Raw genomic sequence first — 113,539 nt, forward strand, 5'->3', positions numbered from 1 at the left:
CGAGCGCGACGTTCTCGCGCACCGGCCGCATCATCATCAGCCCCTCGTTGCGCCGGTCCGCCGGCAGGTAGAGAAAACCGGCCCGGATGTTGCGCCGCGGGCTGTTGCCGGTGATGTCGCGGCCCTTGAGCGCGACGCTGCCGCTGGCGATCGGCCCGGCCCCGAAACAGGCCTGCATCAGTTCCGACTTGCCGGACCCGACGAGCCCGGCCATGCCGACGATCTCGCCGGCCCGCACCTGCATCGACGCATCGATGACCGTCTCGTCCGGCGTCGTCAGGCTGCGCACCTCGATAACCGGGTCGCCGGCTTCGCCGAGGTCGAGCGCGGGAAAGATGCTGCCGACCACCCTGCCAGTCATCAGGCGCACCAGATCGTCTTCCGAACTGGCCTTGGCATCGACCGTGTCGATGTAGCGGCCATCGCGCAGCACGGTGATGCGGTCACCGATGCGCCGGATCTCGGCCATGCGGTGGGTGATGTAGACAATGCCGACACCGCGTTGCGTCAGCTGGCCGATCAGGTCGAAGAGATGATCGGTCTCGTGATTGGTGAGCGAAGCGGTTGGCTCGTCCAGGATCAGGACCGACAGGTCGGAGCGGAACGCCTTGGCGATCTCGACCATCTGCTGTTCGGCGCGCGTCAGGTGATCGACACGCTGCTCGGGCCGCAGGTCGAAGCCGAGTTCGTCGAGGATCTCCAGCGCCTCGCGCCGGATGCGAGCGCGGTCGATGAAGCCGCCGCGCGTATGTTCGGCGCCGAGGAAGAGGTTCTCCTCCACCGTCATTTGCGGAATGAGGGAAAATTCCTGGAACACCGCGGAGATGCCGTAGGCCCGGGCGTCATGCACCGAATGCAGCGTGACCGGCTCGCCGCGAAACAGGATCTGGCCGCCGCTCGGCTGATTGGCGCCGGCCAGAATGGATATCAGTGTCGATTTGCCTGCCCCGTTCTCGCCGAACAGGACATGCACCTCGCCGGGCCGCAGGTCGAAATCCACTCCGTCGAGCGCCTTGACCCCGGGATATTCCTTGGTCACGGCCTTCGTCTGCAGCAGGGGGAACGCAGCCGGCGGCTGCGTCCCTTCCCGGGCATGGAGGAGCGGATCTGACATGGCCCGACCGTCGCCTTCGATTACTCGACCGAGAACACCGGACGGAAGCCGTTCGGAGCCAGCGTCGAGGACGGATCGAAATCGCCGTGGTTTTCCTGCGTGACGACGTAGAGCGCCGGACCCACATGCTTCATGTAGTCCTTGCCTTCCAGGATGCGCACGGCCTGGTCGATCGCGATGCGGCCCTGGATGACGGTGGAATCCGTCGGTGCGGCGAGGATCTGGCCGCGCGCGATGCCCTGGTCCACGCCAGGCGTGTAGTAGTAGGACACGATCTTGACCTGGTCCGTCAGGCCGCGGGCGCGCAGGATCGGCACGGCCGCCTCGGCGGTCACCGCGGTGCCGACGATGTAGTCGAGATCCGGATAGGCTTCGAGCGTATCTTCCACGAGCTTGGCCTGGGCTTCCTTGCCGGTGTCGCCATATTTGGTGTCGACCAGTTCGACGGCCGATCCTTCGATCGCGCCCTGGAAGCCGGTGTTGCCGGCCTCGACCCAGCCTGCACCTGCCGGTCCGGGGAACCAGGCCACCTTGGCCGCATCACCGCCGGCCGGATGCGACGCGGCGAGGAATTCGCCCGCCTTCGCGCCCATCTCGCCGAACGACACGAGCGACTTGGCCGCCAATTTGTCGGAGGACATGCCGTTGATCACGTCGATGACCGGGATGTTCTTCTCGGCCAGTTCGGCGACGACATTGTTCAGCCCGTCATAGGAGATCGCGCCGATGATCACCGCGTCGGCGCCGGCCGACACGCAATCCTCGATCTGCGAGATCTGGGTGTTGAGTTCCGTATAGCCACCGGCTTCGACGACGTTGGCCTTCACGCCCTGCCGCTTGGCCTCTTCGGTGATGCCGTAATCGACGCCCAGCCAGTAGGCGTCCTTCATGTGCGGGAAGGATACGCAGATGTCCCATTTCTGGGACGCCTTCTCGAGCGGCTCGTAATCCACCGATGTGCGCGGGCTGGCCATGTCGAAGGGCGGGTCCCACACTTCGACCGAATAGGGGTACCACTCCTCGGCCGTTGCGCCGCCGGACATGACGAGCGCCACTGCCGCCGATGCGGTCAATGCAGTGAGCAGATGTTTCATGTGTGTGCCTCCAAGTGTCTGCGAACCCTCGTGGTCCGCTTCGCCGACCGCCGCCGGAGGGACGGTGGAGAAATGAAAGAACGAGACAGGGGAATTGTAAAATACGATTATTAGGCATAGTTATTCTGTTTTTTTGATTTCGCGCGCGCAAAATGAAGGCATGTTGAAATTTTGAGCAAGCTGCGGCGACAGCGACATCAAAAACGCCAGAAATCCATCGTTTTCATGGGTTAGCCGAGGCCAATGAACGGCCAAATGAGATGCCGCAGCGCACAACTGCCGCGAGAATTTGCAGACCAGGTTGCGAAAAAGAGATAAGGCGTATCTGAAAAATGAATGAGCCCTCAATCCGCCAGATCCGCTACTTCATCGCGGTCGCCAATATGGGCCAGGTTTCCCGCGCGGCGATGGAACTCAACGTCTCCCAATCAGCTGTGACGACCGCCGTCAAGCAGCTGGAGGACATCGTCGGCGCGCCGTTGTTCACCCGTCATGCGGCCGGGGTGGCCCTGACCTATGAGGGCAACATCTTTCTCGACCATGCCCGCCGCATCATGGCGGCCGTCGACGAGGCGGTGCGCTCGCCCCGCCGGTTGCGCGACGACGTCAAGGGAACGCTGCGTCTGGCGATGACCTACACGGTCGCCGGTTACTTCATCACGCCCTATATCGAACGCTTCGCCCGCGCCTTTCCAAGCGTCACGCTGCAGCTCACGGAAGCCCCGAGAAACGCGATCGAGGACGGCCTCGTGTCGGGCACCTTCGATCTCGCGGTCATGCTGACATCCAACATCATGGATCAGGAAGGCCTCGCCTACGAGACGCTGCTGCAATCGCGCCGGAGACTGTGGCTGTCGTCGCAGCACCATTTGCTCGACCAGCCCTCAGTCGGCCTCTCCGACGTCGCCCAGGAGCCCTACATCATGCTCACGGTCGATGAGGCGTCCAACACGACCCAGCGCTACTGGAACCGCACCAGCTACCGTCCCAAGACCATCTTCCGCACGTCCTCGGTGGAGGCAGTGCGCTCCATGGTCGCCGCCGGCATGGGGGTCACGATCCTGTCGGACATGGTCTATCGCCCCTGGTCGCTGGACGGCCGGCGCGTGGAGGTGATCTCGCTCGACGATCCGATCCCGACCATGGATGTCGGCCTCGCCTGGGCCGCCAATGTCGAGCAGAATACGGCCGTCTCGGCGTTCCGGGAATTCATGCATGTCGGAGACGAAACGCATTCGGGCTGAACGCGGCAAGCGGCGTCCAGCCCGGGAATGCGGCATGCTCAGGAATTACAGCCCGGCGATGCAGCCATATTTCAGTTCGGTGAATTCCAGCAGGCCGTGATGCGAGCCTTCGCGGGAATTGCCGCTCTCCTTGACCCCGCCGAACGGCGCCAGCTCGGTGGAGATCAGCCCGGTGTTGACGCCGACCATGCCGTATTCGAGGCCCTCCATCACCCGGAAGATCCGGCCCACGTCGCGGGTGTAGAAATAGGCAGCGAGACCGCTGTCCGTGTCGTTGGCTGCCGCTACGACCTCGTCCTCGGTGTCGAACTTGAACACGGCGGCGAGCGGGCCGAACGTCTCTTCGCGCGCAAGCTGCATCCCGGCCCGCGCGCCCGTCAGCAGCGTCGGCTCGAAGAAGGTGTGGCCGAGGCCGTGCCTCTTGCCGCCGGTCACCACCGACGCGCCTTTGGCGACCGCATCGGCGATGTGCGCCTCCACCTTCGACACGGCAGCCTGCGTGATCAGCGGCCCCTGAACGACGCCATCGCCGAACCCGTCACCGACGGATAGCTCGCGCACCCGTTCGGCCAGTTTCTCGACGAACCGGTCGTGAATGCCGGCCTGCGCATAGATGCGGTTCGTGCAGACGCAGGTCTGGCCCATATTCCGGTATTTCGAAACCATCGCGCCTTCGACTGCGGCATCGATATCCGCGTCGTCGAAGACGATGAACGGCGCGTTGCCGCCGAGCTCCAGCGCCACCTTCTTCACGGTGCTCGATGCCTGCTGCATCAGGATCTTGCCGACCGGTGTCGATCCGGTGAAGCCGACGAGGCGCACCTTCGGATGCGTGGTGAGCACCTTGCCGATGGCGACCGCGTCGCCCGTGACGATATTCACCGTACCGGCGGGAAAGCCCGCGCGTTGCGCCAACTCGGCCAGCGCCAGCGCGGTCAACGGCGTTTCGGGCGCGGGCTTGACCACGACGGTGCAGCCGACGGCAAGAGCGGGCGCAATCTTGCGGGTGATCATCGCCGCCGGGAAATTCCACGGCGTGATCGCGGCGACGACGCCGATCGGCTGCCGGAGCACCGTGATACGGGCATCGGCCCGATGCGACGGCAGGATCTCGCCCGCCACGCGCTTCGCCTCCTCGGCATAGTACTCGATATAGGAGGCGGCGTAGTCGATCTCCCCCAGCGCCTCGCCGACGGGTTTGCCCTGCTCGCTGGTCAGGATCGTCGCCAGATCGTCGCGATTGGCGATCACGAGGTCGAACCAGCGGCGCAGCACGGCGCTGCGTTCCTTGGCGGTGCGCGCCGCCCAGGGCTTGAAGGCGGCAGCCGCCGCCTCGACAGCGCGTTCGGCCTCGACCGCTCCGAAATCGGGGACCGCTGCCAGATGCTCGCCATTGGCCGGGTTCGTGACCGGCAACACCGGGTCGCCGGTGAACATGCCGCCGATGAAGGCCTGCTGCCTGAGCAGAGAAGGATCGTTCAGGGTCCGCATGAGACTAATCCTCCGTCGTGGGTCGCGCGGCCTTCAGTGCCGCTTCCAGAAGTCCGAGACCTTCCTCCAGCACCGCGTCGGAGATGGTCAGCGGATTGAGAATGCGGATCGTGTTGCCGTAGACGCCGCAGGACAGGAGAACCAGACCGGCATCGAGCGCCGCCGCGGTGACACGCTTGGTCGCCTCCGCATCGGGTTCGTTGCCGCCCGGCTGGGTCATGATATCGAAGGCCACCATGGCACCGGGGCCGCGGATCGCGGCGATCGGCACCACGTCGTTGCGCGCCGCGATCGCCGACAATCGTGCCTTGACCTTGTCGCCGATGACATTGGCGCGCTCGACGAGCTTCTCCTCCTCGATCACGTCCATCACGGCGAGCGCCGCTGCGCAGGCGACGGGACTTCCGGCATAGGTGCCGCCAAGGCCGCCCGGCTCGGCCGCGTCCATGACGTCACCGCGACCGATGACCCCCGACAGCGGAAAGCCGCCCGCAAGGGACTTCGCGACCGTCATCAGGTCCGGCAGGACACCGGAATGCTCGATCCCGAACATCCGGCCCGTGCGTGCGAAACCGGTCTGCACCTCGTCGGCGATCAACAGGATGCCGTGCCGATCGCAGATTGCCCGCAACGCCACGAGCAGTTCCGTCGGCGCCGGATGGAAGCCGCCCTCGCCCTGGACAGGTTCGACAATGATCGCCGCCACATTGTCCGGCCCGATATCGGCGCGGAACAGAGAGTCGAGCGCCTTCAGGGAGTCCTCGATCGTCGTGCCGTATTGCTCCACGGGGAACGGCACATGATAGACGCCGGCCGGCGCGATGCCGAACTTGACCTTGTAGGGCGCGACCTTGCCGGTCAGCGCCATGGTCAGCGTCGTGCGGCCGTGAAATCCGCCGGAAAACGCGATCACGCCCGGTCGCCCTGTCGCAGCGCGGGCGATCTTGATGGCGTTCTCCACCGCTTCAGCACCGGTGGAAAACAGGATCGCCTTGGCATCGTCGATCGGTGCCATCGCCGCCAGCCGCTCGCCGACTTCCACATAGGGCTCGTAGGGCAGGATCTGGAACGCGGTGTGCGTATAGGCGTCGAGCTGCCGCTTGACGGCCTCGATCACCTTCGGATGGCGATGGCCGGTGTTGAGGACGGCGATGCCGCCGGCGAAATCGACGTAGCGATTGCCTTCGACGTCCCAGATTTCGGCGTTTTCCGCGCGCGCGGCGAATTTCGGATATGCGGTCGCGATGCCGCGCGGGACGGCGGCGGCGCGGCGGTCCTGCAGGGATTGGTTGGTCATGGCGTCTGCCCCGGAATGTTGGATCTCGGACAGAGGATAGGGCCGAAGCGCGCGCTTCAGGTATCAGATTGATTGTGCTATTGCGGTGCATTGAATGCACCACAGGAAGCGGCTCATCGATGCCCCGCAATCGCGCGTCCCGACCCCGCCAGACCGTGCGCTTCGACCCCGAGCGCCCGCTTGCCGGCCGGTTGCCGCCGCTGATCATGCTGCGCGCCTTCGAGGCGACCGGGCGCACCGGCAGCATGCGCAAGGCCGCCAGCGACATCGGCATCAGCCACACGGTCGTCAGCCGGCACATTCAGAACCTGGAAGCCTGGATCGGCGCGAAACTGCTCACCGCCGGTCCCCGCGGCGCCACGCTGACGCCCGAGGGTCAGGAGTTGTTCGACATCACCACCGCCGCCTTCCACTCAATCGCCGAAACCGCAGCCCGGTTGAGGACGAGCGCCGGCCAGGACGAGTTCCACATCTGGTGCGTGCCCGGCCTTGCCACGCGCTGGCTCACCCCCCGCCTGGACGACATTCGCCACGTGATCGCATCCGGCGAGGTACTGTTGCGGGCCATTGATCGCATCCCGGATTTCGCGGGCGGCGAGGCCGACCTGATGGTCGGCTTCGGTGATTTTGACGCCCTGACCGAAGGCGCCATTCCCCTGCTCCAGCCCCGCATGTTTCCTGTCGTCAGCCCCGCCTGGCTACAACGCCACGGCATACCCGGGTCCCTGGAGGATCTGCCTCGCCTTCCTTTGATCCACGAGGAATCCCATGCCCAATGGACGACATGGTTCGAGCGGGCCGGCACGCGCTTGCAGCAGCCCCTGACAGGCCCCCGCCTCTGGGACGCCAATCTCGGCTTCGACGCAGCCATGGCCGGCCAAGGCGTTGCGCTCACCAGCGATCTCATGGTCGCCCGAGAGATCGAGGACGGCCGGCTGGTCGAACTGTTCGAAACCGACATTCGCGTCGGCGGCTATTACCTGCTCACATCCGAAGCCGGCTTGAAGGACGAGCGCTGTGCCCGGTTCAGGATCTGGATCGAAGCCGCGATCCGGGAATTCGAGGCAAGCGCAAGACACACCCGCCGGCAGATCCCTGCCGCATAGGATGCAGCCGGAGCGCCGGCACCGATTGGGGGGTAATGCTGGCAAAAAGAAAGGGGCGCCGCGGCGCCCCGATCACAACCTGCTCGTCGATGACGCGCGTCAGTCTACCAGCGTCAGCAACTGGCTGACCGAGGCCTTGGCGTCGCCGAAGAACATGCGCGTGTTGTCCTTGTAGAAGAGCGGGTTCTCGATGCCGGAATAGCCGGTGCCCTGGCCGCGCTTGGAGACGAAGACCTGCTTCGCCTTCCAGACCTCCAGAACCGGCATGCCCGCGATCGGCGAGTTCGGATCGTCCTGCGCCGCGGGATTGACGATGTCGTTGGAGCCGATGACGATGACGACGTCGGTCGACGGGAAGTCGTCGTTGATCTCGTCCATCTCCATGACGATGTCGTAGGGCACCTTCGCTTCGGCCAGCAGCACGTTCATGTGGCCCGGCAGGCGACCGGCGACGGGGTGGATTGCGAAGCGCACCTCCTTGCCGGCGGCGCGCAGCTTGCGCGTCAGTTCGGAAACCGCCTGCTGCGCCTGCGCCACGGCCATGCCGTAACCGGGAACGATGATCACCGAATCGGCGTCGTTCAGCGCCGCAGCGACGCCTTCCGCATCGATCGCGATCTGCTCGCCCTCGACCTCCATCGCCGGGCCGGCCGTGTTGCCGAACCCGCCGAGGATGACCGACACGAAGGACCGGTTCATCGCCTCGCACATGATGTAGGACAGGATCGCGCCCGACGAACCGACCAGCGCGCCGGTGACGATCAGCAGGTCATTGCCGAGCGAGAAGCCGATCGCCGCGGCCGCCCAGCCCGAATAGGAGTTGAGCATCGACACGACCACCGGCATGTCGGCGCCGCCGATGCCCATGATCAGGTGGTAGCCGATGAAGAGCGCGCACAGCGTCATCAGGAACAGCGGCACGAATCCGCCGCCGGTGAAGTACCAGATGCCGAACAGCACCGACAACGCCGCCGCCGCAGCGTTCAGCATGTGGCCGCCGGGCAGCTTCTCGGCCTTCGAACTCACCTTGCCGGCAAGCTTGCCAAAGGCGATCACCGAGCCGGTGAAGGTCACCGCACCGATGAACACGCCGAGGAACAGTTCGACCCGCAGGATGTTGACCTCGACCGCGCTCTTGTGCGCCAGGATCGCGGCGAAGCCTTCAAGCCCGCCGCGCGCCGCATGGTCCATGGCCAGAACCCGGCCGAGCTCGAAATGCGCGTTGAAGCCGACGAACACGGCGGCAAGGCCGACAAGCGAATGCATCGCGGCGACAAGCTGCGGCATCTCTGTCATCTGCACGCGGTTGGCCACATACCAGCCGATGAGGCCGCCGCCCGCGATCAGGATCAGCGACAGCACCCACAGCCCGGCACCCGGCCCGATCAGCGTGGCGAACACCGCCAGCGCCATGCCAGCGATGCCGTACCAGACGGCGCGCTTGGCGCTTTCCTGACCGGAAAGGCCGCCCAGGCTCAGGATGAAGAGGACAGAAGCGACCACATAGGCCGCCGTGGTGAATCCGAATTCCATCGTTCCTGCCCCTTACGATTTCTGGAACATGGCGAGCATGCGCCGTGTCACGAGGAAGCCGCCGAAGATGTTGATGCCGGCCATGAAGACCGACAGCCCGGCGAGCAGGATGACCAGGAACGATCCCGAGCCGATCTGCATCAGCGCACCCAGGATGATGATCGAGGAGATCGCATTGGTCACGGCCATCAGCGGCGTGTGCAGCGAATGCGCCACATTCCAGATCACCTGGAAGCCGATGAACACCGAGAGCACGAACACGATGAAATGCTGCATGAAGCTGGCCGGCGCGACTAGGCCGACGCCGAGCAGCAATGCCGCGCCGACGACGAGCAGCGTAACCTGGCGCTTGGTCTGCGCCTTGAAGGCGGCGACCTCCCTGGCGCGCTTCTCCTCGGGCGTCAGCTCCTTCGGCTTTTCCTTCGGCTTCTGCGCCGCGATCGCCTGCACCTTGGGCGGCGGCGGCGGGAAGGTGATCTCGCCGCCCCTCGTCACCGTCGCCCCCCGGATGACGTCGTCCTCCATGTTGTGAACCAGCGCGCCGTCCTTGGCCGGCGTCAGGTCCGTCAGCATGTGGCGGATATTTGTGGAGTAGAGCGTCGAGGACTGCGCCGCCATGCGGCTCGGAAAGTCGGTGTAGCCGACGATCGTCACGCCATTGTCGCTGACGACCTTCTGGTCGGCGACCGTCAAGTCGCAATTGCCGCCGCGCTCGGCGGCAAGGTCGATGACGACGGAGCCGGGCTTCATCGCCTCGACCATGTCCTTCAGCCACAGCTTCGGCGCGTCGCGTCCCGGGATCAGCGCCGTGGTGATGACGATGTCCATGTCGGGCGCGAGTTCGCGGAACTTCTCAAGCTGCTTCTCGCGGAATTCCGGGCTCGACGGCGCGGCGTAGCCGCCGGTCGCCGCTCCGTCCTGGGCCTGCTCCTCGAAGTCGAGATAAACGAATTCCGCGCCCATCGATTCGATCTGCTCGGCCACTTCCGGCCGCACGTCGAACGCATAGGTGATGGCACCGAGCGAGGTCGCCGTGCCGATGGCCGCAAGACCCGCGACACCGGCGCCGACGATCAGCACCTTGGCCGGCGGCACCTTGCCCGCCGCCGTCACCTGCCCGGTGAAGAAACGGCCGAAATTGTTGCCCGCCTCGATCACGGCGCGATAGCCGGCAATGTTGGCCATCGACGACAGCGCGTCCATCTTCTGGGCACGGCTGATGCGCGGCACCATGTCCATGGCGATGACGCTGGCGCCCTTGTCCTTACACGCGTCCAGAAGCACGGTGTTCTGCGCCGGATAGAAGAACGAGATTAGCGTCTTGCCCGCGGTCAGGCGATCGACTTCCGCCGGTTCCGGCGGCCGCACCTTGGCGATGACGTCCGCTGCCTCCCACAGCGCGTCGGCCGTCGCCAGCACCTCGACCCCGGCCTTCGCATAGGCGTCGTCGGAAAAGCCTGCAGCAAGACCGGCGCCGGCCTCGACCGCGCAGTCATGGCCAAGCTTTTGCAACTGCAACGCGCTGTCCGGCGTCATCGCAACGCGGTTCTCCCCGGGAAAAACCTCTTTCGGCGTGCCGATCTTCAAATTGTCCTCCGCGTCTAAGACTTTCGTTGCAGACATAAAGCCCGTCCGGCGGTCGATAGCAAGTCCGGCCCGCCGGCGAGCGCTGTCACCGTCGTCTGGAGGCTTATCGCGCGCCTTCGTTCCCGTCCATGCCTGTCGGCCGAGAGCGAAAAAACGTCGCGGATGCTCCAGGGACAGAGAGTTCGGTCAGCACCCGCCGTGGCGCTTGTTGTGGCGGATCGAGGAATGCACGGAGAGGACGATCAACACGACCCCGATCAGGCCCGTGATTGCTTCCGGAATATGCACGAAGGACTGCGCATACATGATCAGCGCGAGCACCAGGATGGAATAGAAGGCGCCATGTTCGAGATAGCGGAACTTGGCGAGCGTTCCCATCTCGACCAGCATTATCGTCACCGAGCGCACATACATCGCGCCGATGCCGAGCCCGATCGCGATCAGGAACAGGTTTCGCGTCAGCGCGAAGGCGCCGATCACGCCGTCGAAACTGAACGAGGCGTCGAGGATTTCCAGATAGAGGAAGGCGCCGAGCCCGCCCTGGCGCGCCAGCCGCGCGGCGTCCTGCGAAGCGTCGAGCACATGGCCGAGAATTTCGACTAACAGGAAGGTCAGCAGCCCGGCGATCGCGGCAAACAGGAACATCGCCGATTCATGCGGCGGAAGCCACATGGCGAACGCCATGACGATCAACAGCACGATGGCGATCTCGATCCCGCGCACCGATGCGACCTGGCGCAACCGGCGCTCGAGGGTGCGGATCCAGTCCACCTCCTTGGCATCGTCGATGAAGTAGCTGAGCGCCACCATCAACAGGAACGTGCCGCCGAAGGCCGATATGGAGACATGCGCGCGCTCCATGATCATGCCGTAGCGCTCAGGCTCGGTCGCAGCCAGCATCACGGCCGCCACCGGCCCTATCTTCGCCGCGAAGACGACGACGAGCAGCGGCAAAAGGATGCGCATCCCGAACACGGCGATCAGGATGCCCCATGTCAGGAACCGCTTCTGCCAGACAGGGCTCATCTCCTTGAGTTTGTTGGCGTTGACGATCGCGTTGTCGAAGGACAGTGCGATCTCAAGCGCCGCCAGAACGGTCGCCGTGAAGAGGAAGGACGCAAGGCCGGCGACGGTGCCCGTCATCGCCCATCCCAACCATCCGGCCAGCACTAGACCCAACGCCGTGAAGACGATGGCAACGCGCAGATAGGCAAAGGCTGGCTTCATTCTGGTTCGTAGACCTCCAGGGGCCGGCGGCCGCTCGCCGCCGGTGGCATAGACCTATGCCTCCGCATCGGCACTTACCAGCGCCGCCGCGCATGGAATTTCGAATTTCGCCGGTGGCGCGCATTCAGACGCAGGCGCGCCTTTCGGCTTGCAATGCCATCCCCCGCGCGGCATGGCGACCCCAGCCGCCTCCCCGGAAAAGTCGGAAGACGGCGTCAGGAAATCTGAAGGGTCCTCACGATGCTCGAATGCCAGGTCGAAATCCGCGTTGAATGGGGCCACTGCGATCCGGCGCAGATCGTCTACAATCCGAACTTCTTCGACTGGATGGAGCACGGGCTTTCCCGCCTCTTCGAGGCCGGAGGCTTCGGTTTCGGGGCATTGATCGACCGCCAGCCGGAACTGCGCGGTACGCCGCTTGTCCGCAGCGAGGCGAACTTCGTCGCACCCGCCCGGCTCGGTGACGTGATCACCCTGTCATCGACCGTCTCACGCTGGGGCGGATCGTCCTTCGACGTCACGCATGAATTTCGCTGCGGCGACGTGAAGCTGGTCTCCGCGGTCCAGACCCGCGTCTGGGCGGGCGCCGACGAGGCCGGCGCGTTAAAAGCCCTGCCGATCCCCGAAGACGTGCGCACCGCGCTGAGCGAGACCAGGAGCGTGCGCTATCACGCCGCCTGCGACGACGGGCGCGCGACGGACTGACCGATCCCGTAGAAGGATCCGACGGCGTGGCGCGCCTCGGCAAAGAACAGCCAGCGTTCCGCCAGCATGCCGACCAGATGCAGGATGACCGCCAGCATCAGCAGTGGCGCGGCAGCCCCGACATAAGCGGCAAGCCCCGCCAGAAGGAACGGCGCAACGGCCCCGCAGGCAATCGCGATCCGGCGAAGCGCGCGCGCCCGCTTGCGGCCGACCTCGAAGGCCATTTCGCGCATTAGGTAGTTCGGACTCGTATGAGGCGGCTCGAAGGGGCGCACCGCGCCAAGCACTCCAAGCCCCGTCGCGTCGCCAATGCCCGACCCGGCGGCCTCGAGGCTCGTTTCCGCCGCCCGTCGCCACCAGGCCGCCTTCGCCGCCCATGCGACGATCAGAGCGACCATCGCCCATTGCGCCGCCATGCGCGCTGAAGGCGCGCCCGAGATCGCCAGCAGCGCCGATAGCGCCAGCACACCTCCAGCGATCGAGAAGCCCAAGAACACGGCCGGCGTGATCCAGCTCGCCCAGTGCGGAACGGTGCGCAACTGCGCATAGATCATCGACGTCGTGAACACTGTGACCATGGCGAGGACAGCTGCCGCGAAGCCCAGCGCGGCCAGACGTGTGCCCATGAGGAGCAGCACCAGCGAATAGATCCCGAACAGGCCGAGCGTCACAACGGAACACACGCCTTCGCGCGACAGCCAGGAGGAGCGCCATTGCGAAAAGGCGAGGATCGCACGCGACTTGCTGCGCAGATGCAGAACGGACGACAAAAGGCCGATCACCGCGAAGGCGAAGGCGACGATCGTCGCGCTCCACTGAAACCCCGCGCCCGGTACGCCGAAGCCGAGCCCGAGCAGCGCCATCAGCCCGAAGCCGATGCCGGACAGCGTCGTGAAGACAATGACGGAGAATGCCGGATGCATGTGCCTACTCCCCGTCGATCACGGCCAGCGCCCGGTCGAGCCAGCCAAGCAGGCTACCGGGCGGCGTGGCGACTGACGCTTCGCCAGCACCACCCGGACCGGTCTCGCAGGGCGTCTTCGGACGCGGCGGCAGATATTTGTTGACCGGTCGCGTCCCCTGGGCCGGCATCAGGTCATAGCCGCCTCGCTCGGCGACCATGCGCGACACGTCGCTTTCCGGATCGGCGAGATCGCCGAAATGGCGGGCATTCGCCGGGCAGGTGCGTACGCAGGACGGCACCCTGTCTTCTGCCGGTATTTGCGCGTTGTAGATACGATCAACGCACAGCGTGCATTTCTTCATCACGCCGGCGTCCATGTCCATCTCGCGCGCGCCATAGGGGCAGGCCCATGCGCACAGGCCGCAGCCCATGCAGCGGTCCTCGTTGACCAGCACGATGCCGTCTTCAGCACGCTTGTAGCTCGCTCCGGTCGGGCAGACGGTCACGCAGGGCGCGTCCTCGCAATGCAGGCAGGAGCGCGGGAAATGCACGATCTGGGCAGGCCCGTCCTGCGGCTTCACCTCGTAGGAGTGGACCCGGTTGAGCCAGGTTCCGGAGGGTTCGGCCCCATAGGCGTCCTGGTCCGACAGCGGCGCGCCATAGGCGCCGGTGTTCCACTCCTTGCACGCGACCGCGCAGGCATGGCAGCCGACGCAGACGTCGAGGTCGATGACGAGGCCGAGCTTCCTGTTGGTGGTTTCCGGCAGCGTGGTCATTGCTTCCACGCCTTTCCGAAGGCCACGACCGAGGGGCCTGTTCCGACCGGCGATTGCTGTCCCCCGGTGTCGGGCGACAGGCTCTCCTCGTCGGGGCCTGCCTTCTCGATGCGCACCCGCAGGTCGAACCACGCGGCCTGTCCCGTCACCGGATCGGAATTCGACCAGCGCATCCCGTCAGCCTTCGGCGGCAGCAATTCGTGGATCAGATGGTTGAGCAGGAAGCCCCGTTGGGTTTCCGGCGCGTCCCGGTCCAGCGCCCACGCGCCCTTGCGCTTGCCGATCGCGTTCCACGTCCACAACGTCTTGTTGTTCGACGCCGCCGTGATGCGAATCGGCACGCGAATCCGGCCGTGATGCGACGTGACCCAGGCCCAGTCGCCATCTTCCAGCCCCGCCTCGCGCGCCAGCGCTTCGGGCACGTAGAGCGGGTTCTCGCCATGGATTTGCCGCAGCCACGCATTCTGTGAGCCCCAGCTGTGATACATCGCCGCCGGGCGCTGCGTCAGCGCATGCAACGGGAACGCCGACGGGTCGATCCTCTCGCCCTCATGGGGCGGATACCAGGTCGGCAACGGCTCGAAGGCCTGAGCGATCCGCTCGCGCATGGCGTCCGGCGGTTGGCGATCGCCATGTCCTTCCGCCGCGAGTTGGAACCGCCGAAGCGGCTCGACATAGAGTTGGAACAGGTAGGGCGTCGGCTTGTCATAGAAGCCCATCGACACTGCCCAGTTCTGATAGTCGGCGTTCCACGGCTTGAAGAACTGGGCCTCTTCCGGGATTTCCGTCGAGAAGAACCCGCCATTGTTGATATAGCGCTGAAGCTGCTCCGGATTGGGCGCGCCCCGGCCGCGGCCATTGCCCTCGCCCCGCCAGCCGGCAAGCGGCCCGATGCCCGGACGGCGCTCGTGGCGAACCATGTAGTCGGCATAGTCCTTGTAACGCGGCGACCCGTCCTCCTCCACGAAACCCGGTAGGCCCAGCCGCGCACCGAGGTCGAGCAGCGCCGACTGGAAGCCGCGCACGTCGCGATCAGGTTCGACCACGGGCCAGCGGATGGCGTCCGCCGCGCAATCCGGTTCGGAGACCGGCCGGTCCAGAAGCGAGATGCAGTCATGCCGCTCCAGATAGGTCGTGTCCGGCAGCACCAGATCGGCAAAGGCGACCATCTCGGAGGAATAGGCGTCCGAGTAAATGATCTTCGGGATCACATAGTCGCCATTCTCGTCGGTGCGCGTCAGCATCTCCATGACGCCGGCGGTGTTCATCGACGAGTTCCACGCCATGTTCGCCATGTAGAGAAACAGGACGTCGATTCCGTAGGGATCACGCGCCACCGCGTTGGAGATGACCATGTGCATCAGCCCGTGCACGGCCAGCGGGGCCTCCCAGGAAAACGCCTTGTCGATGCGCCGCGGGGAGCCGGCCTCGTCCAGCAACAGATCGTCCGGTCCCATCGGATAGCCAAGATGCGGGCCGGCCAATGGCGTGTCGGGGCGGCATTCCGCATGCGGACGCGGATGGCCTTCCGCCGGCTTCGGATAGGGCGGCTTGAACCGGAACCCTCCCGGCGTCTCCACCGAGCCGAGCAGCATCTGCAGCAGATGGATCGCGCGACAGGTCTGGAAGCCGTTCGAATGCGCCGAGATGCCGCGCATGGCGTGGAAGGCGACAGGCCGGCCGATCATCTTTTCGTGGCGCTTGCCACGCCAGTCCGTCCAGGGCTGCTCGATGACGATCTCTTCCTCGAACGCCGTGCGCGCCAGGTCGCCAGCCAGCCGCCGGATCGCGCCGGCCGGCACACCGCAACGCTCGGCGGCGGCCTCGGGACCATGCCCCGAGTCGAGGTATTTCTCGGCGATCAGAGCAAAGACCGGCCGCGCCTTGCGCCCGCCCGGCAGTATCGCCTCGCCCTGCAGGTCGGGGCGGGCATCGACATCCTCGCTCGAGGCGACCCAACCGGTGCGACGGTCGATGATCAGCGGATGCCCGTCCTCACCTCGCGCGAAAAGGCCGTGATCGGCTGCGCCCGGATCGTCGATCACCAGCCACGGCGCATTGGTATAGCGCCTGAGATAGGCGACATCGACCTTGCCCATGCGGAGCAATTCGTGGATCAGCGCGATGACGAAGAGGCCGTCCGTGCCGGGCGTGATGCCGACCCATTCGTCGGCCACGGCATTGTAGCCGGTGCGCACCGGATTGACGGCCACGATCTTCGCGCCGCGTTTCTTGAGCTTGGACAGGCCGATCTTGATCGGGTTGGAATCGTGATCCTCGGCGACGCCGAAGATCATGAACATCTTCGCGCGGTCCCAGTCCGGCGCGCCGAACTCCCAGAACGCCCCGCCCATCGTGTAGATGCCGGCCGCCGCCATGTTGACCGAGCAGAAGCCGCCATGCGCCGCATAGTTCGGCGTACCGAAAGCCTGCGCCCACCAGGAGGTGAAGGATTGCGACTGGTCACGCCCCGTGAAGAAGGCCAGCTTGCGCGGATCGCTGTGGCGCACCGGCGCCAGCCAGTCCGTCGCCAGCGTCATCGCCTCTTCCCAGGAGATCTCCTCGAACTCGCCGGTGCCACGCGGACCGCTTCGCTTCAGCGGCTTCTTCAGCCGCGCCGGCGAGTAGTGCTGCATGATGCCAGCGGAACCCTTGGCGCACAGCACGCCCTGGTTCTTGGGGTGGTCGCGATTGCCCTCGATATAGCTGACGATCTTCCGGCCGTCCGGGCCTGTCCGCAGGTGCACGTTGATGCCGCAGCGGCAGGCACACATGTAGCAGGTTGTCTTGCGTATCTCGTCGGAAACTCGCGGCGATAGGTCGAGTTCGGGCTCGGGCGTCATGCGGTTCAGCTTCCTCCCCTCGCAGCGCGCCCCGTCCTCCGCAGGGTGCTCGCAACCGCGATCATATGCCAGATATGGCATACGTTGGAAGCACGCGATAGGGCAAATCGCCCCGCGTCATGCGCCTCGGATCTGCTGGTTCGGCCGCGCCGCTCAGCGGGCGGAGAGGGTCAGCGGCGCGGCGGCGCTCTCCAGATTGTCGTTGACGCTGGAGCCGATCATCAGCGAGCCGCCGACGATCGAGACGGTGACGAGGGCGACGATAAGGCCGTATTCGACCACCATGGCGCCGGTATTCTCATTGACGAAACGCGCGTACAACCGCTTTTCACCGCTTTCCGGCACCATGAACTCCTCCTTGCCCGCGAAGTAGGCGCATCAAACCTCTCGCACCTCCATTTGCAAGGCGGTTCGCGATTCAAGCTGTAGGAAGCACAAGCCGGTTTAATAAAATACAATTCAAACAGGCGGCACCGATGGACTTTGCCGCAACCGTCTCATCTGGCGAGAATTTCACGATGCATCCGACAGTTCGATGATCTCGGTCGTCGTCTGTTCCTGCCGCGCCTGATGGAACTTGCGCTGCAACTCCTGGGCGATCTGCTTCACATTCGCGCGTGCCCGCGTCATCGCCTTCATGCGCGCGTCGTTTTCGGCGGCAAAGCCCAGCATCAGCGCCTCACAGATCTCGGTGAACACATACTCCTCGACCAGTTGCACGATCAGCTTCTCCGGCGCGATCATCGTCAGGGGCGGAACCGGGCGCGGAGCGAGCGCGATGCGCCCGAAATCGAACGGCATCAGTTGGCGCACCGTCAATCCGGCATCCGGCGCCGCCGGATCGGCGAACACCACGCTCACCCGATGCGCCTCGCCGCTGTCGATGCGCGCGAACAAGGCGTCCACGATGCGGCTGGCGAGCGCCGGAACGTCCACCGCATGCGCCACCATGTTGGCCGACCAGACCGGATCGTGGCCGCGCGTCGCGAATTCGGAAATGCAGCGCTGGCCGATCAGAAGATAGGTCCGTGCCTCGTTCTCGTCGTCCAGCGCCAGCGCACCGGTCACGATGCGCTCATTGTGCATGCCGCTGAAGCCCTGCGCCGCGCCGACGACGATGTGCAAATGCTTCACCGCCCCGCCCTCCGGTTCGCGATCCGGCGCCATTTCCGGTGCCAGCGACATCGCCTCGGCCATGGAGCGGGCGACCGTCTCCTCGTGCTCGCGGATCGCGCGCAGGTGCCGGCGCGCCTCTTGCGCGTGCGCCGCCGCCATGGCGCGCATCGCCACGACCACGCCCTCGATCTGGCCGATATTGGCGATGCGGTCTTTCAGGTTCTCCAACTGAGGCATCAGGTGTCCGCCCCGCCCGCCGTCTTGCCAGCGCGCGCCACCGCCTGCCGCACGCAATCCACCAGCGCAGAGCGAATGTCGTCACTGAGTTCTGTCGGCTCGGCGCGAAACGCCTCCAGCGCCGGCACGCTGTCGATGATCGCCGGCAAGACGCTCTTCACGCCGTCCATCGCGTCAAGCGGCACGTCGTCAAGAATGCCTTCGCCGAGAGCCGCGAGAAGCGCGATCTGATCGACCGGACGCAGAGGCGAGAACCTGGCCTGGGCGAGCAGCGCGCCGATCCGCTCGCCATGGGCGATGCGCCGTTTCAGCGTCTCGTCTCCGAACCCGCCGAAGCGCGAGAAGACCCGCAATTCCAGATACTGCGCATAGTCGAGCCGCACCCGGCCGGCGACGCTGCGCAGCGCGGCATGCTGTGCCTTGCCTCCGACGCGGCTGACCGACAGGCCGACATCGACTGCCGGTCGCTGGTTGGCGGCGAAAAGCTGGTTGGAGAGCACGATCTGTCCGTCGCAGATCGAGATCAGGTTGGTGGGGATATAGGCCGACAGATTGCCCGCCTCGATCTCGGCGATCGGCAGCGCGGTCAGCGATCCGCCGCCCTTCTCCGGCGACAGTTTCGCCGCCCGCTCCAGCAACCGCGCATGCAGGTAGAAGATGTCGCCCGGATAGGCTTCGCGCCCGGGCGGCTGACGCGCCAGGAGCGACAACTCGCGATGCGTCGTGGCGTGCTTGGTCAGATCGTCGAGCACGATCAGCGCGTGCCCGCCCCGGTCGCGCACCTGCTCGGCGATCGTCATGCCGGCAAAGGGCGCGAGCCAACGCAAGCCCGGCTCGGCCGTTGCCGGCGCGACGACGAAGACACAGCGATCGGCTGCCCCCTTCTCGCGGATCGCATCGACCGCCCGGCGCACCGCCGAGGCGCGCTGGCCGATGGCCACATAGACGCAGACGATGTCCGTGTCCTTCTGGTTGATGATCGTGTCAACGGCGATCGCGGTCTTGCCGGTCGCCCGTTCGCCGATGATCAGTTCGCGTTGGCCGCGCCCGACGGCGAACAGCGCGTCGATGACGAGGAGGCCCGTCTCCACCGGCTCGGATACGAAATCGCGGTCGATGATCGAAGGCGCCAGTCGTTCCACCGGCAGGCGCTCTTCTGCCGCCACCGCGTCGCCCTCGTCCAGCGGCCGCCCGAGCGGGTCGATCATCCGCCCCAGAAGAGCGTCGCCTACGGGTACGCTGACCAGCTCGTGCAATCGTCGCACGGCTGTACCGGCCTCGATCCCGACATAGGAATCCAGCAGCGCCGCCTGCAGCACGTCGGCGTCCAGATTGAGAACAAAGCCACGAGCCCCGCCTTCGAATTCCAGCAGTTCGCCGAAGCGCGCTGCGCCAAGGCCTGAGACCTGCGCCAATCCGTCGGCGATTTCCGTCACGCGGCCGATCGCCTCGGAGCGCGGCCCGAGTTCGACGTTGCCGACGGTCTCGATCAGGGTTTCAAGCCCGGGGTCCGGAACAGCGGACGCGCTGTCAGGCGTGTTCGTCATCGACCAGAGCCTTTGCCACGCGTTTCAGGTCGGAACCGAGGGAATTGCGGATGACGCCGTGCCGGCTGCGCAGTTCCAGACCGGCGATCAGCGCGTCATCGACCTCGACGGGCAACGACCCCTCCAAGGCGACGAGCGGCCCGATCACCGCATCGACGGTGGCACGCTCGACTTCGCTCAGCGCGCGCGGCGCGGCGAGACGCAAATCATCGACATCCCCCAGGATGGCCGTGCGCTCTTCCGCCCCGAGCGCCGAAATCGCGGCCGCCAGCCGTTCCGGATAGCCGGCGATGCGCGCCTCGCCCGGCAGATCGGCAAACACCCGCTCAGCGACCGCGAAGGCGAGTTCCGTCGCGCGTCTCAGCTGCCGCTCGCCCTCTTCCGCGGTCACGCGGTCGGCTTCCACCCGCGCCCGCTCGATGATCGCGCCGGCATCCGCTTTCGCCTTGTCGATCAGTTGCGCCCTTTGGCCCTCGGCTTCCTCGCGAGCTTTCTCAAGCAGGCCCACGCGCTCGGCGGCGATCCGCTCCTTCTCGGCGCGCGACGCCTTTTCGGCATCGGCCGCCGCGCGTCTGGCGTCCTCGGCAGCTTGCATGGCCTTTGCGGCCGCAGCCTTGCGTTCGGCAACGATCCCGGCCACCGGCTTGAACAGGAAGCGGCCCAGCAGCCAGGCGAGCACCGCCACGTTGACGAGCTGAAAGGCGAAGGTCCACCAGTCGAACTGCATGAGGCGACGGCTTTCCTAGACCGTGTAGGGATTGGCGAAGAGCAACAGCAGCGCGATCACCAGGCAGTAGATCGCCATGGTCTCGATCATGGCGAGGCCGACGAAGAGCGTGCGCGACAAGGTGCCTGCGGCCTCGGGCTGACGCGCGATGGCGTCCATGGCAGCGGCCACCGCGCGGCCTTCTGCAAGTGCCGGTCCGATCGCCCCGAACGACACCGCAAGCGCGGCCGCCACGATGCTGACGATCTTGATCATGTCCATCAGTCCGTTTCCTTTCCGGTTTTGGGCGTGCCCTCGCTGACCGCCGCTCCAATGAAGACAGTCGCCAGGATCGCGAAGATATAGGCCTGCACCGCGCCGGTCAGCAGGTCGAGAGCCATCAGCGGGATCGGCACGAGCAGCCCGGCCAGCGACAGCACGATGCCGACGACGAAGACGCCGCTCATGACGTTGCCGAACAGGCGGACCATCAGCGAGAAGGTACGGGTGATCTGCTCGATGAGATTGAGCGGCGCCATGACGATCGAGGGCTCGGCGAAGGTCTTCAGATAGCCGAGCGGGCCGTTTTCACGGACACCGAACCAGATTGTCGCCGCGAACACGATCACCGCCAGCGCCGCATCGGTTTCGAGCCGCGCCGTCGGCGGCTCGACATTCGGCACCAGCGACGACCAGTTGGCAGCCAGGATGAAGATGAACAGCGTCCCGATCAGCGTCCGGAACTGGGTGGCCGGGCGCTGCATCGTCTGCTCGATCTGCGCGTCGATCGTCGTGACGACCAGTTCCAGCACGGTCTGCGCAGAACCGGCCTCGAGGCTGAGCTTGCGGGTGAGGAGCCGCGCGCCCACGGCCAGCACGGCCATGATCACCCAGGTGGTCAGCACGGCCTGCGTGATCGGAACAGGCCCGATCTGGAAGACGGTTTGAAGGACGAGCGGGGATTCGTTCACGACTCAGCCTCCGCCTGCGCCAGCACCCGCCGTCGCGCCAGCAGGACGCCGGCCGTGCCCGCCAGAAGCGCCTGCGCGCCCCACAGCGCCATCAGGAACAACACCACGCCAAGCAGCGCCAAGCGACCGAGCTGAAGCGCGATACCGGACAGCTCACCCGAGGCGAGCCGGCGCGCGACGGACTTCAACGAGCGGAAATGGGCGAAACCGGCCACGTATCCGACGGCCAGCGCGACAAGGATCGAGGCGATCCACGCCGAAGAAAGGAATTCGAGATGATGCGGAGCGAAGATGGTCATTGCTCATGCATCCAGCGAAAGGCGAGCCAAAGGCCGAGGACGGCGCCGGCGAAAGTCGCCGCCGCGGCGAAAGTGATGCCCGTGCCGAGCAGGCGGTCTAGCCAACCGCCGACGAACACCGCGACGAGCACCGGAATGACGATCATCCAGCCGAGCACGCCGATCTGGCCGAAGCGGCGCGCAAGCGACGGTTCGGGATCGCGCTGCCTCATCTCCTCGCGCTCAGCCGCCTCATGCGCGGCTTTGCCCAAATGGTTCTGGCCCAGATGATTCCGGCCAGTTTGATCGCCGTTCTGGTGCTGCGTATCGCTCATTGGAAGATCTCATCCAGCGCGGTGTCCACCGAGATGCCGTGATCGCTGGAAAGATGCCGCATGATCTGGCGAATGGCCCGGGCATGCAGCTTCGCCTGGTTCACGCGCTCGCGGCTTGCGGCCTGCAGCGCGGCCTCGCGGCGTCGGCGCACTTCGGCCTCCAGCGTCTCCACGTCGTCGCCCAGCACGCCTTCCCGGCAGGCGATACGGATGCGGCTGCCCTCTTCCACGGTCATCACGCCGCCATGCAGGGCGCAATAGCGCCAGCCGTCCTCGCCCTCCCTCCAGCGTGCAACGCAATCGCGCAACACGGCGAGAAGGTCCGCATGGCCCGGCAACACCCCGAAGGAACCGCTGTCGTCATCGGCGCGAAACGAGGTGACGGCGTCGGCCTGGGCGAGTACGTCGAGCGGCGTCGTGATCACCAGCGAGAACGTGCGGTCGGTCATGCAGCAGCCTTTCCGCCCTTGGCGTTGCGCACCGTGTCCTGCTTCTGCCGCGCCTCCTCAAGCGTGCCGATCATGTAGAGGGAGCTCTCGTCCCAATCGTCGCATTCGCCGTCGAGGATGGCGCGGCAGCCGGCGACCGTCTCGTCCACCGCGACGCTGCGTCCCTCCGCTCCGGTGAAGGCCGCGGCGGTGAAGAAGGGTTGCGTCAGGAAGCGCTGCAGGCGGCGCGCCCGGCCGACCGCTTGGCGTTCCTCCACGCCGAGTTCCTCGACCCCGAGAAGGGCGATCACATCGCGCAATTCGCGGTAATGCTCAATGATCTCGCGCACCTCGCCCGCCACCTTGGCGTGCTCGGCCCCGACCACCAGCGGATCGAGCAGCACCGAGGTCGTCGCGATCGGGTCGATTGCCGGATAGATGCCCTCGGCGGCGAGTTGTCGCGACAGGACCACCATGGAATCCACATGGTTTGCGATCGCGCCGACGGCCGGATCGGTGAAATCGTCGGCCGGCACATAGACTGCTTCGATCGCCGTCACCGACGCCGCGCCGACCGAGGCGATCCGCTCCTGCAGATCGGCGACCTCCGTCTCCAGCGTCGGCTGATAACCGACGCGCGACGGCTTGCGCCCGAGCAGGCCCGAAACCTCCGATCCCGCCTGGATGAAACGGAAGACATTGTCCATCAGCAGCAGGACGTTGCGCGCCTTCTCGTCGCGGAAATATTCAGCGACAGTCATCGCCGTCAAAGGCACCCGCCAGCGGGCTCCCGGCGGTTCGTTCATCTGGCCGTAGACGAGGACGGTTTGGTTGAGCACGCCCGAGGCGCCCATCTCGTTCAGCATCTGGTGGCCCTCGCGGCAGCGTTCACCGACGCCCGCAAAGACCGAGATGCCGTCATAACCCGAGACCATGGCGTGGATCAGTTCCATCACCAGAACCGTCTTGCCGACCCCGGCGCCGCCGAACATCGCCGCCTTGCCGCCATGGGCGAGAGGAGCGAGCAGATCGATCACCTTGATGCCCGTGGAGAAGATGTCGGTCGCCGCACTCTGGCGCGCGATCGGCGGGGCTGCGCGGTGGATCGGCCGGCGCGGGATGTCCGGCCCGAACGCCATGCCGTTGTCGGCCGGCTCGCCGAGCATGTTGACGAGCCGCCCCAGAACCGCATCACCGACTGGCGTCGCAATCGGCTGGCCGGTCGGCTCCGCCGGCGCGCCCCGCCACAGCCCCTGGGTCGGCTGCATGGCGATCGCCCGCACGGTCTTCTCGTCAAGGTGGGATTGCGTTTCGGCGAGGATGCGCGCCTCGCCGGCACTCACGACTATTGCCTCGTGGATCTCGGGCAACCGGCCTTCAATAGCAATGTCCAGCACCGGGCCTCGAACGGCGATCACGCGTCCGACGCGTGCACCCGCCCCTTGATTGCTGTCAGCCAAGGGTTCGCTCCACATTCGCCACGGATATTGCGATCATGATGCGACACTTATGCGCTTCACTGCCTGTCGCCACAATGACCTTTGTCAATTCGGAGCGCAGCGGATGGGGGCAAACAGCATTCGGCGGCGCCGCAAGAAATGCGACACCGCCGGACTCGATTGCAGACTGGAAGAAAATGCGTCGGCGATATGCGCGCCGATCGCCGGCGCAGCAGCCTGTCAGAAGGCAGTGCCCGGTTTGACGCCGATCGCCTTGAAGATCATCGCTGCCGGACAGAAGCCGGTGAAGGCCGACTGGATCTGGTTGAAGCCGATGAAAACGGTGAACCAGAGGAAATAGGGCGACACATACCACGTCAAGAAGACGGAAAGCAGCGTCATCAGACCTGCGAAAGCCAGCACCATACGGTCGAGGGACATCTGAACCTGAACTCCTTTGATGTCGCGCCCGCCGAACGCTCGGCGGGCTCCTCAATCATATATGTAATTCTTGGTATATATGTCAAGTCTTATATTTGACTTTCCTTATATACAATCAGGCATCCTCGATCTCGAACTTGACCTCCTTGAGCTTCTGAATGCCCAGCGCCTGCATGGCGAGGCGTTCATAGGCCGGTTCGGATTTGCCGGACTTGATCTTGTGGATGAAATATTTCTCGAAGGCGATCTTCGCCAGATGGACCCACTTGCCGGACGACGACCAGTTGACGTTGCGCGGCGGCAGTTGCGGCTGCGCGACGAAGGCGATGCCGGAATCGCCGAAATCGGCCAGACAGACCGCGTTCCAGGTCCCCTGCGCGTCCGGTTGTTCGCCGCGCACCAGCTTGCCGATATTGTGCGCCGTGGCCGTGACCATGGATTCGATCATGAAACCGGTCTTCGGCACGCCGACCGGAACCGGTGTCGGCCCCATCGGCGGGATCGCGACGCACACGCCGACCGAGAAGATCTCCGGGAATTTCGGGTTCTGCTGGTGCTTGTCGACGACAATGAAGCCGCGTGGATTGGTCAGCCCCTCGATGCCGCGCACCGCCTCCACGCCGCGGAACGCCGGCAGCATCATCGAGAAGGCGAAAGGCAGTTCGTGATTGGTCTTCACCGAGCCGTCCTCGGCGACTTCCGTCACGAACATCTTGCCATCTTCGACCCTGTCGACCTTGGCGTTGTTGATCCACTTGATGTGGTGGTTGCGCATCTCGCTTTCGAGCAGGCCCTTGGTGTCGCCGACACCGTCGAGGCCCAGATGGCCGACATAGGGCTCGGAGGTGACGAAGGTCATCGGCACCTTGTCGCGGACCTTGGCGTCGCGCAGCGCCTTGTCGAGGATGAAGGCAAACTCGTAGGCCGGTCCGAAACAGGACGCGCCCTGCACGGCGCCGATGATCACCGGACCGGGATTGGCGACGAGCTTGTCGAAGGCCGTCTTTGCCTGCACGGCATGATCGACATGGCAGACGGATTGCGTATGCCCTTCCGGCCCGAGCCCCTCGATCTCGTCGAAAGCAAGGTCGGGCCCGGTCGAAATCACCAGGTAGTCATACGCGACGTCAGAACCGTCGTTCAGTTCGATGCGCTTTTCCTCGGGATGTACCCGCTTGGCGCCCTGCGAATAGAGTTCGATGTTGCGCCGCTTCATCACGCCCGTCAGGTCGACCTCGATGGCGTCCTTCTCACGCCATCCGACAGCCACCCACGGATTGGAGGGGACGAACGAATATTTGCTCCCGTTGGTGACAACGGAAACCTTGTGTTCCTTCGAGAGTTCCTCGCGAACCTCGTAGGCCATGATCGTGCCGCCCAACCCGGCACCCAGAACGACGACATGCGCCATATGCATACTCCTCCAGCGAGCCCTGATCGGGGCACCAACAAAAGATGAGTCCTGCATGCGACGAAACACGGGCGCATTGATCCGTATCAACGGCTGACCGAACGGAAGCGCCCGCTTCTGCGACAAATCGCCGTCGATCGCCGCATCCGCGCCGCTCTCGGCCGGTCGCGGCGTTCCCTCCGCACCCCGCATGATCCCGCTGCCGGCCACGCCCGTGACGTTCGGTCAGGGTATTGGTTTTCCGGATGATTCCGGCATAGTGTCGTTTGCGTGCAGCCTCGCGAAGGTTGGGTCTTGCAAATCACGTCCGGGTTATCTTCAATCCGGCCTTCATTCCCAGGGAGTATCCTATGATTCACAAGAGCAGACTTATGGGCGGCGTTGCGATTGCGACGGCGCTGCTTTTCGGTTCGATCTCTTCGGCCGCAGCCTTCACCGCCTGCCAGGTGACCGACACCGGCGGCATCGACGACGCGGGCTTCAACCAGACCGCCTGGAAGGGCGTCGAAGACGCGATGGCTGAAAAGGGCATCGACGGCCGTTTCCTCGAGAGCCAGGCCGAGACCGACTATGAGGCCAACCTGAATTCGCTGCTCGGCGGCGACTGCGACGTGATCATCACCGTCGGCTTCCTGATGGGCGACGCCACGAAGGCCGCCGCGGAAGCCAACCCTGACCAGAAGTTCTCCATCGTCGACTTCGCCTACGACCCGACGATCCCGAACGTCGTCGGCCAGGTCTTCGCCACCGAGCAGGCCGCTTTCCTCGCCGGTTACCTTGCTGCCGGCATGTCCGAGACCGGCGTGATCGGCACCTTCGGCGGCATCAACATTCCGCCGGTGACCGTCTTCATGGACGGCTTCGTGCACGGCGCGGCCTATTACAACGAGAAGAAGGGCACGGAAGTGACCGTTCTCGGTTGGGATCCGGAAGCCAAGGACGGCCTCTTCACCAACAACTTCGAGAGCCTGGACGACGGCCGCACCTTCGCCCAGAACCTCTATGACGAAGGCGCCGACATCGTCATGCCGGTCGCCGGACCGGTGGGCCTCGGCTCGGCCGCCCTTGCCGACGAACTCGGCACCGACAAGCTGAAGATCGTCGGCGTCGATGCCGACCAGTATCTCACCGACACCGAGAAGCAGCATGTCTACCTGACCTCCGTGCTCAAGCGCATGGACGCCACGGTGCAGGCCGTCATCGACTCGGCCATGGACGGCAGCTTCGAAGGCGGCCTCACGGTCGGCACGCTGGAGAATGACGGCGTGGGCCTCGCCCCGTTCCACGACTTCGATGACGCCGTTCCCGCCGAGCTGAAGTCCGAGCTTGAAGAGATCAAGGCCGGCATCGTCGACGGCTCGATCACCATCGGCGGCTAAGCCCGCCTCTTGCCGGCCCGCCGCCGCCATGAGCGCGGCGGCGGGCCTGTCCGTGCAACTGGGGAGACCAACGCGGTGGACGTTGAACTGAGGGGCATCACCAAGCGCTTCGGGCCGGTCACGGCCAATGACAATGTGAACCTCACGATCCGCGCGGGCGAGGTTTTGGGACTGCTGGGCGAAAACGGCGCCGGCAAGTCCACCATGATGAACATCCTGTCCGGCCTCTACTCGCCGGACGAAGGCCAGATCCTGATCGACGGCAAGCCGGTCGATTTCGAGGGGCCGGGCGACGGCATCGCCGCCGGCATCGGCATGGTCCACCAGCACTTCATGCTGGTTCCCGTCTTTACGGTGGCCGAAAACGTGATTCTCGGCGTCGAGCCGACCGGACGGCTGGACTATCTCGACCTGAAGACGGCGCGCGCGCAGGTGCGCGACATCAACGACAAATACGGCCTTGAGGTCGATCCGGACGCGCTGATCGAGGAATTGCCGGTGGGCATCCAGCAGCGCGTCGAGATCATCAAGGTGCTGTTCCGTTCGGCCGAAGTGCTGATCCTCGACGAGCCGACGGCGGTGCTGACCCCGCAGGAGGTCGAGGACTTCTTCGGCATCGTCAAATCGCTGCGCGACGCCGGCAAGGCGATCGTCTTCATCACCCACAAGCTGCACGAGATCCTCGAGATCGCCGACCGCATCAACGTGCTGCGCGGCGGCCGGATCACCGGCGAAGGCGATCCGAAATCGCTGACCGAACAGCAGCTTGCCGAAATGATGGTCGGCCGCCCCGTTTCCTTCGACGTGCAGAAAGCGCCCTTCAAGCCAGGCGAGACGCTGCTTGAAGCGCGCGATCTGGTCGTGCTGAACGACAATGACGACATCGCGGTCGATCGCGCCAGCTTCCACATCCGCTCGGGCGAGGTCGTCGGCATCGCCGGCGTCCAGGGCAACGGCCAGTCTGAACTCATCGAAACACTCACCGGACTGATGCACGCCGCCAGCGGCAGCGTCAGTTTTCTCGGCAAGGACGTCACCCACGCGTCAGCGCGCGAACGTCACCGCATGGGCATGGCGCATGTGCCCGAGGACCGTCACAAGTCCGGCATGATCGCCAATTTCACGATCTACGAGAACATGGTGCTCAACACCTATTACGAGGACCGCTTTTCCAGCGGACCAAGCATCAAATGGCCGGAGGTGCTGAAGACCGCGGCGAAATATTCAGTCGATTTCGACGTGCGTACGCCGTCGATTTATCTGAAGGCCGGCAATTTGTCGGGCGGCAACCAGCAGAAGATGGTCGTCGCCCGTGAACTGGAGCGCGAGACCAAGCTGGTCATCGCTTCCCAGCCGACGCGCGGTCTCGATGTCGGTTCCATCGAATATATCCACAAACGCCTGATGGAGGCGCGCGACGAAGGCGACGGCGTGCTGATCGTCTCCTCCGAGCTTGACGAGATCATGTCGCTGTCCGACCGCATCCTGGTGATGTTCGAAGGCCGGATCGTAGCCGAATTCGACACAGCGGCAGGGCCGGTCGACAAGAATGCCGTCGGCCTGGCCATGGCGGGAGTGCATGCATGAGCGATACGACCAACCAGCAAGACTTGATGCGCAAGCTCATGCAGCGCGCCGCACCGGGCCGCGCGGAGTTCGAGGATCTGGTCATCGTGCCGATCTTCGCCGTGATCGTCGCACTGATCGTCGGCGCGCTCATCATGCTGGCGACCGCCGTGGACATCGCCACGATCGGCAAATCCTACCTCGCCCTCCTTTACGGGGCGGTCGGCTCGCTCAACGCCATCTCCGAAACGCTGACATCGGCGATCCCGCTTGTGCTTTCAGGCCTTGGGCTCGCTCTGGGTTTCCGGGCCGGCCTGTTCAACATCGGCGCCGAGGGCCAGATCATCGTTGGCGGCATCGCAGCCGTCATCGTCGGCTTTTCGTTCGAGGGCCTGCCCTGGGTCATCCATCTGCCCCTCGCCCTGATCGCCGGTGCCGTGGTCGGCGGGCTCTATGCGTCGATCGCCGGCTGGCTGCGCGCCACGACGGGGGCGCATGAGGTGATCTCCACCATCATGCTCAACCTCATTTCCTATCGCCTGCTCGACTACATGCTCAGCCTCAGCTGGATGCAACGCGAAGGCCGCTCCGACCCGGTCTCCAAATCAGTGGTGCCGAGCGCCGAATTGCCCCGCCTCCTGACGGATATCGATCCCAACCTGCGCCTCCATGCCGGCATCTTCCTGATGATCGCCATGGTCCTGCTGGTCCACTGGCTGCTGTTCAAGACGAAGATCGGGTTCGAGTTCCGCGCCTCGGGCGAGAACCCGGATGCGGCCCGCTATGCCGGCATGCGCGCCTCGCTGATCATCGTCCTCGCCATGGCGACGGCCGGCGCACTTGCAGGCCTCGCCGGCGCCAACCAGGTGCTTGGCGTGCTGGAGCGCGCGACGCCCGGCTTCTCCGCCGGCATCGGGTTCGACGCGATCTCAGTCGCCCTGCTCGGCCGGTCGCATCCCGTCGGCGTGCTCTTCGCGGGCTTGCTCTTCGGCGCGCTGGAAGCCGGCGGCAGGCAAATGCAGGTCGATGCCGGGGTCTCGATCGACCTGATCGGCATCATCCAGGCGCTCATCATCGTCTTCATCGCGGCACCGCTTCTCGTCCGCGCGATCTTTCCCTGGGGCTTTCAGAAGCCCGCGTCGGGACGCAAGGAATAATCGGCCATGACCGCAGCTTCGACGACCGACACCGCGTCCGGCACCAAGATGGAAACCCACAAGGACCGCCAGGCGCGCATCTATGGCGCGGTCCTGCTCGGGCTGGCCGTGCTCGTGGCCGGCGTTTTCGCGCTGGATACCGCCGGGGACGCGACCTTCCGCCTGTCGCGGCCGCGTGATCCCTGGGTCGTCCCTGACCTTGTCGTGCCAGCAGCGCCGTTCAATTTCTTTGTCGCTGCGGTGCTCGCCTTGCTCGGTCTGCGACAGTTCATGCGCGGCGGCTTCAAATGGTCGACCGTCTCGATCGCGACGGGTTTCGCCATTGCGGTCGCCGCCTTCCTCGTCTGGGCGACGGCCGGCAAGTCCTTTTCCCTGACCGGCATGTTGTCGGCCACCGTCGTCGCCGCCGTCCCGATCGCGCTCGGCGGCCTGGCCGGCGTGCTGTCGGAACGCGTCGCGGTCGTCAACATCGCGATCGAGGGCATGCTCTTGGCCGGCGCCTTCACCGGAGCGCTGATGGGATCCCTGCTCGGCGGTTGGGGAGGCCTCCTTTGCGCCGTTCTCGTCGGCGGCATGTTCGGCTTCATCCTCGCCGCGCTCGTCGTCACCTACCGCATGGACCAGATCATCGCCGGCGTGGTGATCACCCTCTTCGTGATCGGCGTCACCTCCTATGTGTCCAGCCAGGTCTTTTCGGAGTATCGCTTCCTCAACAACGCGCCGGTGTTCCGCGCCTGGAAGATCCCCCTTCTCGGCGACATTCCGATGATCGGCCCGGTGCTGTTCAACCAGAACCTCTTCGTCTACGGCGCGTTGATCCTGGTGTGTGCGGCCACCTACTACCTGTTCCACACCCGCTACGGGCTGCGCGCCCGCTCCGTCGGCGAACATCCGCGCGCCGCCGACACGCTCGGCATCAACGTCTATCGCACCCGCTACATCAACGTGACGCTGGCCGGCATGGTCGCGGGCTTCGGCGGCGCCTGGTTCACGCTCGGCTCCGTCGGCCGCTTCGACGAGAACATGACGGGCGGCCTCGGCTATATTGGCCTGGCCGCGATGATCTTCGGCCGCTGGCATCCGGTCGGTGCCTTGATGGCGGCCCTGATCTTCGGCTTTGCGGATTCGCTGCAGCAGAAACTGGCCATCGTGCGCACGCCGATCCCGTCGGAATTCCTGGCCATGGCGCCCTATTTCGCCACCATCATCGTCGTCGCCGGCTTCGTCGGTCGCTCCCGTCCGCCGGCAGCCGATGGCAAGCCCTACGTCAAGGAATAGGCGCAGCCTTCTCAGGCAAAAAAAGGCCGGACGCTTTCGCGCCCGGCCCGCTCGGCGTCCCCCGCCTCGCTTGAACCTTATTTGAACGACCGCTCGACCTTGTCCAGCGTCTCCATGGCAGGCAGCACCTGCGCGACGCTCGAATTCGGCTCGCGGCCTTCCTTGACCGCCGACACGAACTCGCGGTCGATCAGTTCGATGCCGTTGTTCGAGACCGCCACGCCGGACAGGTCGATGGGCTTGTCATAACCGTCGAAGAGGTCGTCGTAACGCGCCAGATAGGTGCCGTTGTCGCAGATATAGCGGAAGAAGGTGCCGAACGGCCCCTCATTGTTGAAGCTGAGCGACAACGTGCAGATCGCGCCCGACGGCGTCTTCATGCCGATCGTCATGTCCATGGCAATGTCCAGGTCCGGATGCAACGGCCCCTGCAGGCCGAAGGCTTCGGAAGCCGTCTCGCCGGTCTGATACTGGAACAGATCGACGGTGTGGCAGGCATGGTGCCACAGCAAATGGTCGGTCCAGCTACGCGGCTCGCCCTTCGCATTGGTGTTGGAACGACGGAAGAAATAGGTCTGAACATCCATCTGCTGGATCTTCAGCTCGCCAGCGACGATCTTGTTATGGATCCACTGGTGCGAGGGATTGAAGCGGCGCACCTGCCCGGCCATCGCGACCAGCCCGGTTTCCTTCTGCTTGGCAACGACGGCCTGACTGTCGGCAAGGCTGTCAGCCATCGGAATCTCGACCAGCACATGCTTGCCGGCGTCCATGCACTGGATCGCCTGGGCGGCATGCATCTGCGTCGGCGTGGAAAGGATGACGCCATCGACGTCGTCGCGCGCCAGGCACTCGGCCAGATCGGTCGCCGCGTGGCCGATGCCGCGCTCGGCGGCCAGGGCGTCGATCTTCTCGCGCGTCGGTCCCATGACCGAGGTGACTTCGACACCGTCGATGTTGGACAGGGCGTCCAGGTGCTTCAATCCGAAGGCGCCATATGCGCCGGCGACACAAATTCTCATCGCTTTCCTCCAGTCGTTGTCGTGTTCGTCAGGGCCATCGGCAACAATGCCGCGCACCGCAAGGCGCCGACGACCGCCCGCATAAGCTGGCGATCCACGGCGCAACCGGCTTCCGGCCCTCACATTGTCGATCGCTGCTTAGCATCCCCTTGATCGAATTGCCTATTCAATTGCATCGACGCCTATTCATTCTCCGAATAAGCGGCCACCGCCACAGCGTCCTTCGGCTGCATGGATCGGCCGAGCTCGCGCAGGTAGCCGAGAAACTGCTGCTGCGTCTTCGTTGGCCGCCAGCCTTGCCGATAGGTCAGCCCGATGGTCCGGGCGCTGTCCGGCAATTCGATGGGCAGGGGCAGCAGGACCCGCTGCTCATATTCGTGCCGGATCTGGTTGAGCGAGATGATCGTGATGTAGTCTCCGGTCATCAGAAGACCGCGCACGAGCACCAGCGAGGATGACACGACCCGCACCGGCGTCTGCGGCAGGTCCTGGATCCGCAGCGTGTCATAGAGATAGCTTCCGGCCGGCGTGGTCTTCGGCGGCGCGACCCAGGGATAGCGTAGCACGTCCTCGATGGTGACCGCGTCGCGCTCGGCAAGCGGATGGTTCGCGCCCGCCACGATCGCCAGCGGATCGTCGAACAGCGGTTCCTGCACGATGTCGTCGGCGGGCGGCGGATCGCGCAATGCCCCGATCAGCATGTCGATGTCGCCATAGCGCAGCCCGTGCAACAACTCGCGGTAGCGCCCGTCGACGGCCCGGATCTGCACACGCTCGGAACTGCGCACCATCGCGTCGATCGCCTGCGGCAGGATGAAGGTGCGCGCCAGCGGCAGGGCACCGATCACGATATGGGTGGAATCACGACCGAGATAGTCATCGACCTCGTCGAACCCCTGCTGCAGCTCTGCAAGAGCGAGCTTGGTGCGTTGCGCCAGCGCCTGCGCGGCCGGCGTCAGCGAGATGCCCTCATGCGCCCCGGCGAACAGCTTGAGGCCGGAAAGGCGCTCCAGATTGCGGGCCGCGCGATGGATGGAGGGCTGCGAAATGCCGATATTGCGCGCAGCCATGGAGAAGTTGCTGGCCTCCGACACGGCGACCAGCGCGCGCAATTGCGCCGCCGTCAGCAGCCGGTCGAAATCTGCGAAACCACGGCCCTTCTGGCGCGCGCCCAGCCGGGCGGCGTCGCGCGCGCCGGCCTGCAAATGGTCGAGCGCCCGCTCCACACGCGCCAGGAATTTCCCGCCAATGTCGGTCGCGAACATGCCGTCGCGCCGCCGGTTGAACAGCGGCACGGACAACTCCTCTTCCAGCTTGGCGATCGCCTGGGTGACCGCGGGCTGAGAAAGATGCGCCCGTTCGGCCGCAAGGCTGACGCTATGGCAATGCGCCACTTCGCGAAAAACGCGCAAATGCCGGATGTTCGGCAGGCTCTGTCTCATTGCGCTGCAACATACCTCTTTTCGCCGTCTATAGCAAAATTCTATATCATGCGAACTGTTTGAAATGGGCAATTAGCGGAATTTCGCCCATTTTTCGGCGCGCTCCCATTGGCGGACGCTCAAACAAGTTGCGATATATCAATGCAACGGAAAACAGAACGGGACTGACGGGACACCATGGACGCCGATTTTCTGCCTTTTCACCCCAATCCGTCGAAACCGGCCTTCGTGCCGCCGGCTGGAGCGGTGGATGCACACTGCCACGTCTTCGGCCCGGCCGACACGTTTCCCTATGCGCCGGAGCGCAAATACACGCCCTGCGACGCGCCGAAGGAGAAGCTCTTCGAACTGCGCGATTTCCTTGGTTTTGACCGTAATGTCATCGTCCAGGCGACCTGCCACGGCAAGGACAACCGCGCTCTCGTCGATGCGCTGAAGGCCGCCGGCGACAAGGCGCGCGGCATCGCTTCTGTCGGCATGGACATCTCCATGGACGAACTGAAGGAGATGGATGAAGCCGGCGTGCGTGGCGTGCGCTTCAACTTCGTCAAGCGGCTCGTCGATTCGACTCCCAAGGAGGTCTTCCTAACGATCGCCGACAAGATTGCGCAGCTCGGCTGGCACATCGTCGTCTATTTCGAAGCCCAGGATCTCGAGGAGCTTCTGCCGTTCCTCAAGCAGCTTCCCACCACCATCGTGGTCGACCACATGGGCCGCCCGGACGTCACCAAGGGCGTCGATCATCCGGACTTCCGACGCTTCGTCGATTTGATGGCAGACAACACGAATGTCTGGAGCAAGGTGTCCTGCCCGGAGCGGCTGAGCGTCGAAGGTCCGCACGCCTATTCCGACGTGATCCCCTTCGCCAGGACGCTGGTCGAGACATTCCCCGACCGCGTGCTCTGGGGCACCGACTGGCCGCACCCCAACATGAAGTCCCACATGCCCGATGACGGCAAGCTGGTCGACTTCATTCCGCACATCGCCGTCACGGCCGAGGCGCAGCAGAAGCTGCTCGTCGACAATCCTATGCGGCTCTATTGGGGCTGACTATACGGAACGCCTGCAGTCGCTCAAACCAGATAAGCGGTACCGGCCCGGATGCTCCCCGCATCCGGGCTTTTTTCGTTCTCAGGGCCGAATTTTCAGGCTGATCAACCAAGTGAGGACGGCGAGGTCATATAAGTTTTGCGTAACGATCATTCATTCTCGCGCCGCGCATCGCCCGCTTGATTTAGGTCAACTCCGGCACTCGCGACGCCCGTGTATACATGGACAAACGCTAGGAGGAAGGAACTATGGACCAACCGGGTTTTGACTATCACATCGACATTCCGGGTACGACCATCTTCGACGGCAAGCAGGCCATGAAGGGCTATGCGCTCAACAAGATGTGCTACTCGTTCAACAAGAAGGACAACCGTGACGAGTTCGTCGCGGACGAAGAGGCCTACATGGAAAAGTTCGGCCTCAACGACCAGCAGAAACAGGCGATCCGCGACCGTAACGTCCTCGGCCTGATCGAGGCCGGCGGCAACATCTACTACCTCGCCAAGTTCGCCGGTATTTTCAAACTGTCCGTTCAGGACGTCGGTGGCCTGCAAACCGGCCGCACGACCGAGGAATTCAAGGAATTCCTCGCCAGCCAGGCGTAAGGAGGATCGATCATGGCTACAATTCTCGGCGGCATCACCACCTCGCACATTCCGGCGGTCGGCAACGCGATCCAGAAGGAACTCTATGACGATCCCTACTGGAAGCCCTTCTTCGACGGCTATCCGAAGGTCCATGCCTGGATCAAGGAGCACAAGCCGGAATACGTGATCAACATCTACAACGATCACGGCCTCGGCTTCTTCCTCGACCAGATGCCGACCTTCGCGATCGGCGCGGCGCATGAATACAGGAACGAGGACGAAGGCTGGGGCCTGCCGTCGCTCGATCCGTTCCCCGGCGCACCGGAACTCTCCTGGCACATCATCGAATCGATGGTCGCCGACGAGTTCGACGTGACTTCGTGTCAGGAACTGCCCGTCGACCACGGCTTCGTCGTCCCGATGCAGCTCTTCTGGCCGGGCGCGCCGCATCATCCGGACATGCCGAAGGCGGTGCCGATCTCCGCCAACACGGTGCAGCATCCGATCCCGACGCTGAAGCGGGCGCTGAATTTCGGCAAGGCGCTTGGCAAGGCGCTGCGCTCCTTCCCGGAGGACGCCAAGATCGTGATCCTCGGCACCGGCGGCCTGTCGCACCAGCTCGACGGCCAGCGCGCGGGCTTCATCAACAAGGAGTTCGACCAGTACTGCTTGGAGAACATCGTTCACAATCCGGAAGAGCTGACCAAGATCACCCGGATGGAACTGGTCGAGAAGGCCGGCGCCCAAGGCACCGAGTTCCTGATGTGGATGATGATGCGTGGCGCGCTCGGCGACAACGTCACCGAGATCACCCGCAACTACCACATCCCGATCTCCAATACCGCAGCAGGCACGCTGCTCCTGGAGTGCGCCGCCTGACCGGCAGTCAGACAAAGCGCAAATCGACAGTATGAACACACGCCCGGGCTCTTGGCCCGGGCGTTTCCTTTTGCAGTAAGGCTCGGGCTGGACGGGAACGAAAACGGTGATCGCGAATTGAATCCCGGTATCGACGATCAAGCCGGACATCCATGAACGCTGCAGCCACGATCCAGACCCAGCCATGTTCGGCGACACTGCGCCCACAGTCAGCGCACATTCCCGCCCTGGCAGCGGGTTCGACGGTTCCGGATTTGCGTATCGGCCCGGCGACCATGCGGCAACCCGACACGGTGTTCCTGCATGGCGTGCTCTCTTCACCGAACATGTGGAAGGGGCTATCGCGTCCGGACGATCCGCTGAACGCCGTTGCGCTCCCCCTGCCCGGTCATTTCCCATGGGCGCTTCCGCCACAGGACGTTGCGAACCTGCTGACCGATTTCAAGTTTCTTCACGCCTATCGCAACCGGATCCGCGAGTTGACAGATCGTCGCGTCAGGCTCGTGGCCCATTCAACCGGGGCGCTAGCCGCGTTGAAGATGGCCGCCCTCTGGCCGGACCTGATCGACCGGGTCGTCCTGTTCGGCGCCTTGGGCTGCGGCAGGAAGGCGGCCACCCGCAGCATGATGGCGAATGCCGTCACAATGCCCTGGATCGGCCGCTCGCTGTTCCGCCTGCTCTACGATCTCTGGCTGCACTCCCCGAACCTGTATGCGATGGGCGTCGCGACAGCGAAGGCCCGGCAGGATCGCAGGGAACCGCTGCCGATCCACGAGCAGACGATCCTCCGCGATCTCCGCCGCAGCGATCCGGAATCGCTGCGCGCCGTCGTACGCTGGCTGCAAACCACGTCCGTCACCGACGATCTGCCTGGCATCGAGGTGGCCGTGACCGTCGTCATCGGCGCCCGCGACCCTGTCGTCGAGGCCGATGAGCAGCTCAGGCTGGCCCGCGCCATTCCGTCGGCCACGGCCGTGATATGCGATGCGGGCCACCTCCCGATGTTCGAGGCGCCCCGCATCGTGCGCAACATGCTCGGATAGCGGACCCGGTCAGGTGCGCCGGATGATCATCTCTTCCGGTCCGTAGGGGAAGTTGGTGATATTCTCCGCCCCGTCCTCGGTGATGACGAAGATATCGTGCTCGCGGTATCCGCCAGCTCCCGGCTTGCCCTCCGGGATCATGATCATCGGCTCCATCGAGACGACCATGCCCGGCTTCAGGACCGTATCGACATCCTCGCGCAATTCCACGCCCGCCTCACGGCCATAATAATGCGACAGCACGCCGAAGGAGTGCCCGTAGCCGAAGGAGCGATACTGCAGCAGGTCCCAGGAGCGGTACATGTCGTTCAGCGCCAGCGCGATCTGCGAACATGACTGGCCCGGACCAATCATGTCGGACCCCGCCTTCATCACCGCGCAGTTCTTCTCCCAGAGGTCGAGATGCGCGTCGGAGGCTTCCTCGCAGAACAGCGTCCGCTCGATCGCCGTGTAATAGCCGAAGATCATCGGGAAACAGTTGAGCGAGCAGATGTCGCCGCGCGCCACCCGCTTGTTGGTGACGGGATTGTGTGCGCCATCCGTCATGATGCCGGACTGGAACCAGGTCCACGTATCCATCAGTTCGACGAAAGGAAAGCTCTTGCCGATCTCGCGGATCATCGCGTTGGTGGATGCGATGGCGACCTCGTATTCCGGCGTGCCCTCGTGCAGAGCGTCCATCACGGCCCGTGCCCCGACATTGCAGATGCGAGTGCCTTCGCGGATCAGCGCGATCTCCTCGCCGGATTTGATCGTGCGCATCCACATCGAGGCGTCCGCCACATCGACGAACTCCACGCCCGGAAACGCCTCGCCCAGATGGCGCCGGAAGTCGAGCGAGACATGGTCGAACTCGATGCCGACACGCTTCGCGCACGACGGGATCAGCGATTTCAATGCGGTGAAGAAATTGTCGCGCCGCCAGTCCGAATAGATGACGTTGTCGCCATGGCTGCGCCGCCACGGTTGCCCGCCATCGATTCCGGCCGTGACGGTGGTCGCGCTGTCCGCGGTCAGCACGAAGCCGAATTTGCGCCCGAAATAGCAGTAGAGGAAGCCGGAATAGTAGCAGATGCCGTGATAGGAGGTGAAGACGGCCGCGTCGATGTCCTGTGCGGCGAGATGCGCCCGCATCTCGTTTTGCCGCCGGTCCATTTCGGCGTCCGAAAAAGGCGACCATTCCTTGTCGCCATTCTTCCATTGGAAGACATGCAGCATGTCTTCGGTGCTGGTCTTGATCGTCATGTGAGGGGTTCGCTTCGTATGGCCTGATGGCTCCCGGCACGATTGCCGACAACGTTGGCCAAGCCGGGAAGTGAAACCGGCGCGACCAGTCTAGTCAGACGAACGATCTTGTCCAGCGGCCAGCCGGGACGCGGCCTTGCCGAATTGCGACATGCCCTAGCCGGGCGTCATGCCGCGCAATCTCTCCGAGCGCCGACGCAGCAGTTCCAGCACTGTCAACAGCACGATCGAGATCGCCACCATCAGCGTCGCGACCGCCAGAATGGTCGGCGAAATCTGTTCGCGCAGGCCCGTGAACATCTGCCATGGCAGCGTTTTGTAGGAGGCCGAACCGAGGAACAGCACCACGACCACTTCGTCGAACGAGGTGATGAAGGCGAAGAGAGCGCCCGAAACCACGCCCGGAATGATCAGAGGCATCTGCACCTTGAAGAAGGTCGTGACGGGATCGGCGCCAAGGCTGGCGGACGCCCGCGTCAGCGACCTGTCGAACCCGACCAGCGTCGCCGTCACCGTGATGATCACGAATGGCGTGCCCAATGCGGCATGCGCCAGTACCACGCCCCAATAGGTGCCCTGCAAGCCGATGCGCGAATAGAAGAAATACATGCCGGCTGCAGAGATGATCAGCGGCACGATCATTGGCGAGATCAAAAGCGCCATGATCACCGACTTGAACGGCACATGGCTCTGCGACAGGCCGATCGCGGCGACCGTACCGAATGTCGTCGCCAGGATCGTCGCCACAGGTGCGATCGTTACCGAGTTCCACAGCGCCTGCTGCCAGTCGGGATTGGTGAAGAAATCGACGTAGTGCTTGACCGAATAGCCCTCCGGATCGAGCGCCAGCATCTTCGGCGTGAAGGTGAAGAAGTCCTCCGCGTTGAAGGAGAGCGGCATGATCACCAGGATCGGGAAGATCAGGAAGAAGAAGATCAGCCCGCAGATCACGCGGAAGGCGTAGTACCAGGTGACCTGCAGATTGGAGGAATAGGGCGGAAGTGCGCTCATGGTCTGCCTCCTAACCCAGCTTCACATTGTCGATGCCGACGATCCGGTCATAGACATAGAAGAGCAGCATCACCAGGCCGAGCAATATGGCTCCGAGCGCTGCGGCGAGCCCCCAGTTGAGCGAGGTCGATATGTGATAGGCGATACGGTTGGAGATGAAGATGCCGCTCGTGCCGCCAACCAGTTCCGGCGTGATGTAGTAGCCGATCGCCAGGATGAAGACGAGGATGGCGCCGGCGCCGATGCCCGGTACGCTCTGCGGAAAGTAGACCCGCCAGAAGGCCGTCCAATCGTTTGCGCCAAGGCTCTTCGCCGCCCGCACATAGGAGGGCGAGATCGTCTTCATCACCGAGAACAGCGGCAGGATCATGAAGGGCAGCAGGATATGCGTCATCGCGATGATGGTGCCCGTCTGGTTGTTGATCATCGTCAGCCGGTGGGCGTCGTCGATCAGTCCGATCCAGACCAGCGTGTCGTTGATCACGCCCTGCTGCTGCAGCAGCACCTTCCAGGCCGAGGTGCGCACCAGAAGCGACGTCCAGAACGGCAGCAGCACCAGGATCATCAACACGTTCGACGTTCGAAGCGGCAGATTGGCGAGCAGATAGGCGATCGGGTAACCCAGCACGAGGCATGACAGGGTGATCACGATCGACAGGAAGAGCGTGCGCCAGAACAGGAACAGGTAGATGCGCTCCTTCTCCGGCTTCATCTGGATGCCGTCGGCGGTGCGCTCCGCATCCACTGCGGCGAGGAAATAGCCGTCGGTCAGCGGCGGGCTGGCGCGCTTGATCACCTGCCAGGTCTCCAGCGCCCCCCAGTCCTCGTCGATGTCGATGAAACCTTCCTTGTAGGGCGGCTCCAGATTGGTCGCGCGGCGGCCGGACTTGCGGAACAGGCCGGACATGCCCGGCTGCTCGTAGTTCAGACGCAAGCCCAGGCGCGTATGTGTCTTGTTCTTGAAGGCCTCGACGAAATCGGCGTGGAACGCCTCGAAGACAGCCTCGTCCGGCAACTCGCCGGAGGTCGCGTCCCAGCTCTTCAGCGCTTCGACCGTGCGCGGAATGGTCTCCTCGACCATGCCGTTTTCCACCGAGCGGAACAGCATGTCGGCGATCGGCGCGATGAAGGTGATCGTGATGAAGGCGAGCAGGGGCAGGATCAGCAGGAAGCTGCGCAGTTTCTCGCGCCGCAGCGCCCGCGCCAGCGATCTTTTCAGCGGCGTGCCGTCCGCTGCGCGCATGACGCCGTCGCTTGGCAGGCCCGTCTGGGTGGTGGTCGTGCTGCTCATCGAGATGCCCTGGCCTTCTGGAAAGGGGCGGTGCGGCGGCGAACCGCCGCACCGGATCAGGTCAAGCCTTGCGGCTCAGGCCTTACTTTGCGAGCCAGGCCTGGAACTTCGCGTCAACGTCGTCGGAATAGGACGACCACCAGTCGATGTTGTTGACGATGATGTTGCCCATGTTGGCCGGATCGGTCGGCATGTGCGGGCCCATCTCGATGCCGAGTTCGGCGTGCTTGCCGACGAGCGGAGCAGACGACGCACGAGCCGGGCCGTAGGAGATGTACTTGGCCTGGTCGGCGAGGCGCTGCGTGTCGGTGGCGAAGTACAGGAAGTTCTTCACGCGGTTCAGGCGCTCTTCCGGCAGACCGGCCGGGATGATCCAGCCGTCGAAGTCGAAGACCTGGTAGTCCCAGAGCATCGCCACCGGCTGGTTCTGTTCCTCGATCACCGAGAACAGGCGGCCGTTATAGGTCGAGCCCATCACGATTTCGCCGTCGGCGAGCAGCTGCGGGGTGTCGGCGCCGGCCGACCACCAGATCGTCTCGTCCTTGATCGTGCCGAGCTTGGCGAGCGCCTGGTCGATACCCTCGTCGGTCTCCATGACGTCGTAGAGGTCTGCCTTCGCGACGCCGTCACACAGCAGAGCCCATTCGATGTTCTTCTTCGGGCGCTTTTCGAGCGCGCGTTTGCCCGGAAACTTCTCCAGGTCGAAGATGTCGCAGACCGAGGTCGGGACAGCGCCGTTCCAGGCTTCCACGTCGGTGCGGTAGCCGAAGGTCGTGGAGAACACGATCTGCGGGATGAAGCAGGGCGAGATCAGCGACTCGCCGAAATCTTCCGAAGCCGGCGTGCCGTCGGAGGCCGGAGCGAGGATTTCGTCGATGTCGACTTCCATGGCCAGGCCTTCGTCGCAGAGGCGAACGGCGTCCGGGCCTTCCACGTCGACCAGATCCCAGGTGATGTTGCCGGCTTCGTTCATCGCGCGCAGCTTGGCGACGGCCTCGTTGGAGGATTCGTCGTAGATGAACTTCGTGCCGGTCATTTCGGCATAGGGATTGGAATAGGCGTTCACCTGGGACGCCTGATAGGCGCCGCCCCAGGAGACCACGGTCAGTTCATCGGCACAGTTCTCGCACTCGGGCAGATCCTCGGAGATCACCGGCCCGGTGAATGCGACGCTGGCGGCCGCCGCCAGGAGCATGTGTTTCAATTTCATCTGGGTACTCCCTTTCGATAAAGGCCGGACGGGGTTCGCCCGTCACAACCAACTTCGCCGCCCCGCAACCCGGAACGGCACTCACGCGTCAGGAAACGGCATCAAGCGCCTTGCAGTCTTTTGCGGACCAGCCGATCTTGCGCATCTGCCCTTCCTGCAAATCCCATCTCTGGCCACGGTTGCGGACCTTGACGATGAACTCGTCATTGCCGGCAACCTTCATGCGGACCCGGATGTGGTCACCGAGATAGATCAGCTCCTCCACCAGGCCTTCCACCTGGTTTTCCTGCTGATCGGTCGGAACGACCTCGATCCTTTCCGGCCTGAGGGAAATCGTCGTCCGGCTGCCGACCCCGCCGACGTTCACGGCATCGGCAAGCAGTTCGGAGCCGTCGTCCAGACGCACCATGCACTGCTTTCCGTTCAGGGCCGCGACTTCGCCCGACAGCTTGTTGTTCTCGCCGATGAACTGCGCGACGAACGAGTTCTGCGGCTCCTCGTACAAGGCCTCCGGCGGCGACAATTGCTGGATCACGCCGTCATTGAAGACGGCCACGCGGTCCGACATGGTCAGCGCTTCGGTCTGGTCGTGCGTCACGTAGACGACGGTCACGCCGAGGCTCTCGTGGATGTGCTTGATCTCGTACTGCATCTGCTCGCGCAGTTGCTTGTCGAGCGCGCCCAGCGGCTCGTCCATCAGCACCAGTTCGGGATCGAAGACCAGAGCGCGGGCCACGGCGACGCGCTGTTGCTGTCCGCCGGACAGCTGCGCCGGACGGCGCGAGCCGAACGCGCCGAGCTCGACCATTTCGAGCGCCCGCTTGATGCGACGTTCCTGCTCCGACTTGTCCATGCCGCGCACCTGCAGCGGGAAGGCAAGGTTCTCCGCCACGGTCATGTGCGGAAACAGGGCGTAATTCTGGAACACCATGCCGATTCCGCGCTTGTGCGGCGGCACGTTGTTGATCGGATGATCGTTGAGGAAGATTTCGCCGTGGGTGGCCGGCTCGAACCCGGCCAGCATCATCAGGCAGGTGGTCTTCCCGGATCCCGACGGCCCGAGCATCGTCAGGAATTCGCCTCGGGCGATATCGAGATTCAGGTTTTTGACGACCAGGGTTTCACCATCGTAACTCTTCTGCACGCTCTCGAAGCGAACAGCCGCACCACGATTTGAGCTCATGTCGTCTCCTGTTTGCTTGCGGCCATGCGCGCGACCCGCGCAAATCCGGCTCGGAACCCTGTTTCACGGCATTCCGTTCCGACAGCCCACTTGCATGAAAGCGAATGTGCTCCCCGCTTGTAAAGGGATAGCAGCGTTTTTTTTCATCACTCGTCAGATTGCGCCATTTTTTGCGCAAGATGGCGTGCTCAGCGCACCGAGTGATCGGCGACGAGGCGCCCTGTTTCCGCGTCGAAGATGAGTACCCGCCGGTCATCGCCGGCTGCGACACCGTAGAACAGCACACGCCCGTCGCCATAGGCGGTGTCGGAGACGACGAAACCGTCCGGCAGTTGCAGGGTGGCGCGCGCGGTTTCGGCGGAACTGGAGCCGCCGCCGGATTTGTAGACAACCGCGCCCAGCACCGCCATAAGGCCCACCAGCATGATGCCGATCGACACCACCATCAGGCGCGCCAGCTTGCGCCGCACACGTTCCATCGCCGGATCGAGGGGCTTCTCGTCGATGTCGTCGTTGAGATCGGTCATCGGATCGGACTGGATGCCGCAAACCGGCGCGTGGCCGGGCGGCAGATGCGTGTCGAATTGATCATGGGCAAGGGCCATAGCGAAGCCGGCGAGGAATTGGAAGTGCTGACGGCCGGACAGGATGCCGCTGGCCAGCGCCTCGACCAGTGGCTCGCCGCCAACAACGCGGCGCAACTGTCGCGCAACCGCGTGAAGCAATTGATCGAACAGGGCCATGTGCGCGTCAACGGTGAGACGGTCACCGGGGCCAAGCACCGGCTGAAACCCGACGACGTCGTGCAGGTCGCCATCCCCGAGCCGGAACCGGCGGATCCGATCGCCGAGGACATCCCGCTTCCCGTCCTCTATGAGGACGACGCGGTCATCGTGATCGACAAGCCGGCCGGCCTCGTTGTGCATCCGGCGCCGGGCAATCCGTCCGGAACGCTGGTCAACGCGCTCCTGGCGCATTGCGGCGACAGCCTGTCGGGCATCGGCGGCGTGCGCCGGCCGGGCATCGTCCACCGGCTTGACCGGGACACGAGCGGCGTGATGGTCGTCGCCAAGACCGACCAGGCCCACAAGGCGCTGGCCGCCCAATTCGCCGATCACGGCCGCTCGACGGGTATGGAGCGCGCCTATCTGGCCCTCGTCTGGGGCACGCCGGACCGCATGGCCGGCACGATCGTGACCTTTCTCGGCCGATCCTCGCGCGACCGCCTGAAACAGGCCGTCGTCTCCGAACACCAGCCCGACGCGCGCCATGCGGTCACCCATTACCGGGTGCGCGAGCGTTTCGGCGATCCGACCGGCCTCGTCCCGCTTGCCAGCCTCGTCGAATGCCGGCTCGAAACGGGCCGCACCCACCAGATCCGCGTCCACATGGCGCATATCGGCCATCCGTTGATCGGCGACCGGGACTATGGACGCAGCTTCGCCACGAAGGCCAACACGCTGCCCGACGCGATCCGCGAAAAGGTCGCCGGCTTCGACCGCCAAGCCCTGCACGCCACGAGCCTCGCCTTCGAGCATCCGGCGACCGGCGAGGTCATGACCTTCGAAACGCCGCTTCCCGCCGACATGGCGGACCTCGTGACGGCGTTCGGCCGGAAATTCGGCAAGACTTGAAACCATTTGGCCCGATACTTATTTCACCAATGTGGGAGATTGCGCTCTTGCCGTTTCCCGCGCTTTAGCGCCCGGTCGTAAAGAGGGGCGCGCCCGCGATTTGCCGCAATCATGCGGGAATCTTGCAAACGAAAGGGTGCTTTTCACATGGCCCAGACGTCTCTTCCCAGCCTTTATGGCGGCGAAGGCGGATTGACCCGCTACCTTGAGGAAATCCGCCGTTTTCCGATGCTGCAGCCGCAGGAAGAATATATGCTCGCGAAGCGTTATCACGAGCATGACGATCCTGACGCAGCGCACAAGCTCGTGACCAGCCATTTGCGCCTGGTCGCCAAGATCGCCATGGGGTATCGCGGCTACGGTCTGCCCATCGGCGAAGTCATTTCCGAAGGCAATGTCGGCCTGATGCAGGCCGTCAAGCGTTTCGAGCCGGAACGCGGCTTCCGCCTGGCCACCTATGCGATGTGGTGGATCAAGGCCTCCATCCAGGAATACATCCTGCGCTCATGGAGCCTTGTGAAGATGGGCACGACCGCCAACCAGAAGCGGCTGTTCTTCAACCTGCGCAAGGCCAAGAACAAGATCCGCGCGCTCGGCGACGCCGATCTCAATCCGGATCAGGTCAAGCAGATCGCCACCGAGTTGCAGGTCTCCGAGGAGGAGGTCCTGTCGATGAACCAGCGCATGGCCGGCGACGCCTCGCTGAACGCGCCGATCAAGGCGACCGATGGCGAGAGCGGGCAGTGGCAGGACTGGCTCGTCGATGAAAGCGACAGCCAGGAGAAGATCCTCATCGAGGAAGACGAGCGCGAACAGCGTTCCGCCCTCCTGCACGATGCGATGAACGTCCTCAACGACCGCGAGCGGCGCATTTTCGAGGCACGCCGCCTGTCCGAGGATCCGCTGACGCTGGAGGAACTGTCCGGCGAGTTCGACATCTCGCGCGAACGCGTCCGCCAGATCGAGGTTCGTGCCTTCGAAAAGGTGCAGGACGCCGTGAAGGACGCCGCCGCCGAACAGATGAAGGCGTTGCGCGCGACCACCGAAGCCGCCGCCTGACGCATACCGCAGTGAAAACAAGAAAGGCCGGGCGAAAGCCCGGCCTTTTCGTTTGTTCAGTCTCCGATAATCAGTTCTGCGCGGATTGCGCCGCCTGATCCCAGGACGCCAGCACCTCGTTGAACACCTGCTCGCCGGGAATGCCCTTCTCCAGCGTGATCAGGGCACGACGGCCGCTGACATACTGCATCGGGATGTCGATCCACTGCTCGCGGCGCATGAGGTTGAGGTTGGTCTCGGTCGCCGTCTGCGCGTCGGTGAGCGCGATCAGGAAGATGTTGGTGTCGAGCGGCGCGGCGACGCCGATCAGGGCGTTGCCCGGATCCTGCTCGGTCCCCTTGAAGGTGATCCGCTGCACGTCGGTAATCCCGCGACCCTCGAACGTCTCGGGCACGCGGAAGAGCAGTTCGATCACATGGCTCGCCGGGAACGTCTCGTCGATGTTGCGCCGGATGGTCATTTCCATCGTCAGGCCGAGATCCGGGATGCTGGCTTCCGCGCGGATCGCCGGCTCGGGCGGCGCGTCGCCGCCAGGCGATTCCTGCACGACCGACCAGATCGTCGCGCCCGCCTCGGCGGTGCCCGCCTGCGTGCCGGTGCGCTCCTGATAAAAGATGGCCCGCTGTCCGACCGGCAGCGCCGCCGGCTGGGTGCCCGCCTGCGACGGCGCCGTGTCGCTCTGGCCCGCGCTCGCGACGGCACCGTCGCCGGTGGACTGGCCGGAAACCGTGGTTCCCTCGCCGCCCGCGCCGGACGACATCGCCGGCCCCTCGTCGATCTCGCGTCCTTCCGGCGTCAGCCGCTGGGTGAATTTCTCCGGCCCTTCGGCAAATGCCAGCTGTTCTCCGTCGCCATTGCTCGGCGCAGTGTCGGCCGCCTCGTCGCCATTGTCGGTGTCCGCCATCGTGACCGTCGTGCTCGGCACTTCGCGCACCGGCAGCCCGTCATCGTTCACCTGTGTGACGACCGCGTCGTCGTCGGAACTGAAGACGCTCAACGCGGCATAGCCGACGGCGCCCGCCACGATCAGGACCCCGAGGGCGACACCGGCCAGCACCAGCGGCTTCTTGCCGGCGATGGACGTCGGAAGCGAGATCGAACGACCTGCGCCGCCCGTCTTCGCTTCCTTCTTCTTGGCCTTGGGACGATCCTTGGTCTCGCCCTTGATCTCGTTCTTGGCGTCGCCCTTGGAATCGGAACCCTCGCGCGGCTTCCTGAACGTGCGTTCGGTCTCGGCTTCCTGCTCGGCGAGGAAGGCGGCAAGCGGATCTTCCGCGGGGGCCTTCTTGGCGGGCGGACTGTCGACGAGGGACACCTCGAAGGGGTCCGGCTCCTCGGGAACGCCATACTCCTTCTCGATCAAGGCCACGGCAGCCTCGAGCTTCTCGTATTGGCGTTTGACCACCGTCTCCGGCGGACGTTTCGGCAAACCGTCAATCTGCCGGCCTATGGCGGCACGGGCCCGCTCATAGACCTTCTCGCGCGCCTCCGGGGAAGGGTCCACCATCCCCCCGAGCGTCTTTCTGAGGATCGCCTCGAAATCTGCCATTCCACCAACCCATACGTGTTTTTTTGGCGCTTAGCGTAGTAGAGCGGCCAAAAAATGGAAACCATGCATAATAATGTGTCCCCGGCCTAGTCCTGGAACGGATCGGTGACGAGAATCGTGTCGTCGCGCTCCGGGCTCGTGGACAAAAGCGCGACCGGCGCCCCGATCAGTTCCTCGATGTGGCGGACATATTTCACGGCTTGGGCCGGAAGGTCGTTCCAGGTCCGAGCGCCGGCGGTCGTCGCCTTCCAGCCTTCCACGGTCTCGTAGATCGGCTCGACACGGGCCTGCGCGCCCTGGCTGGCGGGCAGGTAGTCGATCTCCTCGCCGTCGAGCTTGTAGCCGACGCAGATCTTGATCTCGTCCAGACCGTCGAGCACGTCGAGCTTGGTCAGCGCGATGCCACTGACGCCGTTGATCGCGACGGCCTGGCGCACCAGCACCGCGTCGAACCAGCCGCAGCGGCGCTTCCGCCCCGTCACCACGCCGAATTCATGCCCGCGCTCGCCGAGGAACTGGCCGACCTCGTTGTTCTGCTCGGTCGGGAACGGCCCCTCGCCCACCCGCGTCGTATAGGCCTTGGTGATCCCGAGAACATAACCGACCGCGCCCGGCCCCATGCCCGAACCCGTCGCCGCCTGGCCCGCGGTCGTGTTGGACGAGGTCACGAACGGATAGGTGCCGTGATCGATGTCGAGCAACGTGCCCTGCGCGCCCTCGAACAGGATGCGCGCGCCGCGCCGGCGATGCTCGTCGAGGATCTTCCACACCCGGTCGACATAGGGAATGATGGTGTCGGCGACCGAGCGCAGCTCCTCCATCAGGGTCTCATGCGCCACCTCATCATAGCCAAGGCCGCGCCGCAGCGCATTGTGGTGGGTCAGGAGCCGGTCCACCTTGGACGGCAGCGTCTCCATGTTCTTCAGGTCCATCGCGCGGATCGCCCGGCGGCCGACCTTGTCCTCATAGGCCGGGCCGATGCCGCGCCGCGTCGTGCCGATCTTGGTGCCGGAATTCGACGCCGCATCCTCGCGGATGCCGTCGAGTTCGCGGTGGATCGACAGGATCAGCGCGGTGTTCTCGGCAATGCGCAGGCGTTCCGGCCCGACATGCACGCCCTGCTCGGCCAGCCGGCCCAGTTCTGCGACGAAGGCATGCGGATCGAAGACGACGCCATTGCCGATGACGGAGAACTTGCCGGCACGCACCACGCCCGAAGGCAGAAGCGACAGCTTGTAGCTCACCCCGTCGATAACCAGCGTGTGGCCCGCATTGTGGCCGCCCTGGAAACGCACCACCACATCGGCGCGCTCCGAAAGCCAGTCGACGATCTTGCCCTTGCCTTCGTCGCCCCACTGCGTGCCGATCACCACGACATTGGTCATCTGGATTCTATCCCATGTTTCAATTGCAAACCGCGGCGTTTTAAACGTTGAGCGCACAAAGCGCGATAGGCAAATCGGCGAAATCCCGATTAGCGCCCTGATTCGCCCCGTTTGTGCGCAGGAACTGCCTCTTTACCGGGCAGAGCGCTTCCGATACAGCGGCCTTGCCCTCCCCTCTTGCGGACACTTCCTTTCTTGCAGACCACCACGCAGAGCCGCGCCGCCTATCTTCTCCTGACGGCCACCGCAATCTTCTGGGGCGGCAACGCCGTGGCCGGCAAGTTCGCCGTCGGCCACATCCCGCCGATGACGCTGACGGCGGTGCGCTGGACCATGGCATTTCTCGTGATCGTCGCCATCGGCTGGCCCTCCTTCCGCCGGGAATGGCCGATCATCCGCGCCCATCTGTGGGTGCTGCTGGGCTTGGGCGCCATCGGCTTCTCGCTGTTCAACATGGCGCTCTATTCGGCGGCGCAATACACGTCGGCGGTCAACATCACGATCATGCAGGCCGGCATTCCGCTCTTCGTGTTCGTCACCAATTTCGCGCTCTTCCGCATCAAGGTCGGCGCAGCGCAGATCCTGGGCTTCATCGTCTCGCTGGCGGGCGTGGCCGTCGTCACCTCCGCCGGCGACCTTGCGCGCCTCGCCACCATGGAGATCAACCGCGGCGACGCCATCACGCTGATCGCGGTTGCCGCCTACGGCGTCTACACCGTGGCGCTGCGCTACCGCCCGACCCTCGACTGGCGATCCACAATGGTCGTGATGGGCTTTGCGGCGATGGTCGCGGCCTGGCCCTTCGCCTTGTGGGAGCAGGTGACGATCGGCGGGCAGATGCCGGATCTTCCGGGCTTCGCCGCAGCGGCCTACACGGCCATCTTTCCCTCGATCGTGTCGCAGGTGTTCTACATGCGCGGCGTCGAACTCATCGGATCGAACCGCGCCGGGCTGTTCATCAACCTCGTTCCCGTCTTCGGCACGATCCTGGCGATCGCCGTCCTCAGGGAAAGGCTGCACATCTTCCATGCCGTCGCGCTGGCGCTGGTCGTCATCGGAATCGGGCTGGCTGAAATGGGCGCTCGGCGCACAAGCGAATCCGGCCGCTGACGTCGGACCGCGCATCCGTCACAATCAATCGTCGGTCTTGTGGCGCGTCCGGGCAGCAACCGGATTTGAGCCTTCAACATAGCACGAAAACGCCGCCGGTCGAAGCCGGCGGCGATCACATTTTCTGGCATATGGCATCAGGGCGGCGGGAAACCCCGCCGCGTCGTCAGACGTCGAAGACCAGCGGCTTGGCCGACAGGATCTCCGGGAAGGCCCGCACCTCGTCCAGCACCGACTCGCTCACAGGCTCGTCGACATAAAGCAGCGCGATCGCATCGCCGCCCGGCCGGTTGCGGCCAAGCTGGAAGTTGGCGATGTTCACGCCGTGCTTGCCGAAGGTCGTGCCGAGGATGCCGATGATGCCCGGCGCGTCATTGTTGGTCGTGTAGACCATGTGCTGGCCGATCTCGGCATCCAGATTGATGCCCTTGATCTGGATGAAGCGCGGCTTGCCGTCAGAGAACACCGTGCCCGCGACCGAACGGGTGTTGCGCGCCGTCTTCACCGTCAGCTTGATGTAGCCGTCGAAGACGCCGGTCTTGTCGCGCTTGACTTCGGAAACGATGATGCCGCGCTCCTTCACCATGATCGGGGCCGAGACCATGTTGACGTCGGCCACCTGCGGCCGGATCAGGCCGGCCAGCGTTGCCGAGGTCAGCGCCTTGGTGTTCATGTCGGCGGTGATGCCGTCATAGAGGATCTCGACCTCCTTGATGGCGCTTTCCGTCACCTGGCCGACGAACGCGCCCAGCGTTTCGGCGAGCTTGACGAAGGGTTTCAGCCGCGGCGCTTCCTCCGCCGTGATCGACGGCATGTTGATGGCGTTGGAAACCGCGCCCTTCAGCAGATATTCCGACATCTGCTCGGCCACCTGCAGCGCGACGTTTTCCTGCGCTTCCGCGGTCGAGGCGCCCAGATGCGGCGTGCAGACCACGTTCGGCAGGTGGAACAGGTCGTTTTTGGTGGCCGGCTCCGTCTCGAACACATCGACGCCGGCGCCCGCGACCTTGCCGGCTTTCAGCGCCTCGACCAGAGCCGCCTCGTCGATCAGGCCGCCGCGCGCGCAGTTGATGATGCGCACGCCGGTCTTCATCTTGGCGATCGCCCCGGCATCGATGATGTTGCGGGTCTTGTCGGTCAGCGGCGTATGCAGCGTGATGAAGTCGGCGCGGGCGAAGAGATCGTCCAGCTCGACCTTCTCGACGCCCAGTTCCATCGCCCGCTCCGGCGACAGGAACGGATCGAACGCGATGACATGCATCTTCAGGCCGATGGCGCGCTGCGCGACGATCGAGCCGATATTGCCGCATCCGATCAGGCCGAGCGTCTTGCCGGTGATCTCGACGCCCATGAATTTCGACTTCTCCCACTTGCCCGCGGACGTCGAGGCGTGCGCTTCCGGCAACTGGCGGGCGACGGCGAAGATCATCGCGATGGCATGCTCGGCCGTCGTGATCGAATTGCCGAAGGGCGTGTTCATGACGATGATGCCGCGGCGCGAGGCGGCCGAAATGTCGACATTGTCGACGCCGATGCCGGCGCGGCCGACGACCTTCAGATTGGTCGCGGCCTCGATCACCTTCTCGGTGACCTTGGTCGCCGAACGGATCGCCAGGCCGTCATACTGGCCGATGACTTCGAGCAGCTTGTCCTTGTCCTTGCCGAGATCCGGCTGGAAATCGACGTCGATGCCGCGGTCCTTGAAGATCTGGACGGCGGTTGTCGAGAGTTTGTCGGATACGAGTACGCGGGGCGCCATGACGGCCTCCTTCGATGAATCAGAAATGGGGAAAAGGGCGGCCTGCGGCCGCCCGCAAAAGCGTCAGGCAGCAGCCTTGAGCGTCGCCTTCTGGGCTTCGAACGCCCAGTCGAGCCACGGCATCAGCGCCTCGAGATCGGCCGTCTCGACCGTCGCGCCGGCCCAGATGCGAAGACCGGAGGGCGCATCGCGATAAGCGCCGATGTCGAAGGCGACGCCTTCCTTGTCGAGCGCGGAGACGATCGCCTTGGCAAACGCCGCCTGGTCGTCGGCCGAAAGCGCGGTGACCGCGGGATCGACGATCTTCAGACAGACCGAGGTGTTGGACCGGGTCGCCGGATCGACAGCCAGGTTTTCCAGCCAGGAGCCGGCGTCCACGTGATCCTGGATCGCCTTGAAATTGGCGTCGGCGCGCGCCTTCAGCGCCTCCAGGCCACCGAGCGATTTCGCCCAGTTCAGGGCGTCGAGATAGTCCTCGACGCAAAGCATCGACGGCGTGTTGATCGTCTCGCCCTTGAAGATGCCCTCGATCAGCTTGCCGCCCTTGGTCATGCGGAAAATCTTCGGCAACGGCCAGGCCGGCGTATAGGTTTCCAGCCGCTCGACGGCGCGCGGGCTGAGGATCAGAACGCCATGGCCGCCCTCGCCGCCCAGCACTTTCTGCCAGGAGAAGGTGACGACATCGAGCTTGGCGAAATCGAGCGCCTGAGCAAACGCCGCCGAGGTCGCGTCGCAGATCGTCAGGCCTTCGCGGTCCGCCGGGATGAAATCGCCATTCGGGACGCGCACGCCGGAGGTGGTGCCGTTCCAGGTGAAGACGACGTCGCGGGAGAAGTCGATCGTCGCGAGGTCCGGCAATTCGCCGTAGCCGGCTTCGATCTTGCGCACGTCGTCGAGCTTGAGCTGCTTGACCACGTCGGTCACCCAGCCGGAGCCGAAGGATTCCCAGGCCACCATGTCGACGCCGCGAGCGCCGAGCATCGACCACATCGCCATCTCGACGGCGCCCGTGTCGGACGCCGGCACGATGCCGATCCTGTAGTCGTCGGGAACGCCCAGGATCTCGCGCGTCAACGCGATCGCGTCAGCGAGCTTGGCCTTGCCGAGTTTGGATCTGTGGGAACGGCCGAGCGCGGATGTGTCGAGAGCCTCGGGCGTCCAACCGGGACGCTTCGCGCAGGGGCCAGATGAAAAACGGGGATCAGCCGGACGCACGTCCGGCGTGGGGAGTGTCGCTACCATAATATTCTACCCTTCCAGATAGTAGCCTCTCGTTGGGGAGAGGTGTCCCACGGCGGGCATTACTCCTGGCCCGTGAAACGGTCAAGGAGACTTGCGGGGGCTGCGACAAAATTCACGCAAGCGACAAAAAAAGGGGCCGCCGAAGCCGCCCCTTCCGTCCCCGCCCGAAACCGGAACCGCGTCACCATATGGCGTATCGAAGGCCGAGATTGACCTGGTGCGTGCCGTAGCCGCTGGCCGACAGGCCCGAACCGGTGGTGTCGCCGCTCGACAGCACGGTGGCACCGAAGTTCATGTATTTGTAGGCCATTTCCATCGTGACATTCTCGTTGATGTCGTATCCGACGCCGGCCGTCAGGCTGTAACCCAGGCGGTAATCGACACCCTCGTTGATGGTGCCGGCCTGCCTGTAGGTCTCGTTCTCGCCGGCCTGTTCGTCGACGCCATAGGCCTGGCAGCCTTCTTCGACGACGTCGGAAGACCGCGGCACGCAGACGATGGAACCGATCTCTTCGCGCCAAGCAAGGCGGCCGATGCCGATGCCCGCGCCGACGAAGGGCGAGAAGCCATGGAAATTGCCGAGATCCGCATAGACATTGAACATGCCGTAGACGACGTCATATTCGACGCTGTCCTCCCTGATGCAGTTGGTGATGAAGTCGTCGTCGATGAAATAGTACTCGTTGCCGTCGTCATCGACGTCCACGAACGTGCCCCAGCCGTTACAGGGATTGGGATCGTCGGGCCCCACGATGAGATATTCCGGCGTGTCGTCGGGCTCGGTGCCTTCCTCATACATCAATTGCGAATTCGAGTAGTTCGTGCCCGCGAGCCGCCCCAACCCGGCATCGACGCGAAGCCAGCTGTTGAAGCGGTAACCGACGCCGCCGTTGTAGTGCAGCACGTCGGTGAAATTGTTGACCTCGTAGATCGACCCCTCTTCTTCATCGACGGGGTTGCCGTTGATGCTGACATCGTGATTGCCGTTGAAGTTGAGGCCGATGTCGCCGCGGATGTACCACCCCGAACCGAGTTCCGCAGGCTTCGCGAAATTGGCGTCATCGACGAAGATTCCGTCCATGTCGGCGGCGCGGGCCTGAGAGGCGAGCAGGCATGCCGCCGCCACGCCGATGGCCCCGATCCTCTTCATTGAATTCATCATGGCACAACTCTCTCGCGCTGACCTGGACAGGGCGCGACGACATGGCGAAATGAGTTCGCGCGACGCCCTCTTCACTCACTATTAAGGACAAGGGTTAAGTCGTGGTTAAGCATCTTCATTAACTGCGTTTTTCCCGTTCGCACGAAAAAACCCGGCTGCCTGGGCAGCCGGGTTTCGGAATGAAGCGGGTGTCGCCGGGCTTACTTGTAGACCGGCAGCGGCTCCGGCGGGATGTAGACCGGCGGCGCGGGCTCGGAGCAGGCGCCGAACTTGTAGCGCAGTCCCGCCTTGACCTGATGCGACGAGATCCCGCCGTCATGGCCGAAGCCGGCGCCGTCATAGGTCCCGAACATGCTGCCGCCATAGATGTGCTGGAACTTGTAGCCGACATCGGCGGCCACGTTGCACGAAACGTCGACCGAGACGCCAGCCATAACCGCATAGGCGAAGCGCCAGCCGGATGCGCCCTCGTGATAGCCATAATAGCATTCGTCGGAATCGGCGTCGTTGCAGGCCTTGTTCTCAAGCTCGCCCCATCGGACATAGCTGCCGCCGATGCCGCCACCCACATAGGGCGTGAACCGGCCATAGGTGCCGAAATCAACATAGGCGTTGGCCATCAAGGTCAAAGCCGTGAACGTCGCGATGTCCGTGGAGGAGCAGGACACGTCGCCATTGCCGAAATTGCAGATGCCGAAGGTCTCGCCGGTGTACTCGCCATTGCCCCAGTAATCGAGGGTCAGGTCCGTGCGGAAATAGTCGGTGGCCTTGTAGCCGACGCCGCCGCCGATGGAATAGGAGCCGCGGAACGAGCTGCCGAAGATCGACTTCGTCACGAGGTCGTAATCGTCGGCAACCGCGTAATAGCCTTCATGGAACTTGTGCCAGGCAAAGCCGACATCGCCGCGAAGATACCAGCCCGCCACCGGCGCCGGCACCTGCTCGGGCGGCGCGTAGTAAGGCGTTTCGATCACCGGCGGTTCGTAGATGTCCGCCGCCATCGCCGGTGCGGCGCCGGCAGCGACCAGCGCCGCGCCACCCAGCAGAAACTTCGCTGCAGTTTTCATGTGATGTCCTTCCAAGGCCCAAACTCGATACAGGCTTCACGCCACCTCGAGCCCAAAATTGCACTTGAAAGGTTAAAACGCGCTTAACCCTGTTCTTTTACCGTGTTTATTCACCATAATGGCGCCGACAAACAAAAAACGGCGCCATGAGACGCCGTTTTTCGAATTCTTCAAATCAAGACTTTCAGGCCGCGTTTTTCTGCTGCGCGATTACACCGACGATGTCGTCGACCACTTGCTCGACGATCTGGCGGTCGTCGCCTTCCGCCATCACACGGATGACAGGTTCGGTGCCCGACGGCCGGATCACCAGCCGTCCATCGCCGAGGCGCTGGCGCCCTTCCTCGATCGCCGCCTGGACGGACTTCTCCTCCAGCGGGGCGCCGCCGGCGAAACGGACGTTCTTCAGCACCTGCGGCACCGGCTCGAACTTGCGGCAGACCTCGCTCGCCGGCCGTCCGGCCGCGCGGATGCAGGCGAGAACCTGCAGCGCCGACACGAGCCCGTCGCCCGTCGTCGAATAGTCAGACAGGACGATATGGCCGGATTGTTCGCCGCCGACATTGTAGCCATGCTGGCGCATATGTTCGACGACATAGCGGTCGCCGACCTTCGTGCGCTCCAGTCCCAACCCCTTGTCGGAAAGGAAGCGCTCCAGACCGAGGTTCGACATCACCGTCGCGACGATGCCGCCACCGGTCAGCCGCCCCTTGGCCTGCCAGCTCTCGGCGATCATCGCCATCAGCTGGTCGCCGTCGACCACCTTGCCCGCCTCGTCGACGATCAGCACGCGGTCGGCGTCGCCGTCGAGCGCGATGCCGAGGTCGGCCCGCACTTCATGCACCTTCTTCGACAAGCCGATCGGATGGGTGGAGCCGCATTCGCGGTTGATGTTGAAACCGTCCGGCTCATTGCCGATCGTGATCACCTCGGCACCGAGTTCCCACAGCGCGGCCGGCGCCGCCTTGTAGGCCGCGCCATTGGCGCAATCGACGACCACGCGCATGCCCGACAGCGTCATCGCCTTCGGGAAGGTGCGCTTGGCGAACTCGATATAACGATAGAGGTCGCCCTCGACGCGCTTGGCCCGGCCGATCTTGTCCGGCTTGGCGAGCTTGCGCGTCAGGTCCTGGCTGAGCAGCCGCTCCAGTTCCAGCTCCTTTTCGTCCGACAGCTTGTAGCCGTCCGGGCCGAACAGCTTGATGCCATTGTCGCCATAAGGGTTGTGCGAGGCCGAGATCATCACGCCAATATCGGCGCGCAGCGACCGCGTCAGCATCGCGACGGCCGGCGTCGGGACCGGTCCGAGCAGGAACACGTCCATCCCCGCAGCGGTGAAACCCGCGACCATCGCGTTTTCCAGCATGTAGCCGGACAGCCGCGTGTCCTTGCCGATGACGACCCGGTGACGATGCCCGCCGCGGTGATAGGAAACCCCCACCGCCATGCCGACCTTCATCGCGACCTCGGGAGTCATCGGATGCGTGTTTGCCGCGCCCCGGATACCGTCGGTGCCGAAATATTTGCGCTTCATGAGAAAGCCTGCCGGTTGCTTGTTCTTCGATGCGCCCCGCTCGATGCTTCCCTATACACCACGCGAATCCACGAAAAAAGGCCGCTGAAGCGGCCTTTTCATTGCGATTTAAGAAAAGGTTAACCTTGTGGCTGGGGCTCCATGCCACCCGTGTCGGGCTCGTCGCCGGACTTGTCGGCCTTTTCCTTCGAACCGGTCTTCGGCACCACCGAGCCACGCGAGGGCGGCGTGTCGTCGCCCATGTCGCGCGACGGCTTGCGGCCGGCCAGAAGGTCCTTGATCTCGTCGCCCGACAGCGTCTCGTATTCGAGCAGCCCTTCGGCGATCGCGATCCAGCCGTCGTTTTCCTCGGTCAGAATGCGGCGCGCGGTCTCGTAGGCGTCGTCGATCAGCCGGCGCACTTCCATGTCGATGATCTGCGCGGTGTCCTCGGAGACGTTCTTCTGCTGCGCCACCGAATGACCCAGGAAGACCTCCTGCTGGTTCTCGCCATATGCGACGAGGCCGAGCTTGTCGGAGAAGCCCCACTGGGTGACCATCGCGCGCGCCAGCTTGGTGGCCTGCTCGATGTCGGAGGCCGCGCCGGAGGTGATGTTCTCCTTGCCGAACTTCAGTTCCTCGGCAACGCGCCCGCCCATCATGATCGCCAGACGGGAGACCATGTATTTGTAGCTCATGGAGTAGCGGTCGCCTTCCGGCAGCTGCATCACCATGCCGAGCGCACGTCCGCGCGGGATGATCGTCGCCTTGTGAACCGGATCGGAGGAAGGCACGTGCAGCGCAACGATAGCGTGGCCGGCCTCGTGATAGGCGGTCAGCTGCTTTTCTTCCTCGGTCATGGCGGTGGAGCGGCGCTCCGCACCCATCATGACCTTGTCCTTGGCGTCCTCGAATTCCTGCATGGTGACGAGACGCTTGTTGCGCCGCGCGGCCATCAGCGCCGCCTCGTTGACGAGGTTCATCAGGTCGGCACCGGAGAAGCCCGGCGTGCCGCGCGCGATGACCTTGAGATCGACATTCGGCGCCAGCGGCACGTTGCGCACATGCACCTTGAGGATCTTCTCGCGGCCGATGATGTCCGGGTTCGGCACGACGACCTGGCGGTCGAAGCGGCCCGGGCGCATCAGCGCCGGATCGAGCACGTCGGGACGGTTGGTCGCCGCGATCAGGATGATCGATTCGTTCGCCTCGAAGCCGTCCATCTCGACGAGCAACTGGTTGAGCGTCTGCTCGCGCTCGTCATTGCCGCCGCCGAGACCGGCGCCGCGATGACGGCCGACGGCGTCGATTTCGTCGATGAAGATGATGCAGGGCGAGTTCTTCTTGGCCTGCTCGAACATGTCGCGCACGCGGCTCGCGCCGACGCCGACGAACATCTCGACGAAATCCGAACCGGAAATCGTGAAGAACGGCACGTTGGCTTCACCGGCGACCGAGCGCGCCAGAAGCGTCTTGCCGGTTCCCGGAGGACCGACGAGCAGGACGCCGCGCGGAATCTTGCCGCCGAGGCGCTGGAATTTCTGCGGGTCACGCAGGAACTCGACGATCTCTTCCAGGTCCTGCTTGGCCTCGTCCACGCCCGCCACGTCGGCGAAGGTGACGCGGCCATGCGCTTCCGTCAGAAGCTTGGCGCGCGACTTGCCGAAGCCCATGGCGCGCGAGCCGCCGCCCTGCATCTGGCGCATGAAGAAGATCCAGACGCCGAGGATGATGATCATCGGCAGCCAGGTCAGGAGAATGGAGAAGAAGGAGTTCGAGCCGTCCGTCTCCGGCCGTGCGCGGATCTCCACGCCCCGGTCCTCGAGCCGCTCGACGAGATTGTCGTCACCGGGTGAATAGGTCTGGAAGCCCGATCCGGAGTCGCTGTAGGTGCCGATGATCTGCTCGCCGGCAATGGTCACGGACCGCACGCGGCCCGACGAAACGTCCTGCAGGAACTGCGAATAGGAAATCTCGCGGCTGGAGGTCGAGGTCGGCTGATTGTCGAACACATTGAAGAGCGCGATGAGCATCAAAGCGATGATCGCCCACAGCGCAAAATTACGATAATTCGGATTCATCTCGTTCTCTTGTCCTCGCCGCTCGCGGTGCAGCGGCCGTTCTTGTCCTCAAACATAGGCGTCAACATGGCCATTGCCAAGGAGACCACGCGCTTCTGCGACGTTTCTGATCATTCAGGGTAACCGTAGGGGTAACCGGCAAGCGGCGGCGGCGGAAAAGACGGTTCCCCGGTGCGCGCCGCCAGCGCGGCTGCCGCTGCGAAGTCCGGGCTCGGAATGAGTTCGTCGAACCCGTGGCCGGCCTCGCGCCTGTTCCGCGCCTCGCGGCCGATGCGGACGCCGCCGCGGGTCTTCTGCAGCAGGCATCCCGCGACCGTCATGCCCGTCCCGGACGCCCCCTCGGTCACGAAGGCCGTGACCTTCTCCAGCACACTCTGAGCCGGCAGATAGGCCCCCTGCCCGACCCAGTTCAACACGATCGCGAGAGACAGGCCGAACCCCGCGCGCCCGATCGCCGACGGGTCGGTCAAATCGGCACTGCGCCCGCTTGGATCGAACCGCCAGATCGCGTGATCGCTCAGCACCACGGCGGCGGCTTCGGCCTCGGCGCGCCTCGTCTCGAAGCTTTGCCGGAAACTGGCCGGGTCCGCGACAGCGCCCGCCTCGCCCTGCCGAACGCGCACCCGCTCGAAACGCGCGTCGCGATTGGAAGGATCCTCGATCCAGCCCTGATCTCGGCCGGTCAGCCAGGCGCGCAGGTCGTCGCGTCGGCAGCCGATCAGCGGGCGCACGAACCATGTCTCGCGCCGATAGAGCGTTGCCGGCGCGATCCCGGAAAGCCCCCGCCCGGCGCCCCGCGCCGCGCGCATCGCGACGGTCTCCGCCTGGTCGTCGAGCGTGTGTCCGGTCAGAACGATCCCTGCGCCGGCATCCGCGGCCGCTTGCCCGAGCAGCCGGTAGCGCGCCGCCCGAGCGGCGGCCTGCAGCCCCGCCGCAGGCTTGTCGTCCTGCCAGCGTTTGACGATGTGCTCGACGCCGAGCCCGGCGCAAAACTCGCCGGCCTGCACGGCCTCGCGCGCGGATTCAGGCCGCAAGCCATGGTCGACGGTCACGGCCAGCAGACGCTCCGTCTCGCCGCGCGCGGCGAAATGATCGCGCGCAAGACACGTCAAGGCCGTGGAGTCACCGCCACCGGAAAGGGCGATCACGATCCTGGCGTTCGAACCGAATTGAATGGAGGAAAAGACGCGCCCGGCAGGCGCGGAAACGCGGTCGCTGTTCAGCACTGCGCCTTGGCGCGTTCGGCGCGGATGCGGCTGCGGACCGTGTCCGACATGCGCGGATAGTTGGTTTCGGCGTCCGCGAAGGTGACGCAGGCGACGTCCCGGTCGCCGAGCTCATACATGATCTGGCCGATCTTGAGCAGCGTTTCGGGGGCTTTCTGCGTGTCGGGATAGTCCCGCCGCAAGCCGATGAAATCTTCGGCCGCCTCCTGCAGGCGCCCCTGCGCGCGCACGCTCTCGGCCAGCCAGAAACGGGCGTCGGCCACCAGCGGATCGTTCGGGAACAGTTCGACGAAGGAGCGGAAAACCCCCTCGGCGATGTTGTAGTCGCCATTCAGCACCTGGCGGTAGCCTTCGCGATAATAGGCTTCCGGATCGTCGGGCACCGAGACGCTGGCCACCGCCTCGCCGTCGATCGCCGAATCGATCTTCTGCTGGGAGAAATCGACCGAGCCGTCGACCACATTGCCGTTGCCGTCGATCGTCAGCGTGCCGAGATCGCGCGGCTGGGCCGCCGGCGTGTGGATGCCCGCGACGCGCCCGTCCGGAGCAGTCGGCGTTTCCGCCGGCTGCTGGATGGGAGCCGCCGCAGATTGCTGCGGCTCCTCGGCGGGCTTCGGCTCCAGCGACGCCTTGTCGTCGGACCCCGGCTGGCCGCCCTCAAGTTCCTGGAAACGGAACTCGTTGTTTTCCTGCATCCGGCGCAACTGCTCCTGCAGCTCGAGAAGCTGGAACGTCAGTTCCTCCACTCTGCCGTTGAGCTGGCGCACCTGCTCCTCGAGCTGGTAGACGCGCGGATCGTTGACCTGCGCCACCTCGTAGCTGCCCGGCGGCAGCGCGCGCACCTCGGCCGCCTGCGCGCCGCACGTGGCCATCACCACCGCCAGCAGCGTCGCGTTGAACAATTTCGGCATGAAAACCATCCTGACTGGAAACCCCGCTTCTCAAGAAAATCGCCGCTCACGCATGTATCATTATGCAATCGAGTTCGACAAAACTTTGTCTTCGCCAAACAGCAAAAAAGCGGCCGAAGCCGCTTTTCTGTGGATGGTGATTTTCAAGCAGAGCGCCGCGATCAGGCTCCGGGACCGCCGAGCACCGTGACGGCGCGCCGGTTCTGCGACCAGCAGGAAATGTCGTCGCAGGTCGCCACCGGGCGTTCCTTGCCGTAGGAGATCGTGCGCAGGCGGCCGCCATTGACGCCGCGCGAGACAAGATAGTCGCGCGCCGCTGCCGCACGCCGGGCGCCCAGCGCGATGTTGTATTCGCGCGTGCCCCGCTCGTCGGCATGGCCTTCGATGGTGATCGTGAAGCTGGGATACTGCGCCAGCCACTGCGCCTGGCGCGCCAGCGTCTGCTGGGCGTCGGCACGAAGCGCCGCGGAATCGGTGTCGAAGAAGATCCGGTCGCCGACATTGACCGTGAAGTCCTGCGGCGTGCCCGGCACGGCGCTGCCGCTCAGTCCCAGCTCGGCGGCGCTGTTCGGCAACGGCTTCTTGCCGGCGCAGCCGCTCAGCGCGAGGACGGCGACGAGGCCGGTCACAGCGAGCGAGATGGGGGAGTTTGAAATTCGGCGCATCGCCGGCTCTCCTGGTATTTGAACGAATTCGTTGATGCTCTGGTAACCCTGTCGCGGTTAACCGCCGCTCAAGAAACGCGGTTAACCAATCGTGAATCGTCAGCGCCCCTGCCGCGATATGGCCAAAATACGGCGACTTGCGGGCGAATCGGACCCGCCTACTCCAGAAGCGGCGACCACGCCGGATCGGAACCGAATTCCGGCGTCTTGATCAGGCGCTCGTTCCGGCCGGTCAGGTCGATCGTGTAGAGCTGCGGCCCGCCGCTGCCTGCCGCCTGGCGGAAGAACATCAGCACGCGGCCGTTCGGCGCCCAGGTCGGCCCCTCATTGTGGAAGCCGGTCGTCAGGATGCGCTCGCCCGATCCGTCCGGACGCATCACGCCGATGGAGAACTGGCCGCCCGACTGCTTGGTGAAGGCGATCAAGTCGCCACGCGGAGACCAGACCGGCGTCGAATAGGAGCCGTTGCCGAACGAGATACGCTGCGGCTCGCCGCCGCTGGCGTTCATCACGTAGAGCTGCTGGCGCCCGCCGCGGTCGGATTCGAACACCACCCGGCTGCCGTCCGGCGAGAAGGAGGGCGACGTGTCGATCGCGTTGGAATTGGTCAGACGCGTCGTGCGGCGGGTGCGCAGGTCCATCGAGTAGATGTTGGCGTTGCCGCCCTGCTGCAGGCTCATGATAACCTGCTGCCCGTCGGGCGAGAAGCGCGGCGAGAACGTCATGCCGGGGAAGTCGCCGACAAGCTCGCGCTGCCCGGTCTCCAGTTGCAAGAGATAGACCTTCGGCTCGCCGCCGGCGAAATCCATGTAGGTGATCTCCTGGCGCGTCGGCGAGAAGCGCGGCGTCAGCACGATGTTGTCGCCGCGGGTCAGGAACCGCACATTGGCGCCGTCCTGATCCATGATCGCCAGCCGCTTGACGCGCGCGTCACGCGGGCCGGATTCGGAGACGAACACGACACGGGTGTCGAAATAGCCTTTCTCGCCGGTCAGCCGCTGATAGATGGTGTCGGCGATGATGTGGGCGACGCGCCGCCAGTTCTCGCGATTGGTGAAGAACTGTTCGCCGAGCATCTGCTCGCCGGCAAACGTGTCCCACAGGCGAAATTCGGCGCGCAGCCGCCCGCCGTCTTCCTCGACCACCCGGCCGATCACCAGCGCCTGCGCGTTGATCACCCGCCAGTCCGCGAAGCGCGGCGCGACGTCCGGATTGCTGACCTTCTCGATGAAGGCGGCCTTGCCGATCGGCGCGAACAGGCCCGAGCTCTTCAGGTCGGCGGCGATGACGCCGGAAATCTGCGCGCCGATGCCGTCGGACGAGATGAAATCCGTGATCGCGACCGGCAAAGGCTCGATATTGCCCTTGTTGATGTCGATCTCCACCAGCGCGCGCGCCGGCTGCCCGCCGATCGCCAATGCCGCCAGGGCCACCGTCACGAAGGCGATCAGTCGCCGGGTCAGTGTGTGCATCGGGTTTGGTCCTTCCTGTCCCTCGGTCGATTCGAGCATCGTTCGGGCGTCACGCTCAACGGAACATCACGCTCGGATCGAAATTCACCACCACATCCTGCCAGGCATCATATTTTTCCGGCGGCAGCTTGTAACCCCGCTGGCCGCAAATCAGGATCGCCCGGCGCGCGCTTTCGTCGGCCGCGCGGTTGCCGGATGTCTTCGTCACCGTCGGCCGGCCGTCGACCATGCCTGAGCGGTCGAGCTTGAAACGGATCGAAACCTTCAGGTCGCCGGCGTCGAGCGCGGCGGGCGGGCTCCAGCAGGCCTGGATCTGGGCGCGCAGGGCGTCCATCTCGCTTTGCGTCAGTTCCGAGCCGCCGGTGTTCTGCCGGCCGCCGAACGACGCTTCCTGACGGGTGCGCTGCGCGCCGCCGCCCGACGCCTGTTCCTGGTTGAGCAGCGCGGCGACCTCGTCCTCCTTCGAAGGATTGTCCGGCGCGCGCGGCGCGGCCTGGGCCTGCTCGCGCTCCCGGGTCTCCTGTCGGCTGTCGGTTCGCGCCGTCTGCGCGGGCGGGCGCTCCGGCCGCTCGGCGGGCACCGGCACGGAATCGGGAATGCGCGATTGCGGCTCTTCGGGCAGCGGCTCGGCCGTCTCGATCACTTCCTTCACCGGGTCCGGTTCGACCGGCTGGCGCGGTTCGGGCAGCGCCGCCATCTCGGTGGTCGGCTCCGGCTTCGGTTCGGGCTGCGTGTCGAGCACCGGCTCCAGCGGACGGTCGGGCTCCGGCCGCGGCGCTTCCGACGGCTTCGGCAAAAGCGTCTGCTCCACCTCCACCGGCTTCTGCGTCTCCGTCTCGGGAGCGGCCTGATCGCGTTCCTTGTCGCCGACATTGACCGCGTCCTTGTCGACGGGCGGTTTCTCAGTCGGCACCGGCGCGGACGGCCCGTCCTTGCGGGCGTCTTCGGCGCCTTTCTGCACCTGCGTCAGTTCGGCAAGCGACACGAGCTCGACCGGAAGCGCTTCGACGTCCTGCACGTCGAAGGATTCGGGCGCGCTCAGCGACAGCATCCCCCAGGTGAGGAGGACCGCGTGGAGCAGGCCGGACGTGACGAGGCCAACGCGCATGCGTCAGCCATCCTTTTCCTGCAGGGTGACGAGGCCGAGATTGTGGAAACCGGCTTCGTTGATGCGGCCCATCACCTGCATGATGGTGCCGTAATCCGCTTTCTGGTCGCCGCGGATATAGATGCGTTCGTCATATCCGGTCTGGGCGATCGCCTCGAGCTTCGCCACGACCTCCTCGATCGGAATCTGCGTTTCCTGGATGTAGATCTCGCCGCCGTCGCGGATCGACACCGTGATCGGCTGCGTGTCGGAATTGAGCGCCGAGGCGCGGCTTTCCGGCAGGTCGATCGGCACGCCGACGGTCAGAAGCGGCGCCGCCACCATGAAGATGATGAGCAGCACCAGCATCACGTCGACGAAGGGCGTGACGTTGATCTCCGACATCAGCGCCTTGCCGCGGCTGCGACGCCCGCGCCGGCCGGCGCGTCCGCCGCTTCCAGAGTTCAGTGACATGGCCATGGGATCACCCGTTTATTCGGCGGCCTGCGGACGCTGGCCGGCCGCGGCGCGCTCGTCGAGCTGGCGCGACAGGATCGCCGAGAATTCGTCGGCGAAATCCTCCATGCGCGCGCTCAGCCGGGCCGCGTCCGAGGAAAGCTTGTTGTAGCCGATGACGGCGGGAATGGCCGCGACGAGGCCGAGCGCCGTCGCCAGAAGCGCCTCGGCGATACCCGGCGCGACGACGGCAAGATTGGTCGATTCCGACCCGGCGATCGCCTGGAAGGAGGTCATGATGCCGACCACCGTGCCAAACAGGCCGATGAACGGCGCCGACGAGCCGACCGAGGCGAGGAAGCCGAGCCGGTTTTCCACCGCCTCCATCTCGCGGGCCATCGCCACGTCCATCGCGCGGTCGATGCGGTTTTGAAGGCTGATCGGCGATTTCGCGCCGCGCTCGAAGCTCTTCTTCCATTCGCGCATCGCCGCGACGAACAGGGCGCCCATCCCGGTCGGCTTGCGGTCGGAGAGCGAGCGATAGAGCTCCTCAAGCGACTGGCCGGACCAGAACGTGTCCTCGAAGCGGTTGAAGGCCCGGCGCATGCGGCCATAGGCCAGCGTCTTGTCGATGATCACCGCCCAGGACCAGATCGAAGCGGCGAGAAGGCCGATCATCACGAGCTTGACGACGAAGCCCGCCTGCATGAACAGCGCCCATAGCGACAGTTCGCCCCCTGGCGCGGCCAACCCGATTTGTTCCATGTCCTGCTACCTCGAATTGCGGATTTGAGGTTGATGTCTCACCGATGCCTGCGTCCGCCTGATCCCGGCCAGGCGACCGTCACTGCGGCTTTCGGTGACGAATTAGGTCAAACAATGGCGTTGCGAAAGCCGAATTCAGGCTGACCTATTCATGAATCGTTATCGTTAACGTCTCGTTAGTGAAACGCGGTCAATTGCGTTCTTTTCATGACATTTCGTGTGGTTTCCCGGGCGTCTCGAACAGGACCGCCCACTCTTGGGGGAAGCGACGCGGTCGGCCCTCGGCGTTGATGACGGCCGCTTCGACCCGCGCCGTGACCAGCAGATCGTCGCCCCGGCGGATCTCCTGCGCCATGCGGATGCGCGCCTTTCCGGTCTCGGCAACCTGTGTCCGGATCGTCAGGATGTCGTCAATGCGGGCGGCGGCGCGAAAGTCGATCTCCATGCGCCGCACGACCCAATAGAGTGTTTCGCCGGTCTGTCCGGCCTGCAGGTCCGTGTGGTGGACACCGAGAAGCCGCAGATAGTCCGACCGGCCGCGTTCGAGAAATTCCAGGTAGCGCGCGTGATAGACCGCGCCGGAAAAATCGGTGTCGGCATAATAGACGCGCGCCACCAATTCGTGGCCGCCGTCGATCATGCGGCCTGAAAGAAGGCCGTTTGCGTCATTCATCGCCAATCCCAGAGGTGATTGCGCCTGGCGGCACGCATCGATCGCGCCGTCAGGCGTTCATCTCCATGATTTGACGGTGTGGCGCAACCCCGTGGCGGTCAGCGCTCAGCCGGCATAGAAGTCGGGATCGTGCACGATGATCGCGAAACGGTCAGCCAGTTCCGCCAGCGCGACGCGGTGCACCTCGTCTGCCGTGATCACGCCGCCCGTCCCGTCCGGCAGGTCGCGCGTCGCGCAGGCCCCCGCGACGATCGTCGACATGAACCCGGCGTCGATTGCCGCGCGCGTCGTCGCGCTCACGCACATATGCGTCATGAACCCGACGATCAGCAGCTTACCGCGACCGGTCGCCTTGAGCGCGGCGTCGAGATCGGTTCCGGCAAAGGCGTTCGGCAGCGTTTTGCGGATCACCGTCTCGCCCTCCCGCGGCGCCAGATCGGCAATGATCGCGCCACGCGCCGCGTCGAGATCGAATGGCCCGCCCGCCTGTCCGCGATGCACGATATGGATCACCGGCGCACCGGCCGCGCGCGCCGCGTCCAGCACGCGCTTGGCCTGCGCGACGGCGGCCGGTCCGCCCGGCAGCGCCAGCGGGCCGTCCAGATATTCATTCTGGCAATCGATCACCACCAGGCAGGCCTCGTCGAGCCGCGCCGGGCTGAGATCGGCCCCGGACAGTTCCAGAAGCGTCTTCGGATTGGACATGACGTGTCTCCTTTTCGGATCGGTTCTACCACCCGCCCACACTTGCAATCACGCAGCATGTTTGCAGTATGATCCTGCAAAATTGCAGGCGCCGACAACGAAGGGAGCACGCCGTGGATTGGGACGACCTGCGGATCGCGGCTGCCCTGGCGCGCTCCGGCACCTATGCCGGCGCAGCCGCCGAACTCGGGCTCGACGCCACGACGGTCGCCCGCCGCATCGCCCGGCTGGAGGCCGCGTTCCCTTTTCCGCTGTTTCAGGCGACCGACGGCGGGCGCCATCCGACGGCTCAGGGCGCGAAGGTCCTCGCCCATGTCCATGCCATAACCGACCACGTCGCAGCCATCGGCGCGATTCCGTCGGAAGGCAGCGGCATTGTCGGCCATGTCCGGATCGCCGCGACCGCCAGCATCTGCGACACCGTGCTCGCGCCGCGCGCCGCCGAATTCCTGGACGCCCATGGCGGCCTGTCGCTGTCCATCCTCGCCTCCGACGCCAATGTCAGCTTCTCGCGTTACGAGGCCGACATCGCCATCCGCATGGCAAGGCCGCAGCGCGGCGGGTTCGTGATCCGCAGACTGGCCACTCTGCCGCTCGCGTTATGCGAGCCGGTCCGGTCCGACGGCGAAGCGGAGCCGATCGCCTGCGCCTATCCGGACAGCCTCTCCGAAACGCCGGAGATGATCGAGGCGGCACGCCTCGGCATCGCGCAAAAGGCCCGCTTCGTATCCAACAGCGCCGCGGCGATCCGAACCGTTCTGACGTCCGGCCGTGCCGTCGCCGTGCTTCCCGCCTTCGGGCGGGACCTCGCATCGCTTCCGGACGTCAACCGAACGCCGCTCGACCGCAGCCGCGAGGCGTGGCTCCTCATCCAGCCGCACCTGGCAAAAGACGCCGCGACGCGCGCGGTTGCCGACTGGATCGAGGCGTGTTTCGCGGCGATGGCGTAAGGCGTCAGCCGTCGTCGCCGAACAGGTTCGACTGCATCGCCGCGAGATCCTTCGGCGCATCCAGCCCGAGATGCGTCCACGCATGCGCGGTCAGCAACCGGCCGCGCGGCGTGCGCTGGATGAAGCCCTGCTGCAGCAGGAACGGCTCGATGATGTCCTCGATCGCGTCGCGCGGTTCCGAGAGCGCCGCCGAGATCGTTTCGATACCGACCGGCCCGCCGCCGAAATTCTTCGCGATCATGGTGAGATAACGCCGGTCGAGCATGTCGAGGCCGATCGCGTCGACGTCGAGCCGGGTGAGCGCCTCGTCGGCGATGGTCCGCGTCACCTCCGGCGCCCTGGCCACGTCGGCGAAGTCGCGCACCCGGCGCAAGAGCCGTCCGGCGATGCGCGGCGTGCCACGCGCCCGGCGCGCCACCTCGCGCGCGCCGTCGTCGCTCATGGCGAGCCCCATGATCCGCGCCCCGCGCCGCACGATCGTCTCCAGTTCCTCGACCGTGTAGAAATCGAGCCGCACCGGGATGCCGAACCGGTCGCGCAAGGGCGTCGTCAGAAGCCCCAGCCGGGTCGTCGCCGCGACCAGCGTGAATTTCGCAAGATCAATCTTCACCGATCGCGCGGCCGGGCCCTCGCCGATGATCAGGTCGAGCTGGAAATCCTCCATCGCCGGATAGAGGATTTCCTCCACCGCCGGACTGAGACGGTGGATCTCGTCGATGAACAGGACGTCGCGCTCTTCCAGGTTGGTCAGCAGCGCGGCAAGGTCGCCCGCCTTCGCGATCACCGGCCCGGATGTCGCACGGAAATTGACGCCCAGTTCCTTCGCCATGATCTGCGCCAGCGTCGTCTTGCCAAGCCCGGGCGGCCCGACGAACAGCACATGGTCCAGCGCCTCGCCGCGCCCCCGCGCCGCCTCGATGAACACCTTCAGATTGGCCCGCGCCGCCGCCTGGCCGGTAAAATCGTCCAGCGTCTGCGGCCGCAGCGAGACATCGAAATCCTCGCCGCGCTTTTCCGCGGATATCAGTCGCGCGTCGTCACTCATGGGTGGTCAATTGCACCCTCGAACCGTTCGCACAAGTCGGCGTCATTTCGACAACTCCTTCAGCCCCAGGCGGATGAGCTTCGCGCTGTCGGCGCCCTCGCCGGCCTCCTTGACCGCTGCCGCCACCGCGTTGGCGGCCTGGTCGCGGCTGTAGCCGAGATTGGAGAGCGCCGAGACCGCGTCCGAGATCGGCCCGGCGGCGACGCCTTCGCCCAGTTCCTGCTTCAGTCCGATCGTGCCCGACGCATCACCCGCATAGGCCGGCGCCTTCGTCTTCAGTTCGGAGACGATGCGCTGCGCCACTTTCGGCCCGATCCCCGGCGCGCGCGCCACCATGGCCTTGTCCTGCAGGGCGATCGCATTGGCGAGGTCGCCCGTCGACAGCGTCGACAACACCGCCAAAGCCACCTTCGCCCCGACCCCCTGCACGCTCTGCAAGAGCCGGAACCACTCGCGCTCCAGCCGCGTGGCAAAGCCGTAGAGGCGGATCATGTCCTCGCGCACATAGGTCTCGATATGCAGCACCGCCGCCTCGCCCTCGCTCAGCCCGGCCAATACCCGCGCCGGACAAAACGCGACATAGCCGACGCCGTGTACGTCGATGATCGCGTGATCCTCGCCGATCTCGTCGACCGTGCCTTTCAGTTTTCCGATCATGGGTGCGTATCCGGTGCAATAATGTCGAGATCTGGGAAATAGGTGCGATAGACGCTCGGATCGCGCGTCAGGATGCCGTATTCGCCGACCGACGCATGCGCCCCGATCAGGAAATCCGGCAAGGTCCGCTCGCGCCTTCCGCCACTCTGACGATAGCGCCTGTGCGCGACGGCCGCCCGATAACTGACGGTCTCGGGAATGGGTTCGTACTTCATCGGCGTCCCGGCGAGGAACGACACATAGTCTGCCTCGCTTCGAAAACTGTATGCGAACTCCGAGGCGATAACGACGTTGAAGAGGATGTCGCCATGCCGTTTCACCTCGACCAGCTTTCTGACCGACCAGTCGAACCATTTCGTTTCCGGCGCGGCGATGTCGAGCAGGATATTCGAATCAATCAGGGTCGCCAATGCGTCGTCCCCGCGTCGCCAGCATCACGTCATCCGTCGTGACGGATGGGTCGCCCGTTCCTCGAACCCTCTCGATCCATTTCTTCAAACGCTCGACGCTCGGGTCGCTGTCGGCGCTCCCGTCGATACGGATGATCTCGACATGACCTAGCGCGCCTTCGACGAAATCCACTTCGCTCCCGGGCACGATTCCCAGCTTGTCGCGAATGGCCTTCGGAATGGTCACCTGGCCTTTTTCCGTCACGCGCATGGTAATACTCCTTCAGTAATACCTAAGCGGCAAAACGGAACAAGTCAAGAACATCTACACTGTCGCCAACCTCGCCCGTTGGACCGCGCTCATGCGGTGATGGGAATGGCAGATGGCGATGGCGATGGCGTCCGCGGCGTCGTCGGTGTCGAACGTCGCCTTTGGCAGCAGCACCTTGACCATCATGTGGATCTGCTTCTTGTCGCCGTGGCCAACGCCGATGACCGCCTTCTTCACCGCGTTCGGCGCGTATTCGGCGACCGGGAGGCCGGCCTGCGCCGGCGCAAGCATCACCACGCCGCGCGCCTGTCCGAGCTTCAACGTCGCCGTGGCGTCGCGGTTGACGAAGGTCTGCTCGACGGCCGCCTCGTGCGGCATGTGCGCGTGCAGCACCCCGGCCAGCCCGTCATGCAACTGGCAGAGCCTCGACGCGAGATCGCCCTTGTCGTCGGAACGGATCGTGCCGGACGCCACGAAATGCAGGCTGTTGCCGAGGCTCTCGACAATGCCCCAACCGGTCCGGCGCAAGCCCGGATCGATGCCGATGATGCGAATCGTCTGTCCCATGTCGCCTCCGTCCATTACCTAGCCTGTGCCACGCCGGATGTGAACAAAAAGAAAACATGAGGTTCGGCTTGCCCTCGGGCATCCGCCATGCGATGCCACGGCGTCCTTTCTCCTGCGCATTCGGGAACCCTTCCGTGACGGTCTTCGGCATTCCGCTCGACGCTGCCTTCATCACGCTTCTGGCCGCCATCGCGGTGGCGGGCGTCGTGCGCGGATTTTCCGGCTTCGGCTCGGGCATGATCGTCGGCCCGGTCGGCGCGATGACCTTCGGCCCGCAAGTCGCCATCGTCGTGCTGCTGGTGATCGACACGCTGCCGATGGTGCCGCTGATCGTCAGTTCGGCGCGCAAGGTGAGCATGCGCGAACTCCTGCCGGTCGTCGCCGGCTACGGCCTGCTCGTGCCGATCGGCATCTGGATCCTGAAGACGGGCGACACCACCATGCTGCGCTGGTCGATGTCGACCGTGATCCTGATCGCGGCCGTCCTGCTCTGGTCGGGCTGGTGCTACCGCGGTCCGCGCAACGTCGCGGTGCGCCTCGGCGTCGGCGGCATGTCCGGCTTTCTCGGCGGTGCCTGCGCCGTCGCCGGCCCGCCGGTCATCCTCTACTGGATGGCGCTTTCGACCGGCGCCGGCCTCGTGCGCGCCAATCTGTTGATCTATTTCGCGATCACGCAGCTCCTGTCGGGAACGGGACTGCTCGTCGCCGGCATCCTGACCAAGCAGTCCATCCTGCTCGGCGCGCTGTGCACGCCCGCCTATCTGGCGGGCTTGCTGGTCGGCGCACGCCTGTTCGGCTTTGCCAGCGACAAGGCCTATCGCCGCGTCGCGCTGACCATCGTCATCGCCGCGGCGATCCTGACCCTGCCCGCGCTGGACGCGCTGCGCGGCTGAGCGTTACGCCGACAGCTTCTCCATCACGTCCTCGGCGATGTCCTCATTGGAATAGACGTTCTGTACGTCGTCATCGTCGTCGAGCGCGTCGAGAAGCTTCATCAGCGTGGAGGCCTTGTCCTCGTCCACCGGCGTCCGGTTCTGCGGCTTCCAGATGACGTTGACCGATTCCGGCGCGCCGAGCGCCTCTTCCAGCGCCGTCGACACCGCGCCGATGTCCTCGAAGGCACAGGTGATGGTGTGGCCTTCCTCGTCGCTCTCGGCATCCTCGGCACCGGCCTCGATGGCCGCTTCCATGATCGCGTCGGCGTCGCCGGCTTCCGGCTTGTAGACGATCTCGCCCACCCGGTCGAACATGAAGGAGACCGAACCCGTCTCGCCCAGCGACCCGCCATTCTTCGAGAAGCAGGCGCGGATGTTGGAGGCGGAGCGGTTGAGGTTGTCGGTCAGCGCCTCGACGATGACGGCCACGCCGCCCGGGCCGTAGCCCTCGTAGCGCATTTCCTTGTAGTCCTCGCCGTCGCCGCCGACGCCCTTGTTGATGGCGCGCTGGATGTTGTCCTTGGGCATCGACTGGCCCTTGGCGTTGGCCACGGCCAGCCGCAGGCGCGGGTTCATGTCCGGATCGCTGACGCCGGCGCCCATCTTGACCGCCACGGTGATCTCCTTCGAAAGCCGCGAGAACAGCTTCGAGCGGGCCGCGTCCTGGCGTCCCTTGCGGTGCATGATGTTCTTGAATTTAGAATGACCGGCCATGGTCTCCCCTGCGATCTTCGATGAGTGGAAAATTGCGCGGCTTATATGAGAGTTCGGCCGCATCGTCCAGCGGGGCGCGACATGATCGAATCCGGAACGAGGCGTCGCGCCCCGCTGACTGCTTTGTGATTCGCCAAGCGGCCGCCACCGCCTACAATCAATCAAAGGACTTGCCCGAGAAAACCGCCGGAGAAGCCGCCCATGCGCCCGTTTCGCTCGCTGTTCGCCATTGCGTCCATGTGCCTCGCCACGCTGGCGGCCTTGAGTCCCGCCAACGCGCAGGAGGGCGGCGAAGGGCAGCCGGTCAGCCAGTGCCTCGCCGTCGCACGCGCCCTTCCGCCGGCCTTTCCCAGGGTGATCTACGCCTCGGCCAGCGCCTCGGAAAATCCGCTGGCGATGGCGCAGGGCGTGACGATCACCTTCCAGGGGCATTCCACCTATACGATCGAGACACCGGCCGGCGTGCTCATCGCCACCGATTTCTCCGGCTTCTACGGCGCCGACCCGCTGCCGCGCATCGTCACCATGAACCGCGCCCATTCCTCGCATTATACGCTGAACCCCGCAGCGGGGATCGAAGTCGTGCTGCCGGGCTGGAACCCGGACGGACCGGAACCGGCCGATCATCATGTCGTCGTTGACGACGTCTATGTGCGCAACGTGACGACCGACATCCGCGGCTGGGGGGATGGCGGCATGGTCCCGGACGCCAATTCCATCTTCATCTTCGAGACGGCAGGCCTTTGCATCGGCCATCTCGGCCACCTGCATCACGAACTGACCGACGCCCACTACGCCGAGATCGGCCGACTCGACATCGTCATGGTGCCGGTCGATGGCGGGCTGACCCTGTCGCATACCGGCATGGCGGAGATCACCAACCGGCTGCGCTCCTCCATCGTCCTGCCGATGCATCTGCGCGGCACGCGGCTGGAGACCTACCTGTCGATGATGCGCCAGGAATTCGCGGTCGAGCATCTCGACGGCGATTCCATCACGGTCACGGTGCGCGACCTGCCGAAACGCCCGACGGTCATGGTTCCGGCCAATTTGAACTTCAGGGGATAGGTCTCCGCTTACATTCGAGGGCTCGCCATGAACCTGACCATTCGCAATCTCGCCCGCATCGCCGCCGCCTCCGGCCTGGCGCTTGCGCTCACCTCCCAGGCGGGCGCCGTCACGCGCATCCGCGCCGACCTCAATTCCTGCGCGACGGTGCAGCAAACCATCATCCGCAACGGCTCGGCGGTCGTTCGCTATCCGTCGACCCGCGTCGCGAACTACTTCCTCTACGATCGCTACGAAAGCCCGCGCGCGTCCTGCCCGATCGGCGAGCGCCATGTCGCGCATACGGTGCCGACGAAGGACAATCCGCGCTGCGTCGTCTACAATTGCGAAGTGGTCAAGCCACTCTTCCCATTCGACGACGACCGGCCGCGATACCGCCCCTGATCGTCGGACCGGCGCCTACCACCAGTCCGGAACGGTCTCCGCGAGACGCGGTCCGAGCCTGAGCGGGGCGACCTGCTCGGCCAGCCCCGTGCGGTCGGAAATCTCCACGGCCACGCCGCAGATCGTCGCCGGGCCGCTGGCCGCCTCGAAGCGGCCCTTGGGAATCTTCGACAGGAACCGGTTCAAGGGCTCCTCCTTGTCCATGCCGAGCGAGGAATCGTAGTCGCCGCACATTCCGGCATCCGACATGTAGGCCGTGCCGCCGTCGAGGATCTGGTGATCGGCGGTCGGCGTATGCGTGTGCGTGCCGACGACGAGGCTGGCCCGCCCGTCGACGAAATGGCCGAAACAGACCTTCTCCGACGTCGCCTCGGCGTGGAAATCGAACACCACGGCGTCGAATTCCGTTCCCAGCCCGCCGGACTTCAGCTGTTCCTCGGCACAGGCGAAGGGGTCGTCGAGATCCGGCGCCATGAAGACGCGTCCCATGATGTTGGACACCATCACGCGCGCGCCATTGCGCGCGTCATAGACGCCCATGCCCTTGCCCGGCGCTGTGCCGGGGAAATTGGCCGGACGCAGGAATTGCGGGTGCCGCTCGGCGAAGACCAGCGCCTCGCGCTGGTCCCAGACATGGTTGCCCGTGGTCACGACGTCGGCGCCGGCGTCCAGCGTCTCGGTCAGGATCGATTCCGTGATCCCGAAGCCGCCGGCGGCGTTCTCGCCATTGACGATCACGAAGTCGAGTTTGAAGTCGGAGATCAGCCCGGGCAGCTGCGCGCAGACCGCGCTGCGTCCGGACCTGCCCACCATGTCGCCAAGAAAGAGTAGTCTCATCGTCTTACCTATGCCGGTCTGTCGAAGCGGCGCAAGCCGTCCTCGGTCAAAATCGCGTCGAGCGGAACGTCATGCGCTTCGGCCGGAACAGCGTCCACCTCCTGGCAGGCAAAGGCGATGCCGATCAGCCGCGGCGTCATGCCCTTGGCGCGCAGCCGCGCGATCGCCCGGTCGTAATGGCCGGCGCCGTATCCGATCCGGTTGCCCGCGGCATCGAAGGCGGCCAGCGGCACCAGCAGGAGCTGCGGATCGAGTACCTCCGCCTCCGGGCCGGGCCCAGCAGTGCCGAACCCGGTATCGACCAGCTCCGCCCCGCGCACGAGATCGCGGAAGATGATCGTCTCGCGATCCAGAACCACCGGCAGGCAAAGCCGTCCCCCCTTTTCACGCAGAGCGAACATCAGCGGCCGGATGTCGGCCTCCGAGCGGATCGGAAAAAAGCCGGAAACCACCGTCCCCGGCTCGAAGGCGATCTCCGCGACATGCGCGGCCATTGAGAGGCTTTTTTCGATGCGCAGATCGGGCGCAATGGTGTCGCGTCTGGCCAGGCAAGCCGCGCGAAGCTCTTTCTTCGAGACTACCAATTGCGTCATCCGCCTTCCTCGTTGCTGTTCAGCTCAGACTTTGTGGCACCTCTACGACGCGGATCGTATCCGTAGCAACGTGTGAAGAGGCCAATCCCCGGTCCGTTCTTCCACTCGTCGTCACCGCCGAGCGACAGAAGTTCGAACCTTCGAAAACTCCAGGCAAACGGCTCGCCGTCCTTGTATGCCAGCAAGTGAAATTCCGGCTTGATGAATTGCTGCGACAACGCGACGGACCGCAAGAACGAAACCCGTTCGTGGCAATCGATTTCGCGAGCGGCCAAAGCATCCATCTGCGCCCGAAACGTCATGTCTGCCGCCAGCCAAAGGCCGGTCGAACAAAAGACGACGGCAGCCAGCCCATACGCAAACTGCGCTATCAGCGTATCCGTGAACCGGATGATTGCGAATGCGAGGAGCGACACCGCCCCCGCGATGCCAATCGCCTTTCGCAGGAAAGGATAATTCAACACCTCCGCAAAGAAAGAAAAGACTTCGACGGGAAGCACAGCATAAGCAAACGCCCTATCTTCTATAAAAACCGCATCCGTTCTGAAATAGTCAGACGTAAGTTTAACTAAAATTAAAACTATCGAAGCCTGCACAACAAGAAGGGATAATTCGGAAAATTTCCTGCCGAAGGAAAGTCGCCTATATATTGGCACCCATGCCGCCGACCAGCAGACCAGAAACAAGCCTGCTGTGATTAGGATGAATCCGGCGTGGAGTACAAAATAGTTCATCAGAACTGCGGAAGTTAAATGGCAAAGCAGGCGGCAATTCGGTCAACCGACGCCAGAACAAGAAACTTCGAAAAGGGAGAAAGGAGACCGACCACGACAACCGGTGGAAAGCGGCATCCCGGGAACCTACTTTTGTAGGTGGGCGCCGTGTGCCCGGGCCCAGGAGCCCGGCCAGGGACAGCTCCCTAGAGATGCGTAAGGCCCCGGGGAAATTGTTTCCTGCCGCGGAGCGCAGTCGGCCAGAACGCGATATAGGCCTCGCCCGGCGCGAACGCCAGTGCCGACCCGCTGGGAATCACCGGCAAATTTTTTTGAAGAACCGGTCGACCCGGCCTCACGACATCTTCGTCGCCACCTGCTCGATCTTGCCGGCCACCGACGACAGGCGTTCCTTGAGCATGTCGTCGACCGTGTCGGCGCGATGCAGCGCCTCGTCGCGCGTGCGGCGCAGCGATTCCATCTCCGATTCCAGCCCGGAAACGCGCTTCTGCAGTTCCGACAACTCGTCCATCACCATGATGCCCGCCATCACGGTGATGCGCAGGTCGCCGATCTCCCCGAAGGACTGCTTGAGATGCCCCACATACTGGTCGAACCGGTCGGCAAGGTCCTTCAGGTGGTCTTCCTGTCCCGGGTCGCAGGCCATGCGATAGGATTTGCCGTCGATTGTTACCGTAACCTGGGACATGGGATCCGTCTTTCCGTCTGTGATGAAGCCTTGACGAGGTCAGGCGCAACTTTGTGATCGAAATAGGGCCTGCGCCGGTCTTCTCGGCGCCCGCCCCCGCTAGCGGTCGAGGACCGCGCGGATGGTCTCCATCGCCGTGACCAGGCGGCGCGAGACTTCCTTGTTGACGTCTTCCAGACGTTCGGCGCGCGCTTCGGACGCGTCCAGCTCCCCGGCGAGCCGGCTGCGATCGGAATTCATGCGCTGCACTTCCTCCTCGGCGTCGCGGTAGTTTTCGCGCACTTCGAGCTGCCGGTCGACGGCGTCTTCCAGCGATGCGACAGCCTTTTCGAGCCTGTTCAATACTTCCGAGAGCGTCTGCTCAGATGCCATGCCGGTTTACTCTCACACCCCGCAGGGGGACGAACGCCTTGCAATAGAGGACCTTAAGCCGAAGCGATAAGGCAGTGCATCAAGGTAGCCCTTTCGCGGCGCCATTTCAAATGCCGGCGACACAAACCCACAGGAGTAAAATCGCCGGGCGGGGCCCGCGCGGCCCGGGTTTCGGCGCTTTTGTTGACTCGCCACCGCGACCTGCTATGTGTCGCGCGATTTTTCCCGGACCGCCCAACGACACCACAACCAAGCCAGCTTCGGCCGGGACGCACGAAAACCCACAGGACCCCCCAATGACGGCACGCGAAAAACACGACCGGATGGCGAATGCGATCCGCTTTCTTTCCATGGACGCCGTGCAGGCAGCCAATTCCGGCCACCCGGGCCTGCCCATGGGCGCCGCCGACGTCGCGACGGTGCTCTTCTCGCAGTTCATGAAATTCGACCCGATGAACCCGCGCTGGCCGGACCGTGACCGCTTCGTCCTGTCGGCCGGCCACGGTTCGATGCTGCTCTATTCGCTGCTCTACCTGCTCGGCTACGAGGACATCACCCTCGACGAGATCAAGAACTTCCGCCAGCTCGGTTCCAAGACCGCCGGCCACCCGGAATACGGCCACGCCGCCGGCATCGAGACGACCACCGGCCCGCTCGGCCAGGGCCTCGCCAACGCCGTCGGCATGGCGATCGCCGAGAAGAAGCTCGCGGCCGAGTTCGGCGGCGACCTCGTCGACCACTACACCTATGTGCTCGCCGGCGACGGCTGCCTGATGGAAGGCATCAGCCAGGAAGCGCTGTCGCTTGCCGGCCACCTGAAGCTCTCCAAGCTGATCGTGCTGTGGGACGACAACGACATCACCATCGACGGCAAGGTGTCCCTGTCCGATTCCACCGACCAGCAGGCCCGCTTCGAGGCTTCCGGCTGGGAAACCATGTCCGTTGACGGTCACGATCCCGACGCCATCGCCGCCGCCATCGAGCGCGCCCGCACCTCCGACGCCCCGACGCTGATCGCCTGCAAGACCACGATCGGCTACGGCGCGCCCAACAAGGCCGGCACGTCCAAGGTCCATGGTTCGCCGCTCGGCGCCGAGGAAATCGCCGCCACCCGCGAGGCGCTCGGCTGGGAAAGCGAGCCCTTCGACATCCCGTCCGAAATCCTCGACGACTGGCGCGTCGTCGGCCTGACCGCCGGCAAGCAGCGCGTCGTCTGGGAACAGCGCCTCGCCGAAGCCGACGCCACGCAGCGCGGTGAGTTCGAACGGCGCATGCGCGGCGACCTGCCGGCCGGGCTGGAGCCCGCGATGGCGCGCTACAAGAAGCAGCTCGCCGCCGACGCCCCGACGGTCGCCACCCGCAAGGCCTCCGAAATGGCGCTGGAAGCCGTCAACGAGGCTGTGGCCGAGACCATCGGCGGCTCCGCCGACCTGACTGGCTCCAACAACACCAAGACCAGCCAGACCGCGCCGATCACGCCGGACGACTTCTCCGGCCGGTATCTGAACTACGGCATACGCGAACACGGCATGGCGGCCGCGATGAACGGCATCGCCCTGCATGGCGGCCTCATCCCCTATGGCGGCACCTTCCTGGTGTTCTCCGACTATGCCCGTCCGGCCATGCGCCTCGCCTCGCTGATGGGCATCCGCTCCATCTTCGTGATGACGCATGATTCCATCGGCCTGGGCGAGGACGGCCCGACCCACCAGCCGGTCGAGCATCTGGCCGCGCTGCGCGCCATCCCCAACCACAACGTCTTCCGTCCTGCAGACGCGATGGAAACGGCGGAATGCTGGGAACTGGCGCTCGCCAGTACCGGCACGCCCTCGACGCTGGCGCTGACCCGCCAGAACCTCGTCGCCGCGCGCACCGAATTCGAGAGTGACAACCGCTGCGCCCGCGGCGCCTACGAGCTCGCCGCCGCCAGCGACGACGCCGTCGTGTCGATCTTCGCCTCCGGCTCGGAAGTCGAGATCGCGCTCGCCGCCAAGGCCGCGCTGGAAGCAAGGGGCCGGCCGACCCGCGTCGTCTCCGTGCCGTGCCTCGACCTGTTCCAGGCCCAGTCGGCCGACTACCAGGCCGCGATCATCGGCGACACGCCGGTCCGGATCGCCGTCGAGGCGGGCATCCGCCAGGGCTGGGACGGCATCATCGGGCCCGCAGGGGCATTTATCGGCATGGACTCCTTCGGGGCCTCAGGTCCATATAAGGAGCTCTACTCCCATTTCGGCATCACGCCGGAAGCAATCGTCGATGCGGCGGAAGCCCGCATTCACGACGACGAACAAGATCAGTAAAGTCGCGCCAGTTCTCACGGAGGTAATTGCATGACCGTCAAAGTCGCCATCAACGGATTTGGTCGTATCGGACGCAACGTGGTTCGCGCCATCTACGAGTCGGGCCGCACGGACATCGACGTCGTTGCCATCAACGATCTCGGCCCGGTGGAAACCAACGCCCACCTGATGCGCTATGACTCCGTCCACGGGAAGTTCCCGAAGACCGTCGAGGTCGACGGCGACGTGATCCGCATCGAGGGTGGCGATTCGTTCAAGGTCTTCGCCGAGCGCGATCCCAAGGCCCTGCCCTGGGGCGAACTGGGCATCGACATCGTCATGGAATGCACGGGCATCTTCACCGCCAAGGAAAAGGCCTCGATGCACCTGGAGGCAGGCGCCAAGCGCGTGCTCGTCTCCGCGCCGGCCGCCGGCGCCGACAAGACCGTCGTCTACGGCGTCAACCATGACGTCCTGACCAAGGACGACCTGGTCGTCTCCAACGCGTCCTGCACGACCAACTGCCTGTCGCCGGTCGCCAAGGTCCTCAACGACGCCATCGGCATCGAAAAGGGCATGATGACGACGATCCACTCCTACACCGGCGACCAGCCGACGCTGGACACGATGCACAAGGATCTCTACCGCGCGCGCGCTGCCGCCATGTCGATGATCCCGACCTCGACCGGCGCCGCCAAGGCCGTCGGCCTCGTCCTGCCGGAACTCAACGGCAAGCTCGACGGCTTCGCCATGCGCGTGCCGACCCCGAACGTCTCGGTCGTCGACCTGAAGTTCATCGCCAAGAAGTCGACCTCCGTCGACGAGATCAACGCGGCGATCAAGGCGGCCGCCGAAGGCCCGCTCAAGGGCATCCTCGGCTACACCACCGAGAAGAACGTCTCGGTCGACTTCAACCACGACCCGCATTCCTCGATCTTCCACATGGATCAGACCAAGGTCATGGACGGCACGCTGTGCTCGGTCCTGTCCTGGTACGACAATGAATGGGGCTTCTCCAACCGCATGGCGGACACCGCCATCGCGATGGGCAAGCTAATCTAGGCGCGCCCCGATGGATGTGGCCGGCCCGCTGATCTTCGTCGCCATCGCGATCCTGATCTGCGCGGCCGGCTTTTTCATTTCACGCAGGTTCCGCGCCGCCACGCGGCGGCCCCTGCCCGGCTCCCGCGAGAGCGGCGCCGGAGCGGTCTGGCTCACCCCGCCGGACGATGGCAGCGGCGACGCCGGCTGACGCCAGGCCCGCCCCGCAGACCCGCAAATCTCGAGACAAGCACCTCATCAGGGGTCGCGCGCATGCGCGGCCTTCGTCGCGTTTCGCGCCGACAGAAATCGGCAGTTGCGATATGTTATTACATAACATAACACTCATCGACGATGCGATCCCGCCGGTCCACGCATGCGGGTCGCACCGATCGAACGCGAACACGGGGAACCGACATGGACAAGACCGCAGAGACAGTGCACGCGGAACACTCTCGACAAAGCTGGGAGCATTTCAAATGGCGTTCCGAGCACATGAAGGCTCTCGCGATCCTCAAGCGCGCCGAAGCGACGCTCTTCGCGCACGAAGCCCGCATCCTTGCCCATGACGCGGAGATTCTCCACCACGAAGAACAGATGGTCCACGGCTCCGACCCGGCCATCAAACCGCTGAACGAGGAACATGCGCGCCTTGCCGCGCAACACGAGAGCGGTGTCGAACACCATGCTGCCCTGATCAACGCAGTCCTCGAACTGAGCAAGTTCATCGCGCAGGAAGGCGCCGAGTAAGCTCCCCGGCCACGCGACCCGCATGCCCGATCTCGCCACGCTCATCCTGATCGCCGCCGTCGCGCTTGCCGTCTGGTGGAAGCTGCGCTGCATCCGCCGCGGCTGCACGATCGCGCCGCCGTCGGACGACGAGGCCGAAAAGCGGCGGATCGGACGGCGGATCGGCTCCCGGCATTTGTGACGCATTGCCCGACCCCGCCCGCCGGGGCTATAGCTCCTTCGACCAGCCAGGGAGAGCAAGACCTATGAGTTTCAAGACGCTTGACGACCTTCCCGCCGACATCGCCGGCAAACGCGTGCTCGTGCGCGTCGACCTGAACGTGCCGATGGCCGACGGCGTCGTCACCGACCGCACCCGGATCCGCCGCGTCGTGCCGACCATCTCGGAACTCTCCAACAAGGGCGCCAAGGTCATCCTGCTCGCCCATTTCGGCCGCCCGAAGGGCAAGGTCGTGCCCGAGATGTCGCTGCGCCCCGTCGCCCAGGCGGTCGAGGAGGAACTCGACCACCGCGTCGATTTCGCCGCCGACTGCATCGGTGAAGCGGCGAAAAAGGAGATCGACGAGATGGCCGACGGCGACGTCGTGCTGCTCGAAAACACCCGCTTCCATCCCGGCGAAGAGAAGAACGACCCCGAACTGGCCAAGTCGATCGCCGAAAACGGCGACATCTATGTCAATGACGCCTTTTCCGCCGCGCACCGCGCCCACGCCACGACGGAAGGCCTCGCCCGCCTGCTGCCCGCCTTTGCCGGCCGCACCATGCAGGCTGAGCTCGAAGCGCTGGAAAAGGGCCTCGGCGCGCCGCAGAAGCCAGTCGTCGCCATTGTCGGCGGCGCAAAGGTCTCCACCAAGATCGACCTCCTGCAGAACCTCGTGAAGAAGGTCGACGCGCTGGTGATCGGCGGCGGCATGGCCAACACATTCCTCGCCGCCAAGGGCGTTGACGTCGCCAAGTCGCTCTGCGAGCACGACCTCGCCGACACCGCCAACGCCATCATGACCGAGGCCGTCTCGGCCGGCTGCACCATCGTCCTGCCGATCGACGCCGTCGTGGCGCGCGAATTCAAGGCCGGCGCGGACAACGAGACCGTCGACATCGACGCCGTGCCCGCCGACACGATGATCCTCGATGTCGGCCCCGCCACGGTCGCCAAGGTCAATGGCTGGATCGACCAGGCCGCCACGCTGGTCTGGAACGGCCCGCTCGGCGCCTTCGAGATCGCGCCCTTCGACGCCTCCACCGTTTCGGCCGCCCGGTTCGCTGCCGAACAGACGACGGCCGGCGAACTGGTCTCGGTTGCCGGCGGCGGCGACACCGTGGCCGCACTCAACCATGCCGGCGTCGCCGACGCCTTCACCTATGTCTCGACCGCCGGCGGCGCCTTCCTGGAATGGATGGAAGGCAAGGAACTCCCCGGCGTCGCGGCGCTTGCGGCCTAGGCGCATGCTCCCGCGACGGACAACGCCGGGCCAGCCGACATAGGCTGCCGCGCGGGGCGCAACTGACGGATGCAACAAGCGGAGAAAGGAAGCATGGCGATCATCTCCTTTCCCGCTTGGACGCACCGAACAACAAGAGCGCTCCCGCGCGCCGCCTCTCGCAACATGATCCGCCTCGTCGCGACCCTGTCGCTTGCCACGGGTGCGATCCTGCTCTCCGGCGCCCGGCCGGAAGCCCAGCAGCTTCGCCCCTGCCCCTTCGACATCGACACCGCCATCGTGCTGCACAACCGCGCGATGGACGATCTGGTGAATTCGAGGTTCATCCATGACGAGGAGGACGCGCGCAAGCGCGAGATCAAGCGAAAGCTCGACAGCCAGTTGAAGGCCGAGGCGGAGGCCTTCGCACGCGCCGGGCGATCCGGATCCCGGTCCTTCGCCGAAGACGTCGACGCCGTGTCGCAAGGCGGTACGCGCGACTTCAGGGACCTTGCCCGCGCCTATCTCGCGCCGGGGCAAAACGGCGAAGCCGAGGGAAGCAATGCGGTCATCGCCTATGTTCCCGACGGCGAGACGGTCTGCGGCATCTATGCCGAATACCGGCCGGGCTGGAGCGAACCCAGAGCCTTCATGTTCGAACTGCCGCTGCCGTCCGGCGAACTTGTACGCCTCGTCGACGCCCGCATGGGCGAACTGACACTTTCGACCACTCGCCTCGATCGCAGCCCCGTCCTCCGCAGCGAGGAGACCGCGCAAACGGAACCGGAGGACTTCGAAGGCGTGACAAGGGCCGCGACGCCCAAGCGCGCTCACAGCGCTGCCACGCGCCCGCCGGCCTTGATCCTGGCCGACCTGTCGGCCGCGCTGTTTCCCGCCCCGGTCTTCCACCACATCGAGCACGAAATCTCGAACCTCACCGTCGTTCCCGCGCTCAACATCGGCACCGTCCCCTTCGCCGCCCTCGACCTCGACGGCGACGGCCAACCGCTCATCGCCACCACGACGCTCAACGTGGAAGCCGCGCTGCACAGCATCCTCGGCGGCGACATCTACGGTTGGGACGGGATCGTCAGGCATGCGCTCGTGATGGGCGATCCGGACGCAACGGCGGACCTTGAATGGCGCTTGCCGCGATTGCCCGGCGCGCTGAAGGAAGCCGAAGCCGTCGCGGCCCTCTTCCGGTCGCAACCGATCGTGGCCCGCTACGCGACCGTGGCGCGGCTGCTCGGCGAGATCTCCGGCGCCGACTACATCCACATCGCCGCCCACGGCATCGCCGATCCGGCCGATCCCATCGACGGCAGTTTCCTGGCGCTGAGCGGCGGACGCCTGACCGCGCGCGAGATCCAGTCCCTCGATCTGCGCGCGATGCTGCCGGTCGTGGTCCTGAGCGCCTGCCAGTCCGCGCTCGGCGGCACGCTCGAAGCCGGGATCATCGGCGTCGCGCGCGGCTTCCTCTATGCGGGCGCGATCAACGTCGTCGCCAGCCTGTGGAACGTCGACGACGCCGCCACCTTCGAGATCATGCTCCGCTTCGCAGAAGAGCTGAAGACGTCGAGCCCTCAGAACGCCCTGCGCGTCGCGCAGCTGGAAGCCCGTGACAAATGGCCCGATCCGAGGATCTGGGCGGCCTTCACGGTCTATGGCGCCCGCGTCGTCGACGCGCCGTAGATGAAGTCCAGCACCAATCCCGGAATTGGCCGTCATGCGCCAATGCCCGCGGCATTTCGCCGGATACAAACGATTTAAGATATTTAATCGGTTCAATCGCCCGCCGGTGATATTCCTTCCCGCGCGCCCCTTTGCTAATCCCGACCAGATCAAATTCGGGAGACCTACATGACAATAGCGGAAATGGCGGCACAGGCTGCGAACAAGGACGGTTTCATCGCGGCTCTCGACCAGTCGGGCGGCTCCACCCCCAAGGCGCTGAAGCTCTACGGCGTGTCGGACGACGCCTGGTCGACCGAGGACGAGATGTTCGACCTCATCCACCAGATGCGCGCGCGGATTATCAAGTCGCCCGCCTTTACCGGTGACAAGGTGATGGGCGCCATCCTGTTCGAACAGACCATGGACCGCGAGATCGACGGCATCCCGACGGCCCAGTATCTCTGGGAGAAGCGCGGCGTCGTGCCGTTCCTGAAGGTCGACAAGGGCCTCGCCGACGCCGCCGACGGCGTCAAGCTGATGAAGCCGATGCCGGATCTCGATGCCCTGCTCGAACGCGCCGTCGCCAAGGGCGTCTTCGGCACGAAGATGCGTTCGGTCATCGACGCGGCCAACCCGAAGGGCATCGCGGCGATCGTCGATCAGCAGTTCGAGGTCGGCAAGCAGATCCTGTCGCACGGCCTGATGCCGATCATCGAGCCCGAAGTCACCATCTCGATTGCCGACAAGGCGGAAGCCGAAGAGATCCTGCTGGCCGAGATCACCAGGCATCTCGACACCCTGCCGGCCGGCAAGCAGGTCATGCTGAAACTCTCGCTGCCGACCAAGCCGAACCTCTACAAGCCGCTGATCGACGATCCGCGCGTCATGCGTGTCGTCGCCTTGTCCGGCGGCTATTCGCGCGACGAGGCGAACGCGCTTCTGGCGCAGAACACCGGCATGATCGCGAGCTTCTCGCGCGCGCTCAGCGAAGGCCTCTCGGCCGGCCAGAGCGACGCGGAATTCGACGCCATGCTGGCCGACGCCATCGACAGCATCTTCGAGGCCTCCCGCGCCGGCTGACGCGCATCGCGCGTTCCTCGACATTTCGAACCACGGGCCACCCGGCCCGCAAGACCTCCGGACCGCCCGTCCGGAGGTCTTTTTCGTGGCGCAGCCGGCTGGGAGGCAACGGGTCACGCCCGAGCGCCCACTACAACATCAAGTGACTGGATAAGACGCCGCAAACCACGTAGGGGAAGGACTGCACCTTGCGTCAGGTCATGTCGGGCTCCAATCCGACGACCGTTCATGCGCCAGGGTGCGACGCCACCCTTCGCGCCAAACGCTGCGCGCAGGTCCCGGTGGCAACGACTGCGATGATCCCCATCCGCGACCGTCGGGCGCGGAACAATGAAGAGCGTTACGAAGATGCCGCAAAGAAGCATCCTGAGAGCGACGACCAAGAACGCTTTCAACGGCCTGAAATACGTCCTCCCCCAGACAAGGTCCTTCGACACCGTCCTGGCGTATCTCTATTTCTACGCCTACCAGGGCAGATTGCCCGGCCAGAGCGAGACGCTGAACAACCACCTGTTCCGGCTGAAGACGACCGACGAGATCAAGGACCCGCTCAGAACCTTCATCTCCGACAAGGAGTTCGTCAAACTCTTCGTCAAAGCCCTCGTCAGCGACGAGTACAACATCCCGACCGAGGCCGTGCTGAGGTCGCCGGAGGAACTCGACGCCTACGCCTTTCCGCACAGCTGCGTCATCAAGGCGACCCATTCCAGCCGCCGCATCGTCCTGCGCGAGGCCGGCGAAGCGATCGACCTTTCGACGCTGCGAAGCTGGTTCCGGCACAATTATTACCGCTCCAGCCGTGAGTACAATTACAAGCACCTGCGCCCGAAGATCATTGTCGAACCCTATATCGGGTCCGGCGAACCGCTGGAGGAGTTCAAGATCTTCTGCCGCGACGGGCAGCCCAAGGCGGTGCGGTATTTCCACGACCGCTACGGCGAAGACCGGCGTTTCTGGCTGGATCTCGACCTGTGCGCCGTCGATCGCGACAACGCCCCGGAACCGCCCATCGCCCGGGACCGGCTCGACGACATGCTGCATGTCGCCCGGAGCCTCTCGGCGCGGTTCAGCTTCATCCGCGTCGACATCCTGCGCCACCGCGACCGGATCTACCTCAACGAACTGACAAACCTGCACAACAATGCCGGCTACGTCTTCGACAATCCGGGCGTCGAAGACACCGTCAACGCCATGCTGTTCGGCTGATCGCGCCGTTTGCCCGCGGGCGCCCTCGCCCCGCGGTCACAGGGCTGTCATATTGCTGAGACGGGCAAGGTCTCTAAATAGGGACGAGGCGCCGGCCGCGGCGTCGTCGATTTGAAGGTCAAGGACAGTCGAACGCATGCTTTCGAAGGCGCTCTACAGCTGGATCGCTTTTCCCGTCTATGTCTGGCAGGGGCTCGCCGTGCGCATGCGCATCGAGCGCTTGCTGCCGGCCGACCTGCCCCATGCCGGCGAATTCGCGGGCGCGGGCCGGGAAATCCGCCTGCTCGTCGCCGGCGACAGTTCGGTTGCCGGCGTCGGCATGACCCGGCTGGAGGACACGCTCGCCTACAATGTGGCGCGTGCGCTTGCCGACCGCACCGGCCGGCCGGTCTCGTGGCGGTCCGCCGGCGCCAATTCCGCCACCTCGGCCGATCTGCGCGACCATGTCGTCCCGCATGTCGAGGCGCGCGACTTCACGCATGTCGTTCTGGCCGTCGGCACCAACGACATGAAGAATTTCCACGTGGTCAGCCGCTTCAAGCGCGATTTCGGCACCCTGCTCTACGCGGTGCGCACGCGCTATCCGCAGGCCCGCATCGTCTGGTCGCCGGTCGCCGACATGACCCGCATTCCCGCTCTGCCGCAAACCCTCGGCCGCATCCTGCAGATGCGCGCCGAATTGCTGAATGCGATGGGCAGGCGCCTGTGCCGCGAGCGCAACGCCGTCATGGCCGATCCGGTCCCGATCAAGGGCGCGCATGAATTCGCCCGCGACGGTTTCCACGCCGGCCCGGCCGGCTACCGAAGCTGGGCCGAGCATCTCGTCGGCTATCTCCTGGCGGAAACGGGCGGCCCTGCGCCGCTAAAGCTGCAGCGCGCTGATCAGCACAATCGCGAGGAAGCCGGCCAGCGGCAGCTTCCAGAAGTCGCCGCGTCGTCTTAGGCCGGGCAGCCCCAGCGGCTTGATGATCTGCACGATCATCGCCAGCACCACGAAGATGGAAAGGATCTTGACCAAGGGGTCCCGCGCTCGCTGTTTCAGGCCTGCCTGCGCGCATCCGCCGCATTTGGCCCTAAGTCAAATGGACGAATAGCATCCGTTCTGGCAGGAAGAAACCTCATTCCGGAGGCAATCCGGAACGGCAGCGGTGCATGCGGGAGGAGGGTCACGCCATGACGAACACGGCCAATGCGGGGGCGTCGCGCTACCACGCGGTCTATGACGAGTGGAAACAGGATCCGGAAGGCTTCTGGGCGAGGCAGGCCGAGGCCCTCGACTGGTTCAAGCCGTGGGACAAGGTCTTCGACGCCGAAGCGGGCGTCTATGGCCGCTGGTTCGCCGGCGCCGAGTGCAACACCTGCCACAACGCCGTCGACCGCCATGTCGAGGCCGGCCGGGGCGACCAGAAGGCGATCATCTACGACAGCCCGATCACCGGCAAGAAGCGCGAATTCACCTATGCGGAGACGCTGCGCGAAGTCGAGGCGCTGGCCGCGGTCCTGCGCGATCTCGGCGTCGAGAAGGGCGACCGCGTCCTCATCTACATGCCGATGATCCCGGAAGCCGTCTTCGCCATGCTCGCCGTCGCGCGCCTCGGCGCGGTGCATTCCGTCGTCTTCGGCGGCTTTGCGGCGCATGAACTCGCCACCCGCATCGACGACTGCCAGCCCAAGGTCGTCGTCGCCGCCTCCTGCGGCATCGAACCGTCGCGCCAGGTGCCCTACAAGCCGCTTCTCGACGCCGCCATCGCGCAGGCGAAGATCAAGCCGGAACACTGCCTCGTGCTGGAGCGCGAGGAGCACCCCTACGATCTGGAGCCGGGCCGCGACACGGATTACGCCGCCGCCGTCTGGGCGCATATGGAAGCCGGCACCAAGGTGCCCTGCGTGGCCGTCGCGGCGACCGACCCGCTCTACATCCTCTACACCTCCGGCACGACCGGCCAGCCCAAGGGCGTGGTGCGCGACAATGGCGGCCACATGGTCGCGCTGCGCTTCTCCATGGAGGCGCTCTACGACATCCGGCCAGGCGAGATCTTCTGGGCCGCCTCCGACGTCGGCTGGGTCGTCGGCCATTCCTACATCGCCTATGCGCCGCTGATCCTGGGCGCGACGACCATCGTCTTCGAGGGCAAGCCCGTCGGCACGCCCGACGCCGGCACCTTCTGGCGCGTCATCCAGGAACACGGCGTCTCGTCGCTCTTCACGGCCCCGACCGCCTTCCGCGCGATCAAGAAGGAAGACCCGACGGGCAGCCTGATCCCTGATTACGACATGTCGAGCCTGCGCTCGCTGTTCCTGGCCGGCGAGCGCGCCGATCCGGACACGATCAGATGGGCGCAGGAAAAGCTGAAGGTTCCGGTCATCGACCACTGGTGGCAGACAGAGACCGGCTGGGCGATCGCCGGAAACCCGCTCGGCCTCGGCGAATTGCCGGTCAAGATCGGCTCGCCCACCGTCGCCATGCCCGGCTATGACGTACAGGTCATCGACGACGCCGGCCACCCGGTTCCGGCGGGAACGCTGGGCAACATCGTGGTCAAGCTGCCGCTGCCACCCTCCTGCCTGCCGACGCTGTGGAACGCCGACGAGCGCTTCCGCGCCGCCTATCTCGACGAGTTCCCCGGCTACTACAAGACGTCGGACGCCGGCTACATGGACGACGAGGGCTACCTCTTCATCATGGCGCGCACCGACGACATCATCAACGTCGCCGGCCACCGCCTCTCCACCGGCGCGATGGAAGAAGTCATCGCCGGCCATCCCGACGTCGCCGAATGCGCGGTCATCGGCATCGCCGACCAGCTGAAGGGCCAGTTGCCGGCCGGCTTCATGGTGCTCAATTCCGGCGTCTCGCGCCCGGCCGAGGAGATCGAGCGCGAGGTCGTCAAGCTGGTGCGCGACGAGATCGGCCCTGTCGCCGCCTTCAAGATCGCGCTCACCGTCGCCCGCCTGCCCAAGACGCGCTCCGGCAAGATCCTGCGCGGCACCATGCAGAAGATCGCCGACGGCGAGGACTGGAAGATGCCCGCCACCATCGACGATCCCGCGATCCTCGACGAGATCGGCGCGGTGCTGAAGGAACGCGGCGTCGGCCAGGCCGCGGCCGCCTGACACGCATGACGGCGGCGCGCCCCCTTCACGGTGCGCCCCGCCTGCGAATTCACCTAGGGTGAAATTTTCGAAATCTTAACCGGAACGCAACCGTGTTCTGACAAGCAATTCGGAGAGACTTCAGGCGCGCTTGCCCGAAACCTCCCGGATCGCGGGGTCCTGTCTGCGCGTCGGCCACTGTTCGTTGCAAGGAAATCGAACAGCCAGGCCAACAGCGACCGTGTGAAGGGACGCCGATGTTTGCCGACGCCAGACCAGACGACGAGGAGGGCCGCATCCGGGCGCTGGAGCGGCTTCAGGCCCTCGACACCCCCGAAGAGCCCGAGTTCGAGAAGATTGTCGGCCTCATCCGGCAAGTGCTTCAGGTGCCGATGTGCGCGATCTCGCTGATCGACCGGCAGCGCCAATGGTTCAAGGCCCGCTCCGGCCTGGTGTCCCCGCAGACGGAGCGCCGGCATTCCATCTGCACGCATACCATCCAGCAAAACGTTCCCTTCGTCGTCCAGGACACGCTGGCCGACGACCGCTTCAGCGAGCTGCCGAGCGTGACCGGCGATCCCTTCGTTCGCAGCTATGTCGGCATCCCTCTGCGCATGCCCGACGGCTACAATGTCGGGTCGCTGTGCATCATGGACAGCCAGCCGCGCGCTTTCTCCGAACGCGAGATCTCGATCCTGGACAATTTCTCGAAGATCGTGATCGATGAACTCGAGCTGCGCCAGATCGCGTGCAGCGACGTGCTGACGGGAACCATGACACGGCGCGCCTGGCTGGAAGTGGCCGGCAAGGAGGTCGATCGCGCGCGCCGATACGAGCGGCCGCTGGCGCTGGCCCTGTTCGACATCGACCGCTTCAAGGCGGTCAACGACCGATACGGCCATCCGGCCGGTGACGTCGTCATCCGCACATTCGCCGAGGTCTGCTCCTCGGCCATCCGCCAATCCGACATGCTGGGCCGGCTGGGCGGCGAGGAGTTCGCCCTTCTCCTGCCCGAGACCGAGCCGGACAGCGCCATCCAGCTGGCAGACCGCCTGCGCGCGACCTTCGGGAACCTGTCGATCGACGTCGGAACCCGGATCGCTTGCACCATGAGCGGCGGCATCGCCAATCGGACGAGCGGTGCCGACACGCTCGACATCCTGATCGACCGGGCGGACAAGGCCCTCTACCTGGCCAAGCATGGCGGTCGGAACCAGATCGTGGACTTCGACGATCTGCCGCGCGCAACCGACGCGGCCTGACCGCCGCTCGCTTTTCAGCCGCCGACAGAGTGACGGGTTGACGCTCCGTCGCGCGGGGCCTAGCTCTCCGCAGACAATCTCAAGGAGAGCAACATATGGCACTCGACGGAAAGATCGCGATCGTCACCGGCGGCGCGCAGGGCATCGGATACGCGATCGCCAAGCGGCTTCTGAGCGACGGCGTGCGCGTCGCCCTCGCTGACATCGACGAAAAGCGCGGCCAGGCCGCCGAGGCGGATCTCGCCGCTCTGGGCGAGGTGCGCTTCATCGGCGCCGATGTCGGCGACCGGCTGAGCGTGCACAACCTCATCGCGTCGACCCTCGACGTCTTCGGCGACATCGACATCCTCGTCAACAATGCCGGCATCGTCCACGGCGCCGACTTCCTCGACATCGAGGAAGAGGATTTCGACCGGGTGATGCGCGTCAACCTCAAGGGCCAGTTCCTGTGCGGCCAGGCCGCCGCCCGGCTGATGGTCGACAAGGTCAAGAACGGCGGCGCGGCGGGCTCGATCGTCAACATGTCGTCGATCAACGGCGCGGTCGCCATCCCCAACCAGGTGCCCTATTGCGTTTCCAAGGGCGGCGTGAACCAGCTCACCAAGGTCATGGCCATGTCGCTGGCGCCCTACGGCATCCGCGTCAACGCGGTCGGCCCCGGCTCGATCATGACCGAGATGCTGTCCTCGGTGAACGACGATCCGGAAGCGCGCAACCGCATCCTGTCGCGCACCCCGCTGCTGCGCATCGGCGAGACCGCCGAGATCGCCTCCGTGGTCTCGTTCCTCGCCTCGGACGACGCCGGCTACGTCACCGGCCAGACGATCTACGCCGACGGCGGACGGCTGGCGCTGAACTACACCGTGCCGGTGCCCGAAGAGGAGTAGGAGGGCCGGCGGACCTCCTGACAGAATGGTGTCAGGAGGGGTGTGAGACAGTGCGGGCGTCATCCACTCCTGTCGAAGGAATTCCATCATGCCCGACCAACCGAAAAACACCGCCGTCTGGTTCGAGATCCCGGTCGCCGATCTCGATGCCGCCAAGCGCTTCTACGAGGAAGTGCTGTCCATCTCCATGACCCGCAACGACGAGGGTCCGAACCCCATGGTCATGTTCTCCGGCATGTCCGACATGGGCGTGTCGGGCCATCTCTATCCCGGCAAGCCCGCCGAGGCCGGCACCGGCAACACGATCCATCTCGCCGTCGAGGACGCGCTCGACGGCGTGATGGGCCGGGTCAAGGCCGCCGGCGGCGCCGTGGTCTCGCCGGTCATCGACATCCCGGCCGGCAGCTTCTTCTACGCGACCGATCCCGACGGCAATTCCATCGGCCTGTTCAAGGCGGGCTGACGCGATGCGACGGGCCGACCGCCTTTTTCAGATCGTCCAGCATCTGCGCGGCGGCCGGCTCGTCACGGCCAAACTGCTTGCCGAGAAGCTCGAGGTCTCCGAGCGCACGATCTACCGCGACATCGCCGACCTGCAGTCGACCGGCGTGCCGATCGACGGCGAGGCCGGCGTCGGCTACATCATGCGAGAGGGCTTCGACCTGCCGCCGCTGATGTTCTCGCGCGACGAGATCGTGGCGCTCGTCGCCGGCGCCCGGCTGGTCAAGGCCTGGGGCGGCGCCACGCTCGCCCGCGCCGCCGAAGAGGCGCTGATCAAGATCGAGGCGGTGCTGCCCGCCACCGAGCGCGCCCGCATCCATTCCACCGAAATTCACGCGCCCACCTTCCTGATGAGCGACGAGGACCGCGAGAAGCTGGACGTCGTCGAGCGCGCCGCCGAGACCCGCAACCTCCTTCGCTTCGATTACGTGGACGCCGGCGGCCAGACGACCAGCCGCTCCATCCGCCCGCTCGGCCTGTGGTTCTGGGGCGGACGCTGGCTGTTCGTCGGCTGGTGCCTGCTGCGCGAGGATTTCCGCATGTTCCGCGTCGAGCGCGTCCGCGCCGTCGAGACGCTGGACGAAACCTTCAGGCCCGAACGCGGCAAGACCATCCGCGATTTCTACCGCCAGATGGAAGACCGCGGCGAATACGGCCCGAACGGCGCCTCGGCCGGTGTGCCGGAGGCCTGACCATCGTCCGCGTCCGCCTATCGCACGATCCGGGCACTCTGCAGCAACTCGGCCAGGACCTCGGCGGGAACCGACCAGGACGACGAGCGGCAGCCGGCCGGGCCCGCCAGCGAGAGATGGTACGACCGGTCGCCATGCACGGCGCAGGCCTGCACGTCGGGCGGCACGTAGTTGCGGCAGCCCAAATAGGTTTTCGCGATCGTGAATGCGAGGCCGTCGGGCGCCTCCGCGGGCAGTGTGCTGTAACTCGTTTCCTCCGGCCCCCTCTCCTCGATGCCGCCGAACCCGGTCGCACAAGCCCGCGCCGGCGACCGGGATGACAGCGCCACGAGCGGCATCGGCTCGTGGCAGGTCGGCGCCCGGCAGCCCAGAAGCACGGTTTCGCCGTCGGGTGCGACCGAGATGCGCCAGACTTCGGTCGAGACGCGGAAATCCGCCGCGCCGATCCGGACCGTCTCCACGACGGGGTCGGGCGCGGTCGCCGTGCCGACAAGGTAGTGCAGGGCGCTCCCGACCCGGGACTGCGTTCCCACCGTCTCGGGACGCATGGCGAAGCGATATTCGCTGCCCTGCCATGCGACGCAGCCAATGGCGAATTCGGGCGAGGACAGCGCGTCGCCGGCATGCCGTTGGGCGAGGACCAGCGCAAACCGGCCGGCGCGGACGACATTCGCATAGGCCCGCCCGGCATCGGGAAACAGCCGGTCCACCTCCGCCGACATCGCCTCCTTGGTGCAGGCCTCCTCGCCCTCGTGCCGGCTGATGTCGATGACGGCGCCCCCGCAGTCGGGCTGCACGCAGGTCGCGACGAGACCGTCGCCCGATCGCTCGATGCGCCAGAATCCCGTGTCATGGTTGAACGTCAGGTCGCCGATCGCAATGCTGGCGGTCGCCGCGGCGACAACGGCGCTCTTCCCGCAAAGCGCCAGCACAAGCCCGGCCAAGGTCCCGAACCCTCGCAGCATCCAGACACCCCATCCGCTCCGTGATCGTCGATCCGAGTGTCGCCGACGATTGCGGCGCGAGCGAGGTCGGGACGCGGCAACCCTTCAACGAAAAAGGCCCGCCAAGAGCGAGCCTTCGTGTCTGTGCGTCGCTGACGGAAGCGTCTTACTGCTCGTCGTCCTCGTCCTCGTCGCTCTGCGAGCCCTTCAGCGAGGAGAGCCGTGCGAAGACCGCGTCGGCGTCCAGTTCTTCCTCTTCCTTCGGGGTCGGCGGGCGCGACAGGATGTCGTCGACCGGCAGGTTCTCGGTCTCGGACGCCGGCAGCAGGCTCTCGCCCTGGCCCTCGGGCTCCGGCGGACGCAGTTTGGCGGCCTTCTGCACCTCGAAATCGAGGTCGATCTGCGAGCAAAGGCCGAGCGCCACCGGATCGACCGGCTGCAGGTTGGCCGAGTTCCAGTGGGTGCGGTTGCGGATCTGCTCGATCGTGTTCTTGGTCGTGCCGACGAGGCGCGAGATCTGCGCGTCCTTCAGCTCCGGATGGTTGCGCACCAGCCACAGGATCGCGTTCGGACGGTCCTGCCGCTTGGAGACCGGCGTGTAGCGCGGGCCCTTCTTGCGCAGTTCCGGCACGGTGTATTTCGCAGCGGCCAGCTTCAGCTGGTAGTTCGAATCGGCTTCGGCGCGCGCGATTTCCTCGCGGCTCAGCTGGCCGGTGTTGATCGGGTCCAGGCCCTTGATGCCCTGCGCCGACTCGCCGTCCGCGATCGCCTTCACCTCGAGCGGGTGCAGTTTGCAGAACTTGGCGATCTGGTCGAAGCTCAGCGCGGTGTTGTCGACCAGCCAGACGGCGGTCGCCTTGGGCATCAGAAGCGTGTTGGCCATTGATAAACCTTTCCTGTTCGTCCGCGCCGGTGCCGCGGGCGTGGTGTCGAACCACTGATTTTCCGGAAGAATAGCCGTCTCATAGCTCAACTCGCCGCGCTTCGCAACAAAGGCGGCCAAGACGATTGGCCGCGCCGCAGCGGCGCCGCCCCGGGCCGAAACCGTCTATGCGACAGGAAGCCGGAGGCTCGTTCCGATTCTGCAGAGGGGCAACGGCGAAAAGCGCCTCAACCGACGTCGGCCATCCGCCGCATGGTGCCGCGCGCCAGGAATGCCGGTATCTCGCCGGCCGCCATCGGTTCGCCATAGAAGAAGCCCTGCACGTTGCGCGCGCCCAGCGCACGCAACGTCTCCAGTTCCTCGGCGGTCTCGGCGCCTTCCACCACGCATTCCAGTTCCAGCGTCGCGCACATGTCGATCATCGTCTTGATGACCCTCGCGGTGCGGGCGCTGTCCTTCAGCCGCGCGACGAAACTCCGGTCGATCTTGACCGTGTTGATGTGCAACTGGTCGATATGGCCGAAATTGGCGTAGCCGACGCCGAAATCGTCGAGCGCGACATGCGCGCCCAGCGCCGACAGCCGCGCCAGGGCCTGGCGGGCCGCCTCGTAGTCGCGCATGACGAGCGTCTCGGTGACCTCGAACTCGATGCGCTCCGGCGGAAATCCGCTTTCGGTCACGATGCGGCAGATGGCGTCGACCGCGGCCGGCGACTCGAGATCGCGGATGGAGAGGTTGCAGGAGAGTTTCAGCGGCTCAGGCCAGGCGCGCGCCGCCTCCAGCGACCGCCGCAGCAGCGATTCCGTCAGTTTCGAGATCGTGCCGATGCGCTCGGCGATGGTGATGAAGACCTCCGGCCGCACCGGCCCGAACTCGGCGCTGTCCCAGCGCGCCAGCGCCTCGAAGCCCCGCGTCTCGCCGGTCAGCACGTCGGTCTGCGGCTGGTAGAGGAAATGGATCTCCGCGTCGAAGTCGCAGTGGCGCAGCTTCTGCTCGATCGCGCTGACAGTGCTCCGCTCGGCCGCCATCTCGGCGTCGAACACGGCGATGCCGGCCTCTTGGTCCTTGGCCCGCGACAAGGCGTAGTCCGCGCGGCCGAGCAGTTCCGTCGCGCTCCCCGCAGTCTCTTCAAGCGCCATGCCGACGGACGCCGACACCTGCAGGTCGTAGCCGCGCACCCTGACGGGTTGTTCGATCTCGGCGCAGATGCGCTGGCCGCAATGCACCAGGGACGCCGGGTCGCCGGCCTCGCAGACGATCACGGCGAACTCGTCCCCGCCGACACGGGCGACGAAACAGGTCGCGTCGCACGCCTGGGCAAGCCGCTGGCCGATCTGGACCAGGACCTCGTCGCCGAACAGGTGGCCATGCGTGTCGTTGACGTCCTTGAACCTGTCGAGGTCGATGATCGCCAGGCCGATGGGCGCGTCCGCGCTGTCGCGGTCCGCCAGCATCGCGTTCAGCCTGCGGAAGAACTGGCGGCGGTTCGGCAGGCCGGTCAGCATGTCGTGATCGGCCAGGTATTCGGCCTCGGCGCGCAACCAGTCGGAGACCAGGCTGGCGCTGATTTCCCGGCTGATGGAATGGCGCGTCATCGCCGTCAGGCAGAACCCGACCACGGCCGCCGCGAAAGCGACGAAAGCGTATTGGGTGCGGACATCGCCGCCCGCCTGTCCGGCGAAGAACAGCACCGTCGCCGTGCATGTGGCGAAGGAGAAGAGGGTCACCGCATGGCTGATGCTCGCGGTCGCGACGGCCAGCGCCAACAGCATGAACAGGATCAGCTTCACCGCGTGGAAATGGTAGAGCTGGTGGGCGACCAGCGCGAGATAGATCATCAGGAACATCGCCAGCCCGCGCAGTTCCAGTTCGCGCCGCCCGATCGCACGCTTCGACAGTTCCCGCGCGACCGCCGCGCACGCCGCAGCGATGATCAGCGAAATGCTGCCGAGAAGGAGAAAACCCGTCAGGCCGTCGACGAGGTAATAGGTGACAGACTTGACGAGGTAATAGACCGTCGCCGCCATCAGGGTGATCTGGAGCATCACCTGGTAGGAAGCGACGAGGCGCCGGTCGAACTCCGCGGCATCGACCAGCTCGCAATCGCCGGAGATCAGACGCCACACCCACTGGCGAAGCCCGTCCGCCACGGAAGGCGTCCCCCGCGACGCGGCGTGCGTGTCACCTTCGCCCGGCCGCGCCGGACGCGACCGCCGCGGCATGACGCGATCGTCACCGCCGCCGGCGGTCCCGATCTCCCTCGCATGCCAGTCTGTCGCCATCGCGCGCACTCCTTCCCTAACGTTATCAGGGGAGGAGTTACAAAATGTTGCCGAGGCGGCCCTGCCTGTCGGCATGGTTTCCGAACCGTGAACGGGGGAGCCCCTGTGCCCGGGCGTCATCATTTCTTCGCAGCTTTGTCATGGCGCTGTCATGTGCCTCGCAAAGAAGTCTCGCGTCGACTGCCGGGCCGATTCCAGGCCCCGCTTTGCAGATTCCAGACAATCGAGGGAACTGAACATGCCCAGACAAACCAGACTGCTGGCCACGGGAACCGCGCTTGCCGTGCTGTTTTCCGCAGGCGCCGCTTCGGCCGAACCGGTCTTCAACCGTGTCGCGTCCTTCCCCGTCAACACCAACCTTCCGGCCGACGTCGATCCGGCGACCGAGACCTCTTCGGAGATCATCTACGTCACCGAAGACGGCATGACGCTGGTCTATTCCGACAGCCCCTTCGGCGGCATCGGCATGATCGACATCTCCGACCCGGCCAACCCGGCCCCCGGCGGCTACGTCAAGCTCGACGGTGAGCCGACCTCCCTCGTCATCCAGTCCGGCCACGCCTTCGTCGGCCTCAACACCTCCGAAAGCTACACCGAGCCGTCCGGCGCGCTGCTGTCGGTCAACCTGGAAACGGGCGAGATCGAACAGAGCTGCGACCTGAAGGGCCAGCCCGATTCCGTCGCCCTGTCGAAGGACGGCGCACTCGTCGCCGTCGCCATCGAGAACGAGCGCGACGAGGACCTCGGTGACGGCGGCCTGCCGCAGATGCCGGCCGGCACGCTCGCCATCATCGGCGCCGCCGACGGCGCGCTGGATTGCGGCACCACGAAGTTCGTCGACATGACCGGCCTCGCCGATGTCGCCGGCGAAGATCCGGAGCCCGAATTCGTCGATTTCAACGAAGCCGGCGAGATCGCCCTGACGCTTCAGGAAAACAACTACATCGCCATCATCGACGCCAAGACCGGCGAAGTGGTGTCGCATTTCTCCGCCGGCTCCGTCGATCTCGACAATGTCGACACCGAGGAAGAAGGCGCGCTCACCTTCGACGGCACGCTGACCTCCGTCCCGCGTGAGCCGGACGCCGTCCAGTGGCTCGACAACGACCGCCTCGTCATCGCCAATGAAGGCGACTGGAACGGCGGTTCGCGCGGCTTCACCATCTTCTCCAAGGCTGGCGAAGTCCTCTACGACAGCGGCCTGTCCTTTGAATACGAAGTCGCCATGGCCGGCCACTATCCGGAGAAGCGCTCCGGCAACAAGGGCGCCGAGCCGGAAGGCATGGAAGTCGGCACCTTCGGCGACAAGACCTTCATCTTCCTCCTGTCCGAGCGCGGCTCCGTGGTCGGCGTCTACGAGGACACCGGCGCGGCGCCGGAATTCAAGCAGATCCTGCCGACGGCGCTGGCGCCTGAAGGCGCGGTCGCCATTCCGGGCCGCAACCTGCTCGCCGTCGCCAACGAAGCCGACCTGATCGACGACGGCGGCGTCCGCTCGCACGTCACGATCTATTCCTATGAAGAAGGCGAAGCCCAGTACCCGATGCTGGTCTCCGGCATGGACGGCGACGTGCCGCTCGGCTGGGGCGCCATGTCCGGCCTCGTCGCCGACGAGGAGCAGGCCGGCATCCTCTACGGTGTCAACGACTCCTTCTACGCGATGCAGCCGACCATCTTCACCATCGACGCCAATCAGACGCCTGCGAAAATCACGGCGGCGACCCGCGTCACCCGTGGCGGCGCGGCTGCGCAGCTGATGGACCAGGAAGGCATCACGACCGACGGCAAGGGCGGCTTCTGGCTCGCTTCGGAGGGCCGCACCGACCGACTGATCCCGCACGCCCTCTACAACGTCAACGCCAAGGGCGAGATCAAGACCCAGGTCGCGTTCCCGCCGGAACTGCTGGCCGTCGAGAAGCGCTTCGGCTCGGAAGGCGTCACTCGCATCGGCGACACGCTCTGGATCGCCATCCAGCGCGAATGGGCCGATGACGAGGCCGGTCAGGTCAAGCTCGTCGCCTACAACACCGACACCAAGGAATGGGGCGCCGTGCGTTACCCGCTGGAGCCGAAGGGCGCCGGCTGGGTCGGCCTGTCGGAAATCACCGCCCATGGCGACTATGTCTACATCGTCGAGCGCGACAACCAGATCGGCGCCGCGGCCAAGCTGAAGAAGCTCTTCCGCGTGCCCGTCTCCGAGCTGCAGCCGGCTGCGCTCGGCGGCGAGCTGCCGCTGGTGACGAAGGAAGAAGTCCACGACTTCATCCCGGACCTGACCTCGACCGGCGGCTATGTCGTCGACAAGATCGAGGGCTTCGCCATCGACGCCGCCGGCAACGGCTTCGCGGTCACCGACAATGACGGCATCGACGACTCGAACGGCGAGACGCTCTTCCTGCGCCTCGGCGCCATGTAAGTTCAGCCTCCCAAGGCGAAAACCGAGAGCCGGGGCGCGACCAGCGCCCCGGCTTTTTCGTGTCGAGGCCTGGAGCGACGGCCGGGCCGGCCGGGCCTGCCCTTGCGGCACCGTGTCTGAAACTCTAGGGTGTGACCTTGCGTCAGATCAGAGTCCTTTTCAGAAGCTCCATTGCCTTATGAATTTCCTGCCTTCCAAGACAGTCCGCACCGCCGCGTCATTTCTCCTCAGCACCACCTTCCTCGTCCCCGCTCTCGCATCGACATCCGCCGTTGCGGACGAGGCCGCGCAAGGCTGGTCCGGCTGGACCGCGCTCGGCGGCTATTACGGGTCGGAAGGGTCGAGCTACGGGGAACTGGTGCTGTTTGCGCCCCTCCACCAGACCGACGACAGCCTCTTCTTTACCGACATCCGCGGCAAGTTGTTCGAAGGCGAGATCCTGGAGGGCAACGCCGCGGTCGGCTTCCGCCAGATGACCGGGTCCGGCTTCAATCTCGGCGTCTGGGGCGGGCTCGACGTGCGCCGCACGGCCAATGACAACGTGTTCGGCCAGGTGTCGGGCGGCCTGGAAGCGCTTTCCGACAATTTCGATTTCCGCTTGAACGGCTACCTGCCCGTCACCGGGCCCAAGACCGCCTCTGCCGGCGACGCCGAGGTCTTCCTGACCGACAGCAACATCTTCATGATCGGCGGCGAGGAAGTCGCGCTTCACGGCGTCGATGCCGAGGCGGGCGTCCGGCTGAATTTCGGCGACGACAATGCCGGCCACCTCGCCATCTATGGCGGCGGCTACTGGTTCGACCACGACGACGCCTTCGAAGCCGTCACCGGCGGCAAGGCGCGCGTCGAACTGGCCTTTAACGACGTCGCCGGCGACGGCTCCAGCCTCGTCGCGCGCTACGAATACACCAGCGACGACGTCCGCGGAGACCGGCACACGGTCGGCGCGAGGCTGCGCATCCCGCTTGGCGCCGCGCCGCGCGCCGCGCGCTCCATGAGCGTGCAGCAATGGCGCATGACGGATCCGCTGGAACGCGACACGGACATCGTCATCGGCCAGTCCGAGGAGGAACTGGTGGCCGACGCCTATTCCGACGTGCGCTTCGACCGCGTCGCCTATGCCGATGACGCCGGTTCCTTCCAGTCCGGCATCGACGAGGGCGCCAACACGCTGATCATTCTCGACGGGTCGCAGGGCGACGTGACCGGCGGCCAGACGCTGGCCGAGGCGCAGACCCTGCTCGGCGGCGGCAGCACGCTCGCCGTCTATGGCGTGGAATCCGGCACGACGGGCATGGTCACCGCCCCCGGCCTGCGCCCGACGCTCGTCAACGGCGCCGGTTCCGGCTACGCACTCTCGCTCGGCGGCTACAACACCGTTGCCGGCATCGATGTCAGGTCCGAACTCGTCAAGACCGACGGCACCGTCGACGGCGTCACGCTTGGCGGCATCGACGGCTCGGGGCTGGACGTCATCGCCCTTCTCGACATCGGCGTGACGGTCAACATGGAAGGCACCGGCACGGCAGGCGCCAGCGACAACGGCGTGACGGGTACCGATGGCGGCCTCGATGTGAACGCCGAAGACGGCGGCGACGGCGGAACGGGTGGCGGGGGAACCGCCGGCGTCAGCGAGAGCGAGGTCTTCGGCATCAATCTGGCCGGCGCGTCGGACGTCCTGATCGAAGACGTCACCATCGACGCCACCATGACGGGCGCCGGCGGCGCCGGCGGAAGCGCGACCGGCGGAGCGGGCGGCGATGGCGGTTACGAATATGACGACGAAGATTCCCAGGGCCTCCCGGGCGGCTGGGGCGGAAACGGCGGCACCGGAGGCGACGGCGGCGACGGCGTCCATGCAAGCACGCTCGCCGCGCTCGACCTGAGTGGCGCGGACAATGTTCGCGTCGCCGACACGGTTGTCACCGCCGGCATGACGGGCACCGGCGGCAATGGCGGCAGCGCCACGGGCGGCTCGGGCGGCAGCGGCGGCAGCGGCGACCGTGGCGGCTACGGCGGCGATGGCGGAACCGGAGGCACCGGCGGCACGGCCGGGGACGGCGTCGCCGGCGAGACCAGCGTTCGCGGGATCGACCTCGCCGGTGCGAGCGACGTCGAATTCGAGAATGTCACGGTGAATGCGAGCCTGGCCGGCACTGGCGGCAATGGCGGCGGCGCCAATGGCGGAGCCGGCGGCGGCTCCGGCGGGGAATATGACGGCGAATGCAACTGTCCGGGCGAGGCCGGCACGGGCGGAGCCGGTGGAACCGGCGGGTCGGGTGTCCACGACGCGTCCGTCGCCGGCATCGACGCCGCCTCCGCCTTCGACATCCGGATGACCGGCACCGACATCACCACCACCATGACCGGAACGGGCCGCAATGGCGGCAATGCCAATTACGGCGTCAATGACGGCGAAGCGGGCGGCGGCGACGGAGGCGACAGCGGCTTCGGCATCTCCGGCGGCTGGCTCTACGGCCTGCGGCTCGCGGACGCGTCATCCGTCTGGCTGACCGACACGACGATGGCCGCCAGCATGACCGGAACCGGCGGAACCGCGGGCAGCGGCAACGGTTACGGCGATCCGGCAGGCACCGGCGGCGACGCGGCGGCCGGCGTTTTCGACAGCCGTTTCTACGGTATCGACCTCAGCGGCTCTTCCGACACGACCCTGGTCGGAACGTCGGTCACCGCCTCCCTGACGGGAACCGGCGGAAACGGCGGCAATGCCACGGCGCGCTATTCCGATGGCGGCATCGGCGGAAATGGCGGCGTCGGCGTCGGCAACACCCTGCTGCACGGCATCGACCTGGCGGGCGCGTCCACGGCGTCGCTGGAAGACACGTCCGTCACGGCGTCGATGACCGGCAATGGCGGGGATGGCGGCGACAGCAGCGATGACGGAACCGCCGGCACCGGCGGCCCCGGCCTGAGCGGCGAGACCTTCGAGCGGATCAACCTCACCGGCGTCGTCAGCTACGACTACGTCGACACCCCGGTCGAGGCGGGCGCCGGCACGAGCGGAACCGACGGCAGCGACGGCGCGCCCTGAGGGACAGACGGAACGCATGAAAAAGCCGGGGCGCGCTCAGCACCCCGGCTTTTCTCGTTGTGATTGGCTGATTACGCCGCCTTGTCGCGGATCCACGTTTCGAGCGCCTCGGGCGGCATCGGCCGGCCGAAATAATAGCCCTGGGCCAGAAGCCCCTTGGACGAGCGCAGCAGCGCCACATGCTCTTCGGTCTCCACGCCTTCGACGATGCCCCGGATGCCGAGCAGGCTCGTCGTCTCGATCATCGCCTTGAGAATGGCGCGCGAGCGCATGCCCTGCCGCAGGAAGGACTTGTCGAATTTCAGCACGTCGACCGGCAGCGTGTTCAGCCGCGCCAGCGACGAATAGCCCGATCCGAAGTCGTCGATGGCGATCAGCAGGCCCATCTCGCGCAGCTTGGCGATGATGATCGCGCTGCGGTCCGCGTCGTGCATCGCGCCTTCCAGCACCTCCAGCACGATCGCGTCGCTGTCCAGTTGCTCTTCCGCGAGCAGGGACCCGATCTGGTCGGGAAGCCCCTCGTCGATCAGCAGGGTCGCGGGAATGTTGATCGACGTCCTGAAGTCGTGACCCTCTCGGTGCCACTGCGCCGTCTGCCGGATCGCCCGGGCGATCAGATAGTGCGACAGCGGAACGATCTCATGGTTGCGCTCGGCATGCGGCAGGAACTCCGCCGGTGACAGGAGGCCCCGCTCGGGATGGCGCCACCGCACCAGCGATTCCACCAGCGCCAGCGAGCCGCTGCCGATCTCGACGATCGGCTGGTAGAACAGCTCGAATTCCTCGTTCTCGATGCCGCGCGGTATCTCCGCATCCGCCTGCGCCTGGCTCACGATCTTGGCGCGCAGCGCGTCGCTGAACTGCTCGGCGCGGTCGCCCTCCAGCTTCGCTTCCTTCAGGGCCAGGCCCGCATAGCGGAACAGTTCGCTCGCGTCGGCCACGCCCGGCGAGAATTCGCAGACGCCGATCGACGCGCTGACACGCACCGACTGGCCGGCGATGTCGAACGGCTCGTCGAAGAGCTTGATCAGCATTTCGGCCTGCGCGCCGGCATCGCCACACATCTCGCAACCGCTCAGGAGAACGCCGAACTCGTCGCCGCTCAGCCGCGAGAGAAAGCCGTCCCGCGCCTGGCTCCATCCGGCCAGCCGCTCGCCGAACCGGATGAGGAGCTGGTCGCCGAACGCGGTGCCCTGGGTCGCGTTGATCGACTGGAAACCGTCGATGTCGACCAGGAACAGGCAGGGCGGCGGCTGGTCGGGACGATGGCTCTGCACCGCGGCCCTGCACGCGTTCTTGAGCGCGTTCCTGTTGCCGAGCTGCGTGAGGGCGTCGCGCATCGCCATCTGTTCGAGCAGCGCGAAGTTCTTCTGGCGCACCGTGACGTCGGCGATCACCAGCACGGCCTCGCGAACCTTGCCGTCACTGTCGAAGAGCGGCGCCGAACTGACCTCGACGAAGCGCGACTCGGCACCGTGCTCGCGGATCTCCAGGAGTTCGTTGCGGATGGTCTCGCCATGCATCGCCCGGACGGAAGGCAGCGTGGTCTTCTGGCAGGGAAAACCGTCGCGAAAACACTCGTAGCGGTCGAGGAAGTCGTAATAGGGCCTGCCCTCCGGCGCGCTGTACATCTCCTCGAAATGGCGGTTGGCGAGAAGGGCGTGCTCCGACTTCGCGTCGATCAGGCAGACCGCCACCGGCAGGTTGCTCAGGATGCCTTCCAGCCATTCGTTGCGCGTGGAGATCTCGTCGTTCGACCGGCGCAGCTCCTCGGTGCGTTCGGCGACCAGCGCCTCGGCGACCAGCTTGGCCTGGCGCTCGGCCTCGGCCTCGCCGGCGGCGCGCATCCGTTCGCGGAACACGACGAGCGATCGCGCCATCGCGCCCAGTTCGTCGGTCCGTTCGATATAGGGAATGCCGTCGTCCGACTGCCCCTCCTCCAGCGCCTTCATCACCGCGTGCAACCGGTTGATCGGCTTGGCGACACGATGGCCGAAGAGCAGTCCGGCGCCCAGGATCATGATCGCCACGGTCGCCACGCCGATGAGCAGCGTATGAACCAGGTCGTCCCACACCGTGAGCGCCTTGTCCGCGGGCACCAGCAGGAACACGGACCAGCCCAGATAGAGGCTGGCATTCGGCATGGGTGGCGCCACGGCAAAGGCCGTCAGCTGGTCGTCTCCGGCGACCCCGCTCAGCGGCGTCACGTCGAGATGCTCGGTCAGAAGGGACCGCCCGGCGCTGTCGAGCACGATCATGCTGATGTCGCCGCGCCAGTCCTGCTCGATCCGCGAGAAATAGCCGGCGCTCAGATCCGAGATGTGGCGCAGGTCGGTGAAGTTGACCCAGTAGCCCGTCGCGGTTCCGTTGAGATCCTGCGCGACCGCTCCGAACGGCACCACCGCGCGCACGTCGGGCGCGACCTGCAGCACGACGCCGACCGGCTGGGCCTCGCCGATGAAGACGGTCGTGGGCTGCGCAGCGCTCAGCGCCTTGAACCAGCGCGTGTTGGCGACCTGCGTGCCCGGCTTGACCGGACGCTCGATCGGGCGGCCGAGCGCGTCCTTGGTGTTGGCCGCGATCACCGTGCCGGAAAGGTCGACGAACAGCATCAGCGGATAGACGTCATACTGCTCCACATAGCCGTTCATCGCCTCTTCGATCAGGCCGCGGCCGCGCTCGGTGTCCCAGTTGAAGGTGTCGCGCACGGCCCCGTTCAGAACGAAGGCCTGAACGTCGGCATAGCGCTCGCCCATGGTGGCCGAGATGCTGCGCGCGATGTCGGACGCCACATGCGACAATTCCCGGATGGTGTTTTCGCGCAAGCGTGTCTCGTTCGCCAGCACGGTCAGGATCATGACCGTCAGCGGCAGGAGCCCGAAACCGACAAGCAGCGCGATGAAACGCGTCTTGACGCTTCGCAGTGTGGCGGGACCGAATGAGATCGTTCGACTCCGTCAAAGTGAGACACCGCGACCATTGAAACAATGGTTCCTTCGCGGAAGCTTAATGGACGCCGAGCAATACGCGCAATGCTCGGAAGCATATATTGCGCCGCACAAACAGGTTTGGTTGCAAAAGCAGGCACCACAACCTGTCGGGATCAGTGTCGGCATTTGCTATTCTTTGCGGGAAAATACAATCGGAAAATCAATGCGCGGAACGCGCGGCAGCCATGCGATTCACGCCGGCATGGACCTGCGGGGAGCGCTCGAAGAAGCTCGGCGCGCCCGGGCGGTGCGGGAGCCGGGGCGCGGTCGGCGCCCCGGGATTGCGGTTCGATCAGCGTTCGCGATACGCGATCAATGCTCCAGGCCGGAGCCTCCGATCGCGACGATGTTGAACGGCAGCCCTTCGACCGGGATCGTCCTGACCTCCTCGAAGCTCTCGGCATCGACGAGGCGCACGAGGTGCTCGCGCGGGTCCGTGACCGCGATGAGGTCGTGCATCAGTGCAATCCGCGGACGCGGATCGCGCCAGTGACCATCCTTGCTGTAGGGGTCGGTGATCTTCCTGGACCGGACCACCGCCCCGCTGAGGACGTCAACCGCGTGAAGCTGCCCGTCCTCCGTGAAGACATAGGCGTACTTCACCCGCGCGTCGTCGAGCAGGAAATGCACGTGGCGCACCGGCAGGTCGACGATGCGATAGGGCGCCTCGCTCGACGGGTCGATGATCGTGAGCTTGTCCGCCCCGTAGTCGCCGAAGAAGAACTGCATCGCCTTGCCGCCGATCAGGTGGCTGACCCGGCCTGCCGGCAAGTCGTCACCATAGGCGAGCATGTCCTGCTTCGGCGCGTTGCCGCCGTCGGGCCGCGCCAGAAGCACGCCTTCGTCGCAGCCGAACGCCACGAAACCGGCGGAATAGGCTTCGCCGTGAAGCCCCGTGCAGGGAGCGGTTTCGCCGATCTGGCCGCCGCTCTCGTCGAGAACGTTCAGACCGAGGCGCGGCGGCAGGTCGCCCGCCTTGGTCTCGACGTCGAGATTGGGCGTGGAGATGAGGAAATAGTCGCCCATCGGAACGGCGACGCCGTGATGCGGCGCCGTGGCCTTGACCGCCTCATAGGCCGCATCGCCTTCAAGGAGGTCCTTCTCGCGATAAGCGCGCGCCTCGCCCTCGCGGTCGAAGAACTGCACGATCTCGTCGCCGTGCATGACGGCATGAACCGGGCGTTTTCCGGCAAGCGTCACCGGCAGGAGCGCGGGGGCGCCGACTTCGATGTCGCTGTGGTCGCCATGTCCCGACAGCGTGATCCCGCTCTTGATCACATGGACCACGTCATGGTCCATCTGCACGGCCGCAAGTGTCGCGCCGCTCTCGCTCGGCACGAGATGCGTGACGTAGCCCGTGGTTGCGTATGCGTCGATCAGCGTCCCGTCGGCCGGGTCGATGACCGACACCTTGGCCTGCTCCTGGTCCGTCACGAAAAGCCGCCACGCCTCCCGTGTCTCGTCCTCGGCATGGGCCGCCGTGGCGAAAAGAACAGAAACCAGCCCGGCGGCAATGCCGGTGGAACGAACGTGCTTGTGCAAGATAACCTCCGAATTATGGAATGTAATGTTATAACATGACATTCATACAGTCGGACGATCCCCTTGTCCATGGCGTATCGCGCGCGCCGGCGCATCGGAACACCGACCGGCGTCCGTCACACCGCGCTGCCGCGCGAACTACCGGGAAAGTGAAGCGGCGTTCCGCCCTACAGTGCCGCCAGATAGGTCGGCACTTCGTCCAGATGCGGCACGACGATCATGTGCTTGACCTCGCCGCGCTTGAAGGCCTTGAGGAAGCGGTCGTAATCCTTGAACACCACGCAGCCGTTCGACTGCGAGCGGTCGCCGCCGCCGACATACATGTAGGTGTGGGCCAGGAGCCCGTCGCGGTTGAACTTCTTCTTGCCGTCGGCCGGCAGCAGGCGGATCGCCTCGACGCCGTGGAACCGGGCTTCGCGCATGCGCAGCTTGTAGAGATTGGGCGGCGTCGGGCCGCGGTTCTTCTCTTTCACGTAGCGCGGATTGTCCTGCATGTGGGCGAGGCCGGAATGCGCCTCCAGCTTCTCGCCATTCGGCATGTAGACCGTCGCCGAGCCGATGTCGTAGACGGCGACCCGCTGGCCGGGATCGGGAAGCTGGCTGCCGCTGCGGCCGAACAGCCGCCCGAACACGCCCTCGGAGGCCTCGCTCCCGCCGCCTTCGGCGTTCGGATTGGCATAGGCGAGCGTCGAATGCGCCGTGGCGCCCGAAGGCGCATGGGCCGGGCGCGCATTCGGCACCGGAACCGCCCGGGCGAGAACGATCGCGGCCTCGGCCTCGGCCGCCGCTTCGGCTTCGACCATCTCCCGCGTCACCGGCATCGCCAGCGCCACCGGCGACGCTGCCGCCGCGAACCGCAGGTCCAGACCGCCGGGCGAAACGGCCGCCGCGGCCTCCGTGATCATCGCGTAATGCTCGACATCCGTGAGCGGCCGCGCCGCCGGAACCGGGATGACGACCGGCAGGCGCCGCGTGTCCAGTTCCTCGAAACGCGGCGCGGGCGGCGTGTCGTCGATCATGGCGAGATCATAGGCCCGGTCGAGACGGTCGCCGAGGAGATCGCGCGCCAGCGTCTGTCCCGTGCCCGTGTCATGCGGCCGAAACAGCCGAACGCTTTCCGGGCCGGAGACCGAGGCGCTCACCGTGTCGGGCATGGTGATCAGCCCGGCGGAAAACTGCATCAGCCCGCCGGTCATCATCGGCACGATCGCCAGCGACCCGGCGATGCCGACGGCAGCCGTCGCGTGGACCGGATGAAGAAACCGCCTCAGAAATACCCGCACGATACGTCCCCTGCTTTCTGCCATGTCGTGATCCGCCGCGTCGCCGCCGGCCATGGGCCGGCCCTTTCGGGCGGTGGATCAATTCGCGATGTCGCGCCGGCGTCCGGCCCTGGCTTCGGGCGCGCCGTCGTTCCGCGAGAGCATCGCGCATTATGGTAAATCAAAGCTTGCCGAACCCCGTTTTGCCGGCAGCATGATCCGCACGGGACCGACTCGACCGATGAATGTGGCCTCGCCATGACGACGCGCTCACCGGCCCGCATCTGTGGCCATTTGCCGCGATCTCTGTCCACCGCCACGCGCCCCGCCCCTAGACTGGCCGGGACTTTGACCGCAACGGAACAGGCGCATGGATTGGGAAAGGGCCGTCGACCGCAATCGCGAGGCGCTTCTGCGCATCGTCGCGCTGCTGGTCGCCATGACCGGGCTCGACGAGAGCGCCCTGGCGGCGACGCTGACACGCGCCCGCAAGAAGACCGTCCTGCGCATCCTGCGCCCGGCCGAATCCGCCGTCCGCCGCCTGATCGTGCTCGCCGCCCACGGGCTGGTCGCGACGGTCCGCAAGGCGGCCACATCGGCGCGAACGACCGGCCGCGTCGCCAGGCAGACCTCGGCAAGGCAGACCTCGCCAACGCCTCCATCCGCGCAAACGGCAAGCCGGGAGACGCCCGGCGACACGGGGCTCGTCGTGACGATCCGGCCGCGCGGCGAGCCCGAACCCGTCGATCCGCGCGCCAAGGCCCGCAAGGGTCACCGGCAACCGGCCCGGCCGAGCACCGCCCCGGCCGCGCCAGGCCTGCCGCTGCTCGACCCGCTGAAGCGCTTTTCCTCGCACCCGTTCCGGCTTCGCCCGCGGAGCTATCCGCGTGTCACCGTGCTCGGCTGGTCCGAGCCGCGCCCGATCCCCGAACACTGGATCCCGTCACCGGACGATCTCCTGGACGCGGCATCCGTCTGCCGCCGCATCACCGCGTTGCGGCGCGTTCTGGGCGACCTGCCCGCGCAGGCCCGGAGGCTCGCCCGTTGGCGCGCCCGCACCGACCATGGCGAAGGGCCGCGCCGCTTCTCGCCGATGCGCGCCGGCCGCCCGCCGGGCCACCGCGTCCGCGCCCTGCATCGGGCCGACGACATCCTGCGCGAATGCCACGCCCTGGCGCGCGCGCTCGAGCGCCACGACACGTCGTGACCGCTGCTTCACTGCAATGGCCTGACAATCCGCCTGTCAGGGGCAAGCGCGGAGACGCGCCCGCGCGGCCGTTCACCCCACATCCAGCACGATCTTGCCGATGTGGCTTCCTTCCTCCATGCGCTCATGCGCCCGCCACGCTTCGCTGAGCGGATAGATCAGGTCCATCACCGGCTGCACCTTGCGGTCGGCCAGAAGCGGCCAGACCTTGTCCAGCAGGTCGGCGGCCAGCGCCGCCTTGAACTCCACAGAGCGCGCCCGGAGCGTCGAGCCGGTATGGGTCAGCCGCTTGACCATCAGCAGCGTGAAATTCGCCTCCGTCTTGGCCCCGCCCAGAAAGGCGATCTGCACGATGCGCCCCTCCACCGCCGCCGCCTTGTAGTTGCGGGTGATATAGTCGCCGCCGACCATGTCGAGGATCACCTCGGCGCCCTTGCCGTCGGTCACCTCCTTCGTCACCTCGACGAAGTCCTCCTCGCGGTAATTGATCGCCCGGTCGGCCCCGAGCTTCTCGCAGACCGCGCATTTGTCGGCGCTGCCCGCCGTCGCGATCACCGTCGCGCCGAAGGCCTTGGCGAGCTGGATCGCGGTCGTGCCGATGCCCGACGTGCCGCCATGCACCAGAAGTGTCTCGCCCGGCTGCAGCCCGCCGCGCTGGAACACGTTGTGCCAGACGGTGAAATAGGTCTCCGGCACGGCCGCCGCCTCGGAAAAGGTGAAGCCGCCCGGCACCGGCAGCGCGTTCGTCTCGTGAACGGTGGCGAATTCGGCATAGCCCCCGCCCGGCAGAAGCGCGCAGACCGCGTCGCCGACCGCAAAGCGCGACGCCCCCGGCCCCAGCGCCTCGACCGTGCCGGAAACCTCCAGCCCCGGAATGTCCGGCGCGCCCGGCGGCGGCGGATAGGAGCCCATGCGCTGCAGCACGTCCGGGCGGTTCACGCCGGCGCATTTCACCCGCAGCAGCATTTCGCCGGGCCCCGGTTCCGGCACGGGCCGCTCCGTCATCCGAAGCGCGCGCGGTCCGCCGGGTTCCGCGATCTCGATCGCCTTCATCGTCTCAGTCATGGTCCTGCCTTTTCTCGATGCGCGCGCGACTGTAGGGTCGCTTTCCCGGGGCGGCAACTGTGGAGGCGACGATGGACGAAGACCTGCCGAAACCAAAACCCACCTACCAGCTCGGCCAGGACCTGGCGCTGATGTCGGCCGACGAATTGAGCGAAACCATCGCGGCGCTGCGCGACGAGATCGCCCGGCTGGAAACGGAATTGGCCGCTAAATCGGCGAGCCGCAACGCCGCCGAGGCCTTCTTCAAGCGCTGACGCGGTTCGGCATCCGGTTCCCCGCCTTGTCCCGAAAACTGGCGAAACGGCAGGAATTCGCAATTCCGTTAACCCGCTGTTAGCCTTTACGTGGTGTTACTAAGACTGTTCGGATTCGTCCGGACTCAAGCGAAGTGACCTCGTCGCTTTGTTTGACGCCTCCCTGTTTTAACTCCTGAGAGCTGCTTTTCTGCGGCTCTTTTTTTTTGCGCGCGCTGACCCGTTTCGGGAACGGCCTTCCGGAGCGCGTTAACCTTGCATTAAGCATGTTGTTGCGCTGGCCTGTGGACATGCTCAATATGCCGATGTGCGCAAGCGTCGGCGCACCTACGAACATAACCGCGTAGCGGCGCTGAAATGTGCGGGAAGTCGGGCAGGAATCGAGTATGTCGGAAGTGAGCAAGCGGCCCAACACGATCAGCTTCATCGAGCGCAAGGCCACATCGACCGCGTTCAAGAAGCTCTATGCCGACGGCATGAGCCTGGTCGAGGAAACGGCAGCCTATCTCGATGGCGAGGGCCGTACCGAAGCCAAGCGCCTCGGCCGCGTCGCCGCGACGCTCTATGCGGCCGAATCGATGCGCCTGACCACGAGGCTGATGCAGATCGCCTCCTGGCTGCTTCTCCAGCGCGCCCTGAATTCAGGCGAGATGAGCCGCGACCAGATGCTTCTCGAAAAGAAGAAGATCCGCCTCGACACGGCCTCGGCCAAGACGTCCGCCAACGCCTGGAACGAACTGCCCGAATCCTTCCGTCTGCTGGTCAACCGGTCGCTGCGCCTGCAGAACTACGTGCAGCGCCTCGACCAGGACCTCTTCTCCGAAAATCCCGCGGCCACCATGGTCGAACCGTCCGACGACAATCCCGTCGGTTCGCAGATCGAATTGCTGCGCACGGCCTTCGCCGCGCGCTGACGCCGCAGCGAAACTCCGGACACAAAAAAGCCCGGGCGGCGCGCCCGGGCTTTTTCGTTGTCTGCGATCTGCGAAGCGGTCAGATGCCGAGGCCTTCGTAACGCTTCTTGAACTTGGAGACGCGGCCGCCGCGGTCGAGCAGGTTCTGCTGGCCGCCGGTCCAGGCCGGGTGCGACTTGGAGTCGATGTCGAGGTTGAGGGTCTCGCCCTCGGAACCCCAGGTCGAACGGGTCATGTATTCGGTGCCGTCGGTCATGACCACTTTGATCATGTGGTACTCGGGATGGATGTCAGCCTTCATTGTCTCTGTCCTGCCTTGCGGGCGGGCAGGCGGACGCTGTCTTCGTCCTTGTCCCGCGCCGGTCTGAAATCACGAAAGCCGTGCGCCATTTGGCCACGGCTTCCCAAAAAGATGCGCAGCCTATACATCAGCCGGGCGAGAAGCTCAAGACCGGCAATTGAGACAAACCAGACCGGCGGTGGCCGGCAGCAATACGGAACTGCGAGACCCCATGACCGATACGCCGCAGGACGCGCCGACCGCGCGCAAGAGGCAACCGATGCGTCCGTTGGCCCGCATGTGGCCCTATCTGAAGCAATACAGGAAACTGATGGTCGGCGCCGGCATTTCGCTGGTCATGGCCGCGGGTGCGACGCTCTCGCTTCCCACCGCCGTGCGCCGGATGATCGATCACGGCTTCTCCGACAGCAATGGCGATCTCATCAACAACTACTTCGCGATGCTGGTCCTGATCGCCGCGGTTCTCGCGGCCGCCAGCGCCACGCGCTACTATTTCGTCATCACGCTGGGCGAACGCGTCGTCTCCGACGTCCGCCGCGACGTCTTCGCCCATGTCATGCGGCTGTCGGCCTCCTTCTTTGACAATGCCATGTCCGGCGAGATCGTCTCGCGCCTGACCGCCGACACGACGCAGATCAAGTCCGTCGTCGGCGCGACCGCCTCGGTCGCCCTGCGCAACGTCATCCTGTGCTTCGGCGCACTCACGATGATGGTCGTGACCAGCCCGGCTCTCTCCGGCATCGTCATCGCCGCGATCCCCGTCATCGTGCTGCCGCTGGTCGCGTTCGGCCGCAAGGTGCGCGCCCGTTCGCGCGCCGCCCAGGACACGCTGGCCGACGCCACGGCCTATGCCAGCGAAGCCATCGGCTCGGTGCGCGCCTTCCAGGCCTTCACCAACGAGGATCTTGCGACTTCCCGTTTCGCGAAGGCCGTCGAAGCCGCCTTCTCGGCTGCCCGCGTCTCGGCGCGCGCGCGCGCCGGGCTGACCGCCTTTGCCATCTTCATGGTCTTTGCCAGCGTCGTCGCGGTCCTGTGGATCGGCGCCCAGAACGTGCTTTCCGGCTCCATGTCGCCCGGCACGCTCGGCCAATTCCTGCTCTATGCGGTCTTCGCGGCCAGCGCGCTCGCCGCACTCTCGGAAGTCTGGGGCGAGATGCAGCTCGCCGCCGGCGCCGCCGAACGCCTGTCCGAACTTCTCGACGAGGAGCCGGCGATCATGTCGCCCGCCAACCCCGTGCCGCTGCCCGAGCCGGCCAAGGGCGCGGTCACCTTCGAGGAAGTGTCCTTCGCCTATCCGAGCCGCCCGGACGAAAACGCCGTGCGCGGCCTCGATTTCTCCATCGCGCCCGGCGAAACCCTCGCCGTCGCCGGTCCGTCGGGCGCCGGCAAGAGCACGCTCTTCTCCCTGCTCCTGCGCCAGTACGATCCGAGCGCCGGCCGCATCCTCGTCGACGGGGTCGACCTGCGCGACGCCGCCCTCGACGAGGCCCGCGCCCGCTTCGCCATCGTGCCGCAGGACGTCGCGATCTTCGCAGGCACCGCCGCTGACAACATCGCTTTCGCCCGCCCCGGCGCGACGCGCGACGCCGTCATCGAGGCGGCGAAGGCAGCCCAGGCGCACGACTTCATCGAAGCGCTGCCGG

At 65.3% G+C, this 113,539-nt stretch carries 105 protein-coding genes, 1 other RNA gene and 1 pseudogene (2 of these 107 running past the window's edge); 40 read left to right on the top strand and 67 right to left on the bottom strand.

Translation table 11 applies throughout. The features are described from left to right. Together MRY80_RS05870 and torT are read right to left on the bottom strand one after the other, a co-directional pair. A protein-coding gene (locus MRY80_RS05870) for a sugar ABC transporter ATP-binding protein (RefSeq protein ID WP_293288971.1) crosses the window boundary here: on the bottom strand, nt 1–1,114 show its 5' portion. The gene continues 437 nt to the left of window position 1, outside the view; only the first 1,114 of its 1,551 coding nucleotides appear in the window; it begins with the start codon at nt 1,112–1,114; the stop codon falls past the left edge of the window. 20 nt (nt 1,115–1,134) lie between these two features. Beyond that, complete coding sequence (gene torT / locus MRY80_RS05875; RefSeq protein ID WP_293288973.1) at nt 1,135–2,208, bottom strand: TMAO reductase system periplasmic protein TorT; 1,074 nt, start codon at nt 2,206–2,208, stop codon at nt 1,135–1,137. Nucleotides 2,209–2,540: 332 nt separating this feature from the next. Here torT and MRY80_RS05880 point away from each other — a divergent pair, with 332 nt between their 5' ends. Further along, a complete protein-coding gene (locus MRY80_RS05880; RefSeq protein WP_293288975.1) occupies nt 2,541–3,452 on the top strand; it encodes a LysR family transcriptional regulator in 912 nt (303 codons plus the stop codon). A 45-nt stretch (nt 3,453–3,497) separates the two neighbouring features. Here MRY80_RS05880 and MRY80_RS05885 read toward each other — a convergent pair whose 3' ends face one another. After that, the gene (locus MRY80_RS05885) at nt 3,498–4,943 is read right to left on the bottom strand and encodes an NAD-dependent succinate-semialdehyde dehydrogenase (protein ID WP_293288977.1); all 1,446 of its coding nucleotides are present in this window, start codon (nt 4,941–4,943) and stop codon (nt 3,498–3,500) included. Nucleotides 4,944–4,947: 4 nt separating this feature from the next. Continuing rightward, the gene (gene gabT, locus MRY80_RS05890) at nt 4,948–6,240 is read right to left on the bottom strand and encodes a 4-aminobutyrate--2-oxoglutarate transaminase (protein ID WP_293288979.1); all 1,293 of its coding nucleotides are present in this window, start codon (nt 6,238–6,240) and stop codon (nt 4,948–4,950) included. 119 nt (nt 6,241–6,359) lie between these two features. Here gabT and MRY80_RS05895 point away from each other — a divergent pair, with 119 nt between their 5' ends. After that, nucleotides 6,360–7,346, top strand: coding sequence for a LysR substrate-binding domain-containing protein (locus MRY80_RS05895; protein ID WP_293288981.1), 987 nt, complete (start codon nt 6,360–6,362; stop codon nt 7,344–7,346). 99 nt (nt 7,347–7,445) lie between these two features. Here MRY80_RS05895 and MRY80_RS05900 read toward each other — a convergent pair whose 3' ends face one another. The 3 genes from MRY80_RS05900 to MRY80_RS05910 all read right to left on the bottom strand — a co-directional run bounded on the left by MRY80_RS05900 (nt 7,446) and on the right by MRY80_RS05910 (nt 11,693). Beyond that, nucleotides 7,446–8,879 (bottom strand): NAD(P)(+) transhydrogenase (Re/Si-specific) subunit beta, encoded by a 1,434-nt coding sequence (locus MRY80_RS05900; protein ID WP_293288983.1) that lies wholly within the window; start codon nt 8,877–8,879, stop codon nt 7,446–7,448. Between the two features lie 12 nt (nt 8,880–8,891). Next, nucleotides 8,892–10,466, bottom strand: a complete 1,575-nt coding sequence (locus MRY80_RS05905; RefSeq protein ID WP_293289627.1) for a Re/Si-specific NAD(P)(+) transhydrogenase subunit alpha — start codon at nt 10,464–10,466, stop codon at nt 8,892–8,894. A gap of 186 nt (nt 10,467–10,652) precedes the next feature. Beyond that, on the bottom strand, nt 10,653–11,693 hold the full coding sequence (locus MRY80_RS05910; RefSeq protein WP_293288985.1) for a DUF475 domain-containing protein: 1,041 nt from the start codon (nt 11,691–11,693) through the stop codon (nt 10,653–10,655). Nucleotides 11,694–11,933: 240 nt separating this feature from the next. On the opposite strand from MRY80_RS05910, the gene MRY80_RS05915 reads away from it, so the two are divergent. Next, a complete protein-coding gene (locus MRY80_RS05915; RefSeq protein WP_293288987.1) occupies nt 11,934–12,398 on the top strand; it encodes a thioesterase family protein in 465 nt (154 codons plus the stop codon). On the opposite strand, the gene MRY80_RS05920 is transcribed toward MRY80_RS05915, so the two are convergent. The 15 genes from MRY80_RS05920 to MRY80_RS05990 form a co-directional block, all read right to left on the bottom strand. Then, entirely contained in the window at nt 12,362–13,321 is a 960-nt protein-coding gene (locus MRY80_RS05920; RefSeq protein ID WP_293288988.1) for a DmsC/YnfH family molybdoenzyme membrane anchor subunit, read from the bottom strand. The genes MRY80_RS05915 and MRY80_RS05920 overlap by 37 nt on opposite strands. A gap of 4 nt (nt 13,322–13,325) precedes the next feature. Further along, nucleotides 13,326–14,078, bottom strand: coding sequence for a 4Fe-4S dicluster domain-containing protein (locus MRY80_RS05925; RefSeq protein WP_293288990.1), 753 nt, complete (start codon nt 14,076–14,078; stop codon nt 13,326–13,328). Further along, the gene (locus tag MRY80_RS05930) at nt 14,075–16,921 is read right to left on the bottom strand and encodes a molybdopterin oxidoreductase family protein (RefSeq protein ID WP_293288992.1); all 2,847 of its coding nucleotides are present in this window, start codon (nt 16,919–16,921) and stop codon (nt 14,075–14,077) included. The genes MRY80_RS05925 and MRY80_RS05930 overlap by 4 nt, the downstream gene beginning before the upstream one ends. A gap of 153 nt (nt 16,922–17,074) precedes the next feature. Then, nucleotides 17,075–17,269 (bottom strand): Flp family type IVb pilin, encoded by a 195-nt coding sequence (locus MRY80_RS05935; RefSeq protein WP_293288994.1) that lies wholly within the window; start codon nt 17,267–17,269, stop codon nt 17,075–17,077. 165 nt (nt 17,270–17,434) lie between these two features. Further along, a complete protein-coding gene (locus tag MRY80_RS05940) occupies nt 17,435–18,274 on the bottom strand; it encodes a FoF1 ATP synthase subunit gamma (RefSeq protein ID WP_293288996.1) in 840 nt (279 codons plus the stop codon). Beyond that, nucleotides 18,274–19,821 (bottom strand): F0F1 ATP synthase subunit alpha, encoded by a 1,548-nt coding sequence (locus tag MRY80_RS05945; RefSeq protein ID WP_293288998.1) that lies wholly within the window; start codon nt 19,819–19,821, stop codon nt 18,274–18,276. The genes MRY80_RS05940 and MRY80_RS05945 overlap by 1 nt, the downstream gene beginning before the upstream one ends. After that, nucleotides 19,805–20,548, bottom strand: coding sequence for a hypothetical protein (locus MRY80_RS05950; protein ID WP_293289000.1), 744 nt, complete (start codon nt 20,546–20,548; stop codon nt 19,805–19,807). Before MRY80_RS05950 ends, MRY80_RS05945 begins: the two co-directional genes overlap by 17 nt. A 15-nt stretch (nt 20,549–20,563) precedes the next feature. Then, nucleotides 20,564–20,809, bottom strand: a complete 246-nt coding sequence (locus tag MRY80_RS05955; protein WP_293289002.1) for a F0F1 ATP synthase subunit C — start codon at nt 20,807–20,809, stop codon at nt 20,564–20,566. Further along, nucleotides 20,809–21,498, bottom strand: coding sequence for a F0F1 ATP synthase subunit A (locus MRY80_RS05960; protein ID WP_293289004.1), 690 nt, complete (start codon nt 21,496–21,498; stop codon nt 20,809–20,811). Before MRY80_RS05960 ends, MRY80_RS05955 begins: the two co-directional genes overlap by 1 nt. After that, on the bottom strand, nt 21,495–21,797 hold the full coding sequence (locus MRY80_RS05965) for an ATP synthase subunit I (protein WP_293289006.1): 303 nt from the start codon (nt 21,795–21,797) through the stop codon (nt 21,495–21,497). The genes MRY80_RS05960 and MRY80_RS05965 overlap by 4 nt, the downstream gene beginning before the upstream one ends. After that, entirely contained in the window at nt 21,794–22,111 is a 318-nt protein-coding gene (locus MRY80_RS05970) for an AtpZ/AtpI family protein (protein WP_293289007.1), read from the bottom strand. Before MRY80_RS05970 ends, MRY80_RS05965 begins: the two co-directional genes overlap by 4 nt. Continuing rightward, nucleotides 22,108–22,560, bottom strand: a complete 453-nt coding sequence (locus tag MRY80_RS05975; protein WP_293289009.1) for a F0F1 ATP synthase subunit epsilon — start codon at nt 22,558–22,560, stop codon at nt 22,108–22,110. Before MRY80_RS05975 ends, MRY80_RS05970 begins: the two co-directional genes overlap by 4 nt. Then, a complete protein-coding gene (atpD, locus tag MRY80_RS05980) occupies nt 22,557–23,999 on the bottom strand; it encodes a F0F1 ATP synthase subunit beta (RefSeq protein WP_293289011.1) in 1,443 nt (480 codons plus the stop codon). The genes MRY80_RS05975 and atpD overlap by 4 nt, the downstream gene beginning before the upstream one ends. A gap of 219 nt (nt 24,000–24,218) precedes the next feature. Next, nucleotides 24,219–24,419 (bottom strand): DUF2892 domain-containing protein, encoded by a 201-nt coding sequence (locus MRY80_RS05985; protein ID WP_293289013.1) that lies wholly within the window; start codon nt 24,417–24,419, stop codon nt 24,219–24,221. A 115-nt stretch (nt 24,420–24,534) separates the two neighbouring features. Then, nucleotides 24,535–25,830 (bottom strand): FAD/NAD(P)-binding oxidoreductase, encoded by a 1,296-nt coding sequence (locus MRY80_RS05990; protein ID WP_293289015.1) that lies wholly within the window; start codon nt 25,828–25,830, stop codon nt 24,535–24,537. Between the two features lie 350 nt (nt 25,831–26,180). Between MRY80_RS05990 and MRY80_RS05995 the strand changes: the two genes are divergently transcribed. The 4 genes from MRY80_RS05995 to MRY80_RS06010 all read left to right on the top strand — a co-directional run bounded on the left by MRY80_RS05995 (nt 26,181) and on the right by MRY80_RS06010 (nt 31,210). Continuing rightward, nucleotides 26,181–27,209 carry a BMP family ABC transporter substrate-binding protein gene (locus MRY80_RS05995; RefSeq protein WP_293289017.1) on the top strand — a complete coding sequence of 343 codons (1,029 nt, stop codon included), beginning with the start codon at nt 26,181–26,183 and terminating at the stop codon, nt 27,207–27,209. Between the two features lie 75 nt (nt 27,210–27,284). Then, on the top strand, nt 27,285–28,796 hold the full coding sequence (locus MRY80_RS06000; protein WP_293289019.1) for an ABC transporter ATP-binding protein: 1,512 nt from the start codon (nt 27,285–27,287) through the stop codon (nt 28,794–28,796). Beyond that, the gene (locus tag MRY80_RS06005) at nt 28,793–29,932 is read left to right on the top strand and encodes an ABC transporter permease (protein WP_293289021.1); all 1,140 of its coding nucleotides are present in this window, start codon (nt 28,793–28,795) and stop codon (nt 29,930–29,932) included. The genes MRY80_RS06000 and MRY80_RS06005 overlap by 4 nt, the downstream gene beginning before the upstream one ends. A 6-nt stretch (nt 29,933–29,938) precedes the next feature. Beyond that, nucleotides 29,939–31,210: an ABC transporter permease gene (locus MRY80_RS06010; RefSeq protein WP_293289023.1), complete on the top strand. Its 1,272-nt coding sequence runs from the start codon at nt 29,939–29,941 to the stop codon at nt 31,208–31,210. Between the two features lie 77 nt (nt 31,211–31,287). Here MRY80_RS06010 and MRY80_RS06015 read toward each other — a convergent pair whose 3' ends face one another. Both MRY80_RS06015 and MRY80_RS06020 read right to left on the bottom strand, forming a co-directional pair. Then, complete coding sequence (locus MRY80_RS06015) at nt 31,288–32,232, bottom strand: Gfo/Idh/MocA family oxidoreductase (RefSeq protein WP_293289025.1); 945 nt, start codon at nt 32,230–32,232, stop codon at nt 31,288–31,290. 182 nt (nt 32,233–32,414) lie between these two features. Continuing rightward, complete coding sequence (locus tag MRY80_RS06020; protein ID WP_293289027.1) at nt 32,415–33,674, bottom strand: LysR family transcriptional regulator; 1,260 nt, start codon at nt 33,672–33,674, stop codon at nt 32,415–32,417. 177 nt (nt 33,675–33,851) lie between these two features. Here MRY80_RS06020 and MRY80_RS06025 point away from each other — a divergent pair, with 177 nt between their 5' ends. The 4 genes from MRY80_RS06025 (at nt 33,852) to MRY80_RS06040 (ending at nt 37,233) form a co-directional block, all read left to right on the top strand. Beyond that, the gene (locus tag MRY80_RS06025) at nt 33,852–34,724 is read left to right on the top strand and encodes an amidohydrolase family protein (RefSeq protein ID WP_293289029.1); all 873 of its coding nucleotides are present in this window, start codon (nt 33,852–33,854) and stop codon (nt 34,722–34,724) included. A gap of 248 nt (nt 34,725–34,972) precedes the next feature. Further along, nucleotides 34,973–35,329: a protocatechuate 4,5-dioxygenase subunit alpha gene (locus MRY80_RS06030; protein ID WP_293289031.1), complete on the top strand. Its 357-nt coding sequence runs from the start codon at nt 34,973–34,975 to the stop codon at nt 35,327–35,329. Nucleotides 35,330–35,341: 12 nt separating this feature from the next. Continuing rightward, entirely contained in the window at nt 35,342–36,190 is an 849-nt protein-coding gene (locus MRY80_RS06035) for a class III extradiol dioxygenase family protein (RefSeq protein WP_293289033.1), read from the top strand. A 152-nt stretch (nt 36,191–36,342) separates the two neighbouring features. Then, entirely contained in the window at nt 36,343–37,233 is an 891-nt protein-coding gene (locus MRY80_RS06040; RefSeq protein WP_293289035.1) for an alpha/beta hydrolase, read from the top strand. Nucleotides 37,234–37,242: 9 nt separating this feature from the next. Here the strand turns inward: MRY80_RS06040 and MRY80_RS06045 are convergent, their stop codons facing one another. The 6 genes from MRY80_RS06045 to MRY80_RS06070 form a co-directional block, all read right to left on the bottom strand. Beyond that, the gene (locus MRY80_RS06045) at nt 37,243–38,478 is read right to left on the bottom strand and encodes an aminopeptidase P family protein (protein WP_293289036.1); all 1,236 of its coding nucleotides are present in this window, start codon (nt 38,476–38,478) and stop codon (nt 37,243–37,245) included. A 156-nt stretch (nt 38,479–38,634) separates the two neighbouring features. Then, a complete protein-coding gene (locus MRY80_RS06050; RefSeq protein ID WP_293289038.1) occupies nt 38,635–39,489 on the bottom strand; it encodes an ABC transporter permease in 855 nt (284 codons plus the stop codon). A 10-nt stretch (nt 39,490–39,499) separates the two neighbouring features. Then, nucleotides 39,500–40,780, bottom strand: a complete 1,281-nt coding sequence (locus MRY80_RS06055) for an ABC transporter permease (protein ID WP_293289040.1) — start codon at nt 40,778–40,780, stop codon at nt 39,500–39,502. A gap of 82 nt (nt 40,781–40,862) precedes the next feature. Then, nucleotides 40,863–41,990, bottom strand: a complete 1,128-nt coding sequence (locus MRY80_RS06060; protein WP_293289042.1) for an extracellular solute-binding protein — start codon at nt 41,988–41,990, stop codon at nt 40,863–40,865. Between the two features lie 88 nt (nt 41,991–42,078). Then, a complete protein-coding gene (locus MRY80_RS06065) occupies nt 42,079–43,173 on the bottom strand; it encodes an ABC transporter ATP-binding protein (protein WP_293289044.1) in 1,095 nt (364 codons plus the stop codon). A 188-nt stretch (nt 43,174–43,361) separates the two neighbouring features. Further along, nucleotides 43,362–43,700 carry a DUF6476 family protein gene (locus MRY80_RS06070; RefSeq protein ID WP_293289629.1) on the bottom strand — a complete coding sequence of 113 codons (339 nt, stop codon included), beginning with the start codon at nt 43,698–43,700 and terminating at the stop codon, nt 43,362–43,364. Between the two features lie 63 nt (nt 43,701–43,763). On the opposite strand from MRY80_RS06070, the gene MRY80_RS06075 reads away from it, so the two are divergent. Continuing rightward, nucleotides 43,764–44,807, top strand: coding sequence for an RluA family pseudouridine synthase (locus tag MRY80_RS06075; RefSeq protein WP_293289046.1), 1,044 nt, complete (start codon nt 43,764–43,766; stop codon nt 44,805–44,807). Between the two features lie 147 nt (nt 44,808–44,954). Then, nucleotides 44,955–45,866: an RNA polymerase sigma factor RpoH gene (gene rpoH, locus MRY80_RS06080; RefSeq protein WP_293289048.1), complete on the top strand. Its 912-nt coding sequence runs from the start codon at nt 44,955–44,957 to the stop codon at nt 45,864–45,866. Between the two features lie 70 nt (nt 45,867–45,936). Here the strand turns inward: rpoH and MRY80_RS06085 are convergent, their stop codons facing one another. Continuing rightward, nucleotides 45,937–47,415, bottom strand: a complete 1,479-nt coding sequence (locus tag MRY80_RS06085; protein WP_293289050.1) for a hypothetical protein — start codon at nt 47,413–47,415, stop codon at nt 45,937–45,939. An 86-nt stretch (nt 47,416–47,501) separates the two neighbouring features. Then, nucleotides 47,502–48,800: an adenylosuccinate synthase gene (locus MRY80_RS06090; RefSeq protein WP_293289052.1), complete on the bottom strand. Its 1,299-nt coding sequence runs from the start codon at nt 48,798–48,800 to the stop codon at nt 47,502–47,504. A 195-nt stretch (nt 48,801–48,995) separates the two neighbouring features. Between MRY80_RS06090 and MRY80_RS06095 the strand changes: the two genes are divergently transcribed. Next, the gene (locus tag MRY80_RS06095) at nt 48,996–49,910 is read left to right on the top strand and encodes a DMT family transporter (RefSeq protein ID WP_293289054.1); all 915 of its coding nucleotides are present in this window, start codon (nt 48,996–48,998) and stop codon (nt 49,908–49,910) included. Between the two features lie 166 nt (nt 49,911–50,076). Here MRY80_RS06095 and serA read toward each other — a convergent pair whose 3' ends face one another. From serA to ybgF, 8 genes are all read right to left on the bottom strand, one after another. After that, nucleotides 50,077–51,669, bottom strand: coding sequence for a phosphoglycerate dehydrogenase (gene serA / locus MRY80_RS06100; protein ID WP_293289056.1), 1,593 nt, complete (start codon nt 51,667–51,669; stop codon nt 50,077–50,079). A gap of 63 nt (nt 51,670–51,732) precedes the next feature. Further along, complete coding sequence (locus MRY80_RS06105) at nt 51,733–52,911, bottom strand: phosphoserine transaminase (protein WP_293289058.1); 1,179 nt, start codon at nt 52,909–52,911, stop codon at nt 51,733–51,735. A gap of 181 nt (nt 52,912–53,092) precedes the next feature. Next, a complete protein-coding gene (locus MRY80_RS06110; protein WP_293289060.1) occupies nt 53,093–54,061 on the bottom strand; it encodes an outer membrane beta-barrel protein in 969 nt (322 codons plus the stop codon). 212 nt (nt 54,062–54,273) lie between these two features. Then, on the bottom strand, nt 54,274–55,140 hold the full coding sequence (locus MRY80_RS06115; RefSeq protein WP_293289062.1) for an outer membrane protein: 867 nt from the start codon (nt 55,138–55,140) through the stop codon (nt 54,274–54,276). A 184-nt stretch (nt 55,141–55,324) separates the two neighbouring features. Further along, on the bottom strand, nt 55,325–56,674 hold the full coding sequence (gene glmM / locus MRY80_RS06120) for a phosphoglucosamine mutase (protein ID WP_293289064.1): 1,350 nt from the start codon (nt 56,672–56,674) through the stop codon (nt 55,325–55,327). A gap of 119 nt (nt 56,675–56,793) precedes the next feature. Further along, nucleotides 56,794–58,734: an ATP-dependent zinc metalloprotease FtsH gene (gene ftsH, locus MRY80_RS06125; protein ID WP_293289065.1), complete on the bottom strand. Its 1,941-nt coding sequence runs from the start codon at nt 58,732–58,734 to the stop codon at nt 56,794–56,796. A 110-nt stretch (nt 58,735–58,844) separates the two neighbouring features. After that, complete coding sequence (gene tilS, locus MRY80_RS06130; RefSeq protein WP_293289067.1) at nt 58,845–59,960, bottom strand: tRNA lysidine(34) synthetase TilS; 1,116 nt, start codon at nt 59,958–59,960, stop codon at nt 58,845–58,847. After that, nucleotides 59,954–60,871 (bottom strand): tol-pal system protein YbgF, encoded by a 918-nt coding sequence (gene ybgF / locus MRY80_RS06135; RefSeq protein WP_293289069.1) that lies wholly within the window; start codon nt 60,869–60,871, stop codon nt 59,954–59,956. Before ybgF ends, tilS begins: the two co-directional genes overlap by 7 nt. Here ybgF and MRY80_RS06140 point away from each other — a divergent pair. Beyond that, nucleotides 60,870–61,061, top strand: coding sequence for a hypothetical protein (locus MRY80_RS06140; RefSeq protein ID WP_293289071.1), 192 nt, complete (start codon nt 60,870–60,872; stop codon nt 61,059–61,061). The genes ybgF and MRY80_RS06140 overlap by 2 nt on opposite strands. Here the strand turns inward: MRY80_RS06140 and pal are convergent. The 7 genes from pal to MRY80_RS06175 all read right to left on the bottom strand — a co-directional run bounded on the left by pal (nt 61,033) and on the right by MRY80_RS06175 (nt 66,694). Further along, the gene (pal, locus tag MRY80_RS06145; RefSeq protein WP_293289073.1) at nt 61,033–61,536 is read right to left on the bottom strand and encodes a peptidoglycan-associated lipoprotein Pal; all 504 of its coding nucleotides are present in this window, start codon (nt 61,534–61,536) and stop codon (nt 61,033–61,035) included. The genes MRY80_RS06140 and pal overlap by 29 nt on opposite strands. A gap of 158 nt (nt 61,537–61,694) precedes the next feature. Beyond that, nucleotides 61,695–63,008, bottom strand: a complete 1,314-nt coding sequence (gene tolB / locus MRY80_RS06150; RefSeq protein ID WP_293289075.1) for a Tol-Pal system beta propeller repeat protein TolB — start codon at nt 63,006–63,008, stop codon at nt 61,695–61,697. Nucleotides 63,009–63,063: 55 nt separating this feature from the next. After that, nucleotides 63,064–64,116, bottom strand: a complete 1,053-nt coding sequence (locus MRY80_RS06155) for a TonB C-terminal domain-containing protein (RefSeq protein WP_293289077.1) — start codon at nt 64,114–64,116, stop codon at nt 63,064–63,066. 3 nt (nt 64,117–64,119) lie between these two features. Then, nucleotides 64,120–64,575 carry a protein TolR gene (gene tolR, locus MRY80_RS06160; RefSeq protein ID WP_293289079.1) on the bottom strand — a complete coding sequence of 152 codons (456 nt, stop codon included), beginning with the start codon at nt 64,573–64,575 and terminating at the stop codon, nt 64,120–64,122. Between the two features lie 12 nt (nt 64,576–64,587). After that, complete coding sequence (gene tolQ, locus MRY80_RS06165) at nt 64,588–65,316, bottom strand: protein TolQ (protein WP_293289081.1); 729 nt, start codon at nt 65,314–65,316, stop codon at nt 64,588–64,590. Nucleotides 65,317–65,521: 205 nt separating this feature from the next. Further along, complete coding sequence (gene ybgC, locus MRY80_RS06170; protein WP_293289083.1) at nt 65,522–65,989, bottom strand: tol-pal system-associated acyl-CoA thioesterase; 468 nt, start codon at nt 65,987–65,989, stop codon at nt 65,522–65,524. Between the two features lie 105 nt (nt 65,990–66,094). After that, nucleotides 66,095–66,694 (bottom strand): cysteine hydrolase family protein, encoded by a 600-nt coding sequence (locus MRY80_RS06175; RefSeq protein ID WP_293289084.1) that lies wholly within the window; start codon nt 66,692–66,694, stop codon nt 66,095–66,097. A gap of 113 nt (nt 66,695–66,807) precedes the next feature. On the opposite strand from MRY80_RS06175, the gene MRY80_RS06180 reads away from it, so the two are divergent. Continuing rightward, the gene (locus MRY80_RS06180) at nt 66,808–67,644 is read left to right on the top strand and encodes a LysR family transcriptional regulator (RefSeq protein ID WP_293289086.1); all 837 of its coding nucleotides are present in this window, start codon (nt 66,808–66,810) and stop codon (nt 67,642–67,644) included. 4 nt (nt 67,645–67,648) lie between these two features. Here MRY80_RS06180 and ruvB read toward each other — a convergent pair whose 3' ends face one another. The 5 genes from ruvB to ruvC are packed head-to-tail and all read right to left on the bottom strand — an operon-like array spanning nt 67,649 to nt 70,573. Next, the gene (ruvB, locus tag MRY80_RS06185; RefSeq protein ID WP_293289088.1) at nt 67,649–68,689 is read right to left on the bottom strand and encodes a Holliday junction branch migration DNA helicase RuvB; all 1,041 of its coding nucleotides are present in this window, start codon (nt 68,687–68,689) and stop codon (nt 67,649–67,651) included. Nucleotides 68,690–68,731: 42 nt separating this feature from the next. Then, nucleotides 68,732–69,346, bottom strand: coding sequence for a Holliday junction branch migration protein RuvA (ruvA, locus tag MRY80_RS06190; RefSeq protein ID WP_293289090.1), 615 nt, complete (start codon nt 69,344–69,346; stop codon nt 68,732–68,734). Further along, complete coding sequence (locus MRY80_RS06195; protein WP_293289092.1) at nt 69,343–69,756, bottom strand: type II toxin-antitoxin system VapC family toxin; 414 nt, start codon at nt 69,754–69,756, stop codon at nt 69,343–69,345. Before MRY80_RS06195 ends, ruvA begins: the two co-directional genes overlap by 4 nt. Continuing rightward, the gene (locus MRY80_RS06200) at nt 69,740–70,006 is read right to left on the bottom strand and encodes an AbrB/MazE/SpoVT family DNA-binding domain-containing protein (protein ID WP_293289094.1); all 267 of its coding nucleotides are present in this window, start codon (nt 70,004–70,006) and stop codon (nt 69,740–69,742) included. Before MRY80_RS06200 ends, MRY80_RS06195 begins: the two co-directional genes overlap by 17 nt. A gap of 54 nt (nt 70,007–70,060) precedes the next feature. After that, the gene (gene ruvC, locus MRY80_RS06205; protein WP_293289096.1) at nt 70,061–70,573 is read right to left on the bottom strand and encodes a crossover junction endodeoxyribonuclease RuvC; all 513 of its coding nucleotides are present in this window, start codon (nt 70,571–70,573) and stop codon (nt 70,061–70,063) included. Between the two features lie 134 nt (nt 70,574–70,707). Between ruvC and MRY80_RS06210 the strand changes: the two genes are divergently transcribed. Next, on the top strand, nt 70,708–71,466 hold the full coding sequence (locus MRY80_RS06210; RefSeq protein WP_293289098.1) for a sulfite exporter TauE/SafE family protein: 759 nt from the start codon (nt 70,708–70,710) through the stop codon (nt 71,464–71,466). Between the two features lie 3 nt (nt 71,467–71,469). On the opposite strand, the gene MRY80_RS06215 is transcribed toward MRY80_RS06210, so the two are convergent. Beyond that, complete coding sequence (locus tag MRY80_RS06215) at nt 71,470–72,222, bottom strand: YebC/PmpR family DNA-binding transcriptional regulator (RefSeq protein ID WP_293289100.1); 753 nt, start codon at nt 72,220–72,222, stop codon at nt 71,470–71,472. 201 nt (nt 72,223–72,423) lie between these two features. Between MRY80_RS06215 and MRY80_RS06220 the strand changes: the two genes are divergently transcribed. Together MRY80_RS06220 and MRY80_RS06225 are read left to right on the top strand one after the other, a co-directional pair. Continuing rightward, on the top strand, nt 72,424–73,290 hold the full coding sequence (locus MRY80_RS06220) for an MBL fold metallo-hydrolase (protein ID WP_293289102.1): 867 nt from the start codon (nt 72,424–72,426) through the stop codon (nt 73,288–73,290). 27 nt (nt 73,291–73,317) lie between these two features. Beyond that, nucleotides 73,318–73,674, top strand: coding sequence for a hypothetical protein (locus MRY80_RS06225; protein WP_293289104.1), 357 nt, complete (start codon nt 73,318–73,320; stop codon nt 73,672–73,674). 15 nt (nt 73,675–73,689) lie between these two features. Here the strand turns inward: MRY80_RS06225 and MRY80_RS06230 are convergent, their stop codons facing one another. From MRY80_RS06230 to MRY80_RS06255, 6 genes are all read right to left on the bottom strand, one after another. Further along, nucleotides 73,690–74,511: a YmdB family metallophosphoesterase gene (locus MRY80_RS06230; RefSeq protein ID WP_293289106.1), complete on the bottom strand. Its 822-nt coding sequence runs from the start codon at nt 74,509–74,511 to the stop codon at nt 73,690–73,692. Between the two features lie 8 nt (nt 74,512–74,519). Further along, nucleotides 74,520–75,104 (bottom strand): 5-formyltetrahydrofolate cyclo-ligase, encoded by a 585-nt coding sequence (locus tag MRY80_RS06235; RefSeq protein ID WP_293289108.1) that lies wholly within the window; start codon nt 75,102–75,104, stop codon nt 74,520–74,522. Next, nucleotides 75,101–75,838 (bottom strand): hypothetical protein, encoded by a 738-nt coding sequence (locus MRY80_RS06240; RefSeq protein ID WP_293289110.1) that lies wholly within the window; start codon nt 75,836–75,838, stop codon nt 75,101–75,103. Before MRY80_RS06240 ends, MRY80_RS06235 begins: the two co-directional genes overlap by 4 nt. An 84-nt stretch (nt 75,839–75,922) precedes the next feature. Beyond that, nucleotides 75,923–76,079, bottom strand: a non-coding RNA gene (ssrS, locus tag MRY80_RS06245) — 6S RNA. A 93-nt stretch (nt 76,080–76,172) separates the two neighbouring features. Next, a complete protein-coding gene (locus MRY80_RS06250; protein ID WP_293289112.1) occupies nt 76,173–76,526 on the bottom strand; it encodes a cell division protein ZapA in 354 nt (117 codons plus the stop codon). Nucleotides 76,527–76,625: 99 nt separating this feature from the next. Beyond that, entirely contained in the window at nt 76,626–76,898 is a 273-nt protein-coding gene (locus tag MRY80_RS06255; RefSeq protein ID WP_293289114.1) for a DUF4164 domain-containing protein, read from the bottom strand. A gap of 296 nt (nt 76,899–77,194) precedes the next feature. Here MRY80_RS06255 and tkt point away from each other — a divergent pair, with 296 nt between their 5' ends. The 15 genes and pseudogenes from tkt (at nt 77,195) to MRY80_RS06330 (ending at nt 92,784) form a co-directional block, all read left to right on the top strand. Next, nucleotides 77,195–79,198, top strand: a complete 2,004-nt coding sequence (tkt, locus tag MRY80_RS06260; RefSeq protein ID WP_293289116.1) for a transketolase — start codon at nt 77,195–77,197, stop codon at nt 79,196–79,198. A 30-nt stretch (nt 79,199–79,228) separates the two neighbouring features. Then, a complete protein-coding gene (gene gap, locus MRY80_RS06265) occupies nt 79,229–80,239 on the top strand; it encodes a type I glyceraldehyde-3-phosphate dehydrogenase (RefSeq protein WP_293289118.1) in 1,011 nt (336 codons plus the stop codon). A 10-nt stretch (nt 80,240–80,249) separates the two neighbouring features. Further along, nucleotides 80,250–80,429: a hypothetical protein gene (locus tag MRY80_RS06270; RefSeq protein ID WP_293289120.1), complete on the top strand. Its 180-nt coding sequence runs from the start codon at nt 80,250–80,252 to the stop codon at nt 80,427–80,429. 206 nt (nt 80,430–80,635) lie between these two features. Next, nucleotides 80,636–80,968: a hypothetical protein gene (locus tag MRY80_RS06275; protein WP_293289122.1), complete on the top strand. Its 333-nt coding sequence runs from the start codon at nt 80,636–80,638 to the stop codon at nt 80,966–80,968. A 22-nt stretch (nt 80,969–80,990) separates the two neighbouring features. After that, on the top strand, nt 80,991–81,149 hold the full coding sequence (locus MRY80_RS06280; protein ID WP_293289124.1) for a hypothetical protein: 159 nt from the start codon (nt 80,991–80,993) through the stop codon (nt 81,147–81,149). Nucleotides 81,150–81,213: 64 nt separating this feature from the next. Further along, nucleotides 81,214–82,410, top strand: a complete 1,197-nt coding sequence (locus MRY80_RS06285) for a phosphoglycerate kinase (RefSeq protein ID WP_293289126.1) — start codon at nt 81,214–81,216, stop codon at nt 82,408–82,410. A gap of 93 nt (nt 82,411–82,503) precedes the next feature. Then, on the top strand, nt 82,504–84,081 hold the full coding sequence (locus MRY80_RS06290; protein ID WP_293289128.1) for a CHAT domain-containing protein: 1,578 nt from the start codon (nt 82,504–82,506) through the stop codon (nt 84,079–84,081). Nucleotides 84,082–84,249: 168 nt separating this feature from the next. Further along, entirely contained in the window at nt 84,250–85,143 is an 894-nt protein-coding gene (locus MRY80_RS06295; protein ID WP_293289130.1) for a fructose bisphosphate aldolase, read from the top strand. A 330-nt stretch (nt 85,144–85,473) separates the two neighbouring features. Then, the gene (locus MRY80_RS06300) at nt 85,474–86,349 is read left to right on the top strand and encodes an ATP-grasp fold amidoligase family protein (RefSeq protein WP_293289132.1); all 876 of its coding nucleotides are present in this window, start codon (nt 85,474–85,476) and stop codon (nt 86,347–86,349) included. Between the two features lie 205 nt (nt 86,350–86,554). Beyond that, nucleotides 86,555–87,160 (top strand): annotated as a pseudogene (locus tag MRY80_RS06305) (SGNH/GDSL hydrolase family protein); the annotation flags it as partial. Nucleotides 87,161–87,522: 362 nt separating this feature from the next. Continuing rightward, nucleotides 87,523–89,463, top strand: coding sequence for a propionyl-CoA synthetase (locus MRY80_RS06310; protein ID WP_293289134.1), 1,941 nt, complete (start codon nt 87,523–87,525; stop codon nt 89,461–89,463). Between the two features lie 236 nt (nt 89,464–89,699). Next, the gene (locus MRY80_RS06315; RefSeq protein ID WP_293289136.1) at nt 89,700–90,704 is read left to right on the top strand and encodes a sensor domain-containing diguanylate cyclase; all 1,005 of its coding nucleotides are present in this window, start codon (nt 89,700–89,702) and stop codon (nt 90,702–90,704) included. Nucleotides 90,705–90,799: 95 nt separating this feature from the next. Further along, a complete protein-coding gene (locus MRY80_RS06320) occupies nt 90,800–91,591 on the top strand; it encodes an SDR family NAD(P)-dependent oxidoreductase (protein WP_293289138.1) in 792 nt (263 codons plus the stop codon). 88 nt (nt 91,592–91,679) lie between these two features. Beyond that, nucleotides 91,680–92,054: a VOC family protein gene (locus tag MRY80_RS06325; RefSeq protein ID WP_293289140.1), complete on the top strand. Its 375-nt coding sequence runs from the start codon at nt 91,680–91,682 to the stop codon at nt 92,052–92,054. A 4-nt stretch (nt 92,055–92,058) separates the two neighbouring features. Next, nucleotides 92,059–92,784 (top strand): YafY family protein, encoded by a 726-nt coding sequence (locus tag MRY80_RS06330; RefSeq protein ID WP_293289142.1) that lies wholly within the window; start codon nt 92,059–92,061, stop codon nt 92,782–92,784. A 17-nt stretch (nt 92,785–92,801) separates the two neighbouring features. Here the strand turns inward: MRY80_RS06330 and MRY80_RS06335 are convergent, their stop codons facing one another. The 3 genes from MRY80_RS06335 to MRY80_RS06345 all read right to left on the bottom strand — a co-directional run bounded on the left by MRY80_RS06335 (nt 92,802) and on the right by MRY80_RS06345 (nt 96,893). Further along, the gene (locus MRY80_RS06335; protein WP_293289144.1) at nt 92,802–93,749 is read right to left on the bottom strand and encodes a hypothetical protein; all 948 of its coding nucleotides are present in this window, start codon (nt 93,747–93,749) and stop codon (nt 92,802–92,804) included. Between the two features lie 145 nt (nt 93,750–93,894). Then, nucleotides 93,895–94,611 carry a DUF1013 domain-containing protein gene (locus tag MRY80_RS06340; protein ID WP_293289146.1) on the bottom strand — a complete coding sequence of 239 codons (717 nt, stop codon included), beginning with the start codon at nt 94,609–94,611 and terminating at the stop codon, nt 93,895–93,897. Nucleotides 94,612–94,838: 227 nt separating this feature from the next. After that, on the bottom strand, nt 94,839–96,893 hold the full coding sequence (locus tag MRY80_RS06345) for an EAL domain-containing protein (RefSeq protein WP_293289147.1): 2,055 nt from the start codon (nt 96,891–96,893) through the stop codon (nt 94,839–94,841). Nucleotides 96,894–97,131: 238 nt separating this feature from the next. Here MRY80_RS06345 and MRY80_RS06350 point away from each other — a divergent pair, with 238 nt between their 5' ends. Together MRY80_RS06350 and MRY80_RS06355 are read left to right on the top strand one after the other, a co-directional pair. Then, the gene (locus MRY80_RS06350) at nt 97,132–99,309 is read left to right on the top strand and encodes an esterase-like activity of phytase family protein (RefSeq protein WP_293289149.1); all 2,178 of its coding nucleotides are present in this window, start codon (nt 97,132–97,134) and stop codon (nt 99,307–99,309) included. Nucleotides 99,310–99,487: 178 nt separating this feature from the next. Further along, entirely contained in the window at nt 99,488–102,361 is a 2,874-nt protein-coding gene (locus MRY80_RS06355) for a hypothetical protein (protein WP_293289151.1), read from the top strand. 71 nt (nt 102,362–102,432) lie between these two features. Here MRY80_RS06355 and MRY80_RS06360 read toward each other — a convergent pair whose 3' ends face one another. The 3 genes from MRY80_RS06360 to MRY80_RS27285 all read right to left on the bottom strand — a co-directional run bounded on the left by MRY80_RS06360 (nt 102,433) and on the right by MRY80_RS27285 (nt 108,200). Further along, the gene (locus tag MRY80_RS06360) at nt 102,433–105,219 is read right to left on the bottom strand and encodes an EAL domain-containing protein (RefSeq protein ID WP_293289153.1); all 2,787 of its coding nucleotides are present in this window, start codon (nt 105,217–105,219) and stop codon (nt 102,433–102,435) included. A gap of 444 nt (nt 105,220–105,663) precedes the next feature. Next, the gene (locus MRY80_RS06365) at nt 105,664–106,893 is read right to left on the bottom strand and encodes a hypothetical protein (protein WP_293289155.1); all 1,230 of its coding nucleotides are present in this window, start codon (nt 106,891–106,893) and stop codon (nt 105,664–105,666) included. A gap of 167 nt (nt 106,894–107,060) precedes the next feature. After that, nucleotides 107,061–108,200 (bottom strand): DUF2778 domain-containing protein, encoded by a 1,140-nt coding sequence (locus MRY80_RS27285; protein WP_346433384.1) that lies wholly within the window; start codon nt 108,198–108,200, stop codon nt 107,061–107,063. 325 nt (nt 108,201–108,525) lie between these two features. On the opposite strand from MRY80_RS27285, the gene MRY80_RS06375 reads away from it, so the two are divergent. Continuing rightward, nucleotides 108,526–109,362: a hypothetical protein gene (locus tag MRY80_RS06375; protein ID WP_293289157.1), complete on the top strand. Its 837-nt coding sequence runs from the start codon at nt 108,526–108,528 to the stop codon at nt 109,360–109,362. A gap of 72 nt (nt 109,363–109,434) precedes the next feature. Here MRY80_RS06375 and MRY80_RS06380 read toward each other — a convergent pair whose 3' ends face one another. After that, a complete protein-coding gene (locus tag MRY80_RS06380; protein ID WP_293289631.1) occupies nt 109,435–110,415 on the bottom strand; it encodes an NAD(P)H-quinone oxidoreductase in 981 nt (326 codons plus the stop codon). 83 nt (nt 110,416–110,498) lie between these two features. On the opposite strand from MRY80_RS06380, the gene MRY80_RS06385 reads away from it, so the two are divergent. Next, complete coding sequence (locus tag MRY80_RS06385; RefSeq protein ID WP_293289159.1) at nt 110,499–110,681, top strand: DUF1192 domain-containing protein; 183 nt, start codon at nt 110,499–110,501, stop codon at nt 110,679–110,681. A 386-nt stretch (nt 110,682–111,067) separates the two neighbouring features. Further along, on the top strand, nt 111,068–111,595 hold the full coding sequence (locus MRY80_RS06390; RefSeq protein ID WP_293289161.1) for a DUF1465 family protein: 528 nt from the start codon (nt 111,068–111,070) through the stop codon (nt 111,593–111,595). A gap of 79 nt (nt 111,596–111,674) precedes the next feature. Here the strand turns inward: MRY80_RS06390 and rpmE are convergent, their stop codons facing one another. Beyond that, nucleotides 111,675–111,896, bottom strand: coding sequence for a 50S ribosomal protein L31 (gene rpmE / locus MRY80_RS06395; RefSeq protein WP_293289163.1), 222 nt, complete (start codon nt 111,894–111,896; stop codon nt 111,675–111,677). A gap of 211 nt (nt 111,897–112,107) precedes the next feature. Here rpmE and MRY80_RS06400 point away from each other — a divergent pair, with 211 nt between their 5' ends. Next, nucleotides 112,108–113,539, top strand: partial view of an ABC transporter transmembrane domain-containing protein gene (locus tag MRY80_RS06400; RefSeq protein ID WP_293289165.1) — the 5' portion only. It continues 383 nt past the right edge of the window; 1,432 of the gene's 1,815 nt are visible here — the first part of the coding sequence; the start codon lies at nt 112,108–112,110; the stop codon falls past the right edge of the window.

Origin of the sequence: Oricola sp. (genome assembly GCF_022763245.1) — a bacterium.
Lineage (GTDB): Bacteria > Pseudomonadota > Alphaproteobacteria > Rhizobiales > Rhizobiaceae > Oricola.

Bases quoted from the DNA above. Each gene is read 5' to 3' on its own strand.
- tolQ (WP_293289081.1), bottom strand. From the start codon at position 65,316: ATGGAACAAATCGGGTTGGCCGCGCCAGGGGGCGAACTGTCGCTATGG.
- MRY80_RS06200 (WP_293289094.1), bottom strand. From the start codon at position 70,006: ATGCGCGTGACGGAAAAAGGCCAGGTGACCATTCCGAAGGCCATTCGC.
- MRY80_RS05930 (WP_293288992.1), bottom strand. From the start codon at position 16,921: ATGACGCCCGAGCCCGAACTCGACCTATCGCCGCGAGTTTCCGACGAG.
- MRY80_RS06065 (WP_293289044.1), bottom strand. From the start codon at position 43,173: ATGAGCTCAAATCGTGGTGCGGCTGTTCGCTTCGAGAGCGTGCAGAAG.
- MRY80_RS05880 (WP_293288975.1), top strand. From the start codon at position 2,541: ATGAATGAGCCCTCAATCCGCCAGATCCGCTACTTCATCGCGGTCGCC.
- MRY80_RS06020 (WP_293289027.1), bottom strand. From the start codon at position 33,674: ATGAGACAGAGCCTGCCGAACATCCGGCATTTGCGCGTTTTTCGCGAA.
- MRY80_RS06280 (WP_293289124.1), top strand. From the start codon at position 80,991: ATGCCCGATCTCGCCACGCTCATCCTGATCGCCGCCGTCGCGCTTGCC.
- MRY80_RS06310 (WP_293289134.1), top strand. From the start codon at position 87,523: ATGACGAACACGGCCAATGCGGGGGCGTCGCGCTACCACGCGGTCTAT.
- MRY80_RS06045 (WP_293289036.1), bottom strand. From the start codon at position 38,478: ATGACGATCAAGACCAGCACCGAAGACATGCTGCATGTCTTCCAATGG.
- MRY80_RS05925 (WP_293288990.1), bottom strand. From the start codon at position 14,078: ATGACCACGCTGCCGGAAACCACCAACAGGAAGCTCGGCCTCGTCATC.
- MRY80_RS05950 (WP_293289000.1), bottom strand. From the start codon at position 20,548: ATGCAGTTCGACTGGTGGACCTTCGCCTTTCAGCTCGTCAACGTGGCG.
- serA (WP_293289056.1), bottom strand. From the start codon at position 51,669: ATGGCGCCCCGCGTACTCGTATCCGACAAACTCTCGACAACCGCCGTC.
- MRY80_RS05970 (WP_293289007.1), bottom strand. From the start codon at position 22,111: ATGAGCGATACGCAGCACCAGAACGGCGATCAAACTGGCCGGAATCAT.
- rpoH (WP_293289048.1), top strand. From the start codon at position 44,955: ATGGCCCAGACGTCTCTTCCCAGCCTTTATGGCGGCGAAGGCGGATTG.
- glmM (WP_293289064.1), bottom strand. From the start codon at position 56,674: ATGAAGCGCAAATATTTCGGCACCGACGGTATCCGGGGCGCGGCAAAC.
- MRY80_RS06385 (WP_293289159.1), top strand. From the start codon at position 110,499: ATGGACGAAGACCTGCCGAAACCAAAACCCACCTACCAGCTCGGCCAG.
- MRY80_RS06050 (WP_293289038.1), bottom strand. From the start codon at position 39,489: ATGAGCGCACTTCCGCCCTATTCCTCCAATCTGCAGGTCACCTGGTAC.
- MRY80_RS06330 (WP_293289142.1), top strand. From the start codon at position 92,059: ATGCGACGGGCCGACCGCCTTTTTCAGATCGTCCAGCATCTGCGCGGC.
- MRY80_RS06270 (WP_293289120.1), top strand. From the start codon at position 80,250: ATGGATGTGGCCGGCCCGCTGATCTTCGTCGCCATCGCGATCCTGATC.
- MRY80_RS06140 (WP_293289071.1), top strand. From the start codon at position 60,870: ATGAAAACCATCCTGACTGGAAACCCCGCTTCTCAAGAAAATCGCCGC.
- gap (WP_293289118.1), top strand. From the start codon at position 79,229: ATGACCGTCAAAGTCGCCATCAACGGATTTGGTCGTATCGGACGCAAC.
- MRY80_RS06110 (WP_293289060.1), bottom strand. From the start codon at position 54,061: ATGAAGAGGATCGGGGCCATCGGCGTGGCGGCGGCATGCCTGCTCGCC.
- tolR (WP_293289079.1), bottom strand. From the start codon at position 64,575: ATGGCCATGTCACTGAACTCTGGAAGCGGCGGACGCGCCGGCCGGCGC.
- MRY80_RS06275 (WP_293289122.1), top strand. From the start codon at position 80,636: ATGGACAAGACCGCAGAGACAGTGCACGCGGAACACTCTCGACAAAGC.
- MRY80_RS06040 (WP_293289035.1), top strand. From the start codon at position 36,343: ATGAACGCTGCAGCCACGATCCAGACCCAGCCATGTTCGGCGACACTG.
- MRY80_RS06215 (WP_293289100.1), bottom strand. From the start codon at position 72,222: ATGGCCGGTCATTCTAAATTCAAGAACATCATGCACCGCAAGGGACGC.
- ruvA (WP_293289090.1), bottom strand. From the start codon at position 69,346: ATGATCGGAAAACTGAAAGGCACGGTCGACGAGATCGGCGAGGATCAC.
- MRY80_RS06015 (WP_293289025.1), bottom strand. From the start codon at position 32,232: ATGAGAATTTGTGTCGCCGGCGCATATGGCGCCTTCGGATTGAAGCAC.
- MRY80_RS06155 (WP_293289077.1), bottom strand. From the start codon at position 64,116: ATGCGCGTTGGCCTCGTCACGTCCGGCCTGCTCCACGCGGTCCTCCTC.
- MRY80_RS06315 (WP_293289136.1), top strand. From the start codon at position 89,700: ATGTTTGCCGACGCCAGACCAGACGACGAGGAGGGCCGCATCCGGGCG.
- MRY80_RS06035 (WP_293289033.1), top strand. From the start codon at position 35,342: ATGGCTACAATTCTCGGCGGCATCACCACCTCGCACATTCCGGCGGTC.
- MRY80_RS06105 (WP_293289058.1), bottom strand. From the start codon at position 52,911: ATGGTAGCGACACTCCCCACGCCGGACGTGCGTCCGGCTGATCCCCGT.
- MRY80_RS06390 (WP_293289161.1), top strand. From the start codon at position 111,068: ATGTCGGAAGTGAGCAAGCGGCCCAACACGATCAGCTTCATCGAGCGC.
- MRY80_RS27285 (WP_346433384.1), bottom strand. From the start codon at position 108,200: ATGGCAGAAAGCAGGGGACGTATCGTGCGGGTATTTCTGAGGCGGTTT.
- MRY80_RS05965 (WP_293289006.1), bottom strand. From the start codon at position 21,797: ATGACCATCTTCGCTCCGCATCATCTCGAATTCCTTTCTTCGGCGTGG.
- MRY80_RS06335 (WP_293289144.1), bottom strand. From the start codon at position 93,749: ATGCTGCGAGGGTTCGGGACCTTGGCCGGGCTTGTGCTGGCGCTTTGC.
- MRY80_RS05910 (WP_293288985.1), bottom strand. From the start codon at position 11,693: ATGAAGCCAGCCTTTGCCTATCTGCGCGTTGCCATCGTCTTCACGGCG.
- MRY80_RS06360 (WP_293289153.1), bottom strand. From the start codon at position 105,219: ATGATCCTGACCGTGCTGGCGAACGAGACACGCTTGCGCGAAAACACC.
- MRY80_RS06380 (WP_293289631.1), bottom strand. From the start codon at position 110,415: ATGAAGGCGATCGAGATCGCGGAACCCGGCGGACCGCGCGCGCTTCGG.
- MRY80_RS06290 (WP_293289128.1), top strand. From the start codon at position 82,504: ATGGCGATCATCTCCTTTCCCGCTTGGACGCACCGAACAACAAGAGCG.
- MRY80_RS05895 (WP_293288981.1), top strand. From the start codon at position 6,360: ATGCCCCGCAATCGCGCGTCCCGACCCCGCCAGACCGTGCGCTTCGAC.
- MRY80_RS05975 (WP_293289009.1), bottom strand. From the start codon at position 22,560: ATGACCGACCGCACGTTCTCGCTGGTGATCACGACGCCGCTCGACGTA.
- MRY80_RS05995 (WP_293289017.1), top strand. From the start codon at position 26,181: ATGATTCACAAGAGCAGACTTATGGGCGGCGTTGCGATTGCGACGGCG.
- MRY80_RS06075 (WP_293289046.1), top strand. From the start codon at position 43,764: ATGGGCAAGGGCCATAGCGAAGCCGGCGAGGAATTGGAAGTGCTGACG.
- MRY80_RS06230 (WP_293289106.1), bottom strand. From the start codon at position 74,511: ATGAGACTACTCTTTCTTGGCGACATGGTGGGCAGGTCCGGACGCAGC.
- MRY80_RS06070 (WP_293289629.1), bottom strand. From the start codon at position 43,700: ATGACCGATCTCAACGACGACATCGACGAGAAGCCCCTCGATCCGGCG.
- MRY80_RS06175 (WP_293289084.1), bottom strand. From the start codon at position 66,694: ATGTCCAATCCGAAGACGCTTCTGGAACTGTCCGGGGCCGATCTCAGC.
- MRY80_RS06295 (WP_293289130.1), top strand. From the start codon at position 84,250: ATGACAATAGCGGAAATGGCGGCACAGGCTGCGAACAAGGACGGTTTC.
- MRY80_RS05955 (WP_293289002.1), bottom strand. From the start codon at position 20,809: ATGGACATGATCAAGATCGTCAGCATCGTGGCGGCCGCGCTTGCGGTG.
- MRY80_RS06090 (WP_293289052.1), bottom strand. From the start codon at position 48,800: ATGACCAATGTCGTGGTGATCGGCACGCAGTGGGGCGACGAAGGCAAG.
- MRY80_RS05915 (WP_293288987.1), top strand. From the start codon at position 11,934: ATGCTCGAATGCCAGGTCGAAATCCGCGTTGAATGGGGCCACTGCGAT.
- ftsH (WP_293289065.1), bottom strand. From the start codon at position 58,734: ATGAATCCGAATTATCGTAATTTTGCGCTGTGGGCGATCATCGCTTTG.
- MRY80_RS05885 (WP_293288977.1), bottom strand. From the start codon at position 4,943: ATGCGGACCCTGAACGATCCTTCTCTGCTCAGGCAGCAGGCCTTCATC.
- MRY80_RS06005 (WP_293289021.1), top strand. From the start codon at position 28,793: ATGAGCGATACGACCAACCAGCAAGACTTGATGCGCAAGCTCATGCAG.
- MRY80_RS05920 (WP_293288988.1), bottom strand. From the start codon at position 13,321: ATGCATCCGGCATTCTCCGTCATTGTCTTCACGACGCTGTCCGGCATC.
- rpmE (WP_293289163.1), bottom strand. From the start codon at position 111,896: ATGAAGGCTGACATCCATCCCGAGTACCACATGATCAAAGTGGTCATG.
- MRY80_RS06375 (WP_293289157.1), top strand. From the start codon at position 108,526: ATGGATTGGGAAAGGGCCGTCGACCGCAATCGCGAGGCGCTTCTGCGC.
- torT (WP_293288973.1), bottom strand. From the start codon at position 2,208: ATGAAACATCTGCTCACTGCATTGACCGCATCGGCGGCAGTGGCGCTC.
- tkt (WP_293289116.1), top strand. From the start codon at position 77,195: ATGACGGCACGCGAAAAACACGACCGGATGGCGAATGCGATCCGCTTT.
- MRY80_RS05990 (WP_293289015.1), bottom strand. From the start codon at position 25,830: ATGGCGCATGTCGTCGTTCTGGGTGCCGGGTTGGGCGGCACGATCATG.
- MRY80_RS06235 (WP_293289108.1), bottom strand. From the start codon at position 75,104: ATGACGCAATTGGTAGTCTCGAAGAAAGAGCTTCGCGCGGCTTGCCTG.
- MRY80_RS05985 (WP_293289013.1), bottom strand. From the start codon at position 24,419: ATGTCCCTCGACCGTATGGTGCTGGCTTTCGCAGGTCTGATGACGCTG.
- MRY80_RS06300 (WP_293289132.1), top strand. From the start codon at position 85,474: ATGAAGAGCGTTACGAAGATGCCGCAAAGAAGCATCCTGAGAGCGACG.
- MRY80_RS05945 (WP_293288998.1), bottom strand. From the start codon at position 19,821: ATGACGAACACGCCTGACAGCGCGTCCGCTGTTCCGGACCCCGGGCTT.
- MRY80_RS06285 (WP_293289126.1), top strand. From the start codon at position 81,214: ATGAGTTTCAAGACGCTTGACGACCTTCCCGCCGACATCGCCGGCAAA.
- MRY80_RS06025 (WP_293289029.1), top strand. From the start codon at position 33,852: ATGGACGCCGATTTTCTGCCTTTTCACCCCAATCCGTCGAAACCGGCC.
- MRY80_RS06055 (WP_293289040.1), bottom strand. From the start codon at position 40,780: ATGAGCAGCACGACCACCACCCAGACGGGCCTGCCAAGCGACGGCGTC.
- ybgC (WP_293289083.1), bottom strand. From the start codon at position 65,989: ATGAATGACGCAAACGGCCTTCTTTCAGGCCGCATGATCGACGGCGGC.
- gabT (WP_293288979.1), bottom strand. From the start codon at position 6,240: ATGACCAACCAATCCCTGCAGGACCGCCGCGCCGCCGCCGTCCCGCGC.
- ruvC (WP_293289096.1), bottom strand. From the start codon at position 70,573: ATGGGACAGACGATTCGCATCATCGGCATCGATCCGGGCTTGCGCCGG.
- MRY80_RS06085 (WP_293289050.1), bottom strand. From the start codon at position 47,415: ATGGCAGATTTCGAGGCGATCCTCAGAAAGACGCTCGGGGGGATGGTG.
- MRY80_RS06255 (WP_293289114.1), bottom strand. From the start codon at position 76,898: ATGGCATCTGAGCAGACGCTCTCGGAAGTATTGAACAGGCTCGAAAAG.
- MRY80_RS05900 (WP_293288983.1), bottom strand. From the start codon at position 8,879: ATGGAATTCGGATTCACCACGGCGGCCTATGTGGTCGCTTCTGTCCTC.
- MRY80_RS06340 (WP_293289146.1), bottom strand. From the start codon at position 94,611: ATGGCCAACACGCTTCTGATGCCCAAGGCGACCGCCGTCTGGCTGGTC.
- MRY80_RS06030 (WP_293289031.1), top strand. From the start codon at position 34,973: ATGGACCAACCGGGTTTTGACTATCACATCGACATTCCGGGTACGACC.
- ybgF (WP_293289069.1), bottom strand. From the start codon at position 60,871: ATGCCGAAATTGTTCAACGCGACGCTGCTGGCGGTGGTGATGGCCACG.
- ruvB (WP_293289088.1), bottom strand. From the start codon at position 68,689: ATGAGTGACGACGCGCGACTGATATCCGCGGAAAAGCGCGGCGAGGAT.
- MRY80_RS06060 (WP_293289042.1), bottom strand. From the start codon at position 41,990: ATGAAATTGAAACACATGCTCCTGGCGGCGGCCGCCAGCGTCGCATTC.
- MRY80_RS06325 (WP_293289140.1), top strand. From the start codon at position 91,680: ATGCCCGACCAACCGAAAAACACCGCCGTCTGGTTCGAGATCCCGGTC.
- MRY80_RS06220 (WP_293289102.1), top strand. From the start codon at position 72,424: ATGCGCCCGTTTCGCTCGCTGTTCGCCATTGCGTCCATGTGCCTCGCC.
- MRY80_RS06320 (WP_293289138.1), top strand. From the start codon at position 90,800: ATGGCACTCGACGGAAAGATCGCGATCGTCACCGGCGGCGCGCAGGGC.
- MRY80_RS06115 (WP_293289062.1), bottom strand. From the start codon at position 55,140: ATGAAAACTGCAGCGAAGTTTCTGCTGGGTGGCGCGGCGCTGGTCGCT.
- MRY80_RS06010 (WP_293289023.1), top strand. From the start codon at position 29,939: ATGACCGCAGCTTCGACGACCGACACCGCGTCCGGCACCAAGATGGAA.
- tolB (WP_293289075.1), bottom strand. From the start codon at position 63,008: ATGCACACACTGACCCGGCGACTGATCGCCTTCGTGACGGTGGCCCTG.
- MRY80_RS05935 (WP_293288994.1), bottom strand. From the start codon at position 17,269: ATGGTGCCGGAAAGCGGTGAAAAGCGGTTGTACGCGCGTTTCGTCAAT.
- MRY80_RS06225 (WP_293289104.1), top strand. From the start codon at position 73,318: ATGAACCTGACCATTCGCAATCTCGCCCGCATCGCCGCCGCCTCCGGC.
- MRY80_RS06350 (WP_293289149.1), top strand. From the start codon at position 97,132: ATGCCCAGACAAACCAGACTGCTGGCCACGGGAACCGCGCTTGCCGTG.
- MRY80_RS06355 (WP_293289151.1), top strand. From the start codon at position 99,488: ATGAATTTCCTGCCTTCCAAGACAGTCCGCACCGCCGCGTCATTTCTC.
- MRY80_RS06250 (WP_293289112.1), bottom strand. From the start codon at position 76,526: ATGTCCCAGGTTACGGTAACAATCGACGGCAAATCCTATCGCATGGCC.
- MRY80_RS06240 (WP_293289110.1), bottom strand. From the start codon at position 75,838: ATGAACTATTTTGTACTCCACGCCGGATTCATCCTAATCACAGCAGGC.
- MRY80_RS06345 (WP_293289147.1), bottom strand. From the start codon at position 96,893: ATGGCGACAGACTGGCATGCGAGGGAGATCGGGACCGCCGGCGGCGGT.
- MRY80_RS05940 (WP_293288996.1), bottom strand. From the start codon at position 18,274: ATGCCTCAGTTGGAGAACCTGAAAGACCGCATCGCCAATATCGGCCAG.
- pal (WP_293289073.1), bottom strand. From the start codon at position 61,536: ATGCGCCGAATTTCAAACTCCCCCATCTCGCTCGCTGTGACCGGCCTC.